The sequence below is a fragment of the Flavobacterium sp. FG19 genome (assembly GCF_057809475.1).
Genome location: NZ_JBMDKA010000001.1, coordinates 1 through 115,343 on the forward strand (window position 1 = coordinate 1; position 115,343 = coordinate 115,343).

Below are 115,343 nucleotides of genomic sequence, written 5' to 3' on the forward strand. Positions count from 1 at the left end.
AGGACTCGAACCTAGAAAGACGGCACCAAAAACCGTAGTGTTACCATTACACCATGGACCAGCAATTGCGGTTAAGCGGGTGCAAAATTAAAACTTTATTTTGTTTATGCAAATTTTAAGAACAACTTTTTTACATAAAAAAAAGCCTCTCATTTCTGAGAGGCTTTTCTGTTGGTCTACTAGGACTCGAACCTAGAAAGACGGCACCAAAAACCGTAGTGTTACCATTACACCATAGACCAGCAGTGCGGTTAAGCGAGTGCAAATTTAAGGCTTTATTTAATTTGTACAAACTTTTTAATCAAAAAATATTATTTTTTTTTATTTTTTTCACTTTAAAACCGCACGCTCTAACAAAAACCACTCACAAACAGCGCATTACCACTAAGCAATACTTTTACAGAATTTTTTGTTAATGCTCGTTTCTTTACATAAAAAAACATTTTCTTTGTAGGATTGAAAAACATACAAAATTTTAATACCTAAATATGGCACAATTCAATTTCAATAAATGGAATACAATTATTGGTTGGTTTGCATTTGCAATCGCTTTAATTACTTACACACTAACTGTTGAACCTACGATGAGCTTTTGGGATTGTGGCGAATATATTGCCACTGCGGCCAAACTGGAAGTCGGCCACCCTCCCGGAGCACCACTGTTCCAAATGATGGGCGCTTTCTTTGCCATGTTTGCTATAGATGCACAGCATGTAGCCCTGATGGTAAATATGATGTCTGTTTTTTCAAGTGCCTTTACTATATTATTTATGTTTTGGTCTTCTTCTATGATTTTAAAGAAAATTATAGCCCGTTTTGCCGAAATCAACCAAAGCAACTCTATTGTAATTTTAGGAAGTTCGTTTGTTGGAGCATTGGCTTACACTTTCTCTGACAGCTTCTGGTTTAATGCCGTTGAAGCCGAAGTGTATGCAATGGCCTCTTTATTAATCGCCCTGCTTTTCTGGCTTGGTTTACGCTGGGAACAGGATATGGACAAACCAAAAGGAAACAAATGGCTGCTGATCATCTCTTTGGTTATAGGACTTTCGTTTGGTGTTCACTTCATGGCGCTTCTTACTATTCCATCCATTGGTTTCCTTTACTATTTCAAACACTACGAAAAAGTTACTCTTAAAAATTTCATTATCGCCAATATAGTGGTAATCGGAATTTTGTTGTTCATCTTCAAATTACTGCTTCCTTTAACGATGGCTTTCTTTGGTAAAACCGAAATTTTTATGGTTAACAATCTTGGACTGCCTTTTAACTCCGGAACCATTTTTGTGGTTTTACTTTTAATTGCTTTCTTTTATTTTGGATTAAAATTTACAAGACAAAAAGGACTTATCTTTTACAACACTATCATTCTTTGTATCTTATTTATATTAATTGGATTTTCGACCTGGATGATGCTTCCGGTGCGTGCCAATGCCAACACGGTGATCAACGAAAACAAACCTTCGGATGCCGCCGAGGTTCTGGCTTATTACAATCGTGAGCAGTATGGTGTAAATCCTTTATTTTATGGTCCGCAATATACTGAGGTTTTTGCCGGCCTTGATGCCAAAACACCTTACTCAGACAAAAAGCCTAACTACGAAAGAGATTACAAAACTGGTAAATATATTATTACCAATAATTATAAAAACGCAGATCAGAACAGCGACGACAATCAAAAAACGTTTCTGCCAAGAATGTGGAGTACCGAAAACGGACACATTCAAAACTATATTAATTTTACAAACCCTCCTAAATTCCGTATTAATCCAAATTATGATTACGAGGAGGATTTAGGCAAATACGGAATCGATGCCAGTCAGCTAAGCGAAGAAGAATACAACAAAGCGATGGCACAGCTGCGTAATGAAGTAGAAAAAACTGTGGCCGAGTTCAGAAATGCGTACGCTCAGAAACAAATCGATAACGAAGGTTATGTTAAGTTCCTGAACAGCTATAAAGATTACTTAATCATAGAAAAACCATCTACAGTTGACAATTTCAGCTTTATGTTTGAATATCAGTTTGGCTATATGTACTGGAGATATCTGATGTGGAATTTTGTCGGACGCCAAAGTGATGTTCAGGGCAAATACGATAACTTAGACGGAAACTGGATCAGCGGTATTAAACCTCTTGACTCGATTCACCTGGGTTCGCAGGATAATTTACCGGCCGATGTTCTAAACAACAAAGGACGAAATGCCTATTATTTCCTTCCTTTTATATTAGGTTTAATAGGTTTAATGTATCATGCCAATAAAGACCTCAAAAGCTTTTATGTACTTCTGGCATTATTCTTATTTACCGGAATAGCTTTGAAAATTTACTTAAACGAAAGACCTTTTGAACCTCGTGAAAGAGATTATGCCTTAGTAGGCTCTTTTTATGTCTTTGCCATCTGGATTGGTTTTGGGGTTTATTCCTTATATGAAAGTATTCAAAAATACCTGGCACCAAAAATTGCGGGACCCGTTATTATTGCCGGAAGTTTATTAGCCGCACCTGTATTAATGGCTGCTCAAAACTGGGACGATCACGACAGATCTAACCGATATACCGCTGTTGCCATGGCCAAAGCGTACTTAAGCTCCTGTGATCAAAATGCTATTTTATATACAATTGGTGATAACGATACGTTCCCGTTATGGTACGCACAGGAAATCGAACATTTCAGAACCGATGTGAAAATTGTAAATACCAGTTTATTTATGACAGACTGGTACATCGATCAGATGAAAGCGAAATCATACGAATCTGACCCGCTGCCAATCTCTTTTACACATGACCAGTTCGTAGGAGATAATTTGGATTATGTTGCTCATATCCCTAAAATTGACACCCGCTGGAACATTAAGGATTTTATTGATTTTATTAAAAATCCAAAATCAACAGTAGGTTTACAAAACGGACAAACCATCCATTTTTACCCAACCAACAAAATCAGGGTAAATGTAGATAAAGACATAATCATCAAAAATAAAGTAGTAGATCCGAAGTACAATGATTCAATTGTTCCTTATATGGATATTACTATCAAAGGAAGTGCGCTTTACAAAAACCGACTAATGATGCTGGACATTCTTGCCAACAACAACTGGAAACGTCCTATTTATTTTAGCGGAGGTGCTTTTGACGACGAGGATTATTTATGGCTGAAAGACTATCTGCAGCTAGACGGAATGGTATACAAACTGGTTCCAATTAAAAATACGCCATCTAAAGACGGAGGTCCAATGGATATGGGACAAATCGATGCCGATAAAATGTACAATATTGTAATGAAATGGGATTGGGGCAACAGCGAAAGTGATAAAATCTATCACGACCCTGAAACCAGAAGAAACAGCATTACCTACCGTACTAACCTTTCCCGTTTAATGAACGAACTTATTGCCGAGGGTAAAATTGACAAAGCTAAAAATGTGATTAATCTGGCGATGACTAAAATGCCTTTGGATAAATTTGGCTATTACTCTTTAGTTGAACCTTTTGCCGATGGTTATTACAAAACGGGAGACACTGCCAAAGCACACGACCTGCTTGATAAACTGGTCAACAAATACAAGCAAAACCTGGATTATTACAAAACGCTGAGTGGTTCAGACCAGACTGACCTTGCAATTGACATTATTACCGATATCGAGCGTTACAGAAGTTTACTTCATGTAATGAAAGGAAATAAGGATACTGCTTTTTATGAAACCCATAAAAAGGTATTCAACACTTATGTGAATATTTTTGAACGTTTTGGACGTGAGAAAGAATAATATACGAAAATTATATTGATTAAAAAAATGCAGTGCTCCTTGATAAAGAGCGCTGCATTTTTTATTTTTACGTATCGCTAAATCAGTAAAAATGAGCTTTTATTGGGTAAAAACTAACAAATTCATAAAAAAGGTATTTTCAAAGTATTGCTGGGATATTCCTAACAATGAAAAGAAAATATACTTAACCTTTGATGACGGACCAACTCCTGAGATTACAGACTGGGTTCTGTCTGAATTGAAAAAATTTGATGCCAAAGCGACCTTTTTCTGTATTGGAAAAAACATCAAAGCCAATTTATCTTTGTTTGAAAAATTAATCCACGACGGACATTCCATAGGCAATCATACCATGAACCATGTTAATGGCTGGAAACTTCAGACTAAAGATTATATCGAAAATGTAAAAAGCTGTGCCGCCGTTCTCGAAGAAGAGTTCCATTCAAACCGCCTCATATTTCGTCCGCCTTACGGAAAAATCAAAAAAGCACAATCTAAAATCCTTCGAAAACTAGGCTATAAAATTATCATGTGGGATGTTTTGAGCGCCGACTTCGATCAATCGATTACTCCTGAAAAATGTCTTGAGAATGTTACTAAAAATGTAAAATCAGGAAGCGTAATTGTGTTTCATGACAGTATAAAAGCATCGCCAAATTTAAAATTTGCCCTGCCAAAAACCTTACATTTTTTAAAAGAAAACGGATATAAGTTTGATATTATCCACTAAATAATATCTTTTAGAAGTTTTATACGTCGAATTGATCCTGAACAATTCCAATAAGTGTATTTGCGTCCAGTTCTCCGGATTGTCTCCAGATCATCTGACCGTCTTTATAAATCATTAAAGTCGGAAGTCCTTTAATTCGTAATGCCTCTGCCAGTTCCTGATTTTTATCTACATCAATTTTAATCACCTTGGCTTTGTCGCCTAGCGCAGCCGCTACATCCTTAATTACCGGATGCATCAGTACTGATGATTCGTTCCAGTCTGTGTAGAAGTCAATTAACACTGGAACCTGGGCATTTATTAGTTCTCCAAATTTTGACATAAAACCAAAAAATTTAATTCTTTTAATCTGTTAAAAAGAGATAATTAATACAAATGTAGCATTTTTAACGAATTAAGCCACATTCTTCCCTTTTTTTAGTTCAATCACCGTGATTTCCGGCATAATTCCCACACGTCCCGGATAGGCATGAAAACCAAATCCACGGTTTACATAAACATATTTTCCCGCTTCTTCATAAAGCCCGGCCCATTGTTTATAAATGTACTGCGCCAGACTCCATTTAAAATAACCCGGAATTTCAATTCCAAACTGCATGCCGTGCGTATGACCTGCCAATGTCAGATGAAAATTCTTGGAATGCCCTTTAATTTCGGCATCCCAATGACTTGGGTCATGACTCATTAAAACCTTAAAATCATCCTTATTCAGATTTTCAGAAGCTTTGTTCAGATCTCCTGCTTTTTTAAAGTTCACTCCCCAGTTTTCAACCCCCACTACTGCTATTTTATCCTGTCCTTTTTGAATAGTCCTATTTTCATTCAGTAAAAGATCAAAGCCAATTTTACCATACAAACTTTTAATTGCTGCAAAATTTTCATCTTTTTCTTTCTGAGACGGCCAGGTTACATACTCTCCATAATCATGATTTCCTAAAACGGCAAATTTTCCGTACTTGTATTCTTTTATTCTGTTAAAAGTTTCCAGCCACGGATGCATTTCTTTGGCATGCGTATTTACAATATCTCCTGTAAACAAAATCATATCAGCTTCCTGATCGTTAATCAGATCAATAGCATAATTGATTTTTTCCGGATTATCAAAACTTCCGCTGTGAACATCTGAAATCTGTGTTATTTTAAAACCGTCAAATTCATCAGGAAGATCCGGGAAATAGATAGTTTGCCGGAATACTTTAAAATTGTATTTCCCTTCAAAAATACCATAAATCAAAGACAGGAAAGGAACTGCGGCAAGCCCCAAAGCAATCTGACTGACAAACTTTCGTCTCTCCGGCATCATTTCTTTTCGGGGTGTATGGTAAACAAAATAATTTAAGATACTCGCTCCTACTCTGATGATATCTTCTCCAAACATTATTAAGGTAAGCACTATTTTGGGCACATAAACCAACAGCATCAATCCTGTAGTAAACATAAACTGTTTAGTCTGCCCTACGGAACGGTCAACCTGAGAAAATGAATAGATAATAAACAGCAGAATCATCAGGCTTATCACCTGATAACCAATCAAAACCCATCTTAGTTTTATTAAAGTACGAAAGGCCTGGTAAGAATAGAACTCAATAAATACAAAAAGAGCACAAAGAATTACAAAACGAAGGATCATTAAATTAAGTTTTAAGCAAAGTAACAAAGAATGAAAATTGTATCGCTTTTTATTATCAAAAATTTAACTCAAAAATAGCGAAAGCTGATAGATTGCTCTACCAGCCTTCGCCGCCAAATTATTTAAAAACCTTTATCCTACAGCTAAGTCTGACATCCAAACTTATGCTGTTTTATTTTTGCGCTTTTGCCGCTTCTGGCTTAGCTTCTGCCTTTTTAGCTTTTTTATCTGCCTTTTTTTCTTTTTTAGGGGTTTTGGCTTCTTTTGCCGGAGCTTCTTTTGCGGGAGCTGTCTGAGCATTTACCATTACAGTTGTTCCTAAAACTGCCACTGCTAATAAAACTAATTTTTTCATGACTATAGATTTTATGATGATTATTATTTCATTATTGATACTTCAAAGGTAGCCCCCCAACATGAAGACAAAATGAAGATTCCGCCTGTCTGAAAAAATTAACTTTTAATTGTGTTTTACTGCTTCAGGAAATACCAGAGTAAAGGTTGTTCCCTTTTCTAAAACTGATGTCACTTTAATTTCGATATGATGAAAAACAGCAATACTTTTAGCAATAGCAAGTCCCAGCCCCTGCCCTTCCTGATCTGAACTTACACGTGCAAAACGGTTAAAAATGTTTTCAGTCTGAGGTTCGGTTAAACCAATACCGGAATCTTTGATAGAAATAAAATACTGATGATGCAAAAATCCGTCTTCCACCACAATACTGCCATGCGGTTTATTATACTTTACAGCATTCGTAACCAAATTATAAATTAGAATATGAATTAAGGTTTTGTTACCTGTAAAAGCATAATCATGCTCCATGCTATTTCTGAACTCAATTCCTTTATCGTCAATACGATCCTGAAGATCTTCCTGAAGCTCCTGTATCATTTCTTTAAAGCAAATACTTTCATTGGCCTCATACTGATTGTTTTCAATTCTGGAGATCAACAGTAAATTATTAATGATTTTTTTGAGCATATCGAGTGTTTTCAAAGCTCCCGCAATTTTATCTACTGCGTTATCATCCAGCGAATCGTTCTGAAGCAGATTCTCCAGCTTGTTTTTCAATAAAGCAATCGGGGTTAAAAGTTCGTGCGAAACATTCGATATAAACTGTTTTTCTTTCTTAAAAAGTTCTGCTATACGGTCCATCATTTGGTTTAAAACCAGATCCAGTTCCCTAAAATCCCTTGATTTGGCATTAATTGGAGTATGATCAAAAACTTCGGGCTCATTTACACGCCTTATTTTTGTATCGATAATTTTATAAAAAGGTTTTAGAAGATATTCTATATAAAAAGTATCCGCCAGAAAAGTAACTAAAAGAATAATCACCAAAACGATTATAATAAACAGTTTAATAATAAAAGTCAGGTCTTTTACCTCGCTTAAGCTGCTTCCAATTTCGAGCTGATAGTCCTGATTTTCATAGCTGAAATGATACTGGAGAATCCGGTACTCATTTTCTTCCCCTTCAATAATACGGTATTCATTACTAAAGGTCGTTTTCTTTTCATGCGGTTTTACAGGAACTCTTGACAAAACCAAAAACTCACTGTGAAGGGTCGAAAACTGAGAATAGGCCTCTGTAGAATCCTCTTCGTTTTCAATAAAATCATTGATTTCTTTCTGATTCAGATGCTCGATAAACTTGGTTTTCTTTTCGGTTAACCCGTTATTAATATGCCGGTACACCACATTCTCTACCAGAATAGGAAGCATCAGCCACAAAATCAGGATGACCAGCAATCTGGTTAGTGCATTAAAAATGGCCAATTGATGTTTTATCTTCACAGCAGTCTATTTATTCATTAATTCGATATCCCACATTCCGAACCGTTTCAAACCAGTCGATTGAAGTATGTTTGTCCAATTTTTTTCGAAGGTTCCGAACGTGTACGTCTATGAAATTAGAATCGGAATTGATCTCAAGAATATCTCCCCAGATATGTTCTGTTAACTGGAGCCTGGTAATTACCCTGTTTTTATTTAGTACGAGATACTGAAAAATATCAAACTCTTTTTTAGTAAGATTTAAAGGCACTTCGTTAAAACTCACTTTATAATCCTGAAGCTGCAGTAAAAACCCGTGAATACTTAAATTATTTAAGGTAAAACCATGAATACGGCGAATTACCGCAAACAATCGGGCTGCCAGTTCTGTCAGTGCAAAAGGTTTCGTCAGGTAATCATCGGCCCCCAGATGAAGACCGTTAATCCTGTCATCCAGTTCTCCTCTGGCTGTAAGTACAATTACCGCCATTTTCGATTTTGTTTTCCGGACTGTTTTGAGGACTTCAAAACCATCTCCGTCTGGCAGTCCCAGATCCAGCAGCATGGCATCATAATCATTACTGCCAAATTCCTCAAGGGCGTCGGCACAATTATGGGCAATTTTACATATATAACCGGCATTGCACAAAAAGTCATATACTTCCACTGCAAGCTCCCTGTTATCTTCAACAATCAAAACATTCATAAAACATGACATTTAAACGCAACTAAAATTAAGCAATTATCAAAAGTCCCGTTACGCATTATTAAAAAATTAACGCACAAAAAAGAGCCGGCAAATTACTTTACCAGCCCTTTCCAATCGCATTCTCATGATCATTATCTCTGTTTTGTTACCGTTACAATTTTCCGGAAACAAAACAAAAACAACTTTTATTTTTTCACGTTTGCGGTTTCTTCTTTTGGAGCTTCAGCTTTTGCTTTTTTATTTCCTTTGTGATGATGTTTGGCTGCTTTTACCTCTTTTGCCGGAGCTGACTGAGCCGGAGTTGTCTGAGCATTTACCATTACAGTTGTTCCTAAAACTGCCACTGCCAATAAAATTAATCTTTTCATGATTTCTAAACTTTTAAATTAATAACCTTTTATACTAAAAAATACTTTTATTTATTTTTTTACTTTTGGTGTTTCTGCTTTTGGAGCTTCACTTTTCACTGATTTTGTTTTTTTATCAGTTTTGCTTTTTGAATGCTTCACCGCTTTTACTTCCTTAACAGGAGCTGTTTTTACCTCTTTGGCAGGAAATGCATGAACCATTGCACTAGTTCCTAAAACTGCCACTAATAACATCATTAAATTTCTCATGATTTCTAAATTTTTAAATTAAATACCTTTTATTTTACAGATCAAAATTACTTTCTGAAAATGAAGGAAAAATGAAGAAATGCCTGAATAAAAAAAATTAACTTGATATTAACGCTTTACTGATTTTTGGCCCCTTTATATTATATAAGCATATTTAATTCATAGTCGTAATCTTTAAATGCTCTGCTGTCCATCTCTACAAGCGCATGTACCGATCAAATGAACCTATATAACTTATATGGTGGAAAAAAAATCTTGCCAGTCTGATTTTTGAGAACCCAATTGTTTATTTTTACAGACTAATATTTTTAATATGTCAACTCAAAAACGCCTTTTTCTTCTAGATGCTTATGCACTTATTTTTCGTGGTTATTATGCCTTTATAAAAAACCCGAGAATCAACTCAAAAGGAATGGATACCTCTGCCATTATGGGATTTATGAATTCTCTTCTGGATGTTATCAAAAGAGAAAAACCAGATCATTTAGCAGTTGCTTTTGACAAAGGGGGAAGCCAGTTACGAAACGAAATATTTCCGGAGTACAAAGCCAATCGCGACGTTACGCCCGAAGCAATCAAAATTGCCGTTCCTTATATATGTGAACTATTAAAAGCCATGCACATCCCGATTATTGAAGTAGAAGGGTTTGAAGCCGATGACTTAATTGGAACCATTGCCAAACAGGCCGAAAAACAAAACTATAAAGTGTTCATGGTAACGCCCGATAAGGATTTTGCCCAGCTGGTTTCGGACAACATCTTTATGTATAAACCAGCCCGTATGGGCAACGGAATTGAAATTTGGGGTGTTCCTCAGGTATTGGAAAAATTCGAAATCGACCGTCCGGAACAGGTAATCGATTTTCTGGGTATGATGGGTGATGCAGCCGATAATATTCCGGGACTTCCGGGAGTTGGCGAAGTTACTGCCAAAAAACTTTTAAAAGAATTTGGCACCATGGAAAACCTTTTAGCAAACACCGATAAGCTGAAAGGCAAAATGAAAGAAAACATCGAAGCTAATAAAGACAAAGGATTATTATCTAAAAAACTGGCCACGATTTTATTAGACTGCCCGGTAGTTTTTGATGAAAACGATTATGAGTTAACACGCCCTGATATCGAAAAAACAGATGCTATTTTTCAGGAATTAGAATTCAGAAGAATGGCAGAACAGTTTGATAATTTGTTTAAAACAGATGGAACGCAGACTACCGCTCCGGCTGCAGATGCTAAATTGTATAAAAAACCACAGCCTAAAAACGAAGACCAATTTGATCTTTTTGGAAGCACTTTAACAGACGATCATGCAGATGCTCCAAGAACTTCATTCTATAATACTTTAGAAGACACTCCACATTCTTATCAAACAGTTCAAGGTGATTTGGGTGTAAAACTGCTTTTGCAGAATTTAGAAAAACAGACTTCAGTTTGTTTTGATACTGAAACTACCGGAATTGATGCTTTGCATGCAGAATTGGTTGGAATGTCGTTTTCTTATGAAAAAGGGAAAGCATTTTATGTTCCGTTTCCGGAAAATCAGGAAGAAGCAAAAGTCTTAGTTGAGAAATTTGTTCCGTTTTTTGAAAATGAAAATATTGAAAAAATCGGTCAGAATTTAAAATACGATTTAAAAATCCTTTCTAACTACGGCGTCACTGTAAAAGGAAAACTTTTCGACACGATGATCGCGCATTATCTAATCAATCCGGATATGCGTCATAATATGGATATTTTGGCAGAAACCTATTTAAAATATTCTCCAAAATCAATCGAGACTTTGATTGGTAAAAAAGGAAAAAATCAGCTTTCGATGCGTGATGTTCCTCTGGAAGATATTAAAGAATATGCTGCTGAAGATGCTGATATTACGTTACAATTAAAAGAAATCTTCACCACTGAATTAGACAAAACAGAGACTAAAAAGTTATTTGACGAAATCGAAATTCCATTAGTAAGCGTTTTAGCTGCTATGGAAACCGAAGGAATTCGTCTGGATGTTGAATTCTTAAAAGAAATGTCTAAAGAGATGGATGTTGAAATCAAATCTCTTGAAGAACAGATATACGAAACTGCCGGCGAGAAATTCAATCTGGCTTCTCCAAAACAATTAGGAGATATTTTATTTGAAAAGCTTAAAATTGGCGGAGCAAAACAAAAGAAAACCAAAACAGGTCAATACGCAACCGGAGAAGAAGTTTTAACGTATTTAGCAAATGATAACCCAATCGTAAAACAAATTTTGGATTGGCGTCAGATGGTAAAACTACAAAGCACTTATATTCTAGCTTTACCAGAACAAGTTGATAAAAAGACGCAACGCGTTCATACCGATTATATGCAGACTGTTGCTGCAACAGGACGTTTGAGTTCCAACAATCCAAACTTACAGAACATTCCGATTCGTACCGAAAGAGGTCGTCAGATTCGTAAAGCTTTTGTGGCACGCGATGAAAACTACACTTTAATCTCTGCCGATTACTCTCAGATCGAATTGCGAATTATTGCAGCTTTGAGCGGTGAAGAAAACATGATTAAAGCTTTCCAAAACGGAGAAGACATTCACAGAGCAACTGCCGCAAAGGTATTCAATGTTGCCTTGGATGAAGTATCACGCGAACAAAGAAGCAACGCTAAAACCGTAAATTTTGGAATTATTTATGGGGTTTCTGCTTTTGGACTGAGCAATCAGACTTCATTATCCAGAAGCGAAAGTGCTGCTTTGATTGATGCATATTACAAAACGTATCCAAGATTAAAATCTTATATTTCAGAACAAGTTGAATTTGCACGCGAAAAAGGTTACGTACAAACTATTTTAGGTCGCCGCCGTTATTTAAAAGATATTAATTCTGCAAATGCTGTAGTAAGAAGCGCTGCTGAACGAAATGCTGTAAACGCACCAATTCAGGGAAGTGCTGCCGATGTGATTAAAATCGCCATGATCAACATTCATAAAAAGTTAAGAGACGAAAACTGGAAATCTAAAATGTTACTTCAGGTACATGATGAGCTTGTGTTCGATGTTCACAAAGATGAACTCGAAAAAATCCAGCCAATGATCAAACACGAAATGGAAAATGCTTTTAAAATGTCGGTTCCTTTAGAAGTTGAATTGGGAATGGGTAAAGACTGGTTAGAAGCACATTAATAGAATTTTAGATTTCAGATTCTTGATTTTAGATTTTTTTTATCAAGAGGACAACACAATCTTATCATTTCTCCTTCGTCAGAAATGACATCTGTATAAAAAAAGGACTGTTCAGAAGAACAGTCCTTTTTTTTCAATTTTTATATCTTTTATTTAAATTTTTCTGGTAGATTCTCTTTCTTTCAATTTTGTCTTGATCACAATGGTTTCGTATTCTGAAACTGTTCCTTCCGGCTCTTCTAATCTTTCGATTAATCTTTTAGCTGCCACTTCTCCAATTTCGACTCCATGCTGACTTACTGTGGTTAAACTTGGTGATAAACGTCTGGAAGCTAAAATTCCGTCAGCAAAACCAATAATCGAAATATCTTCCGGAACTCTGTATCCTTTTTTCAAACTCACTCTTAACGCTGCAACAGAATCATTTTCATCCAAAGCAAAGATTCCGTCAATTTTATGATCAAAAATACCTTCGATTTTAGCTTTCATATCTTCTTCAGAATCGGTACGAAGAATAATTTTTTCGTTAATTGGAATGTTATTGTCTTTTAATGCTTTCAAATATCCTTCTGTTCTTAGTTTCCCAACACTAATATTATCTACAGAAGAAATCAGAGCAATATTTTTACAACCCAAATTAATTAAATGCTGTGTTGAGTTGATAGCCGAATCATAATCGTCTACTACTACTTTATCACAATCTACTTCATCAGCAATACGGTCAAACATTACGATTGGCGTTCCATCGTTGATAATTTCAGAAAAGTGATTGTAATCCTGAAGTTTTTGCGCTTCTTGCGAAACAGACAAAATAAACCCGTCGATAGTTCCATTGCTGAGCATTTCTAATGTATGAACTTCTTTCTCCAAAGATTCATTAGAAATACAGGTAATTACATTATATCCTTTTTTATCGGCAACTTTTTCGATACCACTAAAAACTTTCGCAAAAAAAGAATTCAATATATTAGGTATAATTACACCTATCGTTTTAGTCTTACGATTCTTCAAATTCAGACCAATAACATTCGGCTTATAATTTTTGAGTTTGGCATACTCTTTAATTTTCACCTTCGTCTGCTCACTAATTTCCGGACTGTCATTCAGTGCCTTAGACACTGTAGACACGGAAACACCCAGTTCTTTTGCAATTTGTTTTAGAGTTGCTTTAGCTTTCATCCATTAAAAGTTTAAGTAATTAATACAAATATAGTAGAATTACCGAAAATAAAACAAAAAACAACCACCAGTATTTGAAATTATACGGCCTATTCGAAATAATACTAAAAAAGAATGATTTTTCTGAAACCGTATTTCTAAAAATTTCGTTAATAATTAAATACCGAATAACTAGAAACCAATGTTGTTAACTATTAAAAAACGTAATTATGAAAAACGAAGTTAAAATTCAGGAAGTTAATCCTTCTCTGAACAGCAGAAGGAGCTTTCTTAAGCTCAGTGGACTAACATTAGTGACCGCAGGTTTGGTTATGGCAGGCTGCAGCGATAATGACAATGATGATGATATGGATGATACCTCTCTGCCAGGAATACGAAATGGTATCTTCGATTTAGGTTCGGGAGATTTTGGCGTTCTTACCTACGCCTACGCACTGGAACAATTAGAAGCCGATTTTTATACTAAAGTGGTCAATGCCAGCAGCTTCAATACTACATTCAGTACAGTTGAACGTGAGGTATTAACAGACTTGTACCATCATGAAGTGGTGCACAGAGATTTCTTTAAAGCAGCTTTAACCGGAGCACTTCCAGATCCAAGTTCTCAGTTACTTTCTTCCCTGGCATTTAACTATGGCTCTTTAAATTTTAATAGCCGTACAGAAGTTTTAGCTACTGCGAAAGCATTGGAAGATACAGGTGTTGCTGCCTATAATGGTGCAGGTAAATTAATTAAAACGGCAGACTATTTATTATTAGCAGGAAAAATTGTTTCGGTAGAAGCCAGACACGCCTCAGCAATAAGAAGTTTAATTAATCCCAACTCTAATGATTTTGCCGGAGATGATATCGTAAGCGCTTCAACCGGATTGGATGCTGCCATGGATCCTTCAAAAATCCTACCAGTTGCAGCAGGTTTTATTACCACAAAATTCACGGCTAATTATCTGCCATAATCTTAACCAGCTAAAATTTAGAAATTATGAGTATTTTAAAATTTATAGAAAGCTTTACGGACGACAATTTAATGAAAAGTACCGGCTCCAGAAGAGACAGCTTTTCTCAGTTTGGAAACATTGGGAAAAATTTAGCCTTAGCATCAATCCCATTTGGATTATCGGCTCTAACCAATAAAATATTTGCAAATGACATTACAGCAACACCAGCTACTCCAATTGGAGCTTTGCAATTTGCACTAACATTAGAATATCTTGAAAATGAATTTTATGCCATGGCATTAGATTCAGGCGTTATTCCGGCTTCTGAAAACGGCGGACGTGATTTAAAAGTATTCCAACAAATTGCTGCACATGAATCTGATCACGTAAAATTCCTGATTGCAGGATTAGGTGGAACCGCAAGTGCTAATTTTGTTCCAAAACCAACTTTTGATTTTACGGTTGGAGGGGCATTCAATCCTTTTGGTGATTATCCAACATTTTTAGCTTTGGCTCAAGCTTTTGAAGACACAGGCGTAAGAGCTTATAAAGGACAAGCCGCCAATCTAATTACCACTCCAGATTTACTAACGGCAGCTCTTCAGATTCATTCGGTTGAAGCACGCCACGCTTCTGAAGTAAGGAGACTTCGAGGTTTAAAAGGATGGATTTCCAATGCTGAAAGAGGAGCGGGAATGCCAGCCGCAACCCAGGCAGTGTATGATGGCGAAGGTGTAACCATGCAGGCAGGATTCAATACAGCTACCGCTTTTGGCGCTGCAGCGGGTTCAGAAGCTTATGATGAACCACTTACAACACAGCAAGTAGTTGACATAGCTAATATATTTATTGTATAATAATTATTTTTCTAAATATTTAACCGTCTTTACTTTATTGTAGAGACGGTTTTTTTATTCCCTAATTAATCCAAAAACTGAAGCCCTGATTTTCAGCAGATAAAATATTCTTTCAGGTATTTGGTTTTAAAATAATTAATTGTACTTTTGCATCCCCTTTATTGGGGATGGAATGTTTAATTAAAATAATATTATGGACGCATTAAGCTACAAAACAGTTTCAGCAAGTAAAGCCACTGTAACTAAAGAGTGGATTGTTGTTGACGCTGAAGGTCATAACTTAGGACGTCTTGCTTCTAAAGTTGCAATGATTTTAAGAGGTAAGTACAAGCCAAGTTACACACCGCACGTTGACTGTGGAGATAACGTAATTGTTATCAACTCAGAGAAAATTAACCTTACAGGTACAAAAATGAATGACAAAATTTACATGCGTCATACAGGTTACCCAGGAGGACAAAGAACTTTAACTGCTAAAGTATTGCAAGCTAAAAATCCAGCTGCATTAGTAGAAAAAGCTGTAAAAGGTATGTTACCTAAAAACAAATTAGGTGCTGAACTTTTTAGAAATCTAAATGTTGTTGTAGGAGCTGAGCACAAACACGGAGCTCAAAAACCTAGAACTGTTAACCTAAATGATCTTAAGTAATGGGAGTTATTCACAAAATCGGTAGAAGAAAAACCGCTGTTGCACGTGTATACGTTTCTGAAGGAACTGGAAACATCACTGTAAACAAAAAAGAATTCGCAACTTACTTTCCAACTGCAACTTTACAGTACAAAGTTTTACAACCGCTTTCTATGACAGAAAACGCTGGTAACTTTGACGTAAAAGTAAACGTTTACGGAGGTGGTACAACTGGTCAGGCAGAAGCTGTAAGAATGGCATTAGCACGCGTAATGTGTGAAGTTAACGCTGAAAACAGAGCTATCCTTAAACCAGAAGGTTTATTAACAAGAGACCCAAGAATGGTTGAACGTAAGAAATTCGGTCAGAAGAAAGCTCGTAAGAGATTCCAGTTCTCTAAACGTTAATATTACCTGTCTTGTTCAGATGGGACAAGACATTATCAATTATTTATTGAAATTAAAAAACACAGTTATTGTTGCTCTCCTATCGAGGTAGGATATAGTTTAGCATCTAAATGTATGAAGCCAGAGAAATCGCCATTCACACATTGCTAATCAACAGAACGTAAACTAGTACAAAAATGGCAAACAAAATAGAAGTAAAAGAATTACTAGAAGCAGGTGTTCACTTCGGACACATGACTAGAAAATGGGATCCAAATATGGCTCCTTACATTTATATGGAGCGTAATGGTATTCATATCATTAACCTATATAAAACTGCAGCTAAAATTGAAGAAGCTAATGAAGCTTTGAAAAAAATCGCTGCATCAGGTAGAAAAATCTTATTCGTAGCTACCAAAAAACAAGCAAAAGACATCGTTGCTGATAAAGCAAAAGCAGCAAACATGCCTTACATCACTGAAAGATGGCCAGGCGGTATGTTGACTAACTTCGTAACTATCAGAAAGGCAGTTAAAAAAATGTCTTCTATCGATAAAATGAAGAAAGATGGTACTTTCAACACTTTATCTAAAAAAGAGCGCTTACAAGTTGATCGTCTACGTGCTAAATTAGAGAAAAACTTAGGTTCAATTGCTGATATGTCTAGACTACCTGCAGCATTGTTCGTAGTAGATATCAAAGCTGAACACATCGCAATAAAAGAAGCTCAAAAATTAAACATTCCAGTTTTCGCAATGGTTGATACGAATTCTGACCCAAGAGAGGTTGATTACGTGATTCCTGCAAATGATGACGCTTCTAAATCAATTGACAAAATTTTATCTTTAGTGACTACTGCAGTAATCGAAGGTCTTTCTGACAGAGGTGCTGAAAAAGAAATTGAAGCTGCTGAAGAAGCTCCTGCTGTTGAAGCTGAAGCTGAAGCTCCTGCAACTGAAGAATAAATCAAAATTTAAATTCCAAATTTTAAATTCCAAAATCCAACCAGAATTAAAAACGTTATGTTGATAATTTATTAAAATTGGAGTTTGGGATTTAAAAGCTGGAATTTTTTACTTTTAAACACATTAAAACTTAAAATATTATGGCAACAATTACTGCTGCAGACGTAAATAAATTAAGACAATCTACAGGTGCCGGAATGATGGACTGTAAAAAAGCTTTAGTTGAAGCGGAAGGAGATTTCGACAAAGCTATACAAATCCTTAGAGAAAAAGGACAAAAAGTTGCTGCTAACCGTTCTGACCGTGAGTCTGCTGAAGGAGCTGCTGTTTCTTTTATCAATGCTGACAACACTAAAGGAGCTATCATCACTTTAAACTGCGAAACTGACTTCGTAGGTAAAAATGAAGCTTTCGTTGCTTTAGCTAAAGATTTAGTTGAAAAAGCAATCAACTTCTCTACTAAAGAAGAATTATTAGCTTCTGATTTCAACGGAATCACTGTTGCTGAGAAATTAATCGAGCAAACTGGTGTTATCGGTGAAAAAATCGAAATCGGTGGTTTCGAAATTTTAGAAGGTGCTTATGTTGGATCTTATGTTCACGTGAACAAAATTGCTGCTTTAACTGCAATTTCTGCTCCGGTTGCTAATGCAGAAGCTTTAACAAAAGATATCTCTATGCAAGTTGCTTCTATGGGAGCTGATACATTATCTTACAAAGATTTTGATCCTGCTTTCGTTGAATCTGAACTTGCTGCTCGTATTGCTGTAATCGAAAAAGACAATGAAGAAGCAAAACGTTTAGGAAAAACTTTAAAAAATGTTCCTAAATACATCTCTTTCTCTCAATTAACTCCTGAAGTTATCAAACAAGCAGAAGAAGATGCTAAAGCTGAATTAAAAGCTGAAGGTAAACCAGAGCAAATCTGGGATAAAATCCTTCCAGGAAAAGTGCAACGTTTCATTTCTGACAACACTACTTTAGATCAGGAAAAAGCATTACTTGATCAAAACTTCATCAAAGATGACAGTAAAAAAGTTGGTGATTACGTTAAAGGATTCAACGTTGAAATTACAGGTTTCAAAAGAGTTACTTTAGGTTAATATATTATTTCAATATTTAAAAAGCCCGAATATTTAGTTATTCGGGCTTTTTTATATGGATTAACTTTCAACCGGAAAATTTCTCGCACGCATCAAAGCATCAGATTTTGGAGCATGTCCTCTAAAATCTTCATACATTTTTTCATTATCGACCGTATTTCCTGCGCTTAGAACAATATCATAAAGGCGTTTGGAAACTTCTTTATCAAAAGGCCCTTTTCCTTCCAAAAATGCTTCATAAGCATCGGCATTGATAACATCAGCCCATAAATAACTATAATAGCCCGCTGCATATCCGTCACTTGAAAAAATATGGGCAAATTGTGGAATTCTGTGTCGCATCACAATCTCTGAAGGCATATTAATTGCTGCCAGAATCTGCTTTTCAAATTGATGCGGATTCACTTTTTCAGTAGTTAAATGCAATTTCATATCCACAAACGAACTTGAAATCGTTTCTACCGTTGCAAAACCTTCATTAAAATTAGCGGCTTGGCCGATTCTTTCCACTAATGATTGAGACAAAGGCTCATTGGTTTTATAATGAAGTGCAAACTTGTTCAGCACTTCCGGAGTAGCCAGCCAATGTTCTAACAATTGAGAAGGAAACTCCACATAATCTCTGGCTACTGAGGTTCCCGATAAACTCGGATACGTCACATTCGAACATAAACCATGCAAAGCGTGACCAAATTCATGAAATAATGTCGTAGCATCATCCCAGGAAATTAAAACAGGATCGTTGGCATTTCCTTTTATAAAATTACAATTGTTCGAAACTATCGGAAGTACATTTCCTTTAATCTTCTGCTGGTCTCTATGTGAATTCATCCAAGCTCCCGAACGTTTCCCTACGCGTGCGTAAGGATCAAAATACCAAAGTCCAATTACTTCTCCAGTATCCTTATGATTAACCTCCCAAACTCGAACATCTGGATGATAAACAGGAACATCAAATAATTGTTTAAAACCAAGACCAAACAACTCTCCTGCTGTCCAAAACATTCCTTCACGCAAATTCTCTAACTGCAGATACTGCTTAATTTCGTTTTGATCTAAGTCATATTTCGCTTTACGGACTTTCTCTGCATAAAAACGATAATCCCAAGGCTGAATTTTAAAATTGCCACCTTCTTTATTCACCAATTCCTGCATAGCCGAAACATCATTTTTAACTTTTTCAACAGCCGGTTTCCATACCGAATGCATTAAATCCAAAGTTTTCTGAGGATCTTTTGCCATTTTATTAGACAAACTCCATTCTGCAAAATTCTTGAATCCTAATATTTTTGCTTTCTTGGCTCTTAATTCTAAAATTGAAACAAGCGTTTCATTTGTATTATTTGAGTTATCATTATCGCCTCTTTTCACAAAAATGTCAAACGCTTTTTCTCTTAAATTTCTTTGATTAGAAAAAGTCAAAAAAGGTTCAATGGAAGATCTGGTGTTTCCAATACAAGCCAAAACATTCAGCTTTCTTTCTTTTGCTTCGGCAATTGCCGCATTTTTAAATTCTTCAGGAAGTCCTTCCAAATCACTTTCTGAATGCAGTTCCAAATACTGATCATTTTCTTCTGCCAGCAATTTTTGACTGAAAAGCGTAAAAAGTCCAGCTAACTCTTGGTTAATATTCGCCACTTCTTTTTTATCATCTTCCTTCAATTCTGCACCTTCACGAACAAAATCAGTATAATACAGCCAAAGCAGACGCTGTTGTTCAGCAGTCAGCTTTTTGCTTTCTTCGGATTTATATAATTCCTCTATTCTTAAAAACAATTTCTCGTTTTGATAGAGTTTATCGCTAATTTCAGCCAATTTTGGAGACATTTCTGTATCTACCACATTAAATTCCGGACTGCTTAAATTTGATCTGTAAATTCCATAGACCGCATGAATTCTATCCAGTTTTTCTCCTGAAAGTTCTAAAACTTTCACTGTATTATCAAAAGTCGGTTTTTCTAAATTGTTCGCAATGGAATCAATTTCTTCCAACTTTTCCTGAATAGCAAATTCAATGGCTGGCTTAAAATCAGCTATTTTATATTTTGTAAAATCCGGTACGCCTCCATAAGGCCCTGACCATTCCTGAAGCAACGGATTAGTTTCTTTTTCCATAATCAAATCATTTTATAAAGTTCCTCCAAACACTTTTCATTAAATAAGAAGCGTCAGAATCTCAAAAGTAACCAATCAAAATCAAACTTCAAATGGATGTTATTTTAAAAATTTACTAATATCTGGTTTTAAAAAATAGCTTAAATTTGAAACTTTATAACCAAAATAACATGTTTAAAACCCGAAGAGAAATTGTATTTGTAATCCTTGCCGGAATATTTATCACAAATGCTGTTGTAGCAGAGCTTATTGGAGGAAAATTAATTCAGGTTGGCCCTTTCGTAATGAGTATAGGAATTCTTCCTTGGCCGATAGTTTTTTTGACTACCGATTTAATTAATGAATATTTTGGCGAAAAAGGAGTAAAAAAACTTTCTTTTATTACAGCCTGTTTAATAGCCTACGCCTTTCTGATTTTGTTTATGGCCATTACCATTCCCGCTGCAAAAGGAATCAGCCCTGTCAATGATGATCAGTTTCAAGCTGTTTTTGGACAGAGTATGTGGATTATTGTCGGAAGTTTAATTGCTTTTATGGCATCGCAGCTTATTGATGTATGGATTTTTTGGTTCTTCAAAAACAGAACAGGAGAAAAGAAAATATGGCTGAGAGCAACTGGCTCTACGGTAATTTCGCAGTTATTTGATTCGTTTATTGTACTTGGAATTGCTTTTTGGCTGCCTGGAAAAATTGATTTTGACACGTTTATCTCTTCAGGATTAATTGGTTATACTTTCAAATTAGCCATTGCGATTTTATTAACTCCTGCTATTTATTTGGGACATCACTTAATTAAAAAGTATTTGGAAAACGATAAGCACCATAAGAATCAGGAACACTTATAAGAATGAAGCATTACAAAATAGTACTATCAATCATTCTTTTAAGTTTTGCAAGTTGTTCCAAAGACGTTAAAAAACAACTATTAGAAGTTACCGATAAGATTACGAATAAAATAGAAACTATCTCAGAAAGCACTGTTGAAACTGTAAATGAGTATAAACAATCCATTGTAGACAAAATCACAATAACTGAAGCAGCTTCTGAAAATGTAAAACCTATAAACGACAGTATTGCAGTAAACACAGAAGCTGAAAATGAAAAGTTCTTAGGAATTACCGCTTTTAAAAAGTTTATAGCCGATTGTAAAACAGGAGAAACTATAACGCAAAAAGAACTCATTGAAAACCACAATATTCCAGCTGACGGAATTAAACTAATAAAAAGCATTACCAAAACCGCAGAAGATGAAATTGAGGTAAAATGGAAATCGACTTGGTTTATCGAAAAGATTTCTGATGCAAAATTTAATGATGCCAAAATTAAATTCAGGTTTGAAGCCAATAAAATATATACTTCCGGAGAAGCTATCGGAATTAAATACAAAAAGAAAGTCTACACTGATTTAATCATCGTTGGAACAAAAGCTTACATACCGAGCGTAAAAGGTTATCACTGGAAAATTGGGAAATAATGGAAGAAAAGATTAGATGTGGCTGGTGCACTTCCAGCGATTTATACAAAAAATACCATGATGAAGAATGGGGAGTTCCGGTTTATGACGACCCTACTTTATTCGAATTTTTAATTCTGGAAACTTTTCAGGCTGGATTAAGCTGGATTACAATTTTAAATAAAAGAGAAAATTTTAGAGCCGCTTTTGATTATTTCGATTACAAAAAAGTAGCTCAATATTCTGAAGAAAAAATCGAAGAGTTAATGCAGAATACCGGCATTATTCGCAATAAACTTAAAATTAAAGCGGCAGTTTCAAATGCACAAGCTTTTATGAAAGTGCAGGAAGAATTTGGAACTTTCTCCGATTATATTTGGAAATATACTAACGGAAAACCTATCATAAATAATCTAAAAACTTCAAAAGATGCTCCGGCTACTACTCCACTTTCAGATGAAATCAGCAAAGATTTGAAAAAAAGAGGATTTAAATTTGTCGGTTCAACTGTTATTTACGCACACATGCAAGCCACTGGAATGGTCAATGATCACACCGAAGATTGTTTTATCCGAAAGGGAAAATAGTCGCAGTTTTTAGTCTTCATTTTCAGTTTTTCAAAAACTTGAAACCTGAAACCTGAAACTTTCAAACAAATTTCATTACATTTGCTTCACACTTTAGGGGTGTCTGCATCACGCAGGCTGAGATTTTACCCTCTGAACCTGATCTAGTTCATACTAGCGTAGGGAAAAGTAAGATGACTTCTTGAACGCATTTCTGTGCGTTATTGCAGCCATTCCTATTGTGTATAACTATACACTAAACTTAAAGGAATGGAACTAAAAATCAATCAACAAACTAAAATTTTCAATGCTGAAACGCTAAGCGTTCAATCATTGCTCGATCTCGAAATTCCGCACAAACAAAACGGAATTGCCGTTGCTGTCAACAATACCGTTGTTCCAAAAACCAATTGGAACGAATTCCTCATACAAGAAACTGACGAAATCCTCATTATTTCTGCTACGCAAGGAGGATAATTTTTCAAATTCCAATTCAAAAAAACAAATTCCAATTACATACTGGACGTAGACGCACTGCAGTGCGTCTCTACAGAAAAACGGTACGAAATAAAAACAATCAGAATCAACTTGAAACTTGAAACCTGAAACAAAATCAACAAAAATGAAAGAAGAACAAATATCCAGAACCCCATTTCCAAATTCTAAAAAGGTTTATATCGACGGAGAAATTCATCCGATAAAAGTCGCTATGCGGGAAATTGCTTTAAGCGATACTAAACTTTCCAACGGTGGCATTGAAAAAAATCCTCCTGTAACGGTTTACGACACTTCTGGGCCTTACACTGATCCAAATATTGAAATCGATATTCGAAAAGGATTACCACGCTTACGCGAAAGCTGGATTCTTGATCGAAATGATGTTGAAATTTTAGATGAAATCACTTCAGATTATGGTCAAAGTCGATTGAAAGATGAAACACTAAATCATCTTCGTTTTGAATATTTGCATCAGCCAAAACGCGCTAAAAAAGGCGCCAACGTAACACAGTTATATTACGCTAAACAGGGAATTATTACGCCAGAAATGGAATACATCGCGATTCGTGAAAATCAGCGTATTGAACTTTTAAACGAGCAGACCAAAGCAATGCAATGTCAACATAACGGACAAAGTTTTGGTGCGAATACTCCAAAAAACAAAATCACTCCTGAATTTGTTCGTTCTGAAGTAGCTTGCGGAAGAGCCATTATTCCAAACAACATCAACCATCCAGAAAGCGAACCAATGATTGTTGGTCGTAACTTTTTGGTAAAAATCAATGCCAATATTGGAAATAGCGCCGTGACTTCAAGCATTGAAGAAGAAGTTGAAAAAGCCGTTTGGGCTTGTCGCTGGGGTGCTGATACAATTATGGACTTATCTACAGGAAAAAACATTCACGAAACCAGAGAATGGATTATTCGAAATTCTCCTGTTCCAATTGGAACTGTCCCTATTTATCAAGCCTTAGAAAAAGTAAAAGGAATTGCCGAAGATTTAACTTGGGAAATTTTCCGAGATACTCTAATTGAACAAGCTGAACAAGGCGTTTCATACTTTACGATCCATGCTGGAGTTTTACTTCGCTATATTCATTTAACTGCAAATCGTGTTACCGGAATCGTTTCGCGAGGTGGATCGATTATGGCAAAATGGTGTTTGTTTCATCATAAAGAAAATTTCTTGTACACCCATTTTGAGGAAATCTGCGAAATCATGAAACAATATGATGTTGCTTTTTCTCTTGGAGACGGTTTGCGTCCGGGTTCAATTGCCGATGCGAATGACGCTGCTCAATTTGCGGAATTAGAAACTTTAGGCGAATTGACAAAAATTGCCTGGAAACATGACGTTCAGGTTTTCATTGAAGGCCCTGGACACGTTCCGATGCACATGATTAAAGAAAACATGGACAAACAATTAGAACATTGCCATGAAGCTCCTTTTTATACTCTTGGCCCTTTAACAACCGATATTGCGCCGGGTTACGATCATATTACATCGGCAATTGGTGCGGCTATGATTGGCTGGTACGGTTGTGCGATGTTGTGTTATGTAACGCCAAAAGAACATCTAGGTTTGCCAAATAAAAAAGACGTGAAAGACGGCGTGATTACCTATAAAATTTCTGCTCATGCTGCCGATTTAGCGAAAGGTCACCCAGGAGCACAATATCGTGATAATGCTTTGAGTAAAGCCCGTTTTGAATTCCGTTGGGAAGATCAGTTTAATTTGGCTTTAGATCCGGATACGGCAAGAGAATTCCATGATGAAACACTTCCTGCAGATGGGGCAAAAGTAGCGCATTTCTGCTCGATGTGCGGGCCTAAATTCTGTTCTATGAAAATATCTCAGGAAATCAGAGATGTCGCTGCTGCAGAAAAAGGAATGCAAGAGAAATCAGAGGAATTTATTGAGCAGGGGAAAGAGATTTATATTTAGTTTTTTTAGAGAATAGAGGAAAGAATATAGAAAAAAGATATGATTTTAATTTCAAATCCTTTTACTGTGGTAAACGAAATCAAGACAATTCATTCTTTGTTTGAGGAAGGATTGTCTCTGCTCCATATTCGGAAACCTGATTTTTCTGAATTGGAAATCGCACAGTTTATTCATCAGATAAAATTGGAATTTAGAGATAAACTTGTCTTGCACAATCATCATCAACTGGCAGAAGACTTCGGAATTAACCGATTTCATTTTTCTGAAAGAGAAAGAAAAAATGATTCAGACATTCCTGCAAGGTTTCCAAAACCTTGTAGGTATAAATCAACATCAACACATTCTATAGAAGATTTTAATTCATTAAAAAATGATTTTGATTATGCTTTTTTAAGTCCTGTTTTTCAAAGTATTTCTAAAGAAAACTATTTGCCGAAAACAGATTTTTTTGAAGCATTAAAATCAAGAATAAATTATAAAACTAAAGTGATTGCTTTAGGCGGAATTGAATCAGAAAACATTCAAAAAGCACTGGAAAGTGGTTTTGATGATGTTGCTCTTTTAGGAGCTATTTGGAACAATGAAAACCCATTTAAAGAATTTAAACTATGTCAGAAAATCGTCCTTTCGTACTTACAATCGCAGGTTTAGATCCGTCTGGTGGTGCTGGGATTTTGGCTGATATCAAAACATTTGAGCAGCATAAAGTCAGCGGTTTTGCCATTGCGACTGCTAACACAATTCAGACAGAAAATGAGTTTCATAAAATAGAATGGGTTAATATCAATTTTGTAATTCAATCTATTGAGGTTTTGTTTGAAAACTATAAAATCAGCGCAGTTAAAATCGGAATTGTGCCGTCGTTTTCATATTTAAACCGAATTCTTTCGACTATAAAATTAGCTTCTCCAAATACAAAAATTGTTTGGGATCCGGTTTTAAAATCAACTACCGAATTTGATTTTTTAAACATTGAAGATCATTCAGATTTGACTAAAATTTTATCAAAAATCGATTTGATTACACCCAATTATATAGAAATCGAACAACTGCTTCCTGGTTTTATAAAAAACAATCTTTGGATTGAAAACGAAATTTCAACAGCCATTTTGCTAAAAGGCGGACATAATTTAAATGAAATTGGAAAAGATCAATTGTTTTTGAAAAATAAAATTACAGATCTGTTTCCATCAGAAAAAGACTGTACTGAAAAACACGGTTCCGGCTGTGTACTTTCTGCTGCAATTGCTTCGAATTTAGCATTAAATCAACCTCTAGAATTGGCTTGTAAAAATGCAAAAACTTACATCGAAAAATACCTGAGTTCAACATCAACCTTAATTGGATATCACTATGTATAACAAACTGCAATATATTTCACAGGGAAATACAATAGAAGAACAATTGTATAATATCCGTCAGGCTTTAGATGCCGGCTGTGACTGGATTCAAATGCGTTTTAAAAACCAAAGCAAAAAAAACAGTTTTGTTTTGGGTGAAGCCGTAAAACTTTTATGTGAAGAATATCTCGTCACTTATATTATAAATGATGATTTACAACTTGCCAAACAAATTGATGCAGACGGAGTTCATCTCGGTTTAACCGACACCAAAATTGATGAAGCCCGAGCGATTTTAGGGACAGAAAAAATCATTGGAGGAACTGCAAATACCTTTGAAGACATTCAGAATCATGTTAAAAATGGTTGCGATTATATCGGATTAGGGCCTTTTCGTTTTACAGCCACAAAAGAAAAATTAAGCCCAATTTTAGGGCTGTCCGGTTATTTTGATATTCTTCAGAAAATGAAAAAAACCAAAATTGAGATTCCCGTTTATGCTATTGGAGGCATTACATTGAGAGATGTAAATCCGTTGATGGAAACTGGAATTTATGGAATTGCAGTTTCTGGAATCATCACAGAAAGTACTGAAAAAGATCAATTAATTCAACAATTAAACGAAAAATTATATGCAAAAGTCATTGTTTAATCTTGGAGATAAAAGCTTCAAATCCCGTTTGTTTTTAGGAACGGGAAAATTTGGTTCGAATGAAGAAATGGAAAGCGCCATTTTAGCCTCAGAAAGCGAATTGGTTACAGTTGCATTAAAACGCGTTGATCTAGAAACCGATACTGATGCGATTTTATCTCATTTAAAACATCCAAATATTAATTTGTTACCCAATACTTCTGGCGCAAGAAATGCCAAAGAAGCTGTTTTTGCTGCACAATTGGCTCGCGAAGCCTTAGAAACCAATTGGGTCAAACTAGAAATCCATCCGGATCCAAAATACTTGATGCCGGATCCTATTGAAACTTTAAAAGCAACGGAAGAATTAGCCAAATTAGGTTTCATTGTTTTGCCTTATATTCATGCTGATCCTGTTTTGTGCAAACATTTGGAAAGTGCAGGAACAGCAGCAGTTATGCCTTTGGGTTCGCCAATTGGAAGCAACAAAGGTTTAAAAACTATCGATTTCTTAGAAATTATAATTGAACAAAGTAACGTTCCAGTTATTGTCGATGCGGGAATCGGTGCTCCTTCTGATGCAGCAAAAGCAATGGAAATTGGTGCCGATGCGGTTTTGGTAAATACTGCAATTGCGGTTGCCGGAAATCCTAAATTAATGGCTGAAGCTTTTAAGGAAGCTGTTATTGCCGGAAGAAAAGCTTTTGAAGCCCGAATTGCTAATCAGCAGAACTTTGCTTCTGCATCTAGCCCGCTTACATCATTTTTATATGACTAAATAATTTAACCGCAAAGTTCGCAAAGTTTTTTCGCAAAGCACACAAAGTACAATAAATTTTTTAGCCCAAAAAAGAGCACAAAGCTTAGCGGACTTCGTCTCTCAAATAAGAACTTAAAGCTTAGCGAACTTTGCGAAAAAACTTTGCGCGCTTTGCGGTAAAACTCACATTCAGAATGAAAACATTCAAATCCATTTTTGAGCAATATAACTGGGATGAAATTCAATCCAGAATATACCAAACCACATCAAAAGATGTCGAACGAACTTTGGCTAAAACCAAATACAACCTTGATGATTTTTTGATATTAATCTCTCCTGTTGCCCAAAATTATTTAGAACAAATGGCGCAGAAATGCCATGAAATCACTAAAAAGCGTTTCGGAAAAACCATCCAAATGTATGCACCTTTATATTTAAGCAACGAATGCCAAAATATCTGTACCTATTGCGGATTTAGTCTCGACAACAAAATCAAACGAAAAACATTGACTGATTCTGAAATAAAATTAGAAGTCGAAGCACTAAAAAACACAGGTTTTGACCATGTTTTATTAGTAACCGGCGAAGCAAATTATACCGTAAACATCAATTATTTCCTGAATGCCATTAATTTGATTAAAAACGATTTTTCAATTATTTCTGTTGAAGTGCAACCACTTTCTTTGGAAGATTATGAACGTTTACATCATGCCGGAGTGTATTCCGTTTTGGTTTATCAGGAAACGTATCATCAGGAAGTTTACAAAAAGTATCATACTAAAGGGAAGAAATCAAATTTTGATTATCGATTAGAAACTCCGGATAGAATAGGTTCAGCCGGAATACATAAAATTGGTTTGGGTGTTTTATTAGGTTTGGAAGATTGGCGGACAGACAGTTTCTTCAATGCCTTGCATTTAGATTATCTTCAGAAAAAATATTGGCAGACGAAATATTCCGTTTCATTTCCACGTCTGCGTCCGGCTGAAGGAATCATCGAACCGAATTTTATTATGGATGATAAAGATTTGACACAATTAATTTGCGCTTACAGATTGTGGAATGAAGATTTAGAAATTTCGATTTCAACAAGAGAAAACGAGAAATTCAGAAACAATATTATCCCGATTGGCGTGACTAGTATGAGTGCTGGTTCCAAAACAAACCCGGGCGGTTATGTGGTTGATCCGCAGTCTTTGGAACAATTCGAAATCAGCGATGAACGTTCAGCCGAAGAAATTTCAAAAATCATAAAAAATGCAGGCTACGAACCTGTCTGGAAAGATTGGACAAAAGCATTTGTTTAAATTCCAATTTAAAAATTCCAAATTCCAACATCAATCTAAAATCTAAAATCAGAAATCTAAAATTAAAAAATGAGCATTATACAAGAATTCCTTCGTTACAACAGACAAACTATTCTGCCTGAAATTGGCGATGAAGGTCAGGAAAAACTAAAAAAAGCAAGAGTTTTAGTAATTGGAGCCGGTGGGTTGGGCTGTCCCATTTTACAATATATTGCAACTGCCGGTGTTGGTTTTATCGGAATTATGGATTTTGATACTATAGAAATTCACAATCTCCACAGACAGGTTTTATATACCGAAAATGAAATTGGAAAACAAAAATCAATTGCTGCCAGAGAAGTTGTTTCGAAACTAAATCCGTTAATTGAAGCTGTTGCAATTAATGAAAAACTTACTATTGAAAATGCTTCAAAAATTATTCAACAATATGATATTGTGGTGGATGGTTCAGACAATTTTACAACACGTTATCTGGTCAACGACACTTGTGTAAAACTTGGAAAACCTTTGGTTTATGGAAGTATTTTAAAATTTGAAGGCCAGATAGCCGTTTTTAATCATAATGGAAGTAAAAACCTTCGCGATTTATTTCCTGAAATGCCTGATCCAAAAGAGGTTCCAAATTGCAATCTGAATGGTGTTTTAGGAACTTTGCCCGGAATTATCGGTAATATTATGGCGCATGAAACCTTAAAACTGATTTTAGAATTAGCTACTTTAAAAAATGAAATAATAATCTTCAATACTTTAAACTGGAATTTTACAAAGCTGAATTTCTAGTCATAAAAATCATTTAAGTTAATTACGAAATACTTGAAACAGTTTCTGTTTTAGTAGAATTAATTTGTTAATATTGCCATAAAATTCAGCTTAAAAAGTTGCAAATTATATTCTTAAATGATTAAAATTTTTCGTTCCCTATTTCTTCTTTTCCTTCTGGTTTATACTGCGGGTACTGCTCAGAGTACAAAGCAAAAATCGTATATCACCGAAAAGAAAGATCTTTATGAAATTACTGTAAAAAATAATTTCCCTTCAGTTATTCTTTCTTCAACAGAAAAAAAATGGATTGGCGATAAAGATGACAAATCTGTTTCAGCAAACCGGATCACCTACTCAGATGCTTTTGAAAAAGTGTATGATATTGAAGCCTATAGTATTGCACCGGGAGGTAAAAAACAAAAAATAGGATATATAGGAACCGAAAACCGTGATATAGGTGAAATATTTGTTCATGATATGAAATTCAAATATTACACCTTCTTAAATCTTGAAGAAGGTTCTCAAACTTATTCTTTCTACAAAAAAGAATATAAAAAACCTCAGTTTTTAGACAGTTACTATTTTAAAGATTATCTGGAGTGTAAATCATCTCAAATTGTACTGAAAGTTTCAAAAGATATAGAAATCGGCTATGTGATTCAGGGAAATACCAGCAATGAAACGATTGAGTTTAAAAAGGAAACCGAAGGAAATTTCACGATTTACTCATGGCAGATGTTAAATACAGAAAAAGAAGAAAAGGAAAATAATGCTCCTCATTTTTCTTATTATAGTCCGCATGTTATTTTTTATATTAAAAACTATAAAAATGCTTCAGGAACACAAAATGTCGTTGGAACTCTGGACAATCTTTATCATTTTTATGCTGAAACCATTAAAGATATTAACAAGCAGGATCAAACTCTGGTAAAAGAAAAAACCACGGAGCTTGTTACCGGCCTTAAAACAGACTCTGAAAAAGCCAAAGCTCTTTTTGATTATGTTCAAAGTAAAATAAATTATGTTGCTTTTGAAGACGGAATGGGCGGATATATTCCGAGAGAAGCGGCCTCTGTATTGCAAAAAAAATACGGAGACTGTAAAGACATGGCTAACTTACTGAACGAAATGCTGCATTATGCAGGTATCGAATCTAATATTGCGTGGATTGGAACTCGTCATAATAATTATACTTATGAGAATGTTCCGAGTCCGATTGTAGACAATCACATGATTACTATTGCCAGAATTAACAATCAGGATGTTTTTCTGGATGCCACAGGCCAGTATTCCCTTTTTCCAAATGCAACCTCTTTTATACAAGGAAAAGAAGCTCTGGTAAAAGTAAATAACGAAGAATACAGACTAATCAGGGTTCCCGTTATTTCTTCTGATCAAAACAAAACAAACGGCAGAATCAAAATAAAATTTAACTCCAATTCTTTAACAGGACAAGCTGATTTTAATTTAAACGGATTTCTAAAAACACAGTTTCTCAGTGTCTATAAATCAACCGCTGACAAAAATGAAATGTTAAGAGATTACTTCGCCCGTTTCATTCAGAACATACAAACATCTGATGCAGCGATTACAAATGATGACTTATCGCAAAATCCTCTTGACATTCAATACCAGTTTGAACTAAACAAATGGGTTAAACAAACAGACAATCAGTTACTATTTAAACCTATTTTATTTTTTCCTTATTCTGATGCAAGAATTAATACCGAAAAAAGAAAAACACCTTTAGAAAACGATTTTAAGAAATCATTCTTCTTTGAATATGAATTTTCAGTTCCTGAAGGATATGCTGTAGATTTTCTTCCTGAAAACTTTAATTTCAGCAATGACTTTTTTCAGGCCTCTATCAGCTACAAAAAAGTTAATAACACTATCATTATAGAGCAAAAAATGGCCATGAATGTATTATTAGTCGAAAAAGCCAATTTTGAAATCTGGAATACTGCAATCAAAAATATTACAAAACAATACAATCAAAATATTATCCTTGCCAAAAAATGAAAAAACTAATTTTATTTACAATCCTTTTACTCAATCAGTTTGCTTTCTCACAGAAAGAAGAGGTAAAAAACTATACATGGGATGAAACACCCAAATTCAAAGAAATTCCGGCTGAATTCAGCACTTATCCGGCTGTTGTATTAAAAGACTACAGACTTTTTGAAAACAGAGTGGGAAGCTACACTTATAAAGCTTTTATCGTAAAACATCAGGCTATAAAAATTTTATCTGAAGCAGGAATCAACGAATATAATAAAGTAGCCATAAACAACCGTTATGTAAGGGATTACAGGGATCTGAGAGTTCGTGTAATTAAACCTGACGGGAAAATTGAAGAGCTTCCTAAAGAAAAAATTATCGAGAAAGAAGGAACCAGTGAAAAACAATTCGTTTTTGAAGGGGTTGAAAAAGGAGATATTATCGAGTATTTTTATGTGATTAAAGACTATCCGGATTTTAACGGTTCAGAATATTTCCAAAGAGATATTCCGGTACTTGACGCTAAATTTCAAATCAATAAAATTCCACAAGCCAGAACTTATACAGCGGCTTATAACGGAATGATTAATGAAAGTGCCGGCGATATTACTATTTATACGGCTAAAAATTTACCGGCCTATAAGTTTGAAAGAAATGCTGCAAATCTGGCAAATCTGGCAAAGGTGTACTACTTTGTTGATACCGCCCGAAATTATGATTATGTAAACTTCTACAATTCTCTTTACAGTTTTGCTGATGGTGTTAATGCCAAATCCATGATTAAAGGCTTTATTGCAGATTTTAAGCTTAATGACCCTGCACTTAGTACAGATGAAAAAATAAAAATCATGGATATATTTTTGAAAGAAAATATAGAAATAGATAAGCAATATAGTTACAAAAAAGTAATCGAAACCAAAAAAATGACTCCCAGAATGGTTTTATACTTTTATAAAGACGTACTGGATTATCTTAAAATTAAATATCAGTTTACAGCTTCTACAGATAAATTTGATGATAAATTTGACAGCAAAAATGTTATTCCCGAAGCTTTATCAGAACTTTTAATCTATATTCCTGAAACCAAAAAATACCTTTCTCCTTTTCTCTACTGGATGCCTTATGGCCAGCCCAATGCTGCTGCTGTAAACAATGAAGCTGTTTACTTTGATCAGGAACCACGTCAGCAGGTTACCTACGAATTTAAAAAGATCGAAAATGTTCTAATGGATGACAACGTTACAGAAGCCACCAGCGACATCACAATTGACGAGGATATGGAAACCGTTCTAGTCAATAAAAAAAGTACTTATACAGGATATCTTGCTGCTTACTTCAGATATGCCGTAAAGCATATCTCACAGGAAAAAATAAATGATTTTGTTAAAAACAACACATTTAGCGAAGTAGATGCTGAACTTCAAAAATATGTTTTTGAAAACAAAGAATACAAAAACAATTATGAACCTGAAAAGCCTTTTATTATCAACAGTGAAATAAAAGTTAAAGAATCATGGATCGAAAATGCCGGTAAAAACAATCTGATAGCTATTGGAAAAGTGTTGGGAAAACAAAAAAGTTTACATCAGGAAACCACCAGAATAAATCCTGTTGTATTGTCGTATCCAAAGAAAAACATAAACCACATTAATTTAACAATTCCGGCAGGCTATGACGTTAAAAACGTTTCTAATCTGGCTTTCAGCAAACAAATTAAAAATGATAATAATGAGGTTATCGGGGTATTTAAATCAAGTGCCGTGGTTGAAGGAAATATAGTCAAAATAGCCGTTGAAGAATCCTATAATTTTACTTACTTAGAAAAGGAAAAATACAATGAATACAGAGATCTTGTGGATGCTTTGTATGATTTCAACAATGTTTCACTGCTTTTAACAAAAACCAATTAGGTCATTTTTTTTAAAAGATGAATTCATCTCCAACGTTAATAATTCCGGAATTTAAACTCACAATATTAGTCCCAAATAAAACGGAGTTATTAACGTTTCTATAAGTGCTTAATGTCTTTAAAGGTTCTTTTTTTAGACGTCCGTTTTCCGGGTCATTGTTAACCATAATACATCTTTCGCAGGGTTTTATATTTCGAAACTGAACTCCTCCTATTTTGAAAGCTGTAAAATCGTCTTCTTCGTGAGCGTTTTTGGTACTTACGACAATGTTGGGACGAAATCTTTTGACGGTGATTTTCTCTTCTAATTTTCCATTTAAGAGATCAAGGCTTTCTGTTCCGATTAATAAATACGGATAACCATCTGCCAGACTCACATTAAAAGTCTCCTTTAATCTGGAACTTTCATGTTTACGAGCTCCGTTTTTAAGTATTTTGACCAATTTACATTCAAACCCCAAATGCCGGCTGAACCATTTTGAAGTTTCCGGATTTACCTCAGCCACTTCGCTTTTATCATCCCAGACATTTACTTCGATGGTATTTTCTAAAGATTCATCAATAGAAAATTCATGCTTTTGATCCTGAAAAGTAATACTGATTTTCCCCTCTGAAATCTGCGGATAAAACTGACTCATGATACGATGTTCTCTCTGTGTCAGCATTTGATTTTCAGCATCAATCAACATCCATCTGCGGTCGTTTTCAAATCCCATTTCTTCCGCCTTGGCGGATTGAATACTAATTCCGGCAAGGCTTTTAATTGGATAAATATAAATTTCTGTTACAACATGAATCGTACTCATCTTATTTACTGTTTAAAATAGTCATAAACTCTTCGCGGTCAATTTCACGACAGCCCAAACTGTCTAAATGCGGGTTATAAACCTGGCAGTCGAGTAATTTATAGTTTTCTTTTCTTAGATGATTTACCAAAGATATAAAACCTACTTTTGAAGCATTGGACACTTTAGAAAACATACTTTCACCACAAAAAATATGGCCTAGGTCAATTCCGTACAAACCTCCTACCAAAACATCTTCCTGCCAGACCTCAACCGATTTTGCAATTCCCTGATTATGCAGTTCGCAATACGATTCTACTATTTCATCTGAAATCCAGGTTCCGTCCTGACCGTCTCTTAATATCTGCTGGCAGTTTAAAATTACTTCTCTAAAACGGGTATTAAAGGTAACGGTAAAAATATTGCGGTTCAAAATGTTACGCATGCTTTTGGAAATATTCAGTTCATCGAGAAACAAAACCATACGAGGATCCGGAGCCCACCAAAGAATAGATTCCCCTTCATTGAACCAGGGAAAAATACCTCTTTTATAAGCAAGCTTTAATCGTTCCGGGCTTAAATCACCACCCACTGCCAATATCCCTTCTTCGTCAGCTTCTGTAACAGGAGGAAAATATAAATTATCAAATAAAAAATACATCTTTTAAAATATTCAATTTTGAAAAATTACAAAAACGAAATTTCAAATTCCAGTTTTTCACAATCCTGAGATTTTGTAAAAGCTCAAAAAGCAAAATTCCAAATTCCAAATTCAACTGAATGAATTGGAATTTGGAATTTAACATTTATTGGAATTTAAACCTCTCTTAGAACGGTAAATCGTCTGGTTCGTCTTCGTTTAAACTGGCTGCCGGAGCAAAGGTCTCTGCACTTGGCATCGCAGGTGACTGTGCAGGTGCTTCTGCTGCTAATCTTTCAATTCTCCAGCCCTGAATACTATTGAAATATCTGGTTTCTCCTTGTGGATTAACCCATTCTCTTCCTCTTAAATTGATAGAAACTTTTACTGCCTCTCCTTGCTTATAGCTGCTTAATAAATCGCATTTATCTTGTGTAAATTCGATTAAAATGTGCTGCGGATACTGCTCATCTGTAGTAACTACTAATTCTCTTTTTTTGAATGAAGCACTAACTTGCTGCTCAGGATTAACCACTTTTACTTTTCCTATAACTTCCATCTTCGTCTATAATTATTTATTGTTTCTTACTTATCTTTTGGCTAAAAGCACTTTCCAGGCTGAAGCAACATCTTCTTTATCCAGATATTTTTTGGCTTCTAAATGAATTTTTTCCTGATCATCTGAGCTTAAAACTCCTTTTACGGAAAAATTTTCTTTCACAAATATACTAACTTCTTCTTTTGTAGGCAAGGCTTCAATGTTACCTAATTTTCCGAGATCATTCCCGTCAAACACAGCGCTTTCCTTAACAAAATTAGGAATTGCATCTACTCCGACGCCCAGAGTTGTGAGTGGTTTTGCGACTTCAAAAAGTCCCTGATTGGATCTTGAATACCAGTTTCCGCCCAGTCTCGAAACCAAATCTATCTTATGCTGGTCAATAGCTCCGTTTTTATCCAAAACCGATTCGTGGATATGAATTTTCACTACTTCACATAAAATCAGGTTCCCGGCTCCTCCTTCAGTTCCTAACGGAATAATCTGCGTAATCTTACATTCAAATTGTACCGGTGATTCTTTCACCCTATACGGCTTTACGAAATCAGACGGTATTTGTGTTAAACCGGCTTTTACAAATTCATTTACACCTTCACCATATTCTGTACTCGCTAACGAAGTCTGCTGTACCAGATCATAATTAACCACATTTATCACTACCTCTTTGGTAGCTTCTGCGTTAATTAAGGTGTGTTTGACCGTATTGTCCCGCACACGCCTTGAAGGTGAAAAAACCAAAATGGGCGGATTAGCACTAAATACATTAAAGAAACTAAAAGGCGACAAATTTGGTATTCCCTTCTCGCTGATGGTACTTGCAAAAGCAATCGGTCTTGGACCTACTGCACTTTGGAGATACCCTTGTAACTGTGCCGTTGGTATCTCTTTTGGATCGATGCTAATCATATTTTTTTGGTTTAACCGAACCTCATTCCGGTCATACAAAAGTATAGAAAACCTTCAATTAGAAGAAATAGTTTTAAAAGATTCAGACAAAAATCTTTTAAGGCCCTGTAAAATATAAAATGTGTTTATTTCGTTATATTTATACCTCAAAACTTAGTTTATGCGCTTTTCCGAAAGTAGAAATACAACCCGCTGGATCATCATTTTTGTTTCCTTTTCCATCATTGCTTTGATTTTGTGGAACACTTATACCTTTTTCCAGATATTTAAAAATGAGGAACGTTTAAAAATGAACCTTTGGGCCAATGCGCAGAAAAAAGTGATCAATTCTGATGAAAATACTGATCTGGATTTACCCCTTGAAATTTTAAACAATAATACTTCTGTCCCGGTAATGCTGGTGATGTATGACAAAATTATTAATTCGGTTAACGTTCCGGATCATGTTATAAACGACCCAAAAGAATCCCTGTCATTTCTTAATAATCTGAAAAATGAAAATGATCCTGTTATAATTGAATATGCACCGGGAAAATTCCAGCAGATCTATTACGGAAATTCGGCTTTACTGAACAAACTGAAATACTATCCGGTTGCTTTATTGCTCATCATTTTTTTATGCGGTGCCCTGGTTTACAATTTTTACAAAAGCACGAAAATTGCAACCCAAAACAAATTATGGGCAGGAATGGCCAAAGAAACAGCCCATCAGATTGGTACACCATTGTCCTCTTTAATTGGCTGGATTGAAATTTTAAAAACAGAAGAGATCGACCAGTCTATTACTTTGGAAATTGAAAAAGATGTAGAACGTTTACAGACTATTACGGATCGTTTTTCTAAAATTGGCTCTGTTCCCGTTTTAGAACCCCGCGATATTGTAGCCGAAACTTTATATACTTTTGAATATTTACAATCCCGTTTTTCCAAACAGGTGAGTTTTACCTATAAAGTTCCTGAAAACCTTATTTATGCCCTGATCAATCCCACACTGCACAGCTGGACTATTGAAAACCTGGTTAAAAATGCTATTGATGCTATGAAAGGAAAAGGAAGTCTGGAACTTCAGATTGAACAGGATTCGCATCAGGTTAAAATAAATGTAAAAGACTCCGGAAGCGGTATTTTAAAAAAGCAATTCAAAACTATTTTCGAACCCGGATTTACAACTAAAAAACGCGGCTGGGGACTGGGTCTTTCCTTAACCAAAAGAATTGTGGAAGAATATCATAACGGAAAGATCAAAGTACTTCATTCTGAAATAGGCAAAGGAACTACTTTCCAGATTAGTTATAAAATAAACGAACCTGTTTAAATCACGCACATAAAAAAACACCAACTCTTTTGGGAATTGGTGTTTACTGTATTATTGCTTTATTTTAAAGATTGGACTGAATGTCTTTGGCCAATGCTTCAAATTCTTCTTTTGAAAGTGATACTTTGTTCTGAAAACGCATTTCGTCCATTTCATTTAACGGAATCAGGTGTACGTGCGCATGAGGAACTTCCAGTCCTACAACGGCAATACCGATTCTTTTGCACGGAACGGTCTTTTCCAGAGCTGCTGCAATTTTTTTAGAGAACTTCATTAACCCTAAATACTGTTCTTCTTCCATATCAAAAATCTTATCGATTTCTTGTTTCGGAATACAAAGTGTATGTCCTTTAGCATTTGGGTTAACATCTAAGAAAGCTAAGAAATTCTCGTCTTCAGCGATTTTATAAGCCGGAATTTCTCCGTTTACTATTTTAGTAAATATGGAACTCATGATTTATTCGTTTATTTGTTTAACCGTTTAATCGATTTAACGGTTAAGCAATTAACCGATTAAACTATAGAAAATTTATTCTCTTGTAATTTCAAGAATTTCAAATTTCAAAGTACCGTTTGGCACTGTGATTTCGGCAATTTCGCCTACAGATTTTCCAAGTAACCCTTTTCCGATAGGAGACGTTACCGAAATTTTTCCTGTTTTCAGATCGGCCTCACTTTCTGCAACAAGCGTATATTTCATTTCCATTCCGTTGCTCTGGTTTTTAATTTTTACATTAGAAAGAACCAAAACTTTAGAAAGGTCTAATTGAGATTCGTCAATTAATCTGGCATTTGCGTATACTTCTTCAAGTTTAGCAATTCTCATTTCTAATAAACCCTGCGCTTCTTTTGCAGCATCATATTCGGCATTTTCAGATAAATCGCCTTTATCTCTTGCGTCTGCTATATCTTGAGATGCCTTAGGACGCATTACACTCTTTAAATGCTCCAATTCATCTTTTAACTTTTTTAAACCATCAGCGGTATAATAAGATACTTTACTCATAACTTCATCGTTTATATAAATAGAAAAAATCCCATCGGGACGGGATTTTGTATTACAAATATACTATTATTTTTAATAGTACATAATTATATGTTAATCATATAAAATTCAAATCTAAATAAATTATTTTTGTTTCACTAATTCTTATTAAAATAATGAAAAAAATCTGGCCCTTACTTCTGATTGTTTCTGTGCTTTTCTCATGCGGCGGCGGTGAACGTAGCAACAATAATCCTTACATACCCAATTACAACGTAAACCTGTCTGTAGACATGAACCTGCCGGCTTATTCCAACCTTAAATTTGTAAGTAATGCTGTAATTGTTCCTAACTACGGAGCGAAAGGAATTATTATTTTTAACGCCGGAAGCGGATACAATGCCTTCGATGCAGCCTGTCCTAATCAGGAAATCAGTTCGTGCAGCGCTATGACCATAGACGGAATCAATGCCGTTTGTTCCTGTGACAAAACTTCGTACAGTTTATTTACAGGTCTTGGAGACAAAGAATATCCTTTAAAACAATATAAAGTTCAGGTAAGCGGAACCGTGATTCGTGTTTACAATTAAAATAAAAAAAGCCTGAAAATTTAAACTTTCAGGCTTTTTTATTTAGAACTTCAATGTCAGTCCGGCAAGGAAATTAATTCCGGCCTGCGGATAATAGTACGGATAAATATCCCACATAGCTCCGTTTGAAACATATTTCTTGTCTAAAATATTATTTACCAAACCGGTAATCATAATCGATTTAAAGATTGATTTTGGTTTTATTTCATAAGAAACATTCAAATCGTTTACAAAATAATCGGCCAGCTTCGCTTCGGGCAATTCTATATTATTCATATACTGTTCCCCTACATATTTTTGCAATAAAGAGACATGCAGGTTCTGAATTGGACTGTACACTATTATATTTCCTGCGATAACTTCAGGTGAATAGGCAATTTTGGTAGTTCCGTAAAATTCTCCCCCCACGGCCAGGTCTACATTTTTATTACTGCTTAAAGTAAAATTAGGACGGATAATCAATTTCTCCGAAAGCGAAATTGTCGCATCAAACTCAAATCCTAAACGATAGCTTTTATCTGTATTGGAACGAATTGGAGCCCCAACATCATCTAATCTTCCGGTTAAAATCAGCTGGTCTTTATAGCTCATACAATAAAAGTTAGAATTCAGCTGGAATTTCTCTGAATTAAATCTCCAGCCTAATTCAAAATCATTCAGTTTTTCAGGTTTTACGTTTCCGCCTTCATAATCGGTTCTGTTAGGTTCGCGGTTCGCTCTTGCGTATGAAAAGTAAATCGTGTTTTGTTCATTGATCTCAAAGTTTACTCCTGCTTTTGGATTAAAGAAATTAAACGTATCATCTACCAGACCTGTATCATAACTATTGGCTTTGTATTGTACTCTTCGGTATTGCAGATCTCCATAAAAGCTTATTTTTTCGGCTAACTGATAATTGACTTTCGCGAAAACATTCCCGTCAGTTTTAGTAGAGAAATCATCATAATAATGATCTCCTAATTCCGATTCTGAAGCATATCTTGCCCAGATTACTTTTCCATAATGATCTCCTTCGTATTTATTCCAGCCTCCGCCAAAAATAGCGTCCAGTTTTTCTTCTTTATACTTTACCGAAAAAGTAGTTCCGTAGAAATCATTGTCTAACCATTTCTGACGAATCAGATCTGTCCCAGGTACTAATTCCCCCGAATCATTCTCGACCATTTTTGTAGGCTCAATTGGCCCATAACCTTCAATTGGTTCATCGTATTTATAATTTTCGTAGTAACCCAGTCCTTTTGTATAGTGCAAAGCCACATTAGTACTCCATTTGTCCGACCATGATTCACTCCAGTGCAGCTGATAATGATCTTGTTGGTAATTGTCCGTTTCATTATCATAGAAACGTGTATTTCCAAATTCGTCTTTATACTTTCCGGCAGAATTATAAGTGCGGTTTTCGTTTAAGGTTTCTCCGTCTATTCCGTTCCAGGATTGGTATGTTTTTTCGGTTCCGCCAAAAACCAGTGCTTTAATTAAAGTGGTTTTCCCTACATAAGTTCCCTGCAGAAAATAAGACTTTAAGTCTGAACTCGCCCGGTCTACATAACCATCAGATTTGATAGTAGACAAACGTCCTGCAAGTTCAAAATGATCGTTTAATAAACCGGTACTGAATTTTACGGTATTCTTATTAGAGTTAAAACTTCCGTAAGAACTGGAAATTTCACCTGTTGGTTTAGACGCATAACTATCTGTCAGCATATTTAAACTGGCACCAAAAGCTCCGGAACCATTTGTAGAAGTCCCTACCCCGCGCTGCAGCTGCAGACTTTCTACAGAAGAAGCAAAATCGGGCATATTTACCCAAAAAGTGCCCTGACTTTCCGCATCATTATACGGAATTCCGTTTATGGTAACATTTACCCTTGTAGCATCGCTTCCTCTCACCCTGATTCCGGTATATCCTATTCCTCCTCCGGCATCGGAAGTGGTGACAACAGATGGCAGGTAATTCATTAAAACCGGAATATCCTGTCCCAGGTTTCGGTATTTGATCTCCTTTTTATTCATATTACTAAACGTAACCGGAGTTTTTGAAGTAACACGAACCGCAGAAACCAGTACATCATCCAGCTGGTTTACTTTGGTTGAATCTTGCTGTTGCGCAGAAGAAATAAGAGTAAAGAAAATAGAGAATAGAGTAAAGAAAATAGATCTGCTTCGGCTTACATTATAAACCTCTGAACCTTTGTACCTCAGTACCTTTGTACCTTGAACAGTACCTTTAAAATAAGTTTTCATTCGTAAAGAATTACGAATAAAAGGGGGAATTATTCTTTTGTTAAAATTAATAAATGTGTTTCACGACAAAATAAAGTGTGCACGCTCGACAGTGTCGTTTTTCCCTTAGCAACATTACTCGCTCAGGTTCTTTGGGTATGATCTCAGCTCGTTATTTAGAGCACCCCTTTGAGACAGTGCAAATATAGAAAAGTATTAAGATAAATGTATTAAGTATTTAGTTTTTTAGTTTTTTGAAATTTCTTAATACTTAATTCTGTAGTCTTAATACTAAAAATCAGGTTTTCTGCGTGACCGCTTCAGATCAGACAGATTCTTTTTGTCTTTGATCCTTTTTTTAATTACCGCTTTCGGAACTTTTGTAGCTTTTCTTACTTTGGGCACATACAGCCCTTTTCTGATGATTTCCAAAAACCGTTTCGTAACAATTTCTTTATTCTTGAGCTGGCTCCGGTCTTCATCGCAATTTAGGATCAAAATGTTATCAGAAGTTAAACGGGCTGCTATGTTTTGTTTTAAAAGTATTTTTTCATCTTCAGATAAAGCCTGTGAAACTTCCAAATCAAAAGTCAGTACTACTTTTGACGAGACTTTGTTCACATTCTGCCCTCCGGAACCGCTGCTTCGAACGGCTTTAAAACCTAATTCTGATATGATTTTATCGTTATCCATTATTGGGGCTGGTGCGCCGGTTTTAATAAATCGTTTACTGTTTTTACCGGATTAAAAGTAATTAAAGGAACAGCCGCAAAAACAGTCAGCCAATTGGCCATCGAACCATTCCATAAGCCTGGAAGTTCATAGCTTTTTACCGGTTTTCCGTCGACACTTTTCTCTACTATAAAACCGGATTTTTCGTCAACAAACTGCTTTAAATCGAATTTTTCGCCTTTATAATTTTTAATCCCGCATACTAAATCTACCGGATTAAAATGGGTTGCGGCTTCTAAAATTTCGAGTTGTTTTTTGTTGGTCAAATCAATCTGTGACGATTCTACTATCTGCAGCGAAACTTCTCCTTTTTCATTCATTACCCAAAATGGTCCGCCGCCCGGTTCTCCTTCATTTCGAACCATTCCGCATACCCGTATCGGACGGTCTAACAACTCCCTGATTTTTGTTAGTTTATTCTCAAAAGTAAACTTATTAAAATCTTTCGTCAGTTGAATGTTCAGTTGTTGTGTTACAATCTCTACAATTTCAGCAAGGTCATTTTCGGTTACTTTATTTTCTTCAATTGCTTTCAAATAACCAAATACTTTTTGCTGTAAAGCTATTAAAACACCTCCCAGTGCTTTTTTATACAAAGTAATCTTGTCAATATGATTTTGAATTACATTATCAATATTTTTAATAAAAATAATGTCCGAGTCCAGGTTGTTCAGGTTCTCGATTAAAGCACCGTGTCCGCCTGGTCTGAAAACCAGATTTCCACTTTTATCCCTGACAATCTTATTTGTTTCATCTACGTTAATGGAATCTGTACTTTTATTTTGATACGAATACCCAATATTAATTGTAACTCCTGAAGGTTTTTCTACTTTTTCCTTAACCTCATCTACTGCTTTTTCAAATAACTCCTGATGGATTTCTGAAACGGTAAAATGCAGGTTTGATGATTTTTTTGCCGTGGCATAATGTACACATTCATTTAAATGCTCCTCAATAGGATTGGCAATATGAGTTGGATATTTATGAAAAGGCAGGATTGCTTTTGGTTTATTGGCCGAATGAAAGTAATCGGAACGCAGCAGCAGTTCTATGAAATAATAGTTTTTATAATCTCTTTCCAGATTCTCAAAATCAGGGTAGATTTCTCTTAGTTTTTTATCTACAGCATCAAAAAAAGGAAACTTCTCCATTCCAACAATAAAAATGGCCAGTTCTTTTTCTTTCTTTCTATTGATGTAGGCATTTATAGTTTCTTTCTGAATATCAAAATCATTTATAAAGGCAGTCAGAAATTTGAACATACGAGTTGCAGCGCCAGAAGCCGGAACGAATTTTTTAATTTTCAATTCTTCTTTCTGACTTTCAAAAAAGGCCGCTTTTTCTTCAAAATCGCTTTCCGACAAACTTAAAATCCCGTTATCGACTGTTGCCGGGCTTATTAAACTGCTTTTGGCTATTCCGTTTTTAAAAATATCCAGCTGCTTTAGAATATTTTCGAAAGGAATTCCATGATTGTATATTTCTACAAAATCTTCAGATGACAGCCCTTTTTCTTTTAAGGCATTTAAAGCGTCTACAATTTGTACAGCCTTGGTCAAACGGCTTTCTTTATCTCCAGAAAGCGTTATAAAAGGTTTTTTAGTATCAATTAAAGTCTGTTTGAAAACTGAAAACACGGTTTCTCTTCCTTCCGGAGTGTCACGAATGTCATCTTTCTCCCAGGGAACATCAATATCCGTAAGGAAAAACAAATCATATTCATGTTCCAGAGCCGCCTCATGTAAAAACGGATCACTAAAACCGTAATATACTTCAGAGAAAACTTTAGTTACCATTAAATTGGTATCGCAAAACAAGTATTTTTTTGCTGCTGCAAGTTTTTCGTTTTCAAGTGCAGTCTGTCCGTAAGCAATAGGCATCATATCATCGGCTGTACAGATATGCTGATTTTCTTCCCATTTTTCCTGCAGGTAATGGCGTGCAAATTCCGGAACCCAGTCTGTTTCGTAATAATCTGCCAATTGTTTTGCCAAGGTTGTTTTACCTGTGCTTTCAGGCCCAAATAAAGCAATTTTTATGATAGTTGTTTTTTGCTGTCTAAGATTTTTCTCCATTCTAAATAAGCTGAAATAGCCAAAATTGTAAAAATTAAATACTGAAGTGACAGCATCCCTAAGCCTCTGTAAGCATAAAGCGGCACTACGATAATATCGCCGATAATCCAAAGGGTCCAGTTTTCAATTTTTTTACGCGCCATATACCACATACCTGCGAAAAAAATACCGGATGATATCATATCAACATAATTGTCATTATGTATTTCATAACCGAAATACTTATAAATCCCGAAAACTACGAAAATGGTTACGAAAAACAATGCCGCACCAATTATTTTTTCATTAAAATTTGTTCTGGTAATGGGAAGGTTATCTTCTACTGTTCCTCCTTTTGCCCAGACATACCAGCCATAAATGCTCATAATGGAGAAATAGCCATTAATAATCATATCGCCAATATAACCTGCCACATACAAAAGATAAACCGATATTACGGTAGCAATCAAACCTGTCGGATATACCCAGATGTTTTCTTTCTTAGCAAACCAGACACTTAAAATGCCGCATACAAAGACCAAAAATTCCAGAATGATGTGCCATAGCGGTGCATTTTTATAACTGTTCAGAAAAAAGTCAATCATTTTTAGTGGTATTTTAAAGGCGGTTAATTTTTAGGAATCAAAAAAATGGCTGTCATTTTCAAAAGCAGTTCCAATTACTACTAAATCGGCGCCGGCATTATACGCATTTTTAATTCCCTGCAAATCTACGATTCCTCCTCCAACAATAACAGGAATTTCTATGTTTTGGGCTATCAGTGAAATCATTTCAAGCGGAACCGGATTTTTAGCACCGCTTCCGGCTTCTAAATAAATCAGTTTGTTTCCTAACATTTCACCAGCCTGTGCCGTAGCAAGTGCCAGATTAAGATTATTGCGGTTAAGCGGTTCGGTTTTACTAACACGGGCAACGGCTGTCTCGTTACCGCTTTCAATCAAAATATAACCTGTAGAAACAACTTCAAGATTTGTCTTTTTTAAAATTGGAGCAGCCTGCACCTGATATTCTATTAAATAATCGGGATTTCGGCCGGACAATAACGATAAAAACAAAATAGCATCGGCCTGTGGTGAAATCTGTGAAGGGTCTCCCGGAAATAACACAACAGGCAGGTTTGTTTTATATTTTAACCGGGTAATCAAATCTTCGAGAATGGTACTCTGAACGATGCTTCCGCCTACAAATATATGTGTCGCAGGAGACTGATTTATTTTATCTGATAAATGATCCAGATTCTCCATGACAATTTTATCGGGGTCTAAAAGTATAGCCAATAGCTTCTGATCCTTCTTTTTTGCTTCTAAAATCTGCTGATGGATTGTGGTACGTATTTTTTGTTCCATAATGGCTGTAAAAGTAAAAAGTTTTTAACGTAGAAGAACTATTATGAATCAATTATCTTTGTAAAGTCTGTATTAACAATCTCCGAAAACTAATATATGATTACATCTGAATTACTAGAAAAATACGGTGCCTTAAAAAAATCCTTTGCCAAAAATGACATTGTTTTTGAAGAGGGAAACCTGCCGGCACATTATTATCAGATTGTTTCAGGTGAAATTAAAATGTGCAATTACAATGATGACGGACGTGAATTTATTCAGGGTATATTCTATAAAGATCAGTCTTTTGGAGAACCGCCTCTATTTCTGAACCAAAAGTATCCCGCCAATGCTATTGCGGTTGAAGATTCTGAACTCCTGCTGCTTTCTAAACCCGGTTTCATGAAACTTCTGGAAGAAAATCCGGTTATCAGTATAAAAATAATCGAAAACCTTGCCCAGCGATTGTATTATAAATCTGTTATGGCAGCCGAGATTTCTACCCATGAACCGGAACATCGTGTTTTAAAATTAATCGATCACGGAATTGCTTATTTTAATTTTCAAAAAGAACCTCACGGGTATTTAATCAATTTTACCAGACAACAGATAGGCGACTTAACAGGTTTACGGGTAGAAACGGTTATCAGAACCATAAAAGCTCTGGAAAAAAAAGGCGAACTGAAGATTATTAACCGAAAAGTATACCGATAAAATAGTTCTTGTTTTATGATTTTAATCATAAAATGCAGTCGTATTGCGGGCGTATCTTTGTCATATAAAAATCTGAATATCATGACACTATATCAAACCACATTCGACATTTTCAATAAAAATTATATGGGTTCTGCTGCAATGGCAGTAATTGGACAAAGCTGTTTAGGCGGTGCTGCTGCCATGTATGTGCTGGCTAACGGAACTTCAATCCCTCAAATGATACAACTTGCTGTTATTGTACTGGCCTGTATCTTTGTAAACACTTCAATTCTGGCGCAAATGAAACACAAAGTTGTTTTTAACCTTTTGCTTCTTAGTGCTTTTTTAAGTGTAGCGCTTATTCTTTTAAACACTTTTATTCTGTGAAAAAGCAAATAGAAAACAGAGATGATATTGCCTTTCTGGTCAATCAGTTCTATGCTAAAATAAGAGCCGACAAAGAAATCGGCTTTTATTTTAATGAAATGATAACCGATTGGGAGGCACATCTTGAAAAGCTGACGGATTTTTGGCAGACCAATTTATTTGCGGTAAAAAAATACAAAGGTAATCCGCATGAGGTGCACAATGAAGTTGATGCCCATTTTAATGAAAAAATTACGGCAAACGAATTTGGAATCTGGCTCAATCACTGGTCTCAGACACTGGACGAACATTTTGAAGGCGAAAACGTAGAAACTTTAAAACGACGTGCCAGCAAAATGAGTACATTTTTGTACATGAGCATGTTTAAACACCGGCAAAAAGAAAGTGAGGTTTAAAACTGTCACTGAGACTGTCTGCTAAAAACTACTTTTCAAAAGCATAAACCAAAGTAAAATTACCCTCAAAATGATCTGATTTGATTTCCTGATAATGCACACTGAAATCTTTGATAAGATCATCAAAATGAAGACTTGCCTGCGTTTGGGTTCTATCTAAAGAAAAGTCCCCAACTTTAATATGATCTTTAAAACTTATCCCTTTCTCATTCCTGATTTTAAAGATCGCCTCTTTGGCTCCCCAGATAACGGTAAGTTTTTTAATGTATTCTTCTAAAGCATTGGGATTTAAATAGTCAAACTCGGTATCAGTGAATTTATCTGCAATGCGGAGAATTTTTTCGCGCTGCAGTTCCATATCGATTCCCACTTTTTCATGACTTATAATAATCGCTGCAAAATGATACGAATGAGTTATCGAAATGTAGTTATGACAATCAAAATAAGGTTTTCCAAATTCATCATAATGCAGGTCTTTATCTGTAAAACCCATTTCCTGAATCAGCATACGAACACTTAAAAAAGCACGCTGATGCATTTGCGATTTCATTCCGTCCAGTCTTCGTTGTGTCTTTTCTTTTAAGATAACACTGCTATACAATTCCTCAAAGGATTCTGTTATTTCCCAAATTAAGATTCTAGTTGTTTCGTTGAATTGTATGGTTTGAAATAGAGGCATTCGTATTATTCTTTATGGTTCTTATTTTTCTAACCATATAAGTCATCTAAGAAAATATAACTGCAGGGTCAAAAAAGTACATTAGTAAATATAAGTAATTCACAGCAAAGGTAATTATTTAAGAATCTTTTTTAAATGAACTGATATGTCTTATCCGGTTTAAATCGATTCGTAAACTAACAATCTATAGATTAAGATTTTAAAGATTTCACAAATCTTACAGAAAGTAGTAAAAATAAAAAGCTATTCCTTAAATTTGCAAAAATTTTACAATACAAATATACTATAAATGAGTACAACGACTACGCCTTATGTGGCTTATAAAGTAAAAGACATTTCTCTGGCTGCCTGGGGAAGAAAAGAAATTGAACTAGCTGAAGCTGAAATGCCAGGTTTAATGGCACTTCGCGCAGAATATAAAGACGAGCAGCCATTAAAAGGTGCCCGTATTGCCGGATGTTTACACATGACTATTCAAACTGCTGTTTTGATTGAGACTTTAATTGCTCTTGGTGCAGAGGTTACCTGGTCTTCTTGTAACATTTTCTCTACTCAGGATCAGGCTGCTGCTGCTATTGCTGCTGCCGGAATTTCTGTTTACGCCTGGAAAGGTCTTGACGAAGAATCATTTGACTGGTGTATTGAGCAGACTTTATTCTTTGGTGAAGACAGAAAACCATTGAACATGATCTTAGATGACGGTGGAGATTTAACAAACATGGTTATCGATCGTTACCCGGAATTAGTTCCTGGAATCAAAGGTCTTTCTGAAGAAACTACAACTGGTGTTCACAGACTTTACGAAAGAGTAAAAGCCGGAACTTTACCAATGCCTGCAATCAACATTAACGATTCTGTTACTAAATCTAAATTTGATAACAAATACGGATGTAAAGAATCTGCTGTAGATGCTGTACGTCGTGCAACTGACTTAATGTTAGCTGGAAAAAGAGTAGTAGTCTGCGGATACGGTGACGTTGGAAAAGGAACTGCAGCTTCTTTCAGAGGTGCTGGTTCTATCGTAACAGTTACTGAAATCGATCCAATTTGTGCTTTACAAGCTGCAATGGACGGTTATGAAGTTAAAAAATTAAACACTGTAATTGCTAATGCTGATATCATCATTACCACTACAGGAAACAAAGATATCGTTCTTGGAGAGCACTTCGAACAAATGAAAGACAAAACGGTTGTTTGTAACATCGGACACTTCGATAACGAAATCGACATGGCCTGGTTAAACAAAAACCACGGTGCTTCTAAAATCGAAATCAAACCTCAGGTTGACAAATACAACATCAACGGAAAAGATATCATCATCCTGGCTGAAGGTCGTTTAGTAAACCTTGGCTGTGCTACAGGTCACCCAAGTTTTGTAATGAGTAACTCATTTACCAACCAGACTTTAGCTCAAATCGAATTATGGAACAACAGTGCCGCTTACAAAAACGAAGTGTACATGTTACCAAAACATTTAGATGAAAAAGTGGCTGCTTTACACTTAGCTAAATTAGGCGTTGAATTGGAAGTTCTAAGAGAAGATCAGGCTGCTTATATTGGTGTTGAAGTTCAGGGGCCATTCAAACCGGAATACTACAGATATTAATCTAATTTTAGATTTCTGAGTTTAGATTTTAGATTATCTAAAAACATATTCAAACCCGACAGTTTTAAAAAACTGTCGGGTTTTCTTTTTTAATTTCCCTTCTTAATTACTATTAGAATCTCACACCATTTAAAATATAATCCTACATTTGGGTACCAAAACAAAACTTACATCCTAATTATGAAAAACCTTTTTATTGTAGTGTTTTTAATGTCACTGCCTTTTTTGGGTTCGGCACAAGTCTATAACCAGCAAATGCATATGCAGCAGGTCAGAAGCATGCATCAGCAGATGAACAATCAAAACCAGAAATGGGCCAGCGAACGTGCCAGATCAAATCAGCAATGGCAGATGAGATCAATGATGAACCAAACCAATAAAATTGAAGCTTCTGAAAGCAGATTAGCCAAAGAAGAAAAAAACAAAAAGAAACTGGAAGAAAAAACAGAGAAACTTAACGCTGATCTGAAAACAAAACAGGACGAACTAAACAATCTAAAAAACAATCCGGATAACCCTGATCTTCAAAAAAACATCGAAAAATCAGAACAGAAAGTTACAAAGGCCGAAAAAAAATTAAATAAAGCCAATGCAAAACTGGAAGAAAGTTCTAAAAAAACCGATGACTTTAAGAAACAAATAGAGACTTATAAAGCCGAAAAAGAAGAACTGACCAAAAAACACGAAGAAGAAAACAGACTTAAAGAAGCGGAGAAAAAGAAAAAAGAAGAAGAAAAGCAGCAAAAAGCAAAATAAAAACCTTTTTACCAAAACTAAAGCCTCGTGCAGATGATCCCGCAGGAGGTTTTATTCTTTTTATGTCAATTTTACATTATGAACGAAGAAGATATTCTACAAACCACCTTCAGACTGAACTGTGAATTACTGGAAGATATTGCCGCTGTGAATTCTCATGATCTGGAAACAAAATTTGGAATCAGTCCCGCTGTTTTCCAAGAAATCAAAGAAGAATTATTCGAATATTTTGGAACCGAAGAGCTGCCCGGACTCAAAATCCAAAAAAGCCATTTCAGCCTCTTTAAATATGATTCTGGCGAAGGTTTTGGTATTGAAGCAAAATTATTTACAGCAGACAATAAAGAAACAGAACTGAGCCTGCACACAGAATTTACTACTAAACTAAAATACCGGTTACTTGAAGTAATGTAATACTTTGTAATACCCCAAAACTACCTATGATTGAAAAAATTTCATGTGAACTGCATGGCTCAAAAGAGATGTCTTTTTCCTGTATTCATATTGCAATCGCTATAGATTCAAAAGAAAAAATCGGTTTTTTCTATTCAGAAGCTGAAGAAGATTTACCCCAAATTGCCTGGTGTGGTGCCTGCGAACAATGGCTTTTGGATAACGGCGAAGAATGGAATGATGCTTTTGAAGCTCAGGCCGATTTTAAAATGTTATGTGCTGATTGTTTTGAAGAAGCTAAAAAAATGCAGTTAGAAAATCCTGCCTATTAAATATAAGTTTACATTTGGGTATCTAAAAACTCTTTCTGCTTTTTATATGAAAAGACTATTACTGGTTTTAATTACTTTATCGTTAGGCTCCTGCGCCACTATTTTCAATAGAAAAACCCAAAATATTTCTATTTCTTCAAATTCTGCAAAGGCAAAGGCCAAAGTCAATGATAGTCTCTATACTTTACCTGCTGAAATAATCGTTAAACGATCCAAAAAAGACTTAGCTGTTGAGTTGATTTCCGATAGTCTTACCAAAACCTATACTCTTAAACCTTATATAAATGCAAAGTTTCTCTACGGAAATTTACTTTTTCTTGATTTTTTCCCACTAGGATATATAACCGATTTTACAAATCAGAAAAGATTTTCTTATCAGGATAAAATTGAGCTGAACTTCAAGGACACAACTGAGGTAATAAAAACAAACCGAAACAAAAAAATGGACCGTTTCAGAGATCATTTTTCAAAAAGATATCCTGTTGAAAAAGGACAAATTAATATTGTGGCCGCTATTCCGTGGATCAATAATTTTCATTTGGAACCTGCCGGAGAATCTGCCGTTAACAAAACCGGTTTTGGCGGTTTTTCAACCGGTGCGGAATATTTTTATACAAACAGCAGATATTTAGCTTTTGATTTCAGGGCAGCAACTCCTTTTATGGCTCCTCTTCCGCTTCCAATAGAATCTTTTGATGAATATGAAAGAATGTACTCTTTTAGTTTTGGTCTGACAAACAATCATAAACTTAATCGCTTTTCAGTTGGTTACGGGTTAAATTATTCTTCAAACACCTGGTTTAAGCATTATGGATCTGAAGATGGGATTTCAAGACCAAGTGTCACCAAAAAAAATAAAGCATTAGGAGTGACACTAAATAGTTATTATCAGGTTAGTTCTTTATTTTTTATAGGTTTAAATTACAATCAAAGTATAATTCCTCTAAATTCATCAGCAGGCGGTCATCCGCTGGAGCATGTCATTTCTTTGGATTTTGCCTTTAAATTTTCGCCTAATAAACGCAGACATTGATTTTTTTTTAAAATAAACACAAAACATCAGAATATTCACTGTTAAAATACGTTGCATTATTATATCATATTAAATTCTGTTTTATGAACCGTATTTGTATTCTCTGCATCATTCTCTTTTTAAAAATATCAGTATCTGCCCAAAATAAAGATATCTGGATTTCATTTTGGAATAAAGATACTACGCTGATTGGATTTAAAGACAAAAACGGCAGTATCAAAATTGAACCTAAATTTATAGGGATGACCATTGCTCGTAAATTTGAAGATATAATAGCTGTTACCGAAGGAAAGGATCAAAAATGGAAAAGTTACTACCTTACAAAACAAGGGAAAATAACAGGCTGCGACAGTTTATATACTTTTGATAATGGTCCGGACTGCGAAAATGAAGGTTTTATAAGGTTTACAGATCACAAAACCGATAAAATGGGTCTGTTTAACAGTGAAGGTAAAATCGCTGTTCCGGCGGAATACAGCAATCTTACCAAAGTCAAAAACGGAATGTTCATCGGACTAAAAGATGCCAAAAAAGAAACCCATGGAGAACATTTCTTCTGGAAGGGCGGAAAAGAATTCTTAGTTGACATTCATAATAAAATCTTAGTTGAAAATTTTGCTTACAATGATGAATTGAATTTTTATTCGGTAGAAAAATCAAAAGATCCCAGTAAAGATCCCATAAGAGATAATTTTCTCGGTGTTGACGGAAAATATTATTCGTTTATCAATTTTGACAAAGAGTTTAAAGAGTGGCTCAAAAACACCCTTCTTAAAAATATATCTAAAGCCAGTTTAGAAAAACATTCTTTTGATAAAATCACATTTAACAAAGCTTTAGACGGCTGGATAAGTGAACCTAAAACTAAATTTATAGATCAGAATTTTATTTATCTGAAATTAAAACTGGAAGAACTCAAAAATCCAAAAACAGATTATTTCGTTACCACAGACGGATTAAACCAGTTCATTTTTGAAACAGAAGAATACGATGTTTATTTCAATAATTGTAATGAATCCAAAGACTGGCTTTATCCGGTTAAAAGTATTATTATAAATTCCGGAAACAAAGCCGATTTCAGACAGGATCATATTCAGTTTCTAAGAACGGAAAATGGTTATAAATTAATCAGTGTTTCACCTTCAAAAGAAGAGCTTAAATAATTTTACAAAGCAGGAAAGGTTAACTTTGTAAAAAAGTAAACCATGAAGAATTTCTTATTTCTATTTATTGCCATTGTATTTGAAATCATCGCAACCTCAGCATTAAAAAAGTCTGAAGAATTTACTAAACTGCTTCCGAGCATTATAACTGTTACTGGATATTGCGGTGCTTTTTATTGTTTAAGTTTCGCTATTCGAACCATTCCCGTTGGATTTGCATACGCCATTTGGTCGGGAGTCGGAATTGTTTTAATTACTGCAATTGGTGCGCTTTTCTTTAAAGAAATACCGGATTTACCTGCTGTTATTGGATTGTCATTAATTATTGCAGGCGTTGTTGTAATTAATGTTTTTTCTAAAACTACGGCGCATTAAATTTTTTTTGTTTCAAGTTTCAGGTTTCAAGTTAGATGGAACCTGAAACCTGAAACTTGAAACAAAACCAAACAAAAATTCATTTCCGCAAGTTTCGGATTTTATTCCCACACAAACCAATCGATCTTTGTCTTATAAAACTGAATGAAGATGAACACACAGGAAACCATCAATTATAATCGTATTGCTGAAGCCATCGATTATATCAAAGCGAACTTTAAGGATCAGCCTAATCTGGATGAAGTGGCTGAAAAAGTGCATTTGAGTCCGTTTCACTTTCAGAGACTTTTTAGCGATTGGGCCGGAACAAGTCCGAAGAAATTTTTGCAGTATACGAGTTTAGAACACGCTAAAAAATTACTCAAAGACAATCAGGCAACTATTTCTGAAACAGCATACGAAACCGGGCTTTCAGGTACCAGCCGGCTACACGATTTATTTGTAAATATCGAAGGCATGACTCCGGCGGAATATAAAAACGGCGGAAAAAACCTGGCGGTAAATTACAGTTTTGCCGAAAGTCCGTTTGGGAATATTATTGTGGCTTCAACCCAAAAAGGCGTTTGTTTTATGGCTTTCGCCGAAGATGAAGCAAACGGATTTTCTGCTCTGAAAGAAAAATTTCCTAATGCGGAGTTCTCCAGAAAATTAGATTTAGTACAACAAAATGCCCTGTTTATTTTTCAAAATGACTGGAGTAAATTATCCGAAATAAAACTTCACTTAAAAGGCACCGATTTTCAATTGAAAGTTTGGGAAACCTTATTAAAAATCCCAATGGGGCAGCTTTCGACGTACGGAACAATCGCACAGCAAATCGAAAAACCAAATGCCTCACGAGCCGTGGGAACGGCTATTGGCAGTAATCCTGTTGCTTTCTTAATTCCCTGCCATCGCGTTATCCAGTCTTCCGGAACTTTTGGGGGTTATATGTGGGGAAATACCCGAAAAACAGCTATTATCGGCTGGGAAGGCGCGCAAACAAATCATCAATTATAATTTATACACAAGTCACATCTGTAGAGACGCACCGCAGTGCGTCTACGCAAAGATTGTCGACAAAGAAATCCTTTGTATAAATACAAGACGTTAGACGCACTGCGGTGCGTCTAACTACAGATAAACGGTATGAATTATTTATCATTTTTTTTATTCCTCTAAAAAAATATTATGCAAAATATACAATCCAAAATTGCTTCCCAAAACTGGGAAAGCATCACCGAATCTATGCACGAAAATGGATTCGCCATAATTCCAAATATTCTCAATAACGAACAATGCGAATACCTGAAATTCGATTACGATAATCCAATGATATATCGGAAAACGGTTGTAATGGAACGTTACAGATTTGGTTTGGGCGAATACAAATATTTCAATTATCCGCTTCCCGATTTAATACAAAACATTCGAACTTCTATTTATCCAAAATTGGCTCCCGTGGCAAATGCCTGGATGAAAGCTTTAAATATCAATACCGTTTTTCCTGAAAAACATGAGGAACTGCTGAAACAATGTCATGACAATAACCAGCTCAAAGCAACGGTCTTAATTTTAAAATATGGAAAAGGCGGGCACAATACGCTGCATCAGGATTTGTATGGCGATGTTTATTTTCCGATTCAGATTGTGCTTTTTCTCTCTGAACCTGATGAAGATTTTACGGGTGGCGAATTTGTTTTAACACAGCAAACCCCAAGAGCACAATCAAAAGCAATTGTTTTAAAACCTAAAAAAGGAGATATTTTAGTTTTTACCACCAATTTCAGACCCGTAAAAGGGACAAAAGGTTATTATCGAGTCAATATGAAACATGGCGTGAGCGAAGTACATTCAGGCGAACGTTTTACATTGGGAATTATTTTTCATGATGCATTGTCATAAACACACAGCATATCCGTAGAGACGCACCGCAGTGCGTCTACACAACGTTAATCCGAAAGACATTTTTCTTGCAGATACCAAAATTTGTAATCATAATAATTCTTTTAATCTGTGGCAAATTAAAAATCAATCTTTGCGTAGACGCACTGCGGTGCGTCTCTACAACACACAACTTATAACTTCATGATTAATCATCAAAAAATAATCGATTCTGAATTGCTTCGTAAAATTAAAAAGGGCGAAATTTGTCTCGGCGGTAACCGAAAATTAAAGATTTACGGAACGCTGAAATGTTCTTCGGGAAAAAGAATGAAAAGGGAAAATCGTGTTTTCTTTTCTTCAGAAAGCGAAGCCAAACAAAATGGTTTCAGACCTTGCGGGCATTGCATGAAACCCGAATATCAAAAATGGAAAAATGGACTTATTTAATCCTCATACAGACGAAAACACCAACTTACTTCCTCAGGATGGGACTGTAAATTACTACGGAAAATTGTTTTCGAGAGAAGAAGCTGATTTCTATCGTGATACTTTATTGGAAAACATTGAATGGAAAAATGACGAAGCCGTCATCTTTGGAAAACTAATTTTGACCAAACGAAAAGTCGCCTGGTATGGCGATAAGAAATTTGAATACACCTATTCGAATACTACCAAAAAAGCACTTCCGTGGACACCGGAATTAGTAAAACTAAAAACGTTTATTGAAGAGAAAACAGGGGAAACTTTCAACTCCTGCCTGCTCAATTTGTATCATTCCGGCGAAGAAGGAATGGCCTGGCACAGCGATGCTGAGAAAGATTTGAAAAAGAATGGTGCTATTGGTTCGGTTAGTTTTGGCGCAGAACGGAAATTTGCCTTTAAACACAAAGAGTCAAAGGAAACGGTTTCTTTAATTTTAGAGCATGGAAGCCTTCTGGTTATGAAAGACGAAACACAGACGTATTGGCTGCATCGTTTACCGCCAACCAAAACTACACAGAAACCCAGAGTGAATCTGACTTTTAGGACTATTGTAGAATAAGATTGCAGACCTGAGAGGTTTTAAAAACCTCTCAGGTCTTTTTATACATACTTTACCACCCCTGATTCAGTCCGTTTTTTAAGACTTCATCGTATTTTTCTTTGTCAAAAGAATAGAGGTTCGGGGCTTTGTGTGCTACATTGCTTTTCTTTTCGTCCAGTTTCGTCAGAATTCCAATATTGGTGATTTTACGCAGAAAATTTCGACGGTCCAGTTTTTTGTCCAAAATGGTTTCATATAACTTCTGAAGTTCCGGAATTGTAAATTTCTCAGGGAGTAAATTATATCCAACCGGCATTAAATTCAATTCAACTCTCAACGTATCAAGAGCTTTGTCCAGAATTTCACGATGATCCAGTATCAGGCCCGGAACTTCTTTATGATCAATCCATTCTACAATTTCGTGGCGGTTAACCGGATTAGGGAGTATCTTCGAGAAATCAACCAGGGCGTAATACCCAATGGTAACAAAACGGCGGGTAAGCCATTTTCCCTGTTCCGGACTGATACTTAAATACTCTAAAACTTCTTTGCCAAAATGATTATCATTTCGTTTGATCTTTCCAAAAGTTGAAAACTGTCTCAAAAAAACACCTTCGACTCCTGTTCTCTCATTTAAAACGGTTACAGCTGCCGTATCAATGTCCTGATCTACAGGAATAAATCCTCCCGGCAGCGACCATCGTTCATTATGCGGCACCTTAATCAGCAGCACTTTTAACTGATTATCATGAAAACCAAAAATCACACAATCTATAGAAAGTCCGGGCTGGTAATTTTCATTATTTTCTATAATAAATTTCAGCATTTGAATTTGTAATTAATCGTTTTTCAGATTTAAATGTAACCTGCAATTTACTTTATTTTTTACAACTGTAACCTTTTTTCAAAAAACCCGTCCTATAAAATATTCAGAATCAACAAAAAACTATAAGTGTACAAATCACAATTTTAGTTAAAATTACAAAACTAATTGAAAAAATGATTACATTGCGTCATAATAACACATTAGAAGTGTAAATTGTTAAAATTCATCCAAAAAGAAAGAAAAACACTACTCATTTGTTTGTTTTCGAAAGGAAGTAAGAATTAGAAATTAATGCGTGAGAATTATGAGTGCCAATCCGTTTAAAAATATGAACCAAAAAATTAGAACAAAAATCTGGTCTTCTTTCGGATTTGTTTCTAAGACGTATCTGCTTGAAGCTTCTTTAAAATACAGTGAAGAACAGGAAAGAATTTTTAATCAGGTAATTGAACGCGAGGTTAAGAATAAAAAAACAAAACGTGAGGCCCTTGACAAAGCCCTGCTTGAATCTTATAAGGGAATTGGCGCTATGGATTTTATAAATACGGTTTTAAAATAAGTTTAAAAGCTTTGTACATACAGCCTCACTAAAAGTGAGGCTTTTTTATTTAAATATCCTGATAATATCAACTGCAATTGTATATTTTTGTTATTCGCAAAAGTAAGAATATACGCTATTAAATTTTATAAACGCTATTATTATGGAAAACACGGCAGAATTAGAAAAATACAAAATTGAAAAACCGGACAGCTGGGCACCGGACATTGATGATGAACAGTTAATTGATTACATAAAGGAATCTGATTTCTCAAATAAACAAATTAGTGAAGGAAGGGACTACTGCTATTTTTTAGATAAAATTTACTACACCAGTAACAGCGAAAACAGCGAATATGCCTGTCTTGCTTATACACTGAACGAACCTTCTAATTTAGAAAACGCCTCGGCAATGGATATGGTGGTCGAAGAAAATGAAACCTATATCATACACCGAATAAGCGTATTACGGGAAGGGGTTCTAATTGATAAAATCCCGGATACTAAAATCAAAGTACTTGACAGTGAAAACCAGAGTGAAGGCGGTATACTGAGCAGCAATAAAAAAGTTAATATTACTATTAAAGACTTACGTTTATATGATGTTCTGATATTGGAAGATTCCAGGGTAAAGGTATTTACAGAACGTGATTTTATGCGAAAAGAATTCCTGAAACACGTTTGGATCAGTCCAAGCAATTACTGGGCTTACGGATCGTATAAGTTTACTTTTATCAACGATCGTGATCAGACAATTGCCTACAAAAAAGCTTTTTTCAGGGATGATCAGGGAGCGGTGCTGGAACCTGAAATCAATTATTTGAAAAAAGGAGAAAAATTTATCCTTCAAAAAGAGAATTACATCAACTATGTTGATACTAACCGCGAGATTGCGCCTTTTATTGATTTTGCAACCGACAGCAGCTGGACTGATCTTTCGAATTATATTTCACCTTTGTATGAAGAAATTTATCATAAATCGGCTCTTAAAGAATTTGCTCCAAAGCTGGCTGAAAAACTGGATGCCATTTCAGATAAAAACGAACAGCTGCAATTTGCCATTGATTATGTGCAAAACCATGTTTATTATGTATACAATGCCGATGAAATGAACGGACATAAACCGCAGGAACCTTCTGTAACTTATGAAAATAAACAGGGTGACTGCAAAGCCAAATCGGTTTTACTGAAAGTAGTTTTAGATTATATCCAGATTGATTCTTCGGTAATTTTAGTCAACTTCAATTCAGATCATTACATCAAACATTATCTGCCTTCGCTGCTTACTTTTAACCATGTAATTGTAAAAATCAAGTATAAGGATGAAACCTATTTTATTGATGCAACTGCAAGGGAGGAATTCGGACTAATTGAAAATCGTGGTTTTATTTACTTTCTGCATTATCTGGAGGTGAAACCAAATCAGGATTTACAAATTAGAAAACCCCATAAATTCTCTTATTACGGAATTAATGAAAAAGTAGATTTTAGTGCTCAGAATAATATAGGGCAGTTAAAATTGGCTACTACCTACAAAGGAAACCGCGCCAATTATATGCGTAAATATTTTAAAAATACAAACAAAAGAGAAATAATAGACAGCTGGAATAATTTCCTGTTTTATACCCTGAATTATTCGAATGACCGAAACGGAACGGACATCAGGACTATTTTTAAAGAAGCTTCTATTGATATTATCAGTGATGATAAAAAGCTGAATGAATTTACCATTCAGTACAATGCTTCTATTGAAAATCCGTATTTTACAGATGTTCAGAAAAATCGTTTCCTTATGTATTTTGACCGTAATGTAGTGAAAAATAATGCCCGTGATTTCATACACACCGATATCCCTTTCTGGCATAATTTTGACAACGAAAAGTACGAAATCCATCTGACAACTGATCAAAAAATAGATACTCAGGAAAAGTATACAGTTCAGGAAAGCACCATTACTAATCCGTATTTTGATTATACCAGCCGTAAAAAAGTATCTAAAAATGGAGCTTCTTTGTTTGTAGATTTTAAACCGCTGGTGAATTTAGAAATACCTTCGGAAGATTTTGAAAAATTCAGAAACGACCACCATACGGTTGCCGACAGTAATTTTGGTATTGGAATTGACATTATCGAGCAAGGATTCTTAAACCTGTTGAAATACAATTTTAAGAAACGTCTTAAATAATTTTACATCATAAAAAATGGGGCTTAACAGCCCCATTCTCATTTTAATCTATCTTACTAATTCGCCAGTAGTTCAAAATCTGATTTTAATTTAATATCAGCTGATGAAGCGCCGATCATAACTTCAAAATCTCCCGGCTCCGCTGTCCATTCTAATTTATCGTTATAGAAAGAAAGTTTTTCTTTGTCTATTGTAAATTCGATTGTTTTAGATTCTCCTGCATTTAATTTTACTTTCTGGAAATCTCTTAATTCTAAAACAGGACGTACCACTGATCCGAATTTATCTTTTATATACAGCTGAACTACTTCTTCTCCGGTTACTTTTCCAACATTTGATAACTGGAATGATACTTTAATGGTTTCGTTACTTTTGATTTTTGACGCAGAAAGTTTTAATCCTGAATACTCAAATTTAGTATAACTCAAACCGTACCCGAAAGGAAATTTAGGGGAATTTTTTAAATCGATATAAGCTGAAACATAATTTTTTGAATCTTCATCTTTAGCTGGTCTTCCGGTACTAAAATGATTGTAATAAATAGGAATCTGTCCTACTTCTCTCGGGAATGTTATTGGCAGTTTTCCTGACGGATTGTAATCTCCAAATAAAACATTGGCGATTGCATTTCCAGCTTCTGTACCTAACCACCACGTGTATACTACGGCAGGAACGTTATCGGCCGTCCAGTTAAAAACAAGAGGTCTTCCGGCATTAATTAAAACCACAACTGGTTTTCCTACTGCCTGAACTGCTTTTACTAAATCTTCCTGAACACCCGGTAAATGGATATCGCTTCGGCTTTTTGCCTCACCACTCATATCGTGTCTCTCTCCAATACTTAAAATAACAACATCAGCTTGTTTGGCTGCTGCAACTGCTTCTGCAAATCCATCTTTGTTATCTCCTGTAATATCACAGCCTTTTGCATAAATCAGTTTGGTGTTTTTACCTACTTTATTTTGTAAACCGTCCCATTGAGAAACTACCCATTTGTCATAATTAACATCCGGAAGTTCAACAGACCAGAATCCCATATTCGCTTTGTATTCTTTTACCATAGGTCCGATAAAAGCAATTGTTTTAACAGTTTTGGAAATAGGTAAAGTCTGGTTTTCATTTTTCAGTAAAACGATACTTTTTTCGGCTACTTCAAGGGCGGCTTTTCGGTTTGCCGGATTAGCTAATACTTTTTCAGCTCTTTTATCGTCAGAATAACGGTAAGGATCATCAAATAAACCTAATTCGAATTTCTTGCGAAGAATACGTTTTACAGCGTCATCAATTAAATCAATTGATACCCGGCCTTCTTTTACTAATTGAGCCAGATTGTAACGATAAGCATTACTTTCCATATCCATATCACTTCCGGCAATAATGGCTGAGTAAGCCGCTTCTTTCAGGTCTTTAGAATAACCGTGGGCCACCATTTCTCCAATTGATCCCCAGTCAGAAACTACAAATCCCTGAAAATTCCATTTTCCTTTTAAAATATCTCTTTGTAAATGAGCATTTCCGGTTGCCGGAATTCCGTTTACATCATTAAAGGAATTCATAAAAGTGGCTGCTCCGGCATCTAATGCTGCTTTAAACGGAGGCAGATACGTTTCCCATAACATTCTTTCACTCATATCTACCGAGTTGTAATCTCTTCCTCCTACACCGGCTCCATAGGCGGCAAAGTGTTTTACGCAGGCCAAAACCGAGTTTAAATCTCCCAATTTATTTCCCTGAAAACCTTTTACCCTTGCATAGGCAATTTTAGATCCCAGGTAAGTATCTTCTCCGGCACCTTCCATAACACGTCCCCAGCGAGGATCACGGCTGATATCGACCATTGGCGCAAATGTCCAGTGAATTCCGCTTGCAGAAGCTTCTTCGGCAGCGACTCTTGCGGCTAATTCAATGGCCTGCAAATCCCAGCTCGCAGCCTCGGCTAACGGAAGAGGGAAAGTAGTTTTGTAGCCGTGAATCACATCCTGTCCAAATAATAATGGAATTTTAAGACGGGACTGCATGGCCAGTTCCTGATATTGTCTGGTGTATTTTGTTCCGATGATGTTGAGCATCGAACCTACTAAACCGGCTTTAATTTCAGCCTGTTTGTTCGGATTTATGGTAATTGGGCCTGTTGCCTGATTATCGCCCGTGTATTGATTGAGCTGACCTATTTTTTCTTCAATAGTCATCTTCTTCAACAAGGCATTTACTTTCTGATCGATTGTTTCTTGTTGTGCCGCCGCAAAAAGCGAAACCATCAACAAGGCAAATGTGGTTATTTTTTTCATGAAGTTAGTATTGGTTACCAAACGTAAGTGGCTGCTGCACCTGCATTTAATGTAGTTGAAATTTGTTTTTGATTGTATTTTATATTGAATGTTTCTGCCGAAGCTCCGTCATTTTCTACGATCAAAACAATTTTTCCTTCTGGTGTCTTAAATGCCACATTATACAAATTACCGCTTACATTACTGCCAATTCTAACGGAACCTTCAGGAACAAATTTAGAAGCATGGCCAATAATGTAATAGCCTACTTCTCTTTTTATATTCTGATTTTGATCAATCATTAATGCACCTTTACAAGTTGAACAACCACCTGGTGTAAAAGGTTTGTAATACTCATCATTTGCTAATCCCCATGAAAGGGCATTTTTGCTCCAGTTACGCATAGAACCAATTACAACATTTTTCACACTCCATTTCAAATCATTTTCAAAACTGCTTCCTGATCCGGTGTATTGTTCGGTAAAATACAAATCTTTATTGGGAAATTCATTATGCACGATTGTTAAAGCACTAATATCCCCTTCATATAAATGAAAAGCGGAACCTGTAACGAAAGGATTTGCCTTACTGTCTCTTAAAATGGTCAAAGGATATTCGGGTTTGTTACAGTTGTGGTCATACACAATAATTTTGGTTTTTATTCCGGCTGCTTTAAAAGCAGGGCCTAAATGATTTCCAATAAAATCGGCCTGCTGTTCTGCCAGCATTAACAAACTCGGATTATTACCCGGGTGTAAAGGCTCGTTTTGCGGCGTGATAGCGTCAATTGTAATTCCGTGCGATTTCATCGCCTGAATATATTTTACAAAATACTGGGCATAAACTCCATAATATTTCGGCTGTAAACTTCCTCCTTTTGAGCTTCCGTTGTCTTTCATCCAAACTGGCGGAGACCACGGAGAACCCATAATTTTAATCTTAGGATTTATTTTTAAGATGTCCTGTAATACCGGAATGACATCATTTAAATCTGGTCCAAGGTTAAAATGTTCCAGTTTTAAATCGGTCTGGCCTTCCGGCATATCATCATACGAAAAAACTTTCTCGTTCAAGTCTGATGCTCCAATACTAATACGCAGGTAACTTAAACCAATAGCGTCGTCTTTTCTGGAAAACAATTCCTGAAGCAGGGCTTCTTTTTTTGCTTTATCCAGTTTGATGATGGCCTGAGCACTTCCTCCTGTTAAAGAAAACCCGAAACCTTCTATAGTCTGGAATTTTTCAGAAGGATTTACTTCAATAGTCGGGTTAGAATTAGTCTCTGTACTAAAAACCAAATCATTCTGTTTTTTTAGTTTTGAAGTTTCATCTGTCGTTGTAATCCAGGATTCTGCTTTTCCGGAACTGGACGCAGCGCCTGACGAAGATCCGCATTTTAGCTGCATCGCAATAAGCGGCAGTAAAAGCAGGATTTGAAGTTTTTTGTTGATGTTTTTCATGTTTAATCTATTTCTATTAAAACAGGTAAGTGATCCGAAGGATATTTTAAATCTTTGGAATCACTCAGCACTGCATGTTTCTGAATGGTAAGTCCGCTATTTTTTGAAATAAAAATATAATCCAGCAATAAGGTTACCGGTTCATTGTGTTTAAAATCGTTAAATGTTCCGGACGGGCCAAAAGGTTTCTCTTTTGAAACGTCTTTGGTATCGTCCATTACTTTTTTAATTTCTGCAATTTGGGCTGTTTCAGGTTCTGAATTAAAATCACCCATTAAAAAAGCAGGGTATTTTTTGGTATTTAATTCCTTCATTTTTGAGAGCACCAGCTGAACTCCTTTCACTCTTGCTACTTCACCCATGTGATCCAAATGCAGGTTGAAAACGTAAAATGTTTTTTTTGTTTTTAAATCTTTAAAAAGTCCATACGTACAAACTCTGTTACAAGCGGCATCCCAGCCTCTGGAAACGGTATTTGGTGTTTCTGAAAGCCAAAACGTATTCGAATCCAGCAGTTTGAAACGGTCTTTTTTATAATAAATGGTACAAGCTTCACCTAATCCTCCTTCTTCTCTTCCAACTCCAAATTTGTTGTAATCAGGCAGAGCCGAAGCAATATTGATAACCTGATTTGGCGTTGCTTCCTGAACCCCAAAAATATCAGGACTGTAAAACTGAATCTGGGAAGTAAAGTAATCTTTTCGGTTTGGCCATGCATTTTCTCCGTCAGAAGCAACATCCAGACGAATATTATAGGTCATCAATTTTAAATTTTGACCATAAAATGAACCGCTCACCAAAAGGAGCATTACGACTAAAACAATTGTATTTATCTTTTTCATATTTAAAAAATTTTAATCCGTAAAGCTAGTGTTTACCTAACCTCAAAGAAAAAAACTTATTTAAAAGTTATGTTAATTATCTGTACTATGATCATCAATATCAGGTATATCATCCTGTGTAATTTTTTAAACCCTATTTTTTTGAACTGCCTTCTTTGCTTTCTGAAAAATCTAAATAATTCAAATTGAAACCTCCTTTATCAAAAACAACTTTAATTTTATGTTCTCCGGCAGTTAATTCAAGATCCGGTAAAACAATGGTTTTCCATTTATCGTTTCCTCCCGTTGCCGGTAATGAAACTGTATTTGATTTTGTATTTCCCGTTTCTAAATGGAGTCTTCCTTCTGTTTCGCCTGAATAACGGATAGCCACGTTGTAATTTGCTTGTTTTTTAACCTGAGTTGTAAACAGAAGCCATTCGCCATCTTCAATAAATGAAACCTGATATCCCGCTGATCCGGCATCTTTACAAGGCAGAATATCAACACCATCATTGCGCATGCTGTTTCCTTTATTCCAGTCTTCAAATTGGTTGGTTTCTGATCTGTAATTCACAAAATCTTTATCGGAATATGCATAACCATTTGTTCCTAAATCATAATGCACTGCTGCAATTTTACCGGGAATACTCTTCTTTTTATACGGTTTGGTATCATTGGTCTGAACCTGTCTGAACATCGCATCAATTACGTCCGGTTTAACGGTTACATTTTCCATTTTGTAATTATCTGCCATTTTCATTAATGCTTTTTTAGAAAATGAAACAGATGGTTTTTGACCGCCGTCTTTCCAATATTTCAATAAGACATCATATTCCGGAATTTTGGTAACCGAGGTTACTCCGGCAATATTTTCTATTTTTTTCATTGGCCAGAAAGCCCATCCTATGTTGTTTCTTTCAACTAAAGTCAGGACATCTTTGAACCAGACATTGGAGTTTTCGCCGCTCTCACCTAACCAGATTGGAACGTTGTACTGTGCTCTGTAATCCAGCATTTTCCGGATAGATTCCTGAGTATTATAGCTCCAGTATTTATGGAAACTCAAAGCCATATTATCATCCCATAAAGGAAAAATCCCGTTATAGTTGTTTCCCCAGCAGTTTCCTTCTATAAAAATTAAGTGATTGTTATCTACTTCACGTATGGCTTTTGTTACAGCAACCATCAAGTTCCGCAATGGCCCGTTTGAGTTTTCATCGCAGCCATTTTTATTGGATCCGGTAAAATTCCAGTTTGGTTCGTTGATAATATCGTAAGCCCCAATCCACTGCTTATCCCTGTAACGCGAAGCCAGTTTTTTCCATAAAGCAATCATTTTTTTCTGATTGGCTTCACTTTCCCAAAGTGATGGTTTAGTGGTATCATAATCAGAAATAGCGGCATCATTGCCTTGTCCGCCCGGTGCTGCATGTAAATCTAAAATCAGATACATTTTGTTGGCTTCGCACCACTTCAACAAGTTATCGGTCATGGTAAAACCTTCTTCAATCCAGGTTATTTCACCATTTTTTTCCTGCTCAATTGGCGGTGTATATACATTATAATGCATAGGAAGCCTGATGGAATTGAATCCCCAGGCTGCCAATGAATCTATATCTCGTTTCGTAATTCCGTTTGCTTTGTAAGCGGCATAAAACTCTTTGGTTCCCTGCTCGCCAATAACATCCTGAATTTTCTGTCTGATCTGGTATTGCGGACTGGCAAATGGCTGGGTCTGCAGCATATAACCTTCCTGGACCATCCATCCGCCAAGGCCTAACCCTCTCAAAACAATGTTATTCCCATTTCCGTCAACTATCTTCTGGCCATCTCTGTGTAAAAAGCCCTGACTGAATGCTGTTATAGAAAATAAGAACTGTAATGTGATTACTAATTTTTTCATATGAAAACTATCTGAATCTGTTTTCTGTTCTTATTTCCATGTATAAGTCCCAACATCTCCTGCTGCAAGAGAAGTAGTAACCCATTTATCATTAAATTTAATATTGAAGGTTTCTGTTGCAGAACCGTCATTTTCTACAATCAGCACTTTTGATCCCGAAGGGGTAATGAAAGCCACATTCTGTAAATTACCGCTTGAGTTACTTGCTATTCTTACTGAACCGGCAGGAACAAATTTTGAAGCATGGGCAATGATATAATAGGCTACATTACGCTGAAAATTTTCGCTTGAAGTTATGGTTAAAGCTCCTTTGCACATTGTACAGCCTCCATCAGTATGAGGCCCAAAATTACCATTGTTGGCTAAATTCCATTCTAAGGCATTTTTGCTGTAATTTCTCATTGAACCAATAATTACATTTCTGACATGCCATTTTAAATCTCCTCCAAAATCACCTGTAGAAGAGGTCCATTGTTCTGTAAAATAGACATTTTTAGTTGGATAAGAATTGTAAACATTTGTCAGTGCACTAATATCACCAGCATATAAATGGAAAGCTGACCCGTCTACAAATGGGAACGCATCCGTATCGGCCAGAATTGATTTTGGATAATTTGGATTATCGCAATTATGATCGTAAGCAATAATTTTTGTTGTTAAATTTGCAGCTTTAAAAGCAGGCCCTAAATTATTTTTAATAAAGGCTCCCTGTTCAACAGCGGTCATATGCATACTAGGATTGTTTCCGTCATGCAGCGGTTCGTTTTGCGGAGTTACAGCATCAATTGTAATTCCCTCAGCTTTCATCAGCTGAATGTATTTTACAAAATACTTAGCATACACATCGTAGTATTCTGTTTTAAGATTTCCTCCAATAAAACTGTCTTTGTCTTTCATCCAAAGCGGTGCTGACCATGGCGTTGCTAAAATTAAAATTTTAGGATTAATGGCCAGAATTTCTTTAAGAAGGGCTATTACACCATTTTTATCTTTTTCTAAACTAAATTTTGCCAGGTTTAAATCTGTTTCACCTGCAGTCAGATCATTATAAGTAAAAGGAGCTGCATTTAAATCTGAGGCTCCAATGCTAATTCTCAGGTAACTCACCCCAATTGAATTGGCTCCTGTTCCAAATAACTCCTGCAAAAGGGCACTCTTTTTTGAAGCAGTCAACTGGTTAATCATTTCGGCACTTCCTCCTGTCAGGGTATATCCAAAACCATCAACTGTCTGATACTTTTGAGCAGGATTTACCTCAATATTAGTATAGGTATTACCCGTTGTCGCAAATCCAAGTTTCCCTGTTTGTTTTGTTAACAGTACACTCTGATCTCCTTTTGTCAGCCAAAAATCAACATCATTAGTAACTACAACCGGAGGGTTTACTACCGGAGGATTTACAACCGGATCAACAGCGTCATTAGATGAAGAGCATTTAACCTGGGTCATTACAGCTGCTGTAAAAAATAATGCCTTTACTGTGTTTTTTAAATTTAATTTCATTTTTAAGTTTTTTAGTACCGTACTTAGTATACAATAGTCTGTATGGAATGTGCCGGGATAGTTATAGTATTTTGCAAATCGTGGTTTAAGAGGGTATAAACAATCTCGTTTTCTGACTGGTTCATGACAATGGTTACTATTTTGTCATCAGAATTTTTAAAAGAGGTGCTTATTAGTTTTTTGTCACTTACTGTTTGAATTATTCTTTTTGCATCAGGACGAATGAACTTTGAAAAATGACCTATATAATAATACATTGGTGTATAGATTAACTCATCTTTGGTAACGTCAGCATGAATCGGGGCAAAACAGAAATTCCCGACATGGTTAGGTCCGCCATTCTGGTCCAAAAGAATATTCCAGTCTGTCCAGCCTACTGTTCCATTATTGAAATCGTTAATCATGTTAAGTCCGTAGCGTTCTGCATTGCCCCAAAACTGGTATCTGGAAGCATCAAATTTTTCGATACAGCCTTCTGTAAAAAGTAAATTTTTATTTGGAAAAGCTTTATGCACTTCCCCTACTGATTCAAATTTAGGAGTTCCGCCATTCCAGGTTTCGTACCAGTGAAATCCAATTCCCCAGGCATATTTTGAAACTGCCGGATCCGAAAAAACAAGCTGGGCTCTTTTGGTCAGCATATCTCCGCGATTGTGGTCCCAGATGATCACGTTTTTAGAACTCAGTCCTTCTTTTTCGAGAGTAGGCCCAAGGAAATTCTTTAGAAAATCCCTTTCGGCTTCGGGAGTGTAGATACAGGATTCCCAACGCTGTTTTGCCATTGGCTCATTCTGAATGGTTAATCCCCAAACCGGAATTCCCTCTTTTTCATAAGCTTTTATAAATTTGGCATAATAGTTTGCCCATGCCTGTGCAAATTCAGGCAATAAAACGCCGCCGTGCAAAATATCATTATTGTCTTTCATGAAAGCTGGGGGACTCCATGGACTAACAAATAAGGTTAATTTCCCGCCGGCCGTTTCGATTGCACTTTTTAATAATGGAATTCTATATTTTTTATCGTGATCAATACTGAAGGTTTTCAGTTCTTTATCTCCTTCGGCTATATATGTATAACTGTCACTGCTAAAATCGCAGCTGTGAATGTTGGTTCTGGCTAAAGTGTAGCCTATTCCTTTATTTTTATCGTAGTAAGCGGTTAGGAATTCTTTTTGTTTTTTGGGAGAAAGTTTAGCAAAAACTTCGGCACTGGCATCTGTAACGGCTCCGCCGATACCTAAAAAGGTCTGATCTGTTTTTTCAGGATCTAATGTAATAGAAACTGTTGCTTTTTTTTGTTGTGAAGCAGTGTTTGAAACTAAATCATCAGACAGCGATAATCTTAAACTACTATTTTCGGCCGTAGTATAAACCGTAATTTTTTTATTGGTTCCGGATGCTGAAACAGCTGATCCGCTGGTTGTTTTTGATGTTGAACAACTGATTTGTGAGACTATTAATGAGGCTAATATGATTCTGTTGATGGTTTTCATTGTTACTTCAAAAAACATTTTACTTTAAATTAAGAAAGGTGGGGATTGAATTGGATGATTCAAATCAATCCCCGGATTAACTCAAAAAATATTAATAAACAAGTGTCTGAATAGCGTGGGCAGGAATTCTCACTACTGTCTTCTCTGCTGCTATAATCAGATTATAGGTCATTTCTTTGTCTGTTTTGTTCATTACAATTGTGGCCATAGTACCGTCCGTATTTAAGAATGATGTACTTAACAGCCCGCTTCTGCTTACCGCTGAACTAACTCTGATTGCATCTAATCGGATAAATTTTGAAAAATGTCCAATATAGTAATACGATGGTGTGTAAATTAATTCGCCTGTTGTAGTATCAGCATGGATGGGTGCGAAACAGAAGTTTCCAACATGGTTAGGTCCTCCGTTCTGATCTAAAAGAATATTCCAGTCGGTCCAGCCAGCAGTTCCGTTATTGAAATCATTAATCATCGAAATGCCGTAACGCTCTCCATTCCCCCAAAACTGATATTTTGCGGCATCAAATTTTTCAACACAACCTTCGGTAAACAATAGTTTTTTATCCGGATAAGCTTCGTTTACTTTCCCTACATTTTCGAACATAGAATCTCCCCCGGACCAGTTTTCGTACCAGTGAAACCCCATTCCCCAAACATATTTGGACGCTTCCGGATCAGAGTAAATTACATTGGCTCTGTAATTCATTAAATCACGGTTATGATCCCAGGCAATGATTTTTACGTTTCCTAATTTTTCTTTTTTCAGTGTTGGCCCTAAGAAGTTTTTAATAAAGTCTCTTTCGGCTTCAGCGGTATAAATACAAGATTCCCAGGTCTGAACAGCCATTGGCTCATTTTGGGTTGAAGTTCCCCAGATAGGAATACCTTCTTTTTCATACTCTTTTATAAACTTTGCATAAAAGTCTGCCCAGGTCTGATAATATTCCGGAAGTAATGTCCCTCCTTTTAATACATTTCCGTTGCTCTTCATAAAAGCATTTGGAGACCAGGGTGCGACATAGGTCAATAATTTACCGCCTGCTGTCTGGATGGCCTGTTTGATTAACGGAATACGAAACTGCCTGTCATGATCAATAGTAAAAGTCTTTAAATCTTTATCCCCTTCCTGAATATAGGAATAACTTCCACTGCTAAAATCAGAGCTTTGTATCGTGGTTCTTAGCAAAGAATAGCCAATTCCTTTTTGTTTATCATAATAGGCATTTAAAAATTCAGTTTGTTTTTCTTTTGAAAGTTTAGCAAAAATTTCGGCACTCGCATCAGTTATGGCACCTCCGATTCCCATAAAAGTCTGAAACTTTTTAGAAGGCTCTACAAAAACAGATATTTCTGTTTCAAGAGGTTGTTTAGATGCTGAAAAAGTCAAATTATCAGTTGCTGTTAATTTCAAATTTGAATTTTCAGCAGTAGTATAAACTGTTATTTTTTTTCCGCTGGTTGTAAATTCTTTCTTTGCCTTTGTCTGCTGGGCGATAGCCGAAACTGTAAACAAAAAACACAGAAATTTTAAAGTATTTTTTTTCATTCTTTCCTTATTTTTTTAATTCTAAAAAGAAGTTTTTGCAGAAACTTATTTTCTGACCGCCTAAGGATTTAAAAATAGCCCATACTCATAATGATTATGGGCTATTTACAACCAAACTTAAACTTAACTTAAACTTTTATTTTCCTCTAAATTCTATTTTTGATACTGTAATTCCGTCTTTTGTAAACTTGTTACCTCCAGAACGGATTAGTAAATAGATTTTTCCTGACTCAGAGAATTTTACAACATTGGAAACTGTAGCTGTTTTGTCATTTTTCACACATCCAACCTGAGAAAGCATTCCTGAAAAACCACCTTTTGCACAGCCGTCCCAAGTACTTAATCCCATTACTTTGTTGTCTTTGTATTCAACACCGGATACCGGAAGAGATGTGCCTGCATATACTTCAAACCATGTTTCATCAGAACCGCTAAGTGCAGACACGAACATGTCAATAGTATATTCTTTATCTTTTACAACATCAATTGCCTGATAAATTCCTTCTTGCGCCCATCCTCCTGGCGAGTGAATCGTTGCACTGTTATTAGCGTATGACCAGAAAGCCGCGCCTGTAGCACTAAGATTTAAAACAGTCCATTTGGCCTGATCCTCTGCAGTTGCAAAAGATCCTCCCTGAACTAAATTTCCTTTTAAAGGATCTGTTGTGGCCACTACTAACTGTTTAGATGCGGTAGCTTTACCTCCTCCGGCTCCAATAGCCGTTTGGGTAATCGTATAAGTTCCTGCATCAGGGAAGGAAACTTCCTGTATTCCTTTTCCAATATAATCTCCATTTCCGGTATTCCAGATTGATTTTAAAACGACATTGGTCTTTGCTACCAGATTGTACGTATTTACTTTTCCCTCTACAGGAACAATATCAAAAGATGCATCAACATTATCATTCGTTAATCCATTATTTACAAAAGAATCTTCCGGCTGACAACTAGTAAAACTTAATACAGCTGTCATAAAAAACAATATTAAAAACCCTTGTTTTTTCATTACATTTATTTTCATATGATAAGATTATTAATAGTTTGGATTTTGTACAAGTTTAGTATTCTCTAAATCTTTTTGCGGGATTGGCCAAATTTCATTTTTACCAGCCACAAATCCGTCTCCTGCAAGTACAGTTGCTGCTTTTCCGGTTCTTACTAAATCAAACCAGCGGTGTCCTTCACCAGCCAATTCTAATCTTCTTTCGTTAGCAATAGCATCCAAAGAAACTGGTACTGAACCTAAACCTACTCTCGCACGTACAGCATCCAGTAAAGCCTGTGCTCTTGCTCCTGTTCCGCCTAAAGCTTCTGCTTCCATTAAATAAGTATCTGCTAAACGGATTGCATACGTATCTTGTTTATAATTTAAAGCTGTTGCTCCACCTCCTGATGAAGTATCTGAGTTTAATGGCATAAATTTCTTTAAGAAATATCCGGTATCCTGATCTTTTGGTCCCCAATTAGCAATACCAGCTGCTTTTAGAGCTGCCATATCCAAAATAGTTGCATCAAAACGAGGGTCCCCTTTCATAAAATTATATAAGCTAGGTGTAACAGTGTTAAAACTCCATCCGGAAATATAATCTGGTACCAGTGCAGGTATTGTTCTTGAAAAATCTCTAGGTCCTACCATAATATTTACAGAATTCCCTTCGTCTGCTCCTCCACCCCAGAAATCCCAGTTTGCATTACTTTTATCAGTATGCATAATTTCAATAATCGCTTCTGAGTTAAATTTGTTGCTGATTACCCATAGATCAGAAAATTTATCCAGTAATTTATAGCCATACATGCTTGTACCTCCCGGAGTTCCGTTTACAGCAGCTAATTCTGCTGCGGCCAATGAATTTTTTCCTTCGTATAAATATACTTTTCCTAATAAAGCCTGTACAGAACCTTTAGAAAAACGACCGGCTTCTGTTGCGATATCAACTGTATTTGGCAAACCTGCTTTTGCTTCAATTAAGTCTCTTTCTATTTGTGCATACACTTCTTCCGGACTAACCTGAGTACTGTTATATCCTTCTGCTGGCGAAATTGGAGTTAGAATTAATGGTAAATTCCTGAATGTTCTTACCAGTTCAAAATAGTAATAGCCGCGTAATGCTTTTGCTTCTGCTCCAAAACGTACTTTTTTAGCATCAGACATATCTACAGTAGGTAATTTCTCCAACAAGATATTGGCTCTGGCAATTCCCTGGAAAAAGTCACCCCAAAAACTTCTTGGCATAATTATTTCATCAAGCTTATAATTATCAAAACCATGAATACCAGCCCCGTCTCCAGGTCCTCCTCCTCCAGCATAAAAATCATCAGAACCTGCATTAAGCATACAGATCATGTTTTCAAAACCTTTAGATTGTTTTCCCATAATATCATAAGCAGCAATCAGTGCAGAATATGCTTCAGACTCATCTTTGTAATAATTATCTACCAACGGAAGTCCTTTTGGATCAACTGTTAAAAAATCTTCACCGCAAGAATAGCTAAGAAGCAACAATCCTACTGCAGCAAATGAATATTTTATATTTTTAATTTTCATAATCTCTAATTTTAAAATTGTAAATTAACCCCTAACATCAAAGTTCTAGCTTGTGGATAATATCCTTTATCAATACCAAAAACTCCTCCACCAATTTCCGGATCGTAACCGCTGTATTTTGTGAATGTAAATAAATTCTCTCCTGTTAAATAAAGTCTAACTTTTGAAAGCCCTCCTTTTGAGATAACATCGCTTGGCAGACTATATCCAAGTTGAACTGTTTTGATTCTCACATAATCCCCATCTTCTAAATAAAAATCGGAAGCGTTTGAAAAGTTTTTATTATCATCAACACTAGATATAATTGGATATGAATTTGTAGATCCTTCTCCGGTCCAACGACCTAAAGCAGAGGTTTGGAAGTTAGCTGTATTGATGTCCAGACGACGTAATCCCTGAAAAATTTGATTTCCTACTGCACCTTGTGTAAATACTAATAAATCAAAATTTTTGTAATCTAAATTAACCGTAAATCCAAATGTATATTTTGGAAGTGGATTTCCAATAAACGTCTTGTCATCATCTGTAATTGTTCCATCACCATTAGTATCCTGCCATCTAAAATCTCCAGGTTTTGCATTTGGCTGAATTAAACCTCCTGAAGCGTTTGTATAAGCAGCAATTTCTGCCTGATTTTGAAAAATTCCCTGAGTTCTGTATCCATAAAAAGAATTATAAGGCTGACCAACTTGTGTTCTGGTTACTGCGCCCATATTTTGGAAAGAGGCATCTCCCGAAATATATTGAATCCCTTTCCCTAAGTTAGTTACTTCATTTTCTAAATAAGAAATATTCCCGCTTAAGCCTAAATTAAACTGACCTAATTTTTTACGGTAAGAAAGTTCTATATCAATACCTTTGTTCTGCATGTCAGCAACGTTTGCAGAAGGTCTTCCTGTACTACCAATATGACCTGGCAAGTCAATATCCTGTAAAATACCAGTCGATTTTTTAACATAAAAATCTGAAGTTAAGGTAAAATCATTAAAGAATGTAATATCAAAAGCTACGTTAGCCTGACTTGTTTCTTCCCATTTTAAATCTGGATTCGCTGGTGCATTTGGGCTGCTACCTACAACAACAGAACCTTGGTTTCCTATAGTATAATTTCTTCCTGTACCAATAGTTGGTAAAAATTTGAAATCACCAATTGCATCACTACCTGTAATACCATAACCTCCTCTAAACTTCAATTGTGTTACTACATTATTCTGAGGCCAGAAACTTTCTTTACTCGGAACCCATCCTAAAGAGAATGATGGAAAAGTTCCGTATTTATAATTTTGTCCAAAACGAGACGAACCGTCACGACGAACAATACCAGTTAATAAATATCTTTCTTTGTAATCATAATTTAATCTCGCAAACAACGATGTTACTTTATGTTCATAACCATTATATGCAGAAGCTGTAATTTTATCCTTTGGATGTCCATTAGGAAATGTTGCATCATCAAAATTAGTAAAAGGTATGTCATTATATGTTACTGTAGTCCCAGACGTGATATTGTCTACATAGGTACCTTGTCCAACTAAAACTGAAAAATTGTGATCAGCGATTTGTTTTGCATAAGAAACTGTATTTTCAATATTCCATCCAAAACCTTTGTTCGTACCTCTAGTTAAATTATTAACCGCATTTATGGTTGCTGAGTTTAAATAAGATACCGGAGTAAAACTTTCTGATCCCCAATACGCCAATTTACCTCCCAGCGTAGTTCTAAATTTTAAACCCTTAATTGCCTCTACTTCTAAATAAGCATTCCCAACAAAATTGTCAGACCACCCATAATTTCCTAATCTCGTTTGAATATAGGCCAGAGGATTACTCATTTCCTGAGTTACAGTACTAGAAACTCCGTAAGGATTTCCGTTAGCATCTCTCAAAATACCAGGCTGATTATATGGTGATGCATTTGCTACAGCCGGATCGGTAACTACTGCTGGTGTAAGCGGATCTAAATTGATTGCCGAACTTAATGGTCCGCCATATTCATTATTAGTATTTCCGATTCCAACATTTTTTTCGTGAGAATATCCTAAAGTCTGACCAAAAGTTAAACCTTTTACAATTTTATGTGTAGAGTTTAAACGAATGTTTTTTCTGTTGTAATTTGATATTGGAGTAGCAACGATACCTTCCTGATCTAACAATCCGAAAGACGCATAAAAAGTAGATACATCATTTCCTCCTGACAAACTTAGTTCATGTCCCGTTCTTTGAGCACTGTCATTAAAAATAACATTTTGCCAATCAGTTCCCTCTCCATACGATGATGGATTCTGATATGGAAGTTGATATGGTTTTTGAGGATCTATTGTATAGCCATTTGCATATCTTTCATTCATTATTGTAGCATACTCTGTAGCATTCAATAAATCCAATTTTCTGGCTGCTTTAGAAAAACCAGTGTAACCATTATAATTTACACTCATTTTTCCAGACTTACCTTTTTTAGTTGTAATAAGAATTACCCCTGCCGCAGCTCTGGCTCCATAAATAGCCTGAGATGCTGCATCTTTAAGAACCTCCATAGAAGCAATATCTGATTGATTTAAGAAACCAATTCCTCCTGAGTCAACAATTACACCATCTACAACCCATAATGGCTCATTATTTCCAAATGATGTTATACCACGCACTCTGATTGTTGAAGAAGAACCTGGCTGTCCTGCATTTGCTGCGATTGTTACCCCGGAAACACGACCTTGTAATGACTGCTCCACTCTGGTAATTGGCAGGTCTTCTAAATCTGCTGCTTTTACACTGGAAATTGCACCCGTTACCACTGATTTCTTTTGAGTACCATAACCTACTACTACAACCTCATTTAATGATTGTGACTCCGGTTTTAACTGAATCGTGATTTTTGTTCTTCCGTTTACGGCTTCGCTAACTGTTGCGTACCCTATAAAAGTCACTGTCAAAACTCCGTTTGACGGTGCCTGTATCTGGAATTTTCCATCAAAGTCTGATGCCGTCGACTTTGTTGTACCTTTTAACACAACGGTTGCGCCCGGAACCGGCATTCCACTTTCATCACTTATCATTCCATTTACTGTGACATCCTGAGCCACAGCTATAACCGAGAATAATAAAGACGAAACACAAAAAATAAGTAATTTTGTTAATTTCATTTTTCTAAAAATTTTGGTTAATTAATTAGTAATTTGATGCAATAATAATGTTATTTTTTTACTATCAGCATTTAAATTTCACTACAAAAACACATCAAACTAAAATTTATTACATTACAAAAACACATCATTTTTTTTATAATAATTTAATAATCAATATTTTAAAAACAAAAAATAAGATGTTATCAAAATGTTAATTGCAAAAATAAACACTACAATAATATAAGATTGCGTATTTTTATAAACGAAATGTTTATCTACATCGTGATAGTAGCGAAAAAAATTTCATAAATACCTAAAAACAAACTATTTAACCACACAAAAACAAAATAAAACGAATAATTAATGAAATTAGCAAAATCTTATTTTTATATTACTTTTTTTACATTATTCACAATCAGCCTTTTTAGTCAGGTAAAAAACATTGGACTTCCGGATGTAAGAAATTACAAGCGAAATGAATACAAAGGAGGCACTCAAAACTGGAATATAGATCAGGATAAAAACGGAAACCTGTACTTTGCCAACAACAACGGTCTTTTGCAATTTGACGGGTCTTCCTGGAAAAAATATCCTTTGCCTAATCTAACGTCTGTGCGCTGTTTAAAAATTGATTATACAGGAAAAATATACGTAGGCGGCTACAATGAATTTGGTTATTTCCAGCCAGATGACAAAGGCAGACTACAATACACTTCACTATCCAAAAAAGTAGACAAAAACAAAATCAAGATTATAGACTTTATCTGGAAAATACACTCCTTTAACAAACAAACCGTTTTTCAGTCTTTTGCCAGGGCCTACATTTATAAAGACGACAAACTAACTATCCTAAAAGCACCAAAGCGTTTCCAGTTTTCGTTTGTAGTGAATAACAAACTTTATTTCCAGGATGAAGAAAAGGGAATCTTAGAATATAAAAACGGGCAGTTATACGCTTTGCCCAATACCACCATTCTGAACAACACAGAAATCTGGGCAATGTACTCGATAGGTAAAGACAAAACCTTAATTATAACACTGGAGAAAGGATTGTTTATCTATGAAAACAATACGATAACGCCGTGGAATACTGAAGCCAACGGCTTTGTAAAGAAAAACAACTCTTTAGGAGGTGTTATCATCAACAATAAATTCATTGTGCTGAATTCGGTTCTGGACGGCATCATTATCTGTGATTATAATGGTAAAATAATTCAGCATATCAACCGAAAAAAAGGATTACAGAACAATACCGTATTAACTTCTTTTATAGACAACAAAAACAATCTGTGGCTGGGACTCGATAACGGTATTACATTTATAAACGAGAGCTCTCCTTTTACTTATTTTGGATTTAGTTATGATCTCAGTACCGTTTATGCTTCTGTAGTACATCAGGGAAATTTATACGTTGCTACTAACCAGGGTGTATTTTACCATGCCTGGAACAATAGCTTTAAAGAGGACGTTTTTAAACTGGTTGAAGGAACTACGGCACAATCCTGGAATGTCCAGGTTGTAGACGACGAATTACTGTGTGCCAATAACAGAGGTGCTTTAGTTATAAAAGGAGGAAAAGTAACCCGTATTATTGATTCGAAAGGATATTTTGGCTTTAAGAAAATTCCAAATCATCCGGGCTATTTTATAGGATCTAATTATGACGGATTTGCTGTTTTCCAAAAAACAGCAAATGGCTTGTCATTTAAAAATCAGGTAGCAGGTTTTGACAAATCATCCAACAGTTTTGAGCTTGACCATTTGTATTTATGGCTTAAAAAAGATGAATCTATATATCAAATGGCTTTAAGCAGTGATTTAAGACGCTTTTCGAGCATCAAAAAAATAGACCAGCTGGTACCTCAATTTAAAAACATAGGAAGCATCCAGAAAATTGACGGAAAAATATACTTTCAAACCCACAATCACTTTTACAAATACTCTGAAGAACAGGAAATATTTTACGAAGACAAACATATAAGCGCTTTATTCAAAAATATTCCCGTCATCAACGCTTTAAGTCAGGATTCGCAATCTAATTTGTGGTACGCTTATGATGAATCACTGGGCGTATTAATGAAAGAAAACAACAAATACAAAAACATTGTAGCCCCTTTTTCTAACCTTACCGGAAATCTGGTTAGTAATTATCTCTCTGTAAACACCATCGATTCAAAGAATATCTTTATTGGGTTAACAGATGGTCTTGCACATTATGATTCTGAACTGCTAACCAATTTTGTAACAAAACCCAAAGCCTTTATCCGCAGCTTTTCGTTTCCGGGTGACACTATTATTCTTGGAAACAATCAAAACAAAATTGAAAATATACGTATCCCGTACGCTTCTAATCATGTTCGCTTTACCTTTTCGTCGCCAACATACGAAAATCTCGAAAACGTACAGTTTTCGTACCAATTAGAGCCTTTTGATGACAAATGGAGTAACTGGTCCAATATTTCAATTAAAGAATATACCAACTTAAGAGAAGGCGATTATGTAATGAATGTAAAGGTTCGCAACAGTTATGGTGTTCAGTCTGAGCCTTCAAAAATTTCTTTTACAGTTTCACCGCCCTGGTACCGCCATTTCCTCGCTCTTATGATGTATTTTATTCTGATAATCGTAGCTATTTACGTGATTTCTAACCGAATCAAAATGAAAATCAGAAAAAACAAGTATTATGAAACCATAGAACAAAGAAGACTTTATCTGGAAAAGGAATCTAAGATCAGACAGGAACAATATGATCTTGAAAAAGAAATTGAAAAACTTAAAAACGATAAACTCCAGATAAAAATCCTGGCCAAAGACAAGGAACTGGTAAACAACTCCCTGCAGGTTGTAAAGAAAAACAAGATTCTAAACGGAATCATACACAAATTAAAGGAAATTGATATTGAAGCATTAGACGACTCGACTAAATTTCAGGTAAGCAAGCTTAATAAAAGTATTGTAAAGGAAGTGAACACAGACAAAAGCTGGAAAGACCTCGAAAAACACATTAAAAACGTGCATTTCGAGTTCTTAAAACGATTAAAAGAAAAATACCCGACTATTTCACCCCGCGAACTGGATTTATCGACTTATTTACTAATGAATATGTCTACAAAAGAAATTGCCGAAATCATGAATATCTCCACGGGCGGTGTTGAATTAGCCCGTTATCGCCTGAGAAAGAAACTCGGTCTGAACAAAAAAGAAAACCTGATTGGTTTTTTAATGAGTATCTAAACAAAAAGCCCTTTCGTAATGAAAGGGCTTTTTGTTATAAGATATATTCTAAAGTTCGCTCCAGAGCCATTCCCCTGGAACCTTTTATCAATATCGTATTGTTATCAAAACGAGTTGTCTTTAAAAAACCAGCAAAGGCCTCAAAAGTCTCAAAAAACTGCACGAACTCATTCTCTGATCTGTTTTCATAAAAAGATTTACCAATTAAATAACAAATAGATTCTTTTTGATTCAGCAGCGAATCAGCTATTAATTTATGCTCCTGCCTGCTCTCTTCACCAAGCTCAAACATATCGCCCAAAATCATAATTTTATTCGAATTTTCTAACTGCAGAAAATTAGCAATAGCCACTGCCATACTACTCGGATTTGCATTGTAAGCATCCAGAATAATCTCATTCGATCCTTTCTTAAGAAGCTGTGAACGATTATTTTCCGGGATGTAATTTTCAACAGCTGTTTTTACTGCAGCATTTTCAACTTCAAAATATTTTCCAATCGCGGCGGCGGCATTAATATTGTTAGCATTATAAAGTCCTATTAAATGCGATTCTATTTGAAAATCAGCATAGTCAATAACAACAAAAGGATTGGCCTCAATGCTTTTAATGGTAAGATCTGCATTCTCTTTATTAATTCCAAAAGTAAATGACGTAATCCCCTCTGATCTTTCAATCTGAACAGGGTCTTCAAGATTTACAAAAGCTGTTTTATTATTCGCGGCCAAATACCGGTACATTTCACTTTTACCTTCAATTACGCCCTGAACACCTCCAAAACCTTCTAAATGTGCTTTCCCGAAGTTGGTTATATAACCATAATCCGGCTGGGCAATTTCACATAAAAAAGCAATCTCTTTTTTATGATTAGCCCCCATTTCTACAATCCCGATTTCAGTTTCGGCAGTAAACGAAAGCAGCGTTAATGGAACTCCAATATGGTTGTTTAAATTACCAATCGTTGCTTTTGTTTTAAACTTTTGGGACAAAACAACATTGATAAGCTCTTTGGTTGTTGTTTTTCCATTACTTCCGGTAAGCGCTACGATTGGCAGTTTTAAATACGTGCGATGAAATTTAGCCAGCTCCTGAAGGGCTTCAAGACTGTTTTTTACCAGTATTGTTCTTTCATCAATAAAATAAGCCTCATTATCGATTACCACGTACAAAGCCCCTAAATCAAGTGCCTCTGCTGCAAAGGTATTAGCATCAAATTTTTCACCTTTAATAGCAAAAAACATAGACCCTTTCTCAATTTTTCGAGTATCAATTGAAAGGGAACTGCATTTTAAAAACAAGGTGTGAATTTCCTGAATATTCATTTATATATTTTTTACAGACCATAAAAATAGAAAAAAGCAATAAAAAAATTCCAAATTCCACACTGAAAAATTCAGCATTTGGAATTTGGAATTTCTATGTTTGAAATTTTCTAAACCTTAGTTTCTTGGTGATTTTCTTCTTTCAGTTTTAGCACCAACTCTTGACATTGCACATCGGAATCCAATGTAATCTGTTGCCATATCCTGAGGGAAATATCTTCTTTGAGCAGGATCCAGCCAGTAAGCTCTGTCTCTCCATGAACCACCTTTATAAACTCTTACTTTATCATCAATTAAAGTAGTACGCTTGCTGGAGTTATCATACTTTCTGATCATTTTACCTAAACTATCAGTGGTTACATTATGCTTAGGAGAATTGTACATTGCCTGATCAGCTTTAGGTCCTGACTCTGAATCTCCAAAGTCAAAGAATCTTGATGATTGTTTATCACCATCTCTGTAGTTGATATTGTCACTTGTACTGAAGTTTTGTCTCAAATACGTTTCCTGCTCATCAACCGGAACCTGAGCGATTTCTCCTGGAAGGTTTCTCGCAATAACTTTACCGTTGCTTAAAGTATCGTATTTAATTGAAGCTGTAGTAACGATTTCAATTTTACCATCTTTACCAATCTTGTTTTTAGCGTATTGGTTACCTCTGTAGTAGTTAAAGTCGTTTGCTTCGTTGTCGATAATAGGTCTGTAAACGTCAGCAACCCATTCTGCTACGTTACCCGCCATATCGTATAATCCGAAATCATTTGGCGCATAACTTTTTACAGCATTTGTAATATCGGCACCATCATCAGACCATCCTGCAATTCCACCGTAATCACCATTTCCTTGTTTAAAGTTCGCCAATTGATCACCTTTGTTTTTACGTTTTGCAGAACGTGTGTAATCTCCTGACCAAGGGTATTTCTTTTGACCTTTATAGATATTATATTCTCTCTGCCCAACATCAGCTGCCGCTGCATATTCCCATTCTGCTTCGGTAGGAAGTCTGTACTCTGGCAAAATTACACCAGATGAACGTTGTGCATATACATTTTTTTCTTCTGGCACTACACCATCTTTTCCTGCTTTAGGTCTTCTTCCGGTTGGGTTTTTCTTTAGAACAAGTTCTTCATTTCCACCGTATGTTGTAGTTGGAGAAGCTAAATACGTTTCTGTATTAAACAAACTTTCAGCACTTACATCGTTTGTTTTAGCTCCTTTTTTAAGATATCCGTTTTTTTCTAAAACAGCCTCGTTTACACGGTCTGTTCTCCATTTACTAAATTCAACAGCCTGAATCCAGTTAACCCCTACTACAGGATAGTTAGCGTAAGACGGATGTCTTAAATAGTTATTAGTCATCGTTTCATTATAACCTAAACGATTTCTCCACACCAAAGTATCAGGTGATGCTCCTTCGTAAATATTTTTGTAATTTTCTTCTGTTGGAGGGAAAACTTTCTTTAACCACTCAAGGTATTCTAAGTACATACCATTGGTAACTTCGGTTTCGTCCATATAGAATGACTGAACGTGTTGTTGAGTTGGTGTGTTATTCCAATCGTGCATAACATCATCCTGTACTTTACCCATAGTAAACGTACCTCCTTCAACAAAAACTAAACCAGGTCCTGCCTGTTGTTTTTTTCCTGCATTTCTAGCAGCTGTTCCGTTCTGACTATCTACATCCCAGCCAGTTGCTCTCGAAGCGTGAGAGGAACTTGATTTTTTGCTACAACTAGCCGTGCCCAACATCAATACCATTGACATCATTAATTGCAAGACTACAATTTTGTTTACTTTCATACTCATTCTTAGGTGATAAATTTAGGTGCTGCAATATAATAATTAACATTTAATTAGCAACATCTGTTCTCATAATTTTATTTAGCTGTTGTTTATCAGAAAATAACCTATAGTTACGAACGCAAAAATATACTTTTTATTATTTACTGTAACATGAAATACTATATTTTTACTTACTAATTTTATTTTAATTAAATTTCGTTTTTTTAACAAATGAAACAGCTCCTGATTCTATATATTTTCCTATTACCTATACTCTCATTTTCCCAGATAAATGGGAGCTTCACGCTTGATTGGCAGAACAAAAAAGAGATGAATTACGGCGATAGTAAAATCATAATACCAAGCTTTTCCGGAAACAGTTTTCGCTTTGATATTACAAAGAAAAACATAAGTTTACTGCTTAATTTGAATCAGTCTAACGTCGCAGACAACAGCTCACTTGTAATTTCCAGTGTGAATTATGAGACTATTTCAAGGGCCGATTTAGGAGATTTATCCGCCGCAGATATCCCGGACAAACTTAACGCATCGTTAAAAATCAGCACCGCAAGAGACCTGAAACACACTTTTATCTCTCTTAACCCCATAATTAAAGAAGGAAACAGCTTTAAACGTGTCCGTTCATTTTCTTACAATATCACAACTTCAGCAGCCAGAAGCAGCAGCACTTCTGCCTTTCAGAAATCAGCCGCTATCAGCAATTCAGTGCTGGCCTCCGGAGACTGGTACCGTTTTTATATTGAAAAATCAGGTGTTTATAAAATAACGCGCTCATTTTTACAAAGTCTGGGCTTTGATCCCTCCAAAACAGACCCGAGAAAAATCAAAATTTACGGAAACGGAGGACAAATGCTTCCTTTAGCCAATAATGCCGATTATCCGGAAGACCTTACAGAAAATGCTATTCTGGTAATTGGAGAAAACGACGGCACTTTTAATAATGAAGATTACATTCTTTTTTATGCTGAAGGAACAAACGGCTGGAATACCGAAAGCCAGACAAACCTTAATTTATACGCCGACAGATCTTATTACTACATCACTTCTTCGGGCAGTGACGGAAAACGAATTACAGATCTAAACCAGCCTGCAGGCAGCACCACACTGCAGCTGACTACTTTTGACGACTATCAATTTCACGAAGTAGACAAAACAAGCATTGCCCATGCAGGCCGTCAGTGGCTGGGAGAATCGTTTGAGATTAATCAGGAACAGGAATTTGAATTCAGTTTCCCCAATCTGGACACTTCTGTACCTGTCAAAATTGAATTAAATACCGCAGCTGCTGCTTTCACCGCTACTTCTTTCATGGTTTCGGCTAACGGACAAAACATTGGCAGCATAAATATCGGCAGCATATCAACCAGTTCTGAGATTAAATACCTTAACGGACAACTTGCTTCAGGTACAAGCTTTACGGGAGCAGAAAACATAAAAATAAAACTTACCTATAATAATAATGGCGTACCCGGATCCAAAGGTTATCTGGACTACATTAATCTTACCGCAAAAAGAAAACTTTCAGGCACCGGCAGGCAATTTGGGTTTCAGTACAATCTGGCAGGTTCATCTATCGGCATTGTCAATTACACTTTTGTAAATGCTGCCGGAATTTCTCAAATTTGGGATATCACAGACCTATATAATGTATCCAAAATTGAAAACCCTAATTTAAGCATCTTTAGTTTTAAAGCCAATCTTGGTGAAATCAGAAAATATATTGCAATTGACCCTTCAGACTATTTCACACCTTTAAAAGAGAATCAGTCCAAAATAGCCAATCAAAACTTAAAAGGAACCCTTTTCAGAAACACCCAAAACAGTTTTCAGGATATTGACTATGCCATTGTAACCCCACAGGTTTTAGCTTCTCAGGCAGAAAAACTGGCAAACTTTCACAGAACCTATTCCGGCTTAAATGTAAAAGTCATTTCACTTGAAAACATCTATCAGGAATTCTCATCGGGAAAACAGGACATCGCAGCCATCAGGAACTGCATCAGATACATTTACAACAATGCATCGGCACCCGAGAAAAGAATTAAATACCTAAACTTGTTTGGAGACGCTTCATTTGATTATAAAGCCCGAATCTCAAATAACACCAATATTGTACCTATATATCAATCTTTAACCAGCAACACAAACGGAGAAGCTTCTTTTGCTTCTGACGACTTTTTTGGCTTAATGGATCCTGGTGAAGGAATTGTGATTCCGTCTGCTGGAGGAATTGATATTGCCGTAGGACGAATGTTAGTTTCAGATAACGCACAGGCAGGAGAAATGGTCAACAAAGTACTTGAATATCACGACACTAAATCCTATGGAAACTGGCGTAATAATATTGTAATGCTCAGCGACGATTCAGATCAGAGCTCCGATGCCTCATTACAAAACCGCCAGAATAGTTTAGCCGATTTAATCAGCACCGAAAAACCTTTTTTAAATATTGACAAAATCTATTTAGACTCCTATACTCAGGAAGCCTCGGCCGGAGGATCCCGATATCCGAAAGCAAGAACCGATTTTTTCAATGCTTTTGAAAAAGGCGCTTTAGTCTTTAATTATCTGGGGCACGGAGGCGAAGATGGCCTGGCAAGTGAAAGAATCTGGGAAAAATCAGACGGACAAAACCTGAACAACCAGTACAAGTATCCTTTATTTATTACGATCACCTGCGAATTCTCCCGATTCGACGATCCAACACGTCCAACTGCCGGCGAATACACCTTCTGGAATCCTCAGGGAGGTGCAATTTCAATGTTAACAACTATAAGAGCAATAGGTCAGTTTAATGCCGAAAACTTTAACGATAATCTAAGCAAAAACCTCTTTTCTTATGGTTCCAATCAATACAACAGTATTGCCGAGTCACTTCGAATTTCAAAAAATGAAACTCCAAGTTCTGCCAGTAATGTAGTGGTATATATTGGAGATCCGGCTTTAATGCTGGCAATCCCAAAACCGCGGATTAATCTAACAAAAGTAAATGATATTGTGATTTCGCAGCCGATCCCTGATTTCAAATCCCTCTCAAAAATCAAAATTTCAGGTGAAATTACAGATGAAAACAATATCCTTTTAAGTAATTATAACGGAGAATTGGCTACTGCTATTTTCGATAAAACAATCACCACTTCCACCCTCAATAATGATGGATATAGTCCTGCAATGTCATTCAAAACTCTTGGAGAGACCATATTCAGGGGAAATGCTTCTGTAACCAACGGTCAGTTTGAATTCAGCTTTGTCGTACCAAGGGATATCCGTATTCCGGTTGACAACGGACGTATTAGTTTTTATGCCAAAAAAAATCAGGCATTAGAAAACCAGACTGGTTATAACACCGCCATCAAAATTGGCGGAATAAATGAAAATGCCCCACAGGACAATATAAGTCCAAAAGTGAAGTTATATATGAACGACGAAACTTTTGTATCTGGCGGAATTACGAATGCCTCCCCTTTTCTTTTAGCCTTTTTGGAGGATGAAAACGGGATTAATACAGCCAGCGGAATTGGTCACGACATTATAGCTGTGCTAGACGGAGATGTCAGCAATCCTTATATTTTGAACGATTATTATCAGACAAAATTAGATGATTACACTAACGGAAATTTACGTTTCCCGTTAAGAAATTTATCCACAGGACTGCATACCATCACCTTTACAGCATGGGATGTTTACAACAACCCGGTAACAAGCGAAATACAATTTGTAGTGGTGGGTGATGAAGAATTAGCGCTAACACATGTTCTTAATTATCCAAATCCGTTTTCAACCTATACGCAGTTCTGGTTTACCCATAACAGACCTTACGAACCATTGGATGTTCAGGTACAGGTTATGACTATTACCGGGAAGGTAGTATGGACAAAAAACCAGGTAATAACAACAGAAGGTTTTTTATCAAGAGAGATAACCTGGGACGGAAGGGATGATTTTGGAGACCGGATTGGAAAAGGAGTATACATTTACAAACTTACCGTTAAATCCAATTTAACAAATAAAAAAGCAGAAAAATACGAAAAATTGGTCATTCTATAATAATCTATATATTTGTAAAATAAAACACCATTATCCCCACAAATGAGAAAAATATCACTTTTATTAATTTGTTTATTTGTTATTTCATTCGCCAAGGCTCAGAACATTGAGCGGCCAATTACAACAGGAGTTCCCTTTTTATTAGTAGCAGCCGATGCAAGGGCGGCCGGTTTAGGAGATCAGGGTGTCGCCACTTCCACAGATGCTTTTTCCCAGCAGTGGAATCCGGCGAAATACGCTTTCGCGGAAGACGCACAGGGACTTTCTATCAGTTACACCCCTTATTTAACAGACCTTGCCAATGACATTTCTCTTGGACAATTAACTTACTATAACAAAATCAACTTCAAAAGTGCCTTTGGGGTAAGTTTTCGTTATTTTGGTTTCGGAGGAATTGAATTAAGAGAAACCGGAGATCCTAATGAAGCCACGAGAGAAGTAAACCCAAATGAACTGGCCCTGGACGGATCTTACTCTCTAAAATTAAGCGAGACATTCTCTATGGCCGTTGCTGCAAGATACATCCGTTCTAACTTAAAAATCCCGTCAGGAGAAGTCGATGCTTCCGCTGCAAGTTCATTTGCAGTAGACGTAGCTGCTTTTTACCAGTCAGAAGAAGTAGCCTATTCTGATTTTAACGGAAGATGGAGAGCCGGTTTTAATTTTCAGAATTTAGGCCCTAAAATCAGTTATGACAACGACGATTTAAGCTCCAACTTCTTACCTGCCAACTTAAGAGTGGGTGGTGGTTTCGACTTTATTTTTGATGATTATAACAAACTTGGAGTAAGTCTTGAATTCACAAAACTTTTAGTTCCGACTCCTCCAGGCTCAGGAACCCCTTATGACGCCAACGGAGATGGAGACTTTACAGATCCGGATGATATTTCCCAGTCAGAAGCCGACGCTATCAGCTACAACAAATACAAAGATACCGGATGGGTTGAAGGAATTTTCAAGTCGTTTGGAGATGCACCGGGCGGATTTAGCGAAGAAATGAAAGAGATCACCTATAGTGCCGCTGCAGAATACATGTATCAGGACTCTTTTGCAATGCGATTAGGATATTACCACGAAAGCATTATGAAAGGCGCCAAACAATTCTTCTCTTTGGGAGCAGGTTTCAAATACAACATTATGAAAATAGATGTATCCTATCTGTTCTCAGCATCAAAAGTTAAAAATCCTTTAGAAAACACACTTCGTTTCTCTTTAACGTTTAACTTTGGTGACAAATACGAAACATACTAAGTAAAAAAACATAAAAGAACACAGTAATCCAAATTCCTTACGGAATTTGGATTTTTTTTCCTTAAAATAGAATGAAAGAGATCAGCATTACATCGTCATTTACCATTTTCGATACCCTTAACGAAGTTCCTGCCGATGTACGGGACTTAATGCAGCAGGCAGTCGAAATTCGCAAAAAAGCTTACGCACCCTATTCACAATTCAGGGTCGGAGCCGCTTTACTTCTTGATAACGGAAAAGTAATTTTAGGATCCAATCAGGAAAACGCCGCATATCCATCAGGATTATGCGCAGAAAGAGTTGCCATTTTTTATGCCGGAAGCACTTATCCGGAAGCCCGGATTTTAAAAATAGCCATTACCGCGGCTTCAGACACCAACCAGACTACGGCCCCCATTCCGCCCTGTGGTTCCTGTCGTCAGTCTATTGCAGAATATGAAATTAAACAGGACACCCCAATCGAAATTTATTTTATGGGAGAAATTGGTGAAGTTTATAAATCGGCATCTCTTAAAAATTTACTGCCTTTCATGTTTGATAAAAAGTTCTTGTAAAAAAAAGCCAAAAAAGACCTTTTAAATTTTAGTTCTTAAACGGAATGTCTTATTTTTGCATCCCGACCTTTCGGGCGCAAATTTGTGGGAGGAAACTATTTTGCGGTAAAGGCACAATAATCAAAACACAAACAACTTTAGCAAAAGAAAGAATTCAGATGAAAGAAGTTACAAAAGAGGTATATTTAAAGTGGTATGAAGACATGCTGCTTTGGAGAAAGTTTGAAGACAAACTTGCAGCATTATACATTCAACAAAAAGTTAGAGGTTTTCTACACTTATATAATGGTCAGGAAGCTGTATTAGCGGGTGCACTGCACGCTATGGACCTGACTAAAGACAAAATGATTACGGCTTACAGAAACCACGTTCAGCCAATTGGTATGGGCGTTGATCCAAGAAATGTAATGGCGGAGCTTTTAGGAAAAGCAACAGGAACTTCTAAAGGTATGGGAGGTTCTATGCACATTTTCTCTAAAGAACACGGTTTTTACGGTGGTCACGGAATTGTAGGTGCTCAAATTCCTGTGGGAGCTGGTATTGCTTTCGCAGATAAATATTTTAACACTGGCGGTGTTACCATGACTTACTTTGGTGACGGAGCTGCCAGACAAGGTTCTCTTCACGAAGCTTTCAACATGGCTATGTTATGGAAACTTCCGGTTGTATTTATCGTTGAAAACAACGGTTATGCAATGGGAACTTCTGTAGAAAGAACGGCAAACCACACTGACATCTGGAAATTAGGTTTAGGTTACGAAATGCCTTGCGGACCTGTTGACGGAATGAACCCTGTAAAAGTTGCTGAAGCAATGCACGAAGCTATCGAAAGAGCGCGTCGCGGAGACGGACCAACTTTCCTTGAAATGAAAACGTACCGTTACAGAGGACACTCTATGTCTGATGCACAATTATACCGTTCTAAAGAAGAGGTTGAAGAATACAAAAAAATCGACCCAATTACACAAGTTCTTGACGTAATCTTGGATCAAAAATATGCTACACAAGAAGAAATCGAAGTAATTGACCAAAGAGTTAAAGACTTAGTTGAAGAGTGTGCGAAATTCGCTGAAGAATCTCCGTACCCAGACTTACAACAATTATACGATGTAGTATACGCACAAGAAGACTATCCATTTACACCTCATAAATTATAATATCATGGCGATTAAAGTAACAATGCCTCGTTTGAGCGATACTATGACTGAAGGAACGGTAGCAACCTGGCTTAAAAAAGTAGGCGACAAAGTAAGCGAAGGCGATATCTTAGCTGAAATCGAAACAGACAAAGCAACAATGGAGTTCGAATCTTTTAACGAAGGAACTCTTTTACATATCGGAATTCAAGAAGGAGAAACTGCTCCTGTTGATTCATTATTAGCCATCATTGGTAAAGAAGGAGAAGATATTTCTGCTCTTTTAGCTGGTGGTGATGCTCCTGCTGCCGAAGCACCAAAAGCGGATGCTCCAGCTGCTGAAGCAAAAACTGAAACTGCTGCTCCTGCAAAAGCAGCTGAATTACCAAAAGGTGTTATAGTAGTAACGATGCCACGTTTAAGTGATACAATGACTGAAGGTACAGTAGCAGCCTGGTTGAAAAAAGTTGGTGATACTGTAGCTGAAGGAGATATTCTAGCAGAAATCGAAACAGACAAAGCTACTATGGAGTTTGAGTCTTTCAATGCCGGAACATTATTATACATCGGAATTCAGGAAGGAAGCACTGCTCCTGTTGACAGCTTATTAGCTATCATTGGACCTGTAGGAACTGATATTTCCGGAGTTGCTGATAACTTTACTGCCGGCGGCGCTGCAACTGCAAGTGCTCCTGCTGCTGAAGAAACAAAAGCTGCTGCTCCTGCTGCCGCACAAGCTGCAGAAGCTGTTGCTGAAACTTCAAACGGAGGAAGAATTTTAGCTTCTCCATTAGCTAAAAAAATTGCTTCTGATAAAGGAATCTCATTAAATCAAGTTAAGGGATCTGGAGAAAACGGACGTATCGTAAAAAGCGATATCGAGAACTTTACTCCATCTGCACAAGCACAAACTGCTGCTTCTGCTCCTGCTGCTAAACAAGAAGCATCTGCTCCTGCTGCACCAAAAGTATTCGTTCCTGCTGGTGAAGTTTTCACAGAAGAGATCAAAAATTCTCAAATGCGTAAAATCATTGCAAAACGTCTTTCTGAATCTTTATTCACTGCTCCTCACTACAACTTAGTGATCGAAGTAAGCATGGACGAAGCAATGCAGGCCAGAGCTGCTATCAATAGCGTTCCGGATACAAAAGTATCTTTCAACGATATGGTAATCAAAGCTTGTGCTTTAGCATTGAAAAAACACCCAAAAATCAACTCTACCTGGAAAGAAGATGCTATCATCATCAACCACCACGTAAATATTGGTGTTGCCGTAGCTGTTGAAGACGGATTAGTAGTTCCTGTACTGAAATTTACTGATGCTATGAGTTTATCTCAAATTGGCGGCTCAGTAAGAGATCTTGCCGGAAGAGCTAAAAACAAAAAATTAGGACCACAAGAAATGGAAGGAAGTACTTTTACAGTATCTAACCTTGGTATGTTTGGTATTACTGAATTCAATTCAATTATCAACCAGCCAAACTCTGCTATCCTTTCTGTAGGTGCCATTGTTGAGAAACCAGTAGTTAAAAACGGTCAAATCGTAGTTGGAAACACCATGATGTTATCATTAGCCTGTGACCACAGAACAATTGATGGTGCAACTGGCGCTCAGTTCTTACAAACATTAAAACAATACATCGAAAGCCCAGTTACTATGCTGGCGTAATCTTTGTTAATTTTATAATTAAATCCCGTTCCGAAGCTTCGGAACGGGATTTTTTGTTTAATTTTCCTCCTTAAACCCAATACTTCGTAAAATGAAAAAACTAACCCTTCTCCTTTTATTTCTTACAGCAATAGCCTGCCAGAAAAAAGAAAGCACAGAAAAATCTACAGCTGTTGTTGATGAACACAGTTATTCTAAACCAGAACTTGCTGTTGCAAAACATCTTGACCTTGACATCAAAGTTGATTTTGAGACACAAACTATTTCAGGAAAAGCATCCTGGACAATTGACAACATCAGCAAAGGAAACGAAATTATTTTCGACGAAAACACATTAAATATTACAAAAGTAACCTTAGGCGACGATGAAAAAGAAACCAAATTTGAACTTGGAAAAGACGTTGAGTTTCACGGAAAACCGCTTCATATCACTATTGAGCCAAACACAACCAAAGTAAACATTTACTACAGCACCACTAAAGACGCTGTTGCTTTACAATGGCTAAGCCCGGCACAAACTGCAGACAAAAAGAAACCTTTTGTTTTCTCTCAGGGCGAAAGCGTTTGGTCCCGTACCTGGATTCCGTGTCAGGATTCACCTGGAATTCGTTTTACTTATAATGCAAAAGTTACGGTTCCTAAAGATTTATTAGCCGTTATGAGCGCTGTAAATCCGCAGAAGAAAAATGATACCGGAGTTTATACTTTCAAACAAGACAAAGCGATTCCATCTTATTTAATGGCAATTGCGGTGGGAGACATCGAATTTCAGGCTATTGACAACAGAACCGGCGTTTATGCAGAACCATCCGTTTTAAAAAGTGCTGCTTATGAATTTGCCGAACTTGGAAAAATGGTGAATGCAGCAGAAAAACTTTACGGACCTTACCGTTGGGGACGCTACGATGTTTTGGTTTTACCTCCAAGTTTCCCGTATGGCGGGATGGAGAATCCAAACTTAACTTTTTTAACTCCTGGCGTAATTGCCGGAGATCGTTCGTTAACAAGTCTGTTAGCACATGAATTAGGTCACAGCTGGAGCGGAAACTTAGTTACCAATGCTACCTGGGACGATATCTGGTTAAACGAAGGTTTCACTACTTATGTTGAACACAGAATCGGAGAAGCAATTTTTGGAAAGAAAGAATTTGACATGCAGAATGTAATTACCAACAAAGAATTAGTTGATAATGTAGCTGAATACGGAGACACTAATCCAGATACCAGATTAAAAGTAAGCCTTACCGGAAGAAACCCGGATGACGGAATCAGTATGATTCCTTATGTAAAAGGATATTCTTTTTTAAGAGTTATTGAAAATGCTGTTGGACGTGATAAATTCGATCCTTTTATCAAAAACTATTTTGATTCACACGCTTTTAAATCCATTACAACAGAGGATTTTGTAAAATACTTAAACGACAATTTAATCAAAGGCGACAAAACCCTTGCCGACAAAATCAAACTGGACGACTGGATTTACAAACCGGGAATTCCGTCAAACATTCTTCCTGTACGTTCTCCAGAATTTGATGCCATCGATGCCATCCAAAAAAGCTGGAGAGAAACCGGCGTAGCCGGCTTAAGTAAAAAAATCACAACAACGGCCGAAAAACAGCATTTTATAGACCATCTTCCTGCTGATATTACCGCAAAAGAAATGGAAGCAATCGACAAAGAATTCAACTTTACCAAAGGCGGAAATTTCATCATCAAACGCCAGTGGTTTGTTCAGGCTATTCGCCATCAGTACAAAGCCGCAGATACCGCAATCGAACAATTTTTAATTGGAAGCAGCAGAACCGGATCAGTAACAATGCTGTATAAAGAAATGGTAAAAACCCCGGAAGGAAAAACGTGGGCAAAACAGATTTTTGACAAGGCAAAATCAGGCTACCACGCCACAACCGTTCAGGCCGTTGAAGGTGTTGTGAAATAGTTTTCAGTCTCAGTTTACAGTCTCAGTCCCGGTTTACAGTTATCAACGGACTGTGACTGTAAACTGAGACTGTATACTTAAATTACTTATTTTTCTCCTCTATCCATTTTGACATGTACATAGTACTTTTATAAGCATGATGCTGCAGCAGATTTCCCATAAAATTATGAAGACGATGACTGGCAGAATCATACAATAATACATTTACTGCCGAAAGCAGCTTATCTGCGTACTTCTCTTTTTGATAACATTCATTAATAATTGCAATACCATTTTTTTGAGATTGCTTCCAAAGATCTTTATCCTGATAAAGCAAAACCGCTTTTTTAGCATATTCAGCCGGATGATCCTCAATAAATCCATTCCATGAAAAATCAACATGCATCGCTTCAGAGCCAACCGAAGTGGTAATACTAGGCGTTCCGCACTGCATAGCTTCCAGCAATTTCCCTTTTAATCCTGCACCAAAGCGTATCGGCGCCAGAACAACTTTCGATTTTTTTACAATTTCATTGGCATCTTCTGCCCTTCCCATTATATAAAACCCATTTTTAGGCTGATGCAGCTGTAATACTTTCTGCGACGGATAAGCCCCGTAAACTTCCAGAACCGCTTCCGGAAAATCCTTTTTTATCAGAGGCCAGACCGCTTCTTTTAAATACTGCACCGTATTCCAGTTCGGTTCATGAAGAAAATTTCCAATAAAAACAAAATTTCTACGATCTTCAAACGAAGGCAGCACCAAAAGATCTTTTTCAGACATTGACTCCACTAAAAAAGGAAGATAAAAAAGCAGCTCTTCATTTATTCTAAACTGCTCCTTTAGAATCTGCATCTCAAATTCAGAAATTATCAAAGACAGATCACAGCGTAAAATACTCGCAATTTCACGTTTTGCCACTTCTTCAGACAGCAAATCCTCTTTTTTGAAATCCCTGTTTTCCTTAAAAGCTTTTTGACGGGCTGTTCGCAGACAATGCAGATCTTCAGTATCTAAAATTCGGATCGCTTTTGGGCAGTTCTCAATCACCCTCCATCCAAATTGCTCTTCAATCATAAAACGATCAAACAAAACCACATCCGGATTTAATTCGGTGACAAAATCATCGAAACTGGAAGAATTAAGTTCAATACTTTTTTTAATTACTCCAAACTCAGACAAATCAACCATAAAATTGCTGTCCTGTGCTGCGCTGGCAAAAGTAATTTCGAATCCGTTTTCCCTGAAAACAGAAATCAGCTGCATCATTCTCCCTCCTGCTGCCGAAGAATTTGGCTCGGGCCAGACAAACCCTATAATTAAAAGTTTTTTTAGCTGATTCATTGCAATTGGTTTCAACTTACAAAATAATACTTTTTTCCGCGCAATCACACGATATTTCCTGATTTTTAGTAATAAAAAACACTAATTTTGCAGAACTAAAATGCAGGGAAATTATGTTAGGATTAAAATTAGCTACAGACCCCCGATGGGTAAATATCGTCGAGTCCAATATTGAAGAAATTTTAACTGATCATGCGTGGTGCGAACAAAAAGCCGCTTCCAACGCTATCAGTATTGTAACTTATAATTCAGAACTGGAAGAGCTTGTAACCGAAATGCTTGTTATTGCCAGAGAAGAACTTGAACACTTTCAAATGGTACATAATGTTATTAAAGAACGTGGTCTTACTTTAGGACGCGAGCGAAAAGACCATTATGTAAATGAACTTTTTAAATTCATGAAAAAGGACGGAAGCCGCAGGGATGCCCTTTGCGATCGTTTATTATTCTCTGCCATGATTGAAGCCAGAAGCTGCGAACGCTTTAAGGTTCTTTCAGAAAATATTCAGGATAAAGAACTAGCTAAATTCTATCGTGATTTAATGATTTCCGAAGCCGGACATTATACTACTTTTTTAGCATTTGCCAGAAAATACCAGGACAATATCGACATCGACAAACGATGGAAAGAATGGATTGAATATGAAGGGTCGATTATTACCAATTATGGTAAAAAAGAAACCGTTCACGGATAACTACACTCTTTTTTACTCTATTTTACACTAAACACCACCATTTGTTATGCAAAAAAGTAAAACCAGATCAATCGTATTTAAAATTGCGAAGTATTTTGGGATCACTTTCGCTGTTATTTTAGGATTACTATTTTTAACACCTATCGTCTTTGAAGATCAGATTAAAGAACAAATTAAAAAAACGGCTAACGAAAGACTAAGCGCCGAACTTAATTATTCTGATGTTTCGGTTTCTTTTTTCCGTCATTTTCCTTCTCTGACCCTCACATTAGATAATCTGAGCCTTAACGGTTCGGCTCCGTACACACATGAAAAATTCATTACAGCCAAAGAAGTCTCTTTTGGGATAAATGTAGCCAGTCTTGTTTTTAGCAAGTCGGTTAAAATCGATCAGATTTATTTATCCAATTCTTTTATAAATGTAAAAGTAAATCCAAACGGAGAGGCCAATTATAATATTTACAAATCACAAGCCCAGGCTTCTCAGACAAAAGACAGCAGCGATACCGCCTTAAAACTGGAACGAATTGAAATTTTAAATAGTAAAATTATTTACGACGATAAATCGACAAACGTTCATTTTGACGCTTTCGGATTTAATTATTTAGGAAAAGGAGATTTAAATAAAGCCGTTTTTGACCTGTATTCCAAAGCAAAAATTGAGAAATTAAATATTGTTTACGACAACGAACCTTATTTAATGAACAAGAAAATTGATGCTGATCTGATTACCAAAGTCAACATTAATTCCCTTTCTTTTTTCTTCCAGCAGAACAACCTAAAAATCAATCAGCTTTTAGTCGATTTCAAAGGAAAATTTGACATCTTAAAAGACGGTTACAATATGGATTTCGTTGTTAAATCAGACAACAGCGATTTATACGATGTATTTACGGCTTTTCCGCCAAAATACATCACCTGGCTTTCCAAAACCGAATTAAAAGGAAATACCAGCCTTCTTTTAACCTTAAAAGGAAATTATATTGCTGCTCAGAACATTGGCCCCGATTTGAATTTAGACGTTAAAATAAACGATGGTTTTGTAAATTATGACAAAAGTTCTTTTCCCGTTTCAAAACTAAATCTAGATGTAAAAACACAGGTTCCGTCCCTTAATCCGGACCTTTTAACCGTAGATGCCAAAAACGTATCTTTAAACATCAATCAGGATTACATCAAATCGAAATTCTTTATAAAAGGAATAAACACACCTGAAATCAATGCCGATTTTAAAGCTAAAATTGACTTAGGAAAACTAACAAAAGCACTTGGAATTCCGGACGTGGAACTAAAAGGATCATTAGCAGGAGATATTCAGGCAAATGGGAAATTCGATCAGAAAGACAAACTTTTTCCGGTTACAAAAGGTGTTTTTAACGTAGAAAACGGCTACCTGAAAACCAGGTATTATCCAAATCCGATTACCAATATCATTATCAAATCTAAAATCGACAATCAAAAAGGCACTTTTGACGATTTGAAAATCAAGCTAAAACCAACCCAGTTTACTTTTGAAGGAAAACCATTTTTTGTAGAAGCAGATTTAAGTGATTTTAATGATCTCACGTATGATGTTAAGGCCAAAGGCGAACTCGACGTAAACCGAATCTATAAAGTTTTCTCCCAAAAAGGACTTGACTTAGACGGTTTCATCAAAGCCGATTTAGCACTAAAAGGAAAACAAAGCGATGCCGAGAAAGGCAATTACAGCAAATTAAACAATAAAGGAACTCTGGAATTACGAAATATTGGCGTTACCTCTCAATATCTTCCTAAAAAATTCATTATCAAAGAAGGTATTTTCAGGATCAATCAGGACAAAATGTCCTTCAATAATTTCTTAGCTGCTTACGGTCAGTCTGATTTTAAAATGAACGGTTACCTGCAGAACGTATTCAATTTTGCCACTACAAATACAGGAGTATTAAAAGGTTCTTTTAAAGTTACCTCCCGATACATCAATGTAGACGAATTTATGTCCAATACCACGGCAGATGCAGCTGTAACACAAAAATCAGCTTCAAAACCGGAAACAAAACCAGCTGCTAAAACTGAAACAGGCGTTATCATTATTCCGGCCAACCTGAACCTGCAGTTACTGGCAAACGCCCAAAAAGTAAATTTTGACAAGCTAAACCTTCAAAATGCAACGGGTCATCTAACCATGAACAAAGGCAGACTGACAATGCAGAACACCGGCTTTAATTTAATTGGCTGTAATGTAGCTATGAACGCTAATTATCAGGCCGTGGCACCTCAAAAAGCCAATTTTGATTACACTATAAAAGCAGCTGACTTCGACATTAAAAGAGCTTATAACGAAATAGAAGTTTTCAGAAAAATGGCCAGTGCCGCTGAAAAAGCGCAGGGACTAGTTTCACTTGATTATCAGCTAAAAGGCCGTTTAAACGGCAATATGGAGCCGGTTTACCCTTCGCTTACAGGAGGCGGAACACTTTCTGTAAAAGATGTAAAAGTAAGAGGACTGAAAATGTTCAATGCCGTAAGCAAACAGACCAATTCGGAATCCATGAAAAATCCTGATGTTTCAAAAGTCGATATTAAAAGCACGATTAAAAACAACATCATGACCATAGAGCGCTTTAAATTCAAATTTGCAGGCTTTAGACCGCGAATCGAAGGCACAACAAGTTTAGACGGAAAACTGAACCTAAAAATGCGTTTAGGGCTCCCGCCTTTAGGAATCTTTGGAATTCCTTTGACCGTTACCGGAACTCAGGACAACCCTAAAGTAAAAGTAGGACGTAAAACAGAAGATCTGGAAGAAACCAGGGACAGTGAAGACTAAATATTTGAAATTCCAAATTTTAAATCCCAAATTCCAAATTTCAAATTACTTAAAAATACAAAGCCTTTGTCACAGTTTAAAAATCTGGCAAAGGCTTTTTAATTTATATCAAACCACAAATATCAGCTTAGCAGCATATAAAATCCCCTTACCCAAAAGCCATAATAAAGCAGCAAGTCCTAATAATTTCCAAGCCCAAGAATTCCATTTTTTCCAGCCTGAAAAGAAAGAGAAAATCTCCAGATATTTTAAAATTATATAAAGACAGCTTCCCATAATCGAAAACCAGATTATTTCATTTAAACGCATTGAATAACTATACCAAAACACCAGAGCCAGAAAAAGAACAATAACAAACTGCAGATAATAATAATTTCCCGGATTGTATTTGTGATTTGCTTTTGAAGACAAAATCAAAAAGGCGATAATTTCCAGACTTATCAATGCCGCGATAACATTATTAAAAACAGCATTCCACTGCAAAACAAGAACTAAGGTTAAAATAACCGCTATAACCGTACAGCCGCCCAGAGAATTGATACTTCTATCCCTGTAACCTTCGTTTTTAAAAGGAAACAAAACCGGATAAATATATTTTTCTGCTGTACGCCAGAATGGCAAGGCATAAATAAAGGCAATCCCCGATATTACAATTTCATAATTATAAAAAACATCGGCAGGAACTTTATACAATACGTAACACAGAGCCAGTGTAACCAAAACAGCCGGCAGACAGATTGTTTTTATAGTCTCCCACGGATCTGTTCCCCAGAAATTACTTTCTATTTCTAAAACATATTTTTTGACCCGGTATTCTTTGGTAAACAAAGCCGTAGACTGACTCCATAACAAAAACAACCCTAAATGAATAATTACGGTCCGCATTACAAAATCTTCAACAGAAACTGCATAAAATACACAAGCAATTCCAACTATCAACAATTCGCAGGTCAATAATAAAGGAGAAAACAAATACCTTAAAAGAGGCTCTAAACGCTTTAAAAGAAATCCGATAAGCCAACTCCAATACTTTTTAAAAAGTGCGATAACCGCACAAATAGCGATAAATGCAGAGAGATAAAACATCCAGTTGGTCAGCAATTGTGTCTGCATCCAGATTTGAACTGCGGAGTTTTTTTGAGGTTTATAAACAACCGTTGAATTTTCAAAAATCTGTCTTGCCAGTTCATCTCTGGTTTCAGCATCGAGTTCTGCAAATTGATTTTTATTTTCCAGCCAAAAATGATCTGTTTTACAGCCGTTTCTTTTTAAAACTTCAAATTCATATAAAGTATTTCTTTGCTTTTCATTTAACAAATTTAAACGACTACTATTTTCTGAAGATGTTTCCGCATAAGCACTAAGACAGCACAGCAAAAGCATTAATAAGATCTTTTTCAAACTTTTTTATTTAAAGAGACAAAACAAATGTAAGTTTTTAAAATCTTATCAAAATGATTAAAAACAAAAAACCCGGTCTTTTCAGAACGGGTTTTTTATAAAAAGTAAATCTTTGTGATTATTATGCCTCGAATGGGATAATAGAAACATAAGATTTGTTATCTCTTTTCTTTTGGAACTTAACAACTCCAGCTACTCTTGCGTGAAGAGTGTGATCTTTACTGATGTAAACATTTTCACCTGGATTGTGTTTTGAACCTCTTTGTCTAACGATGATGTTCCCAGCAATAGCAGCTTGTCCACCATAAATCTTAACGCCTAGACGTTTTGATTCTGATTCTCTACCATTCTTCGAACTACCGACACCTTTCTTGTGAGCCATGACGTATGAGTTTAAATATTGTTATTATTCTTTAGTAGCTTCTTTTTTAGCTTTTGGAGCTGCTTTTTTTGCTTTTGGAGCTGCTTCTACTTCTTCAGTAGCTGCTGCTTCTTCTGCTACAACTGCTTTTTTAGCTGCTGCTTTTTTAGTTCCTCCTGCTGCAGTAATACCTTCAATTACAATTTGTGTAAGATATTGTCTGTGACCATTTCTTTTTTTGTATCCTTTTCTTCTTTTCTTTTTGAAAACGATAACTTTATCACCTTTTAAGTGTTGTAACACTTTAGCTTCTACTGAAGCACCTTCTATAGCTGGGGCGCCTAAAGTTACATTTCCGTTGTCATCTAATAAAAGAACTTTGTCAAAAGTAACTTTTGAACCTTCTTCGTTAGCTAAACGGTGAACATAAACCTTTAAGTCTTTGCTTACTTTAAATTGTTGCCCTGCTATCTCTACGATTGCATACATACCAAATTGATTTATTGATTTTTAAGGTTGCAAATATACAACTATTAATTTACTGTGCAATCCCTGATTCCAAAAATATTTTCTTCCTTATTAAATCCTGTTTATCAGCCATATCCAGCTGCAATTCGGCCTTAAATAATACGTAAAATAGTGTTAAATATTGTCCCGAAACGCTAAAATCCTTAAATCATACGCAAAAAAGACTATTTTTGATGTAACTAAACAGAATACACGACTACCTATTAATTTAGGCAATAAAATTACATTAATCTTTTTTATGAAAAATTCACTAATGATGTTAGGTGCTGCATTAATGCTCGGAGGAGTAGCCCATGCTCAAAAGGTAGCTTTTGAAGAATACAATTTAGATAATGGCATGCATGTCATTTTACACCATGATCCGTCGGCTCCGGTAGTTATTACGTCGGTTATGTACCATGTTGGCTCCAAAGACGAACGTCCGGACAGAACCGGTTTTGCCCATTTCTTTGAACATTTATTGTTTGAGGGAACACAGAACATTAAACGCGGCGAATGGATGAAAATCGTAACCGCAAACGGAGGGGTTAACAATGCCAATACTACCGATGACAGAACCTATTATTATGAAGTTTTCCCATCTAACAACCTTGAACTGGGACTCTGGATGGAATCTGAAAGATTAATGCATCCTATTATTAATAAAATTGGAGTTGAAACACAGAACGAAGTCGTAAAAGAAGAAAAAAGAATGCGTTACGACAATCAGCCGTACGGAAATATCCTGCCGGAGGTTAAAAAAAACATGTTTAAAAACCATCCGTACCGCTGGACCACAATTGGTTCAATGAAAGATCTGGACGCTGCGACTCTTGAAGAATTCCAGGCTTTCAACAAAAAATTCTATACCCCGAACAATGCTGTTTTGGTAGTAGCGGGAGATTTTGACAAAACCAAAGCCAGAGAATGGATTCAGAAATATTTCGGTCCGATTCCAAAAGGTGAAGTAACCCAGAAACAAACTTATACCGAAGAACCAATCACCCAGACCATAAAAGCAACGTATGAAGATCCTAATATCCAGATTCCGATGGTTGTGGCCTCTTACAGAACCCCATCTATGAAAACAAGAGACGCAAGGGTTTTGGATCTGATTTCGTCTTATTTAAGCGACGGAAAAAGCTCTAAACTGTACAAGAAAATCGTCGACGACAAAAAAATGGCGCTTCAGATTGGTGCTGTTGGTTTCAGTCAGGAAGATTACGGAACTTATATCTTATACGGACTGCCGATGGCTCCTAACACCACTGCCGACATTCTAAAAGAAATTGACGAAGAAATCGTAAAACTCCAAACCGATCTGATTTCTGAAAAAGATTATGAAAAATTACAGAACAAATTCGATAACAACTTTATAAATGCCAACTCAAGCGTAGAAGGAATCGCTGAAAACCTGGCTTCTTATTATTTACTTTACGGAGATGTAAACCTGATTAATACCGAGATCGATATTTACCACTCTATTACCAGAGAAGAAATCAGAGAAGCAGCCAAAAAGTATCTGAACCCAAATCAGCGCTTAATTTTAGATTACGTTCCTTCTCCAAAATCTCAGAACTAAGAATATCGAATCATGAAAAAAATATATCCATTTTTAATCCTTTTATTCCTGACTGGAATTATGCAAGCACAAGATCGTCCACAACCAAAACCAGGTAACCCGCCGGTAGTTAATATCAAAAAACCACAGACATTTGTTTTATCAAATGGCATGAAAGTTTTGGTTGTAGAAAACCATAAACTGCCAAGAGTAAGTTTTAACCTGACCCTGGACAATGCTCCTTTTACTGAAGGAAACAAAAAAGGCGTTGACGAACTAACCAGCAGCATTATAGGCAACGGAACTCAGAAAACATCTAAAGAAGCTTTTAATGAAGAAATTGACTTTTATGGTGCCAGCATCAATTTTACATCACAAGGCGCTTTTGCCAGCTCGCTTTCTAAATACTCAGGACGTGTATTAGAGCTTTTGGCCGAAGGCGCTTTACAGCCCAATTTTACACAAACTGAATTTGATAAAGAAAAAGCAAAATTACTGGAAGGACTTAAGGCCGAAGAAAAAAGTGTTCCGGCGATTGCCAATCGCGTAGTCGACGTTCTGGCTTTTGGCAGAAACCATCCCTCCGGCGAATACCTTTCTGAAGAAACGGTAAAAAACGTAACACTCGAAGATGTTCAAAAAAATTACGCCACGTATTTCGTACCCGAAAATGCGTATTTAGTAGTTATTGGCGACGTAAAATTTAAAGAAACCAAAGCGGCTGTAGAAAAACTTTTCGGAAAATGGAAAAAACAGGCTGCTCCTAAAAACACCTATCAAAATCCGGAAAACGCTTCTAAACTGCAGATTGATTTTGTAGACGTTCCAAATGCCGTACAGTCTGAAATTTCGCTGGTAAATACAGTAAACTTAAAAATGAGTGATCCTGATTTTTTCCCTGCCGTAATTGCCAATCAGATTCTGGGAGGAGATTTTAACAGCTACTTAAACATGAATTTACGTGAACAGCATGCCTGGACGTATGGCGCTAATTCAAGCATAGGAAGCGGAAAATATGTTTCTAAATTCAAAGCTTCGTCTGCCGTACGAAATACCGTTACAGACAGTGCAGTGGTTCAGTTTATAAAAGAAATACGAAGAATACGCACCGAAAGAGTTGACCCTGAAGTTTTAAGAAATGTAAAAGCAGGTTACATAGGCCGTTTTGTAATGCAGGTTGAAAAACCTCAGGCGGTTGCCCGTTATGCTTTAAACATCGAAACCGAAAAACTTCCGGCCGATTTTTACGAAAAATACATCCAGACCATAAACAGCGTCACTGCCGATGATATTTACCGTGTAGCCAACAAATATTTCCTGCTTGACAACATGCGTATTGTAATTGTTGGAAAAGGTGCCGATGTACTTACCGGCCTTGAAAAACTTAATATTCCGATTTTTTATTTTGACAAATACGGAACCCCGGTTGAAAAACCAGCGGTTAAAAAAGAAGCTCCGGCCAATATTACAGCCAAAACTGTTTTTGAAAACTACATTAAAGCCATTGGAGGTGAAAAAGCGGTAACAGCTGTAAAAACGCTTTATATGAGCGGAGGAACGACCATTCCGCAGGCTCCGCAGCCGCTGACTTTTATTTCTAAATTAGATTCTAAAGGAAAAATGATGGTTTCACTGGCAATGGGACCTATGAACCTTATGAAACAGGTCGTAAACGACAAAGGGGCTTATATTGAGCAGCAGGGAAAACGCAAAGACCTTGAAGGCGATGACCTAAAGGAAATGAAAGCCAATGCCGCTCCTTTTGAAGAACTGCAGCTGGTAAAAAGAACCGATTTAAAAGTAGAAGGCATTGAACCTATCAATGGCAGCGATGCTTATGCTATAAAAGACGGTAATACAATACATTATTATGATGTAAAATCAGGATTGAAAGTCGCAAAATCGAAAGTTCGTGAACAAGGCGGAAAATCGGTTTCACAAATCACCAATTTTAACGATTACAGAGAAGTAAAAGGTGTAAAAGTTCCTTTTAATCTGGTTCAGAATGTAGGTTTTGAACTGGACATTAAAATGACTGATATTAAGATTAATGAGGGAGTTTCGGATGCCGATTTTCTTTAAAAGATGCTAAGATGCTGAGAGACTAAGGTTCTAAGATTTTGCTTTGAAAGATACAAAGCTGCAAAGACCCGAAGAGACAAAGGTTCCTAATCTAAAATTCTTTAATAGCAGGCTTTGCCAAACTTTGAGTCCGGCCTCTTCCTCTTATTCAATAACACTTAATTTTAAACAATAAAGGCTGTCGTAATCGACAGCCTTTATTGTTTGATTATTCAACATCCAGATAAGGGTTCAAAATTTCGGCTAATTCGTTCAGCCAGTAAAATCCATCCTGAAGATTTATTTTCTCTGTTTCCAGAGTTTCACAATCGCGCAATAAACTTAAAGCCAGTGCGTAATTCATTTTCCGGATGGCCTTTGCCATAAGCTCAGGATCAATAGAATGGTTAAAAAACTCTTTTAACTTCAATTCTGTTTCTTTCGAAAGGTTGTTTGTAATCATAATTAGACGGTTAGGAAGTAAAAACCCGCATAGCTAAGGTGTCCTACGCCGTCGAAAGCGTTGCGGTTGTTTCCAATACCGCCACCATACCACACGGGCAAGCTCTTTTATTTTCATATTTTCGACGTTTTGGAATTGCGAAGATACAAAAAAGAAAGAAAATGATTACATTTAAAATATTATCTTTAAAAATCCCTGATATTCAAAAAAAACATAACCCGCAAAACTCAGGTGTCCTACGCTGTTCAGGGCGTTGCGGTTGTTTCCAATATCGCCACCATGCTTTACGGGTTAATTCGATACCATTATTTCTTCTTTATTTACAAAAATTAAATCACCTAAATAAAACCCGCACAGCTAAGATGTCCTGCGCCACAAAGTGCGCTGCGGTTGTTTCCAATACCGCCATCATACTACACGGGTAATTTTTTATATTGTATAAAATTTCAACTGAATAAAGAAATCACATTAAAAAAAATCCTACTTCTTAGCCGACAAATATACACCAATCAAAATAATAAAGGCTCCAAAAAACTGAATGGGTGTAAGCATTTCATTATCCAGCAATCCCCAAAAGAAAGCTACAATAGGAATTAGATACGTAACCGATGTCGCAAAAACCGGAGACGAAATCTGAATAAGTTTAAAGAATAAAATATTAGCAATTCCCGTTCCCACAACCCCCAATATCATAACAAAGAAAATCGAATGCTGCACTGCTTCAAAACTCAGTTTCCGGGAAATATCTGTTGATCCCAGAATAATTAAAGCCGGAATCAACAAAACAGCAAAGTTTCCTGTTGTAATGCTTACGGAATTCAAATCGGGCAGGTATCTTTTAATCAAATTAACATTAGTGGCATAACAGATCGTGGCAATAACAACCAAACCCACATAATAATAGTTTTGCCCCGGATGTGCCGAAGCACCGCTTAAAACCAGCAGCAAACAACCTATTAAGCCTATAAAAACACCCCAAACCTGTCTTTTCTGAAATTGAATTCCAAAGAAAACAGCTCCCAAGACCAACGTATTTAATGGTGTAAGCGAATTCATAATCGCCACTATCGAACTGTCGACTTCTGTTTCGGCAATAGCAAAAAGAAAAGCTGGCGTAAAGGTTCCGAAGAAAGAAGTCAGTGCTACAAATTTCCACTGACTGCGTGAAATTTTGGTTAAACTTCTGAAGCCAAAAATCAGTAGAAACAATGCCGCAAAAATGATTCGGAAAGCCCCAACCTGAACCGCCGACAAGCCAATCAGTCCTCTTTTAATCAGAATAAAAGAACTTCCCCAAACCAAAGACAGAACCAACAGGTAAGCCCACTTTAATTGTTTTGCATCCATAAAAAGTATTTTACTGCAAATTTGTACTATTTTTAGAAACTGACCTCTCGTTTTTTATTAATTTTGCAGGAAACACAAATACACCATTAAAATCATATATAATGAAATTCACAAAAATCATCGCTGCAGCTGCCCTTGCCGGCTTCTTATTTACAAGCTGCAAAAAAGAAGAAGATAAAAACCTGGCCAATATAAAAGACATCGAAACAGCAGCTCCTAAAGAACATAAAGCCATTGCTCCTGAAAATGTACAGACAGCAAGTTTTGAAATTCAGGGAATGACCTGTGCCATGGGATGCGCCAAAACCATCGAAAAAGAATTATCAAACCTTGACGGTGTTGAAAAAGCAGCCGTTGATTTCGATAAAAAAACAGCTACAGTAACTTTTGATAAAACCGTTCAAAATCCGGAATCATTAACCAAAGTAGTTCAGGAAACCGGAGACGGTAAAACCTATAAAGTTTCGAATTTCAAATCTTAATACAAAAAAATTATTGATATAAGAAAGGGACTTTCTCAAATTGAGAAAGTCCCTTTTTTTATGTCCCAAACGGGGTAAAATTTATTTCCATTTCAAAGTTTCCATCAGCCTCTGCATATCATTTTTGATATAACTCGCAGCGGGCATAACAGAATCAAAATTAGGTTTAGCATAAAAATAAACCGATCCTGTAATGAAATGTTTGGTACTGTCGGTTACATAAAACTGAGAGTTTGTGGCTGCATTTCCATCCACCTGATAAAACATTCCGTACACCTTTTTTTCAGGGTTTAAATACGGTTGTTCCAAAATATCATCGGCTTTAATTACGTGTTCGTACGTAAGTTTCTGAGCGTCTCTTAAAAGCTTTTCGATATTGCCGTTTACCGGTTTATAAGTCAGGTAAATGGTCGCTTTCATTTTAGGATAAGTAATCGCAAAACCACAGTCCTTTTCACCTTTAATAACCGCATCTTCATTCATCTGAAAAGCAAAAGGACAGTTATTTTCAAAATTTACGTATTGTGCTTCAGGATAATCTAATCTAAGAAAACCCGCAGGTTTAGGCAGTACATCGTTTTTACAGCTCACTACTGTTAATGCCAGCAGGACGGTACTTACCAAAAGTATTTTTTTAAACATTATTCCAGGGTTACTTTTATTTGTTTTACGCGTTTTTTATCAACTGTTTCAACGGTAAAAGTACAGTTTTCAAAAGCGATTTTTTGATCTTTTTTAGGGAAATTACCAAGAATTTCCAAAATAAACCCGGCCAGTGTTTCGGCTTCACCTTTCTGAGCCTCAAAAAGATCTTCTTCAACATCAACGATCCTGTAAAAATCTTTAAGGTTTATTTTCCCTTCAAACAGAAAATTCTTTTCGTCGATCTGGGAGAAATTCAGGTTTTCGTCGTCAAACTCGTCGCTGATATCGCCTACTATTTCTTCAATCACATCTTCTAAAGAAACCAGTCCCGACGTTCCTCCGTACTCGTCAACTACAATCGCAAGATGGCTTTTAAGACTCTGAAAATCCTTTAAAAGATTATCCAGCTTCTTATTCTCCGGAACAAAAAACGGGTCCCGCAATAAAGAAGTCCATTCAAATTCGTCCTTATCAATATACGGGAGTAAATCTTTCACGAACAAAACGCCTTCTATCTGATCGATATTATCACGATAAACAGGAATTCTTGAAAATCCTTTTTCAATGATTTTAGGACAAATTGCCGAAAATGATTCGGTTATTTCCAGCGCAAAAATATCAATTCTCGGGCTCATAACCTGTTTGGTATCGGTATTCCCAAAGGAAACAATTCCTTCGAGTATTTTCTGTTCTTCTGTAGATGTTCCTTCAGAATCTGTAAGCTCCAAAGCCTGAGACAGCTGGTTTACGGAAAAATTATTCTTTTGTTTCCCTAATTTATGCTGCAAATATAAAGTAACACTGCGCATGGGTAAACTAATTGGCGACAGTAATTTGTCTAAAAAAGAAATAGAATAAACGAAACGTTTGGCAAATTTTATATTATTACGGCTGGCGTAAACTTTTGGCAGGACTTCTGCAAAAAGTAAAATTAAAAATGTAACAAGTACGACTTCCAGAAGAAATTTTAACGCGGGAGAATCAATAGCAGCAAAAATATCCGTGCCCATAAAAGAAAACAAAATCACCACTCCAATATTCAGAAAATTATTAGCTACCAGTAAAGTGGCTAAGAGCTTTTTGGGTCTTTCCAATAAATCAGAAATAATTTTTCCTTTGAACTGGTTTTCCTGAAGGGTATCCTCAATATCCTTTTGGGATAAAGAAAAAAGTGCAACTTCGGCACCTGAAACTATTGCCGACAAAAGCAGCAAAATAAATATTCCGACAAACCCAAAAATTAAATTGGTGTCTAAAGTTGTAGTAAAAAATAAACTGGGCCCGGGATCCAAACTATCATAAATTAGTTAAACAATCAAAAAGGCAGGTCATTTACTGGCAGGCCTTCGTTTGCTGCATCAAAGTTAGCACTTTTTGCCGATTCCTGATCCTGACTTACTTTATGACTTACAGTTTCTTTTTTGGTAGTCAGAAAAGTAAATTCAGTCACCTGAATTTCAGTCGTATATTTTGTTGTTCCATCTTCAGCCTGCCACTGCCTCGATTTGATTCGTCCTTCGACATATATCTTATCTCCTTTTGAAAGATATTTTTCACAAATTTCAGCTGCTTTATTGCGCACAACCAGATTGTGCCACTCTGTAGATGTTATTTTTTCACCGGTCGTCTTATTAATATAAACTTCATTTGTAGCCAGCTGAAAGCGCCCAATGCAGTTACCTCCATCGAAGTAATGCATTTTTACATCATCGCCTAAATGACCAATAAGCATAACCTTATTTAATGTTCCATTCATAATTAATAGTGGTATTTCTACCAAAGATACATTTTTTTAGCAAATTAATTCCTGCTTTTCTAAAAATTGTAATTTATTACAACTAAACCCTTTTTTTAAAGGGGCAGTCCGGCAGATCCTTTTTATTTTTTTTCTGCAAAATTAAAATTTCTTTTGAATGCTGTGAGGTTTACGAAAAATTTTGTTAAATAAAAAATTAGTGTATTTTTGACATATGAGAAAAATAGAATTCGTCAGCTGCCACAAACTTCCTGAAAGATCTTTTTTTTACAAAGGGAAACAATTTCCATTTTGTGCCCGCTGTACCGGCATATATGTGGGTTATTTTATTTTTATACCCCTTTTATGGGTTATTAAAATAGACATTTACTGGGCACTGGCTACTATTCTTCCTACTATGATCGACGGACTAACGCAGGCGTACTTTAACAGGGAAAGCACCAATTTTTTACGTTTTTCCACCGGAATCCTTGCGGGATACGGACTCGCCGGTCTGTCTGACTTTATTGCTTACTGGACTGTATATTTTTTCAAACACCTATTCATATTAATTAACCACTAAAACAGAAATAATTATGTCTGAAGAAAATTCTAATTTTAATGAATTCGAAAAAAGAAACGACAAATCTCAGGAAGATTTAAGTACGGGTCTAAAGGTTTTGTCTTTTTGTATTCCGTTAGCCGGAGCCATCATTTACTTTGTAAAAAAAGACAGTGAACCGGTAGCGGCTAAATCTGCCTGCAACATGGCCTTAATAGGCTTTGCAGTTGGAATTGTCGTAAGAATCATTCAATATGCTACTGCGGGAGTATAAAAACATAAAAACCGACTTCATACTGAAGTCGGTTTTTTTATAGCTTTTCTATAAAATTATAAATCACGATTGGAAAAGGAAAGGTTTTTAAAACTTCATGATTAATTCCGTTTTCGATCGCCTCTTTAATCCTTACTTTCCAAAACCGGATATGCAGGTGCTGGTGCGAAAGCTTATGAATAACGGCTGCTTCACTGCATTCTTCTATACCTATAATAGTATATGATTTGAGCAGTTCATTCTTTACGACCTGCGAAACAAAATCAAAATCTGCAATTTCAACAGTTTCCAGCAAAGGAAACTCATACAGATTGTGCCAGATTCCTTTTTGGGTTCTTTTTTGTATAATAGTATTCCCTAAACTGTCTTCTACAATCAGATAATTAAAAAAACGCCTGGTTACTTTTACTTTTTTTGATTTTACCGGAAGTGCCTCTACTTTCTTTTTCTGAAGCGCCAGACAGCTGTCATTAAAAACACAAACGGTACAATCCGGATTTTTAGGCACACACTGCAGCGCCCCAAATTCCATTATTGCCTGATTAAAAACAGCGGGATCGTTTTTGGGCATTAATTCGAAAGCCAGTTCTGTAAATTCTTTTTTGGTGGCAGGCAGCGCAATATCCGATTCTATATCAAAATAACGGGAAAGGACACGAAAGACATTTCCGTCTACAACGGGCACGGCTTCATTATAAGAAAAGGACGCAATCGCAGCGGCAGTATACTCGCCTACTCCTTTTAAATTCAAAAGCTCTTTATAAGAAGGTGGAAAAGTTCCCTTTAGGTCATAAGCGACATATTGGGCTGTTTTATGCAGATTTCTGGCCCGCGAATAATACCCAAGTCCCTGCCAAAGTTTTAAAACCTGTTCTTCAGAGGCATCTGCAAGGTTAAAAACGGTAGGAAATTCCTTCGTAAAAGCGAAAAAGTAAGGCATTCCCTGCACAACTCTCGTTTGCTGCAGCATAATTTCTGAGAGCCAAATAGCGTAAGGATCAACTGTTTTTCGCCATGGAAGATCGCGTTTATTTTGTAAATACCATTTTATCAGCGTGTTATGAAAAATCATTGTCAAATCCTTAAAATGCAAAAGTAAATGTTTATGTAATTAAAATTTAACGAATTAGCTTGATTAATTCTTTTTTTAATTCCTATATTTGCAAACTCAAAAAAATAGTACACCATTTATAAAATAAAATAGGAAAGAAAATGACGAAAGCAGATATCGTAGCGAAAATTTCAGAGAAATTAGGTCTTGAAAAAGGAGATGTTCAAGCAACCGTAGAAACTTTTATGGAAGAAGTAAAAACTTCTTTAGAAACAGGAGACAACGTTTACCTTAGAGGTTTTGGTAGTTTTATTGTAAAAACCAGAGCTGAAAAAACAGGTAGAAATATCTCTAAAAACACTACAATTAAAATTCCTGCGCACAACATCCCTGCGTTTAAACCTGCAAAAGTATTTGTTGAAGGAGTAAAAACAAACAACGAAGCAAAATAATACTATTAATTAACATAAAATCTGACACGATATGCCAAGTGGTAAAAAAAGAAAGAGACATAAGGTAGCTACTCACAAAAGAAAGAAAAGAGCGAGAGCTAACCGCCACAAAAAGAAAAAGTAGTTTTAAACTACTTTTTTCTTTTTAAACGTTCATTGAAATTGAAAATTAGTATTCAGTCATCAGTTGTTAGTGTTCAGTTCACTGATTACTTAGAACTGCAAACTGCCAGCTAGTTTTCTCCGGGTTAATACCTGTTAAAAATATTGTTTAATCCATCCTTGTAGAAGTTGATGGTTTTTGTTTTTGGCTTCTTTTGCCAGCAATTATCAACAAACAACCGACAACCAATTCACGGATAAAAATTTACAGTGTGAATAAAGAATTAATCATTCGATCCAGTTCTGATGCAGTAGATTTTGCCTTATTAAAAGATGGAAAACTAATTGAATTACACAAAGAAGAAGAAAAAAGCAACTTTCAGGTTGGTGATATATTTATTGCCAAAATCAGAAAACCAGTTGCCGGACTTAACGCTGCTTTTGTGAATGTAGGCTTTGAAAAAGATGCCTTTTTACATTATCACGATTTGGGTCCAAATCTAGCTTCTCAGCTGAAATTCATAAAACTTGTAAGCGCAGGTAAATTAAAAGATTTCTCCCTAAAAACCTTTCAGTTTGAGAAAGAGATTGACAAAGATGGCATCATTACTGATATTTTAAGTGCCAATCAATCTGTCTTAGTTCAGGTAGTTAAAGAACCTATATCAACCAAAGGCCCAAGAATAAGTGCTGAGCTTTCTCTTGCCGGAAGATTTATCGTTCTGGTTCCTTTTTCTGATCGTGTTTCTATTTCTCAAAAAATAGAAGACAAAAAAGAAAAGGACCGCTTAAAAAAACTTGTTCTATCGATCAAACCTAAAGGATTTGGTGTTATTGTTCGTACAGTAGCCGAAGGCAAAAACGTAGCCGAATTAGAAAAAGATTTGCAGAACCTGCTTGGCAGATGGTCTGCAATGTGTAAAAAATTACCAACTGCTCATCATCCATCAAAAGTATTAGGAGAGCTCAACAGAGCTTCTTCGATATTAAGAGATGTATTCAACGATACCTTCAGCGGTATTCAGATAGATGATGAAGAGTTGTACCATCAAACGAAGGAGTATTTGCAAGAAATTGCACCTTCCAAACAATCGATTGTCAAGTTTTATCAATCAAATGACACTCCGATTTTTGAGAAATACAATATAGAGAGACAAATCAAAACTTCTTTTGGCCGGACTGTTTCCATGAGCAAAGGTGCTTACCTAATCATAGAACACACTGAAGCGCTGCACGTTATAGACGTAAACAGCGGAAACCGTTCTAACAAAGCAACCAACCAGGAAGACACTGCTATGGAAGTAAATATGATTGCTGCCGCAGAAATCGCAAGACAACTTCGTCTTCGAGATATGGGCGGAATCATCGTAGTTGATTTTATCGATATGTCTAATCCAGAAAACAGGAAAGTTTTGTTCGACTTCTTGCGAGAAGAAATGAGCGACGATAAAGCAAAGCATAAAATATTACCGCCAAGTAAATTTGGACTTGTCCAGATTACCAGACAGCGCGTAAGACCAGAAGTAAATATCAAAACCAGAGAAGAAGATCCTGATAAACTTAATGGCGAAATTGAAGCGCCAATATTAATAATCGACAAGATCACCTCTGATTTAGAAAGACTTTTAAAAACCCACAATAAAGTTGTGTTGAACACACATCCGTTTGTGGCTGCATACCTCAGCAAAGGTTTTCCATCATTACGTTCAAAATGGTTTTTTGAACATAAAAAGTGGGTGAAAATCATACCTCGTGACGCTTACACGTATTTAGAATACCATTTCTATGACAAAAAAGGAAATGTTATTACAGAATAAAAAACAAAAACCGCCTTTCGAAAGATTGGCGGTTTTTTTGTGCTTTTTTTCCAGCCACGAATTACACGAATTAATTTGTGTTAATTTGTGTAATTCGTGGCAAAATATTTTTTATCAGGAGCAATTTCCAGCTATCCGCTTGTATCTTTTCCTTGTCTCGTTTTTAGGAACGAGACCAGAAAAAGGATACCGCTTCTATCTGGGCTAGGCACTCTTTTTCATAATCACGTTTTTGGAATTTGGAATTTCAAAAAATTGGAATTTACTTTTAATTTATTCCCTCACAATCTCAATTTTTCGTCTGATTTCATTTCCTGAAGCATCTACAACCGTAATGTAATGTATTCCTGTCGTTGGCGTAATAGGAAGTTCATGAAATGTTTTTGTTGTGGCTTTATAAACATCATCGACATACCAAAACAGTTCTTTATCCCTTTCAGAATAAGCCACTTTTAAAATTACGGGCTGAACATTACTATTAAAATCTTTAGTCAAATAAATTTTACTATTTGCTTTTGGATAAATAAAATCCATTGTTACACTTTGTGTTCCTTCGCAGCCTTCTTTAAACGGAGGCAATGGTAAATATTCGATATGCTGGCTTTTGTAATACCACGCCATAACGGGAGGCAGTACAAACCAGTTTTTGGTTACTATGTTATCTATATTTTCACAACTGCTGTTAACCTGAAATTGCTCCGCTTTGTCCAAATGAACCGTTCTGTGATAAGGACATACTTTAGTCGATTTCCCTTTTTTGGTCACCCATTGCTTGATTTTTGGGCAATTATCTTTAGCCAGATAACCGCTTAAGCGGCAAACTTCAACTTCGGCTAAATCTTTATAAGGCGCATCAAACCATCTTTGTCTTGGCAGTAAATTAAAAACATCAAATAAAATTGGCGCCGCACTGGTAACTCCGGTTAAAGTTGGACGTCCTTCTCCAGTGGCATTTCCAACCCAGATTCCAACTACATATCCTGAATTAGTTCCAATAGCCCATGCATCACGATTTCCGAAACTGGTTCCGGTTTTCCATGCAATCTTTAAAGAACTGTCGTAGAACTTCCACGCTTCGTCTCCTTCAGGCCTATTAACCTCTTCCATGGCGTTGTAAGTCAGCCAAATTGATCCTGCACCCAAAATATTCTTTTGAGTGGTTTCCGAGCCAAAATCGGGCTTAAAATCGTTTTTATAATTTAGTTCTGTAAATTCGTTTGTTCTGTATTTCGCCTGATGTTTTGTAAAGTAATTTAAGGTTGAAGATAAATTAGCATAGGTTCTGCATAAATCCCACAAATTACTTTCGGCACCTCCCAAAATAAGCGACAAACCATAATGATCAGGTGTTTTATTGATATTCTTCAGTTTGAACTTTTGCAGTTCTTCATAAAATTTATTGACCGTAAATTCCTGAAGCATCAAAACTGCGGGAATGTTCAGCGATCGCGATAAAGCACGATGCGCCGGAACTGCTCCGTCAAAAGTCAAATTAAAATTCTGCGGTGTATAACCTGAAATCTGTGTCGGAATATCGGCCACCAAAGTATTCGGCAATAGTTCACCATCATCCAACATGGCACCGTATAGAAGTGGTTTCAAAATACTTCCCGTACTTCTTGGAGCATCGATAATGTCTACATCTTTTTGGTGGTCGCTGTCTGCCGGAGAATTCCCTACATAACTCATTACATTTCTATTCTGAACATCGATTACCAAAATCGCCAGATTATGGACCTCATTCTGTTTGTATTGATTGTAGTAATATCGCGCAATCTGATTGACACGATTTTGCAAAGCATAATCAATTGTAGTTTTGACTCTTGTTCCTTCTTCATTTTTAGCCACTCTCTGCAATAAATGAGGTGCAATTTGAGGCAGATCATACGGTTTTTGAGGTAAAGGCTCTTCTATCGAAAGTTCGTATGTCTGCTTGTCGATAATTCCCTCCTGATGCAGTT

At 36.1% G+C, this 115,343-nt stretch carries 102 protein-coding genes, 1 tRNA gene and 1 riboswitch (1 of these 104 running past the window's edge); of the genes, 57 read left to right on the forward strand and 46 right to left on the reverse strand.

Going from position 1 to position 115,343, the window contains the following annotated elements; genetic code table 11:
* Positions 1-171 precede the first annotated feature (171 nt).
* Positions 172-242: transfer RNA gene (locus tag ACODST_RS00005), tRNA-Gln, on the reverse strand.
* 246 nt (positions 243-488) lie between these two features.
* Here ACODST_RS00005 and ACODST_RS00010 point away from each other — a divergent pair.
* Entirely contained in the window at positions 489-3,770 is a 3,282-nt protein-coding gene (locus ACODST_RS00010) for a glycosyltransferase family 117 protein (RefSeq protein WP_488930068.1), read from the forward strand.
* A 91-nt stretch (positions 3,771-3,861) separates the two neighbouring features.
* Positions 3,862-4,500: a polysaccharide deacetylase family protein gene (locus tag ACODST_RS00015; protein ID WP_488930069.1), complete on the forward strand. Its 639-nt coding sequence runs from the start codon at positions 3,862-3,864 to the stop codon at positions 4,498-4,500.
* Between the two features lie 19 nt (positions 4,501-4,519).
* Here ACODST_RS00015 and ACODST_RS00020 read toward each other — a convergent pair whose 3' ends face one another.
* The 7 genes from ACODST_RS00020 to ACODST_RS00050 form a co-directional block, all read right to left on the reverse strand.
* Positions 4,520-4,822, reverse strand: a complete 303-nt coding sequence (locus ACODST_RS00020; RefSeq protein WP_488930070.1) for a thioredoxin family protein — start codon at positions 4,820-4,822, stop codon at positions 4,520-4,522.
* A 72-nt stretch (positions 4,823-4,894) separates the two neighbouring features.
* On the reverse strand, positions 4,895-6,130 hold the full coding sequence (locus tag ACODST_RS00025; protein ID WP_488930071.1) for a metallophosphoesterase: 1,236 nt from the start codon (positions 6,128-6,130) through the stop codon (positions 4,895-4,897).
* A 172-nt stretch (positions 6,131-6,302) separates the two neighbouring features.
* Positions 6,303-6,485: a hypothetical protein gene (locus ACODST_RS00030; protein ID WP_488930072.1), complete on the reverse strand. Its 183-nt coding sequence runs from the start codon at positions 6,483-6,485 to the stop codon at positions 6,303-6,305.
* Positions 6,486-6,590: 105 nt separating this feature from the next.
* Positions 6,591-7,928, reverse strand: coding sequence for a sensor histidine kinase (locus tag ACODST_RS00035; protein ID WP_488930073.1), 1,338 nt, complete (start codon positions 7,926-7,928; stop codon positions 6,591-6,593).
* Between the two features lie 10 nt (positions 7,929-7,938).
* A complete protein-coding gene (locus ACODST_RS00040; RefSeq protein WP_488930074.1) occupies positions 7,939-8,613 on the reverse strand; it encodes a response regulator transcription factor in 675 nt (224 codons plus the stop codon).
* A 188-nt stretch (positions 8,614-8,801) separates the two neighbouring features.
* Complete coding sequence (locus ACODST_RS00045) at positions 8,802-8,984, reverse strand: hypothetical protein (protein ID WP_488930075.1); 183 nt, start codon at positions 8,982-8,984, stop codon at positions 8,802-8,804.
* A 51-nt stretch (positions 8,985-9,035) separates the two neighbouring features.
* The gene (locus ACODST_RS00050) at positions 9,036-9,233 is read right to left on the reverse strand and encodes a hypothetical protein (protein ID WP_488930076.1); all 198 of its coding nucleotides are present in this window, start codon (positions 9,231-9,233) and stop codon (positions 9,036-9,038) included.
* 313 nt (positions 9,234-9,546) lie between these two features.
* On the opposite strand from ACODST_RS00050, the gene polA reads away from it, so the two are divergent.
* Complete coding sequence (polA, locus tag ACODST_RS00055) at positions 9,547-12,384, forward strand: DNA polymerase I (protein WP_488930077.1); 2,838 nt, start codon at positions 9,547-9,549, stop codon at positions 12,382-12,384.
* A 153-nt stretch (positions 12,385-12,537) separates the two neighbouring features.
* Here polA and ACODST_RS00060 read toward each other — a convergent pair whose 3' ends face one another.
* Complete coding sequence (locus ACODST_RS00060; protein WP_488930078.1) at positions 12,538-13,563, reverse strand: LacI family DNA-binding transcriptional regulator; 1,026 nt, start codon at positions 13,561-13,563, stop codon at positions 12,538-12,540.
* A gap of 209 nt (positions 13,564-13,772) precedes the next feature.
* On the opposite strand from ACODST_RS00060, the gene ACODST_RS00065 reads away from it, so the two are divergent.
* From ACODST_RS00065 to tsf, 6 genes are all read left to right on the forward strand, one after another.
* Entirely contained in the window at positions 13,773-14,519 is a 747-nt protein-coding gene (locus ACODST_RS00065) for a ferritin-like domain-containing protein (protein WP_488930079.1), read from the forward strand.
* 26 nt (positions 14,520-14,545) lie between these two features.
* Positions 14,546-15,358, forward strand: a complete 813-nt coding sequence (locus ACODST_RS00070; protein WP_488930080.1) for a ferritin-like domain-containing protein — start codon at positions 14,546-14,548, stop codon at positions 15,356-15,358.
* Between the two features lie 193 nt (positions 15,359-15,551).
* Entirely contained in the window at positions 15,552-16,007 is a 456-nt protein-coding gene (rplM, locus tag ACODST_RS00075) for a 50S ribosomal protein L13 (protein ID WP_111379262.1), read from the forward strand.
* On the forward strand, positions 16,007-16,393 hold the full coding sequence (rpsI, locus tag ACODST_RS00080) for a 30S ribosomal protein S9 (RefSeq protein WP_026728618.1): 387 nt from the start codon (positions 16,007-16,009) through the stop codon (positions 16,391-16,393). The genes rplM and rpsI overlap by 1 nt, the downstream gene beginning before the upstream one ends.
* 176 nt (positions 16,394-16,569) lie before the next feature.
* A complete protein-coding gene (gene rpsB, locus ACODST_RS00085; protein ID WP_488930081.1) occupies positions 16,570-17,337 on the forward strand; it encodes a 30S ribosomal protein S2 in 768 nt (255 codons plus the stop codon).
* 140 nt (positions 17,338-17,477) lie between these two features.
* Positions 17,478-18,440, forward strand: a complete 963-nt coding sequence (gene tsf / locus ACODST_RS00090; RefSeq protein ID WP_488930082.1) for a translation elongation factor Ts — start codon at positions 17,478-17,480, stop codon at positions 18,438-18,440.
* Positions 18,441-18,500: 60 nt separating this feature from the next.
* On the opposite strand, the gene ACODST_RS00095 is transcribed toward tsf, so the two are convergent.
* Entirely contained in the window at positions 18,501-20,555 is a 2,055-nt protein-coding gene (locus tag ACODST_RS00095) for a M3 family metallopeptidase (RefSeq protein WP_488930083.1), read from the reverse strand.
* Positions 20,556-20,725: 170 nt separating this feature from the next.
* Here ACODST_RS00095 and ACODST_RS00100 point away from each other — a divergent pair, with 170 nt between their 5' ends.
* The 13 genes from ACODST_RS00100 (at position 20,726) to ACODST_RS00160 (ending at position 33,728) form a co-directional block, all read left to right on the forward strand.
* Positions 20,726-21,400, forward strand: a complete 675-nt coding sequence (locus ACODST_RS00100) for a queuosine precursor transporter (protein WP_488930419.1) — start codon at positions 20,726-20,728, stop codon at positions 21,398-21,400.
* A 2-nt stretch (positions 21,401-21,402) separates the two neighbouring features.
* Positions 21,403-22,029 (forward strand): hypothetical protein, encoded by a 627-nt coding sequence (locus ACODST_RS00105; protein ID WP_488930084.1) that lies wholly within the window; start codon positions 21,403-21,405, stop codon positions 22,027-22,029.
* The gene (locus ACODST_RS00110) at positions 22,029-22,595 is read left to right on the forward strand and encodes a DNA-3-methyladenine glycosylase I (protein ID WP_488930085.1); all 567 of its coding nucleotides are present in this window, start codon (positions 22,029-22,031) and stop codon (positions 22,593-22,595) included. Before ACODST_RS00105 ends, ACODST_RS00110 begins: the two co-directional genes overlap by 1 nt.
* Before the next feature lie 85 nt (positions 22,596-22,680).
* A riboswitch (TPP riboswitch) is annotated at positions 22,681-22,777 on the forward strand.
* 67 nt (positions 22,778-22,844) lie between these two features.
* Entirely contained in the window at positions 22,845-23,051 is a 207-nt protein-coding gene (gene thiS / locus ACODST_RS00115) for a sulfur carrier protein ThiS (protein ID WP_488930086.1), read from the forward strand.
* Between the two features lie 145 nt (positions 23,052-23,196).
* Entirely contained in the window at positions 23,197-25,017 is a 1,821-nt protein-coding gene (gene thiC, locus ACODST_RS00120) for a phosphomethylpyrimidine synthase ThiC (protein WP_488930087.1), read from the forward strand.
* 39 nt (positions 25,018-25,056) lie between these two features.
* Positions 25,057-25,668, forward strand: a complete 612-nt coding sequence (locus tag ACODST_RS00125; protein ID WP_488930088.1) for a thiamine phosphate synthase — start codon at positions 25,057-25,059, stop codon at positions 25,666-25,668.
* Entirely contained in the window at positions 25,626-26,378 is a 753-nt protein-coding gene (locus ACODST_RS00130; RefSeq protein WP_488930089.1) for a hydroxymethylpyrimidine/phosphomethylpyrimidine kinase, read from the forward strand. The genes ACODST_RS00125 and ACODST_RS00130 overlap by 43 nt, the downstream gene beginning before the upstream one ends.
* Positions 26,371-27,009 carry a thiamine phosphate synthase gene (locus ACODST_RS00135; RefSeq protein ID WP_488930090.1) on the forward strand — a complete coding sequence of 213 codons (639 nt, stop codon included), beginning with the start codon at positions 26,371-26,373 and terminating at the stop codon, positions 27,007-27,009. Before ACODST_RS00130 ends, ACODST_RS00135 begins: the two co-directional genes overlap by 8 nt.
* Entirely contained in the window at positions 26,990-27,766 is a 777-nt protein-coding gene (locus tag ACODST_RS00140) for a thiazole synthase (protein WP_488930091.1), read from the forward strand. The genes ACODST_RS00135 and ACODST_RS00140 overlap by 20 nt, the downstream gene beginning before the upstream one ends.
* Before the next feature lie 176 nt (positions 27,767-27,942).
* Positions 27,943-29,055, forward strand: coding sequence for a 2-iminoacetate synthase ThiH (gene thiH / locus ACODST_RS00145; RefSeq protein WP_488930092.1), 1,113 nt, complete (start codon positions 27,943-27,945; stop codon positions 29,053-29,055).
* Between the two features lie 69 nt (positions 29,056-29,124).
* Positions 29,125-29,835: a HesA/MoeB/ThiF family protein gene (locus ACODST_RS00150; RefSeq protein WP_488930093.1), complete on the forward strand. Its 711-nt coding sequence runs from the start codon at positions 29,125-29,127 to the stop codon at positions 29,833-29,835.
* A gap of 117 nt (positions 29,836-29,952) precedes the next feature.
* Entirely contained in the window at positions 29,953-31,839 is a 1,887-nt protein-coding gene (locus tag ACODST_RS00155; RefSeq protein WP_488930094.1) for a DUF3858 domain-containing protein, read from the forward strand.
* Complete coding sequence (locus ACODST_RS00160; RefSeq protein WP_488930095.1) at positions 31,836-33,728, forward strand: DUF3857 domain-containing protein; 1,893 nt, start codon at positions 31,836-31,838, stop codon at positions 33,726-33,728. The genes ACODST_RS00155 and ACODST_RS00160 overlap by 4 nt, the downstream gene beginning before the upstream one ends.
* Before the next feature lie 10 nt (positions 33,729-33,738).
* Here the strand turns inward: ACODST_RS00160 and ACODST_RS00165 are convergent, their stop codons facing one another.
* The 4 genes from ACODST_RS00165 to ACODST_RS00180 form a co-directional block, all read right to left on the reverse strand.
* Positions 33,739-34,533, reverse strand: a complete 795-nt coding sequence (locus ACODST_RS00165; protein WP_488930096.1) for an MOSC domain-containing protein — start codon at positions 34,531-34,533, stop codon at positions 33,739-33,741.
* A gap of 1 nt (position 34,534) precedes the next feature.
* A complete protein-coding gene (gene aat, locus ACODST_RS00170) occupies positions 34,535-35,173 on the reverse strand; it encodes a leucyl/phenylalanyl-tRNA--protein transferase (RefSeq protein ID WP_488930097.1) in 639 nt (212 codons plus the stop codon).
* 166 nt (positions 35,174-35,339) lie between these two features.
* Positions 35,340-35,711, reverse strand: a complete 372-nt coding sequence (locus ACODST_RS00175) for a DUF3127 domain-containing protein (protein ID WP_488930098.1) — start codon at positions 35,709-35,711, stop codon at positions 35,340-35,342.
* Positions 35,712-35,741: 30 nt separating this feature from the next.
* The gene (locus ACODST_RS00180; protein ID WP_488930099.1) at positions 35,742-36,617 is read right to left on the reverse strand and encodes a flavin reductase family protein; all 876 of its coding nucleotides are present in this window, start codon (positions 36,615-36,617) and stop codon (positions 35,742-35,744) included.
* A gap of 160 nt (positions 36,618-36,777) precedes the next feature.
* Here ACODST_RS00180 and ACODST_RS00185 point away from each other — a divergent pair, with 160 nt between their 5' ends.
* Complete coding sequence (locus tag ACODST_RS00185; RefSeq protein ID WP_488930100.1) at positions 36,778-37,932, forward strand: sensor histidine kinase; 1,155 nt, start codon at positions 36,778-36,780, stop codon at positions 37,930-37,932.
* A 64-nt stretch (positions 37,933-37,996) separates the two neighbouring features.
* Here ACODST_RS00185 and ACODST_RS00190 read toward each other — a convergent pair whose 3' ends face one another.
* Positions 37,997-38,386, reverse strand: a complete 390-nt coding sequence (locus ACODST_RS00190) for an HIT family protein (protein ID WP_488930101.1) — start codon at positions 38,384-38,386, stop codon at positions 37,997-37,999.
* 75 nt (positions 38,387-38,461) lie between these two features.
* A complete protein-coding gene (gene greA, locus ACODST_RS00195; protein WP_488930102.1) occupies positions 38,462-38,938 on the reverse strand; it encodes a transcription elongation factor GreA in 477 nt (158 codons plus the stop codon).
* 155 nt (positions 38,939-39,093) lie between these two features.
* Between greA and ACODST_RS00200 the strand changes: the two genes are divergently transcribed.
* Complete coding sequence (locus ACODST_RS00200; protein ID WP_488930103.1) at positions 39,094-39,507, forward strand: Rieske (2Fe-2S) protein; 414 nt, start codon at positions 39,094-39,096, stop codon at positions 39,505-39,507.
* A gap of 42 nt (positions 39,508-39,549) precedes the next feature.
* Here the strand turns inward: ACODST_RS00200 and ACODST_RS00205 are convergent, their stop codons facing one another.
* The 5 genes from ACODST_RS00205 to ACODST_RS00225 form a co-directional block, all read right to left on the reverse strand.
* Complete coding sequence (locus ACODST_RS00205) at positions 39,550-41,751, reverse strand: TonB-dependent receptor (RefSeq protein WP_488930104.1); 2,202 nt, start codon at positions 41,749-41,751, stop codon at positions 39,550-39,552.
* Positions 41,752-42,021: 270 nt separating this feature from the next.
* Positions 42,022-42,423: an alternative ribosome rescue aminoacyl-tRNA hydrolase ArfB gene (gene arfB / locus ACODST_RS00210; protein ID WP_488930105.1), complete on the reverse strand. Its 402-nt coding sequence runs from the start codon at positions 42,421-42,423 to the stop codon at positions 42,022-42,024.
* Positions 42,423-44,537: a DUF4301 family protein gene (locus tag ACODST_RS00215; RefSeq protein ID WP_488930106.1), complete on the reverse strand. Its 2,115-nt coding sequence runs from the start codon at positions 44,535-44,537 to the stop codon at positions 42,423-42,425. Before ACODST_RS00215 ends, arfB begins: the two co-directional genes overlap by 1 nt.
* Complete coding sequence (gene pnuC, locus ACODST_RS00220; protein WP_488930107.1) at positions 44,498-45,121, reverse strand: nicotinamide riboside transporter PnuC; 624 nt, start codon at positions 45,119-45,121, stop codon at positions 44,498-44,500. The genes ACODST_RS00215 and pnuC overlap by 40 nt, the downstream gene beginning before the upstream one ends.
* A 30-nt stretch (positions 45,122-45,151) precedes the next feature.
* On the reverse strand, positions 45,152-45,883 hold the full coding sequence (locus tag ACODST_RS00225) for a phosphoglycerol geranylgeranyltransferase (protein WP_488930108.1): 732 nt from the start codon (positions 45,881-45,883) through the stop codon (positions 45,152-45,154).
* A 96-nt stretch (positions 45,884-45,979) separates the two neighbouring features.
* Here ACODST_RS00225 and ACODST_RS00230 point away from each other — a divergent pair, with 96 nt between their 5' ends.
* The 3 genes from ACODST_RS00230 to ACODST_RS00240 all read left to right on the forward strand — a co-directional run bounded on the left by ACODST_RS00230 (position 45,980) and on the right by ACODST_RS00240 (position 47,340).
* On the forward strand, positions 45,980-46,576 hold the full coding sequence (locus tag ACODST_RS00230) for a Crp/Fnr family transcriptional regulator (protein ID WP_488930109.1): 597 nt from the start codon (positions 45,980-45,982) through the stop codon (positions 46,574-46,576).
* Positions 46,577-46,657: 81 nt separating this feature from the next.
* A complete protein-coding gene (locus ACODST_RS00235; protein ID WP_488930110.1) occupies positions 46,658-46,945 on the forward strand; it encodes a hypothetical protein in 288 nt (95 codons plus the stop codon).
* Entirely contained in the window at positions 46,942-47,340 is a 399-nt protein-coding gene (locus ACODST_RS00240; RefSeq protein ID WP_488930111.1) for a group III truncated hemoglobin, read from the forward strand. Before ACODST_RS00235 ends, ACODST_RS00240 begins: the two co-directional genes overlap by 4 nt.
* 28 nt (positions 47,341-47,368) lie before the next feature.
* On the opposite strand, the gene ACODST_RS00245 is transcribed toward ACODST_RS00240, so the two are convergent.
* The gene (locus ACODST_RS00245; RefSeq protein WP_488930112.1) at positions 47,369-48,019 is read right to left on the reverse strand and encodes a 4'-phosphopantetheinyl transferase family protein; all 651 of its coding nucleotides are present in this window, start codon (positions 48,017-48,019) and stop codon (positions 47,369-47,371) included.
* A 289-nt stretch (positions 48,020-48,308) separates the two neighbouring features.
* On the opposite strand from ACODST_RS00245, the gene ahcY reads away from it, so the two are divergent.
* The 11 genes from ahcY to ACODST_RS00300 all read left to right on the forward strand — a co-directional run bounded on the left by ahcY (position 48,309) and on the right by ACODST_RS00300 (position 56,585).
* The gene (gene ahcY, locus ACODST_RS00250) at positions 48,309-49,625 is read left to right on the forward strand and encodes an adenosylhomocysteinase (RefSeq protein WP_091493592.1); all 1,317 of its coding nucleotides are present in this window, start codon (positions 48,309-48,311) and stop codon (positions 49,623-49,625) included.
* Positions 49,626-49,805: 180 nt separating this feature from the next.
* The gene (locus ACODST_RS00255) at positions 49,806-50,381 is read left to right on the forward strand and encodes a hypothetical protein (protein WP_488930113.1); all 576 of its coding nucleotides are present in this window, start codon (positions 49,806-49,808) and stop codon (positions 50,379-50,381) included.
* A 78-nt stretch (positions 50,382-50,459) separates the two neighbouring features.
* Positions 50,460-50,795, forward strand: a complete 336-nt coding sequence (locus ACODST_RS00260) for a hypothetical protein (RefSeq protein WP_488930114.1) — start codon at positions 50,460-50,462, stop codon at positions 50,793-50,795.
* Between the two features lie 26 nt (positions 50,796-50,821).
* Positions 50,822-51,106 carry a hypothetical protein gene (locus ACODST_RS00265; RefSeq protein WP_488930115.1) on the forward strand — a complete coding sequence of 95 codons (285 nt, stop codon included), beginning with the start codon at positions 50,822-50,824 and terminating at the stop codon, positions 51,104-51,106.
* A 46-nt stretch (positions 51,107-51,152) separates the two neighbouring features.
* Positions 51,153-52,139 (forward strand): hypothetical protein, encoded by a 987-nt coding sequence (locus ACODST_RS00270; RefSeq protein ID WP_488930116.1) that lies wholly within the window; start codon positions 51,153-51,155, stop codon positions 52,137-52,139.
* An 83-nt stretch (positions 52,140-52,222) separates the two neighbouring features.
* Positions 52,223-53,302, forward strand: coding sequence for a hypothetical protein (locus ACODST_RS00275; protein ID WP_488930117.1), 1,080 nt, complete (start codon positions 52,223-52,225; stop codon positions 53,300-53,302).
* A gap of 42 nt (positions 53,303-53,344) precedes the next feature.
* Positions 53,345-53,677, forward strand: a complete 333-nt coding sequence (locus ACODST_RS00280; RefSeq protein ID WP_488930118.1) for a DMT family transporter — start codon at positions 53,345-53,347, stop codon at positions 53,675-53,677.
* A gap of 150 nt (positions 53,678-53,827) precedes the next feature.
* On the forward strand, positions 53,828-54,676 hold the full coding sequence (locus ACODST_RS00285) for a bifunctional helix-turn-helix domain-containing protein/methylated-DNA--[protein]-cysteine S-methyltransferase (protein WP_488930119.1): 849 nt from the start codon (positions 53,828-53,830) through the stop codon (positions 54,674-54,676).
* Between the two features lie 171 nt (positions 54,677-54,847).
* On the forward strand, positions 54,848-55,561 hold the full coding sequence (locus ACODST_RS00290) for a 2OG-Fe(II) oxygenase (RefSeq protein ID WP_488930120.1): 714 nt from the start codon (positions 54,848-54,850) through the stop codon (positions 55,559-55,561).
* A gap of 183 nt (positions 55,562-55,744) precedes the next feature.
* The gene (locus ACODST_RS00295; protein WP_488930121.1) at positions 55,745-55,990 is read left to right on the forward strand and encodes an Ada metal-binding domain-containing protein; all 246 of its coding nucleotides are present in this window, start codon (positions 55,745-55,747) and stop codon (positions 55,988-55,990) included.
* Complete coding sequence (locus ACODST_RS00300) at positions 55,977-56,585, forward strand: alpha-ketoglutarate-dependent dioxygenase AlkB family protein (protein WP_488930122.1); 609 nt, start codon at positions 55,977-55,979, stop codon at positions 56,583-56,585. Before ACODST_RS00295 ends, ACODST_RS00300 begins: the two co-directional genes overlap by 14 nt.
* A gap of 52 nt (positions 56,586-56,637) precedes the next feature.
* Here ACODST_RS00300 and ACODST_RS00305 read toward each other — a convergent pair whose 3' ends face one another.
* Positions 56,638-57,393 (reverse strand): NUDIX hydrolase, encoded by a 756-nt coding sequence (locus ACODST_RS00305; RefSeq protein ID WP_488930123.1) that lies wholly within the window; start codon positions 57,391-57,393, stop codon positions 56,638-56,640.
* A 328-nt stretch (positions 57,394-57,721) separates the two neighbouring features.
* Here ACODST_RS00305 and ACODST_RS00310 point away from each other — a divergent pair, with 328 nt between their 5' ends.
* Both ACODST_RS00310 and ACODST_RS00315 read left to right on the forward strand, forming a co-directional pair.
* Entirely contained in the window at positions 57,722-57,952 is a 231-nt protein-coding gene (locus tag ACODST_RS00310) for a hypothetical protein (RefSeq protein ID WP_488930124.1), read from the forward strand.
* Positions 57,953-58,094: 142 nt separating this feature from the next.
* A complete protein-coding gene (locus ACODST_RS00315) occupies positions 58,095-60,116 on the forward strand; it encodes a hypothetical protein (protein ID WP_488930125.1) in 2,022 nt (673 codons plus the stop codon).
* Between the two features lie 56 nt (positions 60,117-60,172).
* Here ACODST_RS00315 and ACODST_RS00320 read toward each other — a convergent pair whose 3' ends face one another.
* The 10 genes from ACODST_RS00320 to ACODST_RS00365 form a co-directional block, all read right to left on the reverse strand.
* Positions 60,173-62,404 carry a glycoside hydrolase family 3 N-terminal domain-containing protein gene (locus tag ACODST_RS00320; protein ID WP_488930126.1) on the reverse strand — a complete coding sequence of 744 codons (2,232 nt, stop codon included), beginning with the start codon at positions 62,402-62,404 and terminating at the stop codon, positions 60,173-60,175.
* Between the two features lie 14 nt (positions 62,405-62,418).
* The gene (locus ACODST_RS00325) at positions 62,419-63,843 is read right to left on the reverse strand and encodes a glycoside hydrolase family 30 protein (protein WP_488930127.1); all 1,425 of its coding nucleotides are present in this window, start codon (positions 63,841-63,843) and stop codon (positions 62,419-62,421) included.
* 2 nt (positions 63,844-63,845) lie between these two features.
* Positions 63,846-64,685, reverse strand: a complete 840-nt coding sequence (locus ACODST_RS00330; RefSeq protein WP_488930128.1) for an endonuclease/exonuclease/phosphatase family protein — start codon at positions 64,683-64,685, stop codon at positions 63,846-63,848.
* Positions 64,686-64,818: 133 nt separating this feature from the next.
* Entirely contained in the window at positions 64,819-66,570 is a 1,752-nt protein-coding gene (locus ACODST_RS00335; protein WP_488930129.1) for a cellulase family glycosylhydrolase, read from the reverse strand.
* A 30-nt stretch (positions 66,571-66,600) separates the two neighbouring features.
* Positions 66,601-68,073 carry a glycoside hydrolase family 30 protein gene (locus ACODST_RS00340; protein ID WP_488930130.1) on the reverse strand — a complete coding sequence of 491 codons (1,473 nt, stop codon included), beginning with the start codon at positions 68,071-68,073 and terminating at the stop codon, positions 66,601-66,603.
* 23 nt (positions 68,074-68,096) lie between these two features.
* A complete protein-coding gene (locus ACODST_RS00345; RefSeq protein WP_488930420.1) occupies positions 68,097-69,566 on the reverse strand; it encodes a glycoside hydrolase family 30 protein in 1,470 nt (489 codons plus the stop codon).
* 91 nt (positions 69,567-69,657) lie between these two features.
* Entirely contained in the window at positions 69,658-71,112 is a 1,455-nt protein-coding gene (locus ACODST_RS00350) for a glycoside hydrolase family 30 protein (protein ID WP_488930131.1), read from the reverse strand.
* 136 nt (positions 71,113-71,248) lie between these two features.
* Positions 71,249-72,085, reverse strand: coding sequence for a hypothetical protein (locus ACODST_RS00355; RefSeq protein ID WP_488930132.1), 837 nt, complete (start codon positions 72,083-72,085; stop codon positions 71,249-71,251).
* 60 nt (positions 72,086-72,145) lie between these two features.
* Positions 72,146-73,657 carry a RagB/SusD family nutrient uptake outer membrane protein gene (locus tag ACODST_RS00360; protein WP_488930133.1) on the reverse strand — a complete coding sequence of 504 codons (1,512 nt, stop codon included), beginning with the start codon at positions 73,655-73,657 and terminating at the stop codon, positions 72,146-72,148.
* Positions 73,658-73,668: 11 nt separating this feature from the next.
* Positions 73,669-76,794 carry a SusC/RagA family TonB-linked outer membrane protein gene (locus ACODST_RS00365; RefSeq protein ID WP_488930134.1) on the reverse strand — a complete coding sequence of 1,042 codons (3,126 nt, stop codon included), beginning with the start codon at positions 76,792-76,794 and terminating at the stop codon, positions 73,669-73,671.
* Positions 76,795-77,139: 345 nt separating this feature from the next.
* On the opposite strand from ACODST_RS00365, the gene ACODST_RS00370 reads away from it, so the two are divergent.
* A complete protein-coding gene (locus ACODST_RS00370) occupies positions 77,140-80,010 on the forward strand; it encodes a triple tyrosine motif-containing protein (protein ID WP_488930135.1) in 2,871 nt (956 codons plus the stop codon).
* Positions 80,011-80,044: 34 nt separating this feature from the next.
* Here ACODST_RS00370 and ACODST_RS00375 read toward each other — a convergent pair whose 3' ends face one another.
* Together ACODST_RS00375 and gldJ are read right to left on the reverse strand one after the other, a co-directional pair.
* Entirely contained in the window at positions 80,045-81,331 is a 1,287-nt protein-coding gene (locus ACODST_RS00375; RefSeq protein ID WP_488930136.1) for a UDP-N-acetylmuramoyl-tripeptide--D-alanyl-D-alanine ligase, read from the reverse strand.
* A 117-nt stretch (positions 81,332-81,448) separates the two neighbouring features.
* Positions 81,449-83,134, reverse strand: coding sequence for a gliding motility lipoprotein GldJ (gldJ, locus tag ACODST_RS00380; protein WP_488930421.1), 1,686 nt, complete (start codon positions 83,132-83,134; stop codon positions 81,449-81,451).
* A 213-nt stretch (positions 83,135-83,347) separates the two neighbouring features.
* On the opposite strand from gldJ, the gene porU reads away from it, so the two are divergent.
* From porU to ACODST_RS00410, 6 genes are all read left to right on the forward strand, one after another.
* The gene (gene porU, locus ACODST_RS00385) at positions 83,348-87,184 is read left to right on the forward strand and encodes a type IX secretion system sortase PorU (protein ID WP_488930137.1); all 3,837 of its coding nucleotides are present in this window, start codon (positions 83,348-83,350) and stop codon (positions 87,182-87,184) included.
* Between the two features lie 42 nt (positions 87,185-87,226).
* On the forward strand, positions 87,227-88,435 hold the full coding sequence (gene porV / locus ACODST_RS00390) for a type IX secretion system outer membrane channel protein PorV (RefSeq protein ID WP_488930138.1): 1,209 nt from the start codon (positions 87,227-87,229) through the stop codon (positions 88,433-88,435).
* 71 nt (positions 88,436-88,506) lie between these two features.
* The gene (gene cdd, locus ACODST_RS00395) at positions 88,507-88,989 is read left to right on the forward strand and encodes a cytidine deaminase (protein WP_488930139.1); all 483 of its coding nucleotides are present in this window, start codon (positions 88,507-88,509) and stop codon (positions 88,987-88,989) included.
* 158 nt (positions 88,990-89,147) lie between these two features.
* Entirely contained in the window at positions 89,148-90,146 is a 999-nt protein-coding gene (gene pdhA, locus ACODST_RS00400; protein ID WP_095928018.1) for a pyruvate dehydrogenase (acetyl-transferring) E1 component subunit alpha, read from the forward strand.
* Positions 90,147-90,150: 4 nt separating this feature from the next.
* Positions 90,151-91,794, forward strand: coding sequence for a dihydrolipoamide acetyltransferase family protein (locus ACODST_RS00405; protein ID WP_488930140.1), 1,644 nt, complete (start codon positions 90,151-90,153; stop codon positions 91,792-91,794).
* A gap of 91 nt (positions 91,795-91,885) precedes the next feature.
* Positions 91,886-93,733 (forward strand): hydrolase/aminopeptidase, encoded by a 1,848-nt coding sequence (locus ACODST_RS00410; protein ID WP_488930141.1) that lies wholly within the window; start codon positions 91,886-91,888, stop codon positions 93,731-93,733.
* A gap of 82 nt (positions 93,734-93,815) precedes the next feature.
* Here the strand turns inward: ACODST_RS00410 and ACODST_RS00415 are convergent, their stop codons facing one another.
* Entirely contained in the window at positions 93,816-95,057 is a 1,242-nt protein-coding gene (locus ACODST_RS00415; protein WP_488930142.1) for a glycosyltransferase family 4 protein, read from the reverse strand.
* 113 nt (positions 95,058-95,170) lie between these two features.
* Here ACODST_RS00415 and ACODST_RS00420 point away from each other — a divergent pair, with 113 nt between their 5' ends.
* Together ACODST_RS00420 and ACODST_RS00425 are read left to right on the forward strand one after the other, a co-directional pair.
* Entirely contained in the window at positions 95,171-95,752 is a 582-nt protein-coding gene (locus ACODST_RS00420) for a MiaE family protein (protein WP_488930143.1), read from the forward strand.
* A 46-nt stretch (positions 95,753-95,798) separates the two neighbouring features.
* A complete protein-coding gene (locus ACODST_RS00425; protein ID WP_488930144.1) occupies positions 95,799-98,561 on the forward strand; it encodes an AsmA family protein in 2,763 nt (920 codons plus the stop codon).
* A 108-nt stretch (positions 98,562-98,669) separates the two neighbouring features.
* Here the strand turns inward: ACODST_RS00425 and ACODST_RS00430 are convergent, their stop codons facing one another.
* The 3 genes from ACODST_RS00430 to rplU all read right to left on the reverse strand — a co-directional run bounded on the left by ACODST_RS00430 (position 98,670) and on the right by rplU (position 100,812).
* The gene (locus tag ACODST_RS00430) at positions 98,670-99,962 is read right to left on the reverse strand and encodes a hypothetical protein (protein WP_488930145.1); all 1,293 of its coding nucleotides are present in this window, start codon (positions 99,960-99,962) and stop codon (positions 98,670-98,672) included.
* A gap of 121 nt (positions 99,963-100,083) precedes the next feature.
* Complete coding sequence (gene rpmA, locus ACODST_RS00435) at positions 100,084-100,344, reverse strand: 50S ribosomal protein L27 (protein ID WP_012023622.1); 261 nt, start codon at positions 100,342-100,344, stop codon at positions 100,084-100,086.
* Positions 100,345-100,368: 24 nt separating this feature from the next.
* Entirely contained in the window at positions 100,369-100,812 is a 444-nt protein-coding gene (gene rplU / locus ACODST_RS00440; protein WP_488930146.1) for a 50S ribosomal protein L21, read from the reverse strand.
* Positions 100,813-101,089: 277 nt separating this feature from the next.
* On the opposite strand from rplU, the gene ACODST_RS00445 reads away from it, so the two are divergent.
* Positions 101,090-102,412 carry a M16 family metallopeptidase gene (locus ACODST_RS00445; RefSeq protein WP_488930147.1) on the forward strand — a complete coding sequence of 441 codons (1,323 nt, stop codon included), beginning with the start codon at positions 101,090-101,092 and terminating at the stop codon, positions 102,410-102,412.
* A gap of 12 nt (positions 102,413-102,424) precedes the next feature.
* Positions 102,425-104,473 (forward strand): M16 family metallopeptidase, encoded by a 2,049-nt coding sequence (locus tag ACODST_RS00450; RefSeq protein ID WP_488930148.1) that lies wholly within the window; start codon positions 102,425-102,427, stop codon positions 104,471-104,473.
* Positions 104,474-104,681: 208 nt separating this feature from the next.
* Here the strand turns inward: ACODST_RS00450 and ACODST_RS00455 are convergent, their stop codons facing one another.
* The gene (locus ACODST_RS00455; protein WP_488930149.1) at positions 104,682-104,915 is read right to left on the reverse strand and encodes a hypothetical protein; all 234 of its coding nucleotides are present in this window, start codon (positions 104,913-104,915) and stop codon (positions 104,682-104,684) included.
* Positions 104,916-105,076: 161 nt separating this feature from the next.
* Here ACODST_RS00455 and ACODST_RS00460 point away from each other — a divergent pair, with 161 nt between their 5' ends.
* Positions 105,077-105,340 carry a hypothetical protein gene (locus ACODST_RS00460; protein WP_488930150.1) on the forward strand — a complete coding sequence of 88 codons (264 nt, stop codon included), beginning with the start codon at positions 105,077-105,079 and terminating at the stop codon, positions 105,338-105,340.
* Between the two features lie 55 nt (positions 105,341-105,395).
* Here ACODST_RS00460 and ACODST_RS00465 read toward each other — a convergent pair whose 3' ends face one another.
* Positions 105,396-106,262: a DMT family transporter gene (locus ACODST_RS00465; RefSeq protein WP_488930151.1), complete on the reverse strand. Its 867-nt coding sequence runs from the start codon at positions 106,260-106,262 to the stop codon at positions 105,396-105,398.
* Positions 106,263-106,363: 101 nt separating this feature from the next.
* Here ACODST_RS00465 and ACODST_RS00470 point away from each other — a divergent pair, with 101 nt between their 5' ends.
* Positions 106,364-106,744 (forward strand): heavy-metal-associated domain-containing protein, encoded by a 381-nt coding sequence (locus tag ACODST_RS00470; RefSeq protein WP_488930152.1) that lies wholly within the window; start codon positions 106,364-106,366, stop codon positions 106,742-106,744.
* A gap of 81 nt (positions 106,745-106,825) precedes the next feature.
* Here ACODST_RS00470 and gldD read toward each other — a convergent pair whose 3' ends face one another.
* Genes gldD through ACODST_RS00485 form a run of 3 tightly spaced genes read right to left on the reverse strand, consistent with a single transcriptional unit; the run spans position 106,826 to position 109,145 of the window.
* On the reverse strand, positions 106,826-107,386 hold the full coding sequence (gldD, locus tag ACODST_RS00475) for a gliding motility lipoprotein GldD (RefSeq protein WP_488930153.1): 561 nt from the start codon (positions 107,384-107,386) through the stop codon (positions 106,826-106,828).
* Positions 107,386-108,681, reverse strand: a complete 1,296-nt coding sequence (locus tag ACODST_RS00480) for a gliding motility-associated protein GldE (protein ID WP_488930154.1) — start codon at positions 108,679-108,681, stop codon at positions 107,386-107,388. Before ACODST_RS00480 ends, gldD begins: the two co-directional genes overlap by 1 nt.
* 23 nt (positions 108,682-108,704) lie before the next feature.
* Positions 108,705-109,145, reverse strand: a complete 441-nt coding sequence (locus ACODST_RS00485) for a single-stranded DNA-binding protein (protein WP_488930155.1) — start codon at positions 109,143-109,145, stop codon at positions 108,705-108,707.
* A 214-nt stretch (positions 109,146-109,359) separates the two neighbouring features.
* Here ACODST_RS00485 and ACODST_RS00490 point away from each other — a divergent pair, with 214 nt between their 5' ends.
* On the forward strand, positions 109,360-109,707 hold the full coding sequence (locus ACODST_RS00490; RefSeq protein ID WP_488930156.1) for a DUF2085 domain-containing protein: 348 nt from the start codon (positions 109,360-109,362) through the stop codon (positions 109,705-109,707).
* A 13-nt stretch (positions 109,708-109,720) separates the two neighbouring features.
* Complete coding sequence (locus tag ACODST_RS00495) at positions 109,721-109,960, forward strand: hypothetical protein (RefSeq protein WP_488930157.1); 240 nt, start codon at positions 109,721-109,723, stop codon at positions 109,958-109,960.
* A gap of 37 nt (positions 109,961-109,997) precedes the next feature.
* On the opposite strand, the gene mutY is transcribed toward ACODST_RS00495, so the two are convergent.
* A complete protein-coding gene (gene mutY / locus ACODST_RS00500; protein WP_488930158.1) occupies positions 109,998-111,032 on the reverse strand; it encodes an A/G-specific adenine glycosylase in 1,035 nt (344 codons plus the stop codon).
* Between the two features lie 140 nt (positions 111,033-111,172).
* Here mutY and ACODST_RS00505 point away from each other — a divergent pair, with 140 nt between their 5' ends.
* The gene (locus ACODST_RS00505; protein WP_007805026.1) at positions 111,173-111,463 is read left to right on the forward strand and encodes an HU family DNA-binding protein; all 291 of its coding nucleotides are present in this window, start codon (positions 111,173-111,175) and stop codon (positions 111,461-111,463) included.
* Between the two features lie 374 nt (positions 111,464-111,837).
* Positions 111,838-113,382, forward strand: a complete 1,545-nt coding sequence (locus ACODST_RS00510) for an Rne/Rng family ribonuclease (protein WP_488930159.1) — start codon at positions 111,838-111,840, stop codon at positions 113,380-113,382.
* A 273-nt stretch (positions 113,383-113,655) separates the two neighbouring features.
* Here the strand turns inward: ACODST_RS00510 and pbpC are convergent, their stop codons facing one another.
* Positions 113,656-115,343, reverse strand: partial view of a penicillin-binding protein 1C gene (pbpC, locus tag ACODST_RS00515; protein WP_488930160.1) — the 3' portion only. 688 nt of this gene lie beyond the right edge of the window; the window shows 1,688 of its 2,376 coding nt (coding positions 689-2,376); its start codon lies beyond the right edge, outside the window — the gene reads right to left on this strand; the stop codon is at positions 113,656-113,658.

Coding starts and splice junctions, on each gene's coding strand:
- ACODST_RS00270 (WP_488930116.1), top strand. CDS start 51,153: ATGAAAAGACTATTACTGGTTTTAATTACTTTATCGTTAGGCTCCTGC.
- ACODST_RS00295 (WP_488930121.1), top strand. CDS start 55,745: ATGATTAATCATCAAAAAATAATCGATTCTGAATTGCTTCGTAAAATT.
- ACODST_RS00350 (WP_488930131.1), bottom strand. CDS start 71,112: ATGAAAAAAAATACTTTAAAATTTCTGTGTTTTTTGTTTACAGTTTCG.
- ACODST_RS00060 (WP_488930078.1), bottom strand. CDS start 13,563: ATGAAAGCTAAAGCAACTCTAAAACAAATTGCAAAAGAACTGGGTGTT.
- ACODST_RS00105 (WP_488930084.1), top strand. CDS start 21,403: ATGAAGCATTACAAAATAGTACTATCAATCATTCTTTTAAGTTTTGCA.
- ACODST_RS00470 (WP_488930152.1), top strand. CDS start 106,364: ATGAAATTCACAAAAATCATCGCTGCAGCTGCCCTTGCCGGCTTCTTA.
- ACODST_RS00155 (WP_488930094.1), top strand. CDS start 29,953: ATGATTAAAATTTTTCGTTCCCTATTTCTTCTTTTCCTTCTGGTTTAT.
- ACODST_RS00280 (WP_488930118.1), top strand. CDS start 53,345: ATGAAGAATTTCTTATTTCTATTTATTGCCATTGTATTTGAAATCATC.
- ACODST_RS00025 (WP_488930071.1), bottom strand. CDS start 6,130: ATGATCCTTCGTTTTGTAATTCTTTGTGCTCTTTTTGTATTTATTGAG.
- ACODST_RS00020 (WP_488930070.1), bottom strand. CDS start 4,822: ATGTCAAAATTTGGAGAACTAATAAATGCCCAGGTTCCAGTGTTAATT.
- ACODST_RS00485 (WP_488930155.1), bottom strand. CDS start 109,145: ATGAATGGAACATTAAATAAGGTTATGCTTATTGGTCATTTAGGCGAT.
- ACODST_RS00255 (WP_488930113.1), top strand. CDS start 49,806: ATGAAAAACCTTTTTATTGTAGTGTTTTTAATGTCACTGCCTTTTTTG.
- ACODST_RS00290 (WP_488930120.1), top strand. CDS start 54,848: ATGCAAAATATACAATCCAAAATTGCTTCCCAAAACTGGGAAAGCATC.
- ACODST_RS00330 (WP_488930128.1), bottom strand. CDS start 64,685: ATGAAAAAGATAAATACAATTGTTTTAGTCGTAATGCTCCTTTTGGTG.
- ACODST_RS00455 (WP_488930149.1), bottom strand. CDS start 104,915: ATGATTACAAACAACCTTTCGAAAGAAACAGAATTGAAGTTAAAAGAG.
- polA (WP_488930077.1), top strand. CDS start 9,547: ATGTCAACTCAAAAACGCCTTTTTCTTCTAGATGCTTATGCACTTATT.
- ACODST_RS00425 (WP_488930144.1), top strand. CDS start 95,799: ATGCAAAAAAGTAAAACCAGATCAATCGTATTTAAAATTGCGAAGTAT.
- ACODST_RS00070 (WP_488930080.1), top strand. CDS start 14,546: ATGAGTATTTTAAAATTTATAGAAAGCTTTACGGACGACAATTTAATG.
- gldD (WP_488930153.1), bottom strand. CDS start 107,386: ATGTTTAAAAAAATACTTTTGGTAAGTACCGTCCTGCTGGCATTAACA.
- ACODST_RS00325 (WP_488930127.1), bottom strand. CDS start 63,843: ATGAAAAACATCAACAAAAAACTTCAAATCCTGCTTTTACTGCCGCTT.
- ACODST_RS00420 (WP_488930143.1), top strand. CDS start 95,171: ATGTTAGGATTAAAATTAGCTACAGACCCCCGATGGGTAAATATCGTC.
- mutY (WP_488930158.1), bottom strand. CDS start 111,032: ATGATTTTTCATAACACGCTGATAAAATGGTATTTACAAAATAAACGC.
- ACODST_RS00190 (WP_488930101.1), bottom strand. CDS start 38,386: ATGAGTTCCATATTTACTAAAATAGTAAACGGAGAAATTCCGGCTTAT.
- rplM (WP_111379262.1), top strand. CDS start 15,552: ATGGACGCATTAAGCTACAAAACAGTTTCAGCAAGTAAAGCCACTGTA.
- ACODST_RS00415 (WP_488930142.1), bottom strand. CDS start 95,057: ATGAATCAGCTAAAAAAACTTTTAATTATAGGGTTTGTCTGGCCCGAG.
- ACODST_RS00245 (WP_488930112.1), bottom strand. CDS start 48,019: ATGCCTCTATTTCAAACCATACAATTCAACGAAACAACTAGAATCTTA.
- ACODST_RS00310 (WP_488930124.1), top strand. CDS start 57,722: ATGAACCAAAAAATTAGAACAAAAATCTGGTCTTCTTTCGGATTTGTT.
- rpmA (WP_012023622.1), bottom strand. CDS start 100,344: ATGGCTCACAAGAAAGGTGTCGGTAGTTCGAAGAATGGTAGAGAATCA.
- ACODST_RS00175 (WP_488930098.1), bottom strand. CDS start 35,711: ATGGAAGTTATAGGAAAAGTAAAAGTGGTTAATCCTGAGCAGCAAGTT.
- gldJ (WP_488930421.1), bottom strand. CDS start 83,134: ATGAAAGTAAACAAAATTGTAGTCTTGCAATTAATGATGTCAATGGTA.
- ACODST_RS00405 (WP_488930140.1), top strand. CDS start 90,151: ATGGCGATTAAAGTAACAATGCCTCGTTTGAGCGATACTATGACTGAA.
- ACODST_RS00305 (WP_488930123.1), bottom strand. CDS start 57,393: ATGCTGAAATTTATTATAGAAAATAATGAAAATTACCAGCCCGGACTT.
- ACODST_RS00460 (WP_488930150.1), top strand. CDS start 105,077: ATGATTACATTTAAAATATTATCTTTAAAAATCCCTGATATTCAAAAA.
- ACODST_RS00125 (WP_488930088.1), top strand. CDS start 25,057: ATGATTTTAATTTCAAATCCTTTTACTGTGGTAAACGAAATCAAGACA.
- rplU (WP_488930146.1), bottom strand. CDS start 100,812: ATGTATGCAATCGTAGAGATAGCAGGGCAACAATTTAAAGTAAGCAAA.
- ACODST_RS00095 (WP_488930083.1), bottom strand. CDS start 20,555: ATGGAAAAAGAAACTAATCCGTTGCTTCAGGAATGGTCAGGGCCTTAT.
- ACODST_RS00285 (WP_488930119.1), top strand. CDS start 53,828: ATGAACACACAGGAAACCATCAATTATAATCGTATTGCTGAAGCCATC.
- ACODST_RS00065 (WP_488930079.1), top strand. CDS start 13,773: ATGAAAAACGAAGTTAAAATTCAGGAAGTTAATCCTTCTCTGAACAGC.
- thiS (WP_488930086.1), top strand. CDS start 22,845: ATGGAACTAAAAATCAATCAACAAACTAAAATTTTCAATGCTGAAACG.
- pnuC (WP_488930107.1), bottom strand. CDS start 45,121: ATGATTGACTTTTTTCTGAACAGTTATAAAAATGCACCGCTATGGCAC.
- ACODST_RS00215 (WP_488930106.1), bottom strand. CDS start 44,537: ATGGAGAAAAATCTTAGACAGCAAAAAACAACTATCATAAAAATTGCT.
- porV (WP_488930138.1), top strand. CDS start 87,227: ATGAGAAAAATATCACTTTTATTAATTTGTTTATTTGTTATTTCATTC.
- thiH (WP_488930092.1), top strand. CDS start 27,943: ATGAAAACATTCAAATCCATTTTTGAGCAATATAACTGGGATGAAATT.
- ACODST_RS00185 (WP_488930100.1), top strand. CDS start 36,778: ATGCGCTTTTCCGAAAGTAGAAATACAACCCGCTGGATCATCATTTTT.
- ACODST_RS00135 (WP_488930090.1), top strand. CDS start 26,371: ATGTATAACAAACTGCAATATATTTCACAGGGAAATACAATAGAAGAA.
- ACODST_RS00140 (WP_488930091.1), top strand. CDS start 26,990: ATGCAAAAGTCATTGTTTAATCTTGGAGATAAAAGCTTCAAATCCCGT.
- ACODST_RS00010 (WP_488930068.1), top strand. CDS start 489: ATGGCACAATTCAATTTCAATAAATGGAATACAATTATTGGTTGGTTT.
- ACODST_RS00165 (WP_488930096.1), bottom strand. CDS start 34,533: ATGAGTACGATTCATGTTGTAACAGAAATTTATATTTATCCAATTAAA.
- ACODST_RS00040 (WP_488930074.1), bottom strand. CDS start 8,613: ATGAATGTTTTGATTGTTGAAGATAACAGGGAGCTTGCAGTGGAAGTA.
- ACODST_RS00300 (WP_488930122.1), top strand. CDS start 55,977: ATGGACTTATTTAATCCTCATACAGACGAAAACACCAACTTACTTCCT.
- ACODST_RS00490 (WP_488930156.1), top strand. CDS start 109,360: ATGAGAAAAATAGAATTCGTCAGCTGCCACAAACTTCCTGAAAGATCT.
- ACODST_RS00260 (WP_488930114.1), top strand. CDS start 50,460: ATGAACGAAGAAGATATTCTACAAACCACCTTCAGACTGAACTGTGAA.
- ACODST_RS00110 (WP_488930085.1), top strand. CDS start 22,029: ATGGAAGAAAAGATTAGATGTGGCTGGTGCACTTCCAGCGATTTATAC.
- cdd (WP_488930139.1), top strand. CDS start 88,507: ATGAAAGAGATCAGCATTACATCGTCATTTACCATTTTCGATACCCTT.
- ACODST_RS00315 (WP_488930125.1), top strand. CDS start 58,095: ATGGAAAACACGGCAGAATTAGAAAAATACAAAATTGAAAAACCGGAC.
- rpsB (WP_488930081.1), top strand. CDS start 16,570: ATGGCAAACAAAATAGAAGTAAAAGAATTACTAGAAGCAGGTGTTCAC.
- ACODST_RS00045 (WP_488930075.1), bottom strand. CDS start 8,984: ATGAAAAGATTAATTTTATTGGCAGTGGCAGTTTTAGGAACAACTGTA.
- ACODST_RS00410 (WP_488930141.1), top strand. CDS start 91,886: ATGAAAAAACTAACCCTTCTCCTTTTATTTCTTACAGCAATAGCCTGC.
- ACODST_RS00015 (WP_488930069.1), top strand. CDS start 3,862: ATGAGCTTTTATTGGGTAAAAACTAACAAATTCATAAAAAAGGTATTT.
- ACODST_RS00335 (WP_488930129.1), bottom strand. CDS start 66,570: ATGAAAAAATTAGTAATCACATTACAGTTCTTATTTTCTATAACAGCA.
- ACODST_RS00130 (WP_488930089.1), top strand. CDS start 25,626: ATGTCAGAAAATCGTCCTTTCGTACTTACAATCGCAGGTTTAGATCCG.
- ACODST_RS00495 (WP_488930157.1), top strand. CDS start 109,721: ATGTCTGAAGAAAATTCTAATTTTAATGAATTCGAAAAAAGAAACGAC.
- ACODST_RS00505 (WP_007805026.1), top strand. CDS start 111,173: ATGACGAAAGCAGATATCGTAGCGAAAATTTCAGAGAAATTAGGTCTT.
- ACODST_RS00230 (WP_488930109.1), top strand. CDS start 45,980: ATGATTACATCTGAATTACTAGAAAAATACGGTGCCTTAAAAAAATCC.
- rpsI (WP_026728618.1), top strand. CDS start 16,007: ATGGGAGTTATTCACAAAATCGGTAGAAGAAAAACCGCTGTTGCACGT.
- aat (WP_488930097.1), bottom strand. CDS start 35,173: ATGTATTTTTTATTTGATAATTTATATTTTCCTCCTGTTACAGAAGCT.
- ACODST_RS00450 (WP_488930148.1), top strand. CDS start 102,425: ATGAAAAAAATATATCCATTTTTAATCCTTTTATTCCTGACTGGAATT.
- arfB (WP_488930105.1), bottom strand. CDS start 42,423: ATGGATAACGATAAAATCATATCAGAATTAGGTTTTAAAGCCGTTCGA.
- ACODST_RS00275 (WP_488930117.1), top strand. CDS start 52,223: ATGAACCGTATTTGTATTCTCTGCATCATTCTCTTTTTAAAAATATCA.
- pdhA (WP_095928018.1), top strand. CDS start 89,148: ATGAAAGAAGTTACAAAAGAGGTATATTTAAAGTGGTATGAAGACATG.
- ACODST_RS00050 (WP_488930076.1), bottom strand. CDS start 9,233: ATGAGAAATTTAATGATGTTATTAGTGGCAGTTTTAGGAACTAGTGCA.
- ACODST_RS00225 (WP_488930108.1), bottom strand. CDS start 45,883: ATGGAACAAAAAATACGTACCACAATCCATCAGCAGATTTTAGAAGCA.
- ACODST_RS00445 (WP_488930147.1), top strand. CDS start 101,090: ATGAAAAATTCACTAATGATGTTAGGTGCTGCATTAATGCTCGGAGGA.
- ACODST_RS00355 (WP_488930132.1), bottom strand. CDS start 72,085: ATGACAGCTGTATTAAGTTTTACTAGTTGTCAGCCGGAAGATTCTTTT.
- ACODST_RS00100 (WP_488930419.1), top strand. CDS start 20,726: ATGTTTAAAACCCGAAGAGAAATTGTATTTGTAATCCTTGCCGGAATA.
- ACODST_RS00160 (WP_488930095.1), top strand. CDS start 31,836: ATGAAAAAACTAATTTTATTTACAATCCTTTTACTCAATCAGTTTGCT.
- ACODST_RS00375 (WP_488930136.1), bottom strand. CDS start 81,331: ATGAATATTCAGGAAATTCACACCTTGTTTTTAAAATGCAGTTCCCTT.
- ACODST_RS00360 (WP_488930133.1), bottom strand. CDS start 73,657: ATGAAAATTAAAAATATAAAATATTCATTTGCTGCAGTAGGATTGTTG.
- ACODST_RS00320 (WP_488930126.1), bottom strand. CDS start 62,404: ATGAAAAAAATAACCACATTTGCCTTGTTGATGGTTTCGCTTTTTGCG.
- ACODST_RS00150 (WP_488930093.1), top strand. CDS start 29,125: ATGAGCATTATACAAGAATTCCTTCGTTACAACAGACAAACTATTCTG.
- thiC (WP_488930087.1), top strand. CDS start 23,197: ATGAAAGAAGAACAAATATCCAGAACCCCATTTCCAAATTCTAAAAAG.
- ACODST_RS00200 (WP_488930103.1), top strand. CDS start 39,094: ATGAAAAAAATCTGGCCCTTACTTCTGATTGTTTCTGTGCTTTTCTCA.
- ACODST_RS00265 (WP_488930115.1), top strand. CDS start 50,822: ATGATTGAAAAAATTTCATGTGAACTGCATGGCTCAAAAGAGATGTCT.
- ACODST_RS00030 (WP_488930072.1), bottom strand. CDS start 6,485: ATGAAAAAATTAGTTTTATTAGCAGTGGCAGTTTTAGGAACAACTGTA.
- porU (WP_488930137.1), top strand. CDS start 83,348: ATGAAACAGCTCCTGATTCTATATATTTTCCTATTACCTATACTCTCA.
- ACODST_RS00370 (WP_488930135.1), top strand. CDS start 77,140: ATGAAATTAGCAAAATCTTATTTTTATATTACTTTTTTTACATTATTC.
- ACODST_RS00465 (WP_488930151.1), bottom strand. CDS start 106,262: ATGGATGCAAAACAATTAAAGTGGGCTTACCTGTTGGTTCTGTCTTTG.
- ACODST_RS00235 (WP_488930110.1), top strand. CDS start 46,658: ATGACACTATATCAAACCACATTCGACATTTTCAATAAAAATTATATG.
- ahcY (WP_091493592.1), top strand. CDS start 48,309: ATGAGTACAACGACTACGCCTTATGTGGCTTATAAAGTAAAAGACATT.
- ACODST_RS00180 (WP_488930099.1), bottom strand. CDS start 36,617: ATGATTAGCATCGATCCAAAAGAGATACCAACGGCACAGTTACAAGGG.
- tsf (WP_488930082.1), top strand. CDS start 17,478: ATGGCAACAATTACTGCTGCAGACGTAAATAAATTAAGACAATCTACA.
- ACODST_RS00365 (WP_488930134.1), bottom strand. CDS start 76,794: ATGAAATTAACAAAATTACTTATTTTTTGTGTTTCGTCTTTATTATTC.
- ACODST_RS00340 (WP_488930130.1), bottom strand. CDS start 68,073: ATGAAATTAAATTTAAAAAACACAGTAAAGGCATTATTTTTTACAGCA.
- greA (WP_488930102.1), bottom strand. CDS start 38,938: ATGAGTAAAGTATCTTATTATACCGCTGATGGTTTAAAAAAGTTAAAA.
- ACODST_RS00205 (WP_488930104.1), bottom strand. CDS start 41,751: ATGAAAACTTATTTTAAAGGTACTGTTCAAGGTACAAAGGTACTGAGG.
- ACODST_RS00345 (WP_488930420.1), bottom strand. CDS start 69,566: ATGAAAACCATCAACAGAATCATATTAGCCTCATTAATAGTCTCACAA.